Genomic DNA, 115,343 nt, shown 5'->3' with positions numbered 1-115,343 from the left:
ACACCTTGCCCTGTTTTTGATAAAAAAATTGTTTTATTGAAGCTTTCAATTTCTGCAAGGCTAATACCTGAGTCTAGCGCTTTAGCCAATAAGTAAGATTCAGGAATAACAACCCATGGCTGTGAGGATAAAATATCTAAAACGCTGGTTTTAAATACCCAAAAAGTAACACGATGACTTTGTTCATTGAGCCGTTCAATATGCTGTAATGTTATTCCTTGAAAAGGCGCTTTATTCTCTTCAAATTGTAACGCTTTTTTTAATTCTCTCTTATTGGAAATAGGGTATTCTTTTGAAGTTTCAAAGTAATGTTCTCTACCTAAAACCAACCAAGATATACGAGGAAGCTTTAAATTTTCAATAGGTTGAAGTATTACATTTAGTTTATCTGGACGTTGAAAAGAATATAGACGGTCAGCATAATAACCACCATTAGATGATAATACTGTTTCGATTAAATGAGTTAATCGCCATTTTGATTGTACCGTTTGTAGATTATTGACTGACTGCAATTCTTTGCTTCTTTTAATATAATACACCTAAACATGCGACGATGGATTATACACATACAGTTTAATTGTTGAAAGGGTATTTATTAGTTAAAAATAATTTAATTGTAACGTGATAATATCAACATAGGTCGTGATCTTTTCTGCTGAAGTTTAATTTCTAAAGTTTCTTGTAACTGAACTTCTTCAATAGCTACCTGAATTGTTATTCTTAAACTATTTCCACGATGCAATACCATAGTATCACTTTCAAAAAAGTCACCTAATAAAGTTGTCATAACTTCAGTGGTTAACTCATTTTTATCTCTTATCTTAATAATTTCATTTGCTATTTCCTGTTCTAAGATTAATACCAACAATGGTTCAGGGGCATTCATTGGGTTAAATCGGGTAACAGTATAATGCGAACTTATTGCTTTGATTAAATTTAATATGCTCTTTTCTTCTGAAAAAAACCATTCAATTTCTTGTATTAATTGTATAGGTTGATTTCGGTAAGGCTGACCATTTTCTAGAGACGTTAATTCTGTGCTTCCTATCATCCAAGAATCATCATCTTGATCTTGCCAATCGTTAATTTTTCCTTGCTTCTGTTTCGCTTCTTGTTCGGTTAAGCCCATTGCTACAAATGCTTTAGTCCATAATGGTAAATTCATATATTGTTGCGGTAACAATGCACTATTATCTTGTATGATTAACTTTACTTTAAATTTATCGGTTTGCTCAACAACAAACGGTTTCCCATAAAAGTTCCACGGTTCACTATTAGGAAACGCATTAATTTTTTGTGTAAAATCATTTTGAGTAAACAAAGTGTAAAACACCTTACTCTGTACTGACTTTATTATTTGGTTGGCTTTAACTCGCAACTCTAATGTTTCAGCCATTATAAGTTGTTCTCGTGCCGTATAACTAAATTGAATAGCTAGAATACTAATAATAGCACTAATTAATAATACCTGAATTAATGCTATTCCTTGCTGTGAACGCTTAAAACTTGACGATAATGGCATCATCATTTTATTCTTCAACGGCATAACGGTGTAGCATGTTTGGAATCGAATCCATTAATTGTGTATGAAGTAAAAAGTCGCCTTTATCCGAAGAAAACATGATTTTTATTTGTTCAGGTTGCAATTTAATTTCTAACGAATTGTATTCATCAAACCAGGCTTGAGGGCTAGGTTCCTCTAATGGGCTATCCGGTGTCCAATACTTACTTTCTGTTGATGGCCAGCCAAAGTATTGAAAGTTTACATCCTTTAATTTATCAAATAAAACAATTGGATCGCCAAAATTTATTGGTTGCTCTAAATTAATCAGTAATTGCTCTACCATTGTAGATTCTTGGTAAATTAATTGGTAAGAAAAATCTTCATTCTGTATAACTTGAAGTCTAATAACGGCTGCCGTTTCAGGATTAAATAACGAACGTAACGTTACTGCAACAAAACCATTTCTGTTACCTTCAAAGTATAAACTCGGTTCTTTGGTTTTGTTCGTAACAACATAAGATATAATGCTTTTTAACGATTCTTGAACAAGTATGAGCTGCTTTGCCGTTTTCATTGATTGATTAAAATGCCCTAACCTTCCATTCCAACGATCACTAAATAATGAATATGCTCCTGATGCAATTAGCAGTACCATGCTTAATAAGACCATTGAGACTAGCATCTCAACTAAGGTAAAGCCTTGATTACGTTTCACCAAGTAACCTCGCTAAACTGGTACTCTCTTACAGCTGTTTTTAACTTAAGCTCCATAGTAACAGCCCACAATTTGTATACTTTGTCACCTGATGACAACTCATCTAATGCTGCATCAAATATTAACGGAGCTTTGGCTTGTTGTATTGTAACGGCATTCCAGCTATAGGTTATTTCCCCCATAGTTCCTTTTCCAGATAATTGAGTTTGACTCAAAGAATCCTTAATTTCCAGACGAATATTTTCAGTAATTGGAGCTACTAATGCTACAAATTTCAAAGTTCGCTCAGCTTTAAAACTTGATAGCATTGCGCCTCGATAAACCATAGTCATGGTAGAAATAACTAAAAAAAGGATAAATGAAGCAACTAACACTTCAATAAGTGTGAAGCCCTTTTGATTATTGATTGCAGACAAAAATTTAGGAGCAGTCATATTAATTTTCTAGTAAGTTAATTAAATTTAACTCTCGATTTTTTTCTCGTTGTTTTAAGTTTATTGTCGAGATATTTGGCATACCATTCTTATTAAAAATAAACTCTAACTCATTAAAATTTAAATATTTATACTTTTTCTCAAAAGTCAATTGCTCTTCAGTGATATCATCTAAATTAGGGAAAGCTTTTACCGGTAATTTAAGCACGCGCAATGTGTCATTTTGTAATTCAATTAATATACCTGAGCCATTCACAAACGCTTTTGTGCTGGCTCTGCGTAATGTTGCACAAAATGATAAGTATTCACTTTGTGCTTCAGCTTTATTAATTGTATTAATAACTAAAGGCCCAACTAAAGTTATCATTGTCATCATAATCGTAATAACAACAAGTAACTCAATTAATGTAACACCTTTTACTTTTAACCTCGTAGCTCGCCTCGTTGTTGTGAACATAGATTAAAAGCCTAAATCATTTACCGATATAATACTTAACAGCATAGTAACAACAACACTTCCTACAATTCCACCCATTGTTAAAATTAACAATGGTTCAAGAATTGAAGTCATTTTATCAGCCCAACTCTCAAACTCACTACGAGATCGCGATGCTATTTCTTCAAAAACAGGAGAGAGTTTTCCACTTTCTTCACCAACTTCGAGCAAGGACAGAAAAAAATCTGGATAAATAGGGCTCCTACCTAAAGATTGAGTTAAACCTGCACCTTTTTTAATATGTTCTTTCGCTGCTATTAAGCCTTGACGAATATGCCGATTTCGAACACTGTCTGCTGATAATTCAAGTGCCTTATCTATCGAAATACCAGCTTCAAGCATCATAGTAAGTGCTGAATTAAAGCGAATTCTTTCAATAACTAATAATGCATTCTTAATAAATGGAATTTTTAGCATAAATTCATCTAATACTCTTTTAGTCACGGGGTTTTTAAGTGCCGCAACTAAACCAACAAAACCAATCACAACCCCGATAAAAAGAAACCACTGATAGTTTTGCATCCAACTACTTACATTAAGTAATATTTCTGTATAAATAGGTAACTCAGCTAAACCTTCAAATAATCCACTCATTTGAGGTACGATATAATTAAAGATAAACAAGATACAGAGAATACAAACAGAAAAAATAACCATTGGGTAAGTAAGAGACTGAATAATTTTCCGTTTTAATTCGCTACGAAATTTAAGATCTGCGGATAGTTTTCCAAAGACATAAGCAAGGTCTCCACTTGCCTCCCCTAACTTAACTAAATTCACATATAACAAATCAAACACTTCTGGATGTTCAGACATCGCATCTGATAAAACGCTACCACGTTTAACCGCAGTATATAACTCTCCCAGCAATCGTGACGATGGACCATTGGGCTTATTCTTTTGTAAAATGGATAAACTTTTGTCTATTTTCACGCCATTTTTTAACAATATAGCTAATTCTGAGGTAATAAACTCTAATTCATCTAAACTAACGGTTTTACGTTCAAATACACTATTTTGAATTCTATTGCTATTATGCTCTTTAAGCGATGTAATAATTAACTTTTGTTGTTTTAACTCCAGCTTCGCGCTTTCAAACGAACTAGCTTCAATTTCGCCCTCAATATGGCCACCATGGCTATCATAAGCTTGATATACAAAAATAGCCATTAACCGCAAACCCTGATGATTTCATCAATTGTTGTTAACCCATTCATCGCTTTAACTAAGCCATCTTCTAATAAATTTCTTCCACCGATAGTTGCATTATAACTCTTAGCTTTAGTGATAAATTGTTCATTTTTAGGCATTGCTCTAATATCTTGATCGGAACGTAAATACTCTATTACAGCCATTCTTCCCTTATAACCGGTATTCGCACACTCTTGACAACCATTGGCCGTCAACAATCTTATATTACTAATGTTACTCCGCTCAGCTAATTCAGATAATTGATATTTTTCAATTAACGCACTTGCGTTTGCATTCGGAGTAGCACAATGCTCACAAACTTTTCGAGCTAACCTCTGAGCTATAATAGAAACCAACGCAGCATTTAAAAGAAACTCTTCAACCCCTAGATCTAATAAACGTGTATATGCACTAGGGGCATCATTCGTGTGTACAGTGCTAAAAACCAAATGCCCTGTAAGGGCTGATTGCATAGCAATTCTAGCGGTTTCTTTATCTCTAATTTCACCAATCATGATAATGTCAGGATCTTGCCTAACGATACTTCGTAAACCTGAACTAAAATCAAAACCTAATTCAGGCTTAACTTGTACTTGATTAACACCTTCAAGTTGATATTCAACAGGATCTTCAAGTGTAATAATTTTTACATCGTCATTATTTAATTCATTTAAAAAAGTATAAAGAGTTGTAGTTTTGCCACTACCCGTAGGGCCGGTTAATAAAACAACACCTGCCGTATGTGTTAAATCTTCTTTTATTTTAGTTTCAATATCTGGAGATAGTCCTAAAACACTCATATCGTATTGTATAGCGTCTTTACGAAGAAAACGTAAAACCATACTTTCGCCATCATTTAATGGTAATGCTGAAACACGAATATCCAAACCAATATTAGATATTTTCATTTCTATTTTACCATCTTGCGGGCGACGCTTTTCAGCGATATCCATGTCAGCTAGTATTTTCAATCTAGATATAATCGGCAATTGTAAACGCACAGGTAAAGTTTCAACTTCATGTAATACACCATCAACCCTGAAGCGAACTCTATAACGCCCTTTATGAGGTTCAAGATGCATATCTGAAGCACCTTGTTTTAATGCTCGAGATATCAACGAATTTAACAAGTTTACCGTAGGTGCTTCACTAGCAAGCTCTCGAAGCTTATCTTCTTCTAAATCAGATAATAAATTAAAATCTTCGGATAGATTTTCTAATTTTTCGTTACCAGCAAGTAACAAACGTTCAAATTCAGCATCAGTGATAATTGAGCACACATAATCAATATGACAACTTTGTAAATATTGAATAACTTCCCAGTTCAATGGAGCTAAAGTAGCAAAGTTTAATTGATTATCTTTATTGCCATATACAACCCAACCTCTATCCTTTAAAAAATCTATATTTAAATCAATTTTAATAGTAGGTGGGTGCCAGTTTTCAACATCCTCAACTGTTAATATTGGAGCATTTAATAATTGGCTATATATATGTGGTAAGCTATCTTCCGATAGGCTCCCCATATTGATAAGTAAACGTTCCAATGCTCCACCAAATTTATTTTGATAGGCTCTAGCTTTATCTAAATCTTCATTTGAAACATCAAATTTTTGCAAGATTGATTCGAGTTGTAACATTATTCATGCACCAAATCTTCATTTTCGTCTGTTCCACCAACTTGACCATCTTTGCCATAACTAATCAGGATAAATTCCTCGCCATTAGGGCCAGGAGATTGATAAAAATAATCATTACCCCATGGATCTTCAGGAATTTTTTTAGGTATATATGGACCATCCCAATTTTTTTTAGTGGATTGTATCAACTCATTTAATGTAGACGGGTAATCACCTAAATCAAGTCGATAGGTATCCAAAGATGTTTGTAACATCTGCATCTGTGCTAAAGCTGTTTTTTGTTTTGACGAGCCTACTTTTGAAAACATTTTAGGGGCAACTAAAGACATTAATAACCCCAATATAACTATAACTATAAGTAACTCTATTAATGTAAAACCTTGATCTTTTTTTAGTAAACGCATATACCCTCGATGAATAACTTATCTTTCTAACGATATAAAAATGGGATCACTAATATTAGTAATCCCATCAATTTATGACTTTAATACTTAATAAACTAATCCTAAAATACATAAACAACGATGTTAAATAAAGTTTTGTTTATCTATTATTTTCACATAATGCTATTTTATAACTATTTTAATTAAAAAAGTTAGCATTCTTTGATACATACCTAATGAATTGAGTATAAAATACAAATAAAATAATAAAACTAATAAACATTAGCCACTCAGCAATCATATAAACCTCACCCAAAAGCCCAATTACCGAAAATATAACAGCGGTTACCGTTATAAACAATAAAGCCTGTCTATCAGACAAACCGGATTTCATTAATATATGATGAAGATGATCTCTGTCTGGTTTAAAGGGGCTAAGTCCCTTTTTTATTCTTCGAATAACGATTGCAAGCATATCCATTAACGGTATAGCGCATATCCATAAAGCAGTTACTGGACGAAAGGAAGCCCCATCACCTTGTGTTCCCATAGATAATAACCAAATTACGCTTAAACCTATAAACATACTCCCAGCATCACCCATAAATATTTTTTTAGTTTGTTTTCTAAAAACTCCTAAGTTATACATTAAATAAGGTAATGTTGCCGTTGCAATAATTAACGGATAACTGACATATTCAGTATTTCCACTCGCTAAAAATAAAATAGCGATTGAGCTAAAAGTATTTAAACTTAAACAGCCAATTAAACCATCCATCCCATCGATCATATTAAAAGCATTAATGACAACAACAATACCGAAATAAGTGAAAAATATACCCAAAACACCTAAATTTATTTGACCAAAGCCAAACAAGTCTCCAAGATTTGAAATATAGCCACCAACACCATAAATCATCAAACTCGCAATAATAATTTGGCCAACAATTCTTACTCGCACACTAATATCATATTTATCATCCAATGCTCCAATAAATACCATCATAGCTGATGCGATTAAAAACATTCGAAGCTCAATTGTATTCGGAAGCCATAATAAACTAGCAGCAAGTACAGCAATAAATATGGAAATACCGCCAACCAAAGGAATATGGCCTGCATGTAATTTTCTTTCGTTCGGTTTATCAACCAAACCTACTTCAACCGCAACAGGCTTTAAAAGCTTAATAGCAATAAAAGCAAAAAGAAAAGCGGATAGTGTCAAGATAATTAGTTCCACAATAATTCCCTAATTACATTTCTGTAACATTGATAAATTTTCATACATTAATCTTTTTTATGAATCTTTATTTAATAAATAGTAACCACAAAATCCCTTACTAATAGTATGTAATAAGGAATGTTACTCGCTACAAACCATTAATAGCAGACACGGCTACAGCAGTATTATATAGAATGGTTGTTGCTGTTGACCACATAGTAAGACTATCTGTGTAATCAGAATCCAGTGGTACGACCACCGTATCTCCAGGAGCAACGGTATAAGAATTAGAAAACCAACCACTATCATTAAGCACTTGGATAGACCCATTAGCGGATATTATATAGATCCTACTGGTATCAGCACGTTTTTTCATACCACCACTATTATTTATATAGTCTATAGCGGTTAAAGTCGGCTGATAAATATGCGAGGAGGTCACTTGTACCTGACCGATAACATTCACTGAATTCTTTTTAGAAGGAACATAGAGCACATCACCACTTTCAAGTAATACACTATAATTATTATCTTCCATCACTTTATCAAGCTCGATAACCAAACGGCCTACTGGATCTAACGTTGTTAAATCACTCAGGAGTTTCGTCGCTTCTACATAAGGTACGGAACCATCTTCTGTTAAAGATTTAGATGCGAATTCAATACGTAAATCTTCGGCCAATCTAACAATGTTTTCTTTTTCTAATTTTTTAAGTTTCTCGCGGGTAAATACTGAGCCTTTTATATCAGCAAAGTCAGTAAAACCACCTGCTCGTTTGATAATATCAGATAAACTGTCTCCACGTTGAATGGTATATTTTCCAGGAAAAACAAATTCCCCCTTTAACTCAATCACATGATTTTTTGACCATGAAGGTATTTGGTGAATATGTAATCGATCTTTACTTATTAATAATATGTTGTCTTCTTTACTTTTTGTTAACGCATTCGCTAAATTAAGTTGGATATTCTCTTTTTTTGCTTCTAAGTTACTAACACTATTTCGTGTCAAATCGACTCTTTCCAAATAAGCTGATTCAGTAACCCCTCCGGCTGCTATTATCAGATCTCTAACTTTAGTATTAACAGCTAAAGGATAAGTGCCAGGGAATTTAACTTGCCCATCAACTTCAACTAACTGTAGCGGTTTTCCTGAGGAACTTTGCCTAATCAATTGCTTAATAATAGGAGCTAACAACCGATGACGTGAAAAAAGCGATTGATGCTGGCTAGCAACTTCTGCTTCTTCCGAAGCAACAATATTCATAACTGAATGATCAAATGTATTGTCATTATCAATAATAGATTCATTTTTCAATCCTGCAGCTAAATTTGAGTTACCTCCATATTTATTCCAAAACTCTTCATCTTGAAATTTTTCTTTAGCTAATTGTTTTTCTTTAATAAATAAATCTTCTTGGGTAAAGGCTAATTTGTCTAATGTTGCTTCCTCTTCACTAAGCTTTTCTACCCGTGAAAAAATTAATAACTTATCTTTAGGTTTTAATATTAGGTTATTAGAGTTACTGTCAGACAAAGCCTCTGCCAATGAAAACTGATAAACTTCTATATTTCTTGCAAAATCAATTTCCCTTACTAACAAACTATAACTTAGATCTGCATGTTTCAAAATACTTGTATCTAAATCTTTTATCAACCCAGCAACTGTCATACCTTGCTGCCATTGATATTTTCCTGGCCGACTCACTGCACCAATTAAAGTAACTGATTTATGATACATTTGTGACTTTTCCATCACATTAATATAATCACCATCTTTAGCAATTTGATTAACTTGTTCTGCTTGGGTTAAGTCTATATTTATTATCGTTCTCAAACTATCGTCAAAACGCTCTACCATCACAGATTCTTTATAAGCATCTGGTAAAACTCCTCCTGCCATATTTAGAACATTGGCAATATTATCACTATCAGATAATTCATAAATGGCAGGCCTTCTAACTTTACCAGCTACCGAAACTGTTTTTCCTTTTGTTTCAACAAAAACCACATCGCCAGATTGCAGTAAAACATCTTTACTTGAATCACCTTTTATTAACAGATCATACATGTCAAAAGTTTGAATTAATTTACCCGAACGCTTTAATTGAATATTACGAAGAGACCCAACCTCACTTACCCCACCCGCACTAAAAAGTGCATGGGTTATACTTGATAATGAGCTAATGTTATAAGGGCCTGGTTTATATGCGTCTCCTAAAACGAACACTCGGATCGATTTTAATTGCGACAGGCTCAAAACAGCATCCACCCCAATAATACGTTCTTTAATTTGACTAACTAAATAACGTTTCATCTCATTGAATGACAAACCTGCCACTTGAAACGGCCCTAAATTAGGAATGATGACTTGGCCTTCTCTTGTAACATCGAGTATAAACTGATTATTTTCTTTACCAAAAATTTGTAACGTTACTTGATCCCCAACACCTATAATATAACCTTCAGGAATTGCAATATTACTTACCGGATTAAAAGTACTTGGTGCATTAGAAAATATATCATAACCAAATGCTTTTAGTTTTTTTTGCGATCCTGAATTTAAAAATTCATCTTCAGCTTCATCTACTTCTTCATCTTCTGGCTTAGAAGTAAAGTCCGTTACTTGTTCTGGTAGATCATTAACCGGTAACGTTTCATTTGAACTTGGTAAATTAATACCCATTTGCTGAGCTAATGACTTTTGTTGTGCTGGTGACAATTTTTTAAATTGCTCAATTTGAGCTTGAGTCACTTGAGCAGATAAGGCAGAAATTGAAAAAACAATAGTTAAAACTGTAATTATACTAAACAATGAATTACGAAGAATTTTAAAAAAAAGTTGTTTCATACGGCCTAACGAAATCCTATGTCATGCTAAATTATTAATTAGAGGTACAACGCTCGTTATTTAAAATAACATTAAAAACAACAAGGCTATATTTATAGTGCGCAGATTCTAGCAGTAATTGGTTATATAGCAAAGGGCTATTTGATGGTTATAGATATATAACTATGAATTAATTCGTAATTGTAATTTTATGTAATTTGATGTGTGATTATGTTATCAAAATAACGATATTTACATTATTAGTAATAAGAAAAACCTTTGATTACTTTTGTTTTTGTTACTTTAATAATTGCAACTTTTTCAACGATTACCTTGCCATTAAAAATTAGCAACGGTATAACTTTATAACTTATGGTTTATCTCATATTCCTCTAATCATTCATTGTGTATTTAAGCATTTAGGTAATTTATGAACTCTACTTCTACGAATTCAGGTTCTAACTCAATAGAGAGCAGCTCTTCTTACGATAAAAACTCTGCTAGCTTTTTCGGCCACCCGTTAGGTTTAAAAACATTATTTTTTACTGAAATGTGGGAGCGCATGAGTTATTACGGTATGCGAGCTTTGTTAGTGCTATTTATGACCGCAACTTTGCAAGAAGGAGGTTTAGAACTTACGGTTATTTCAGCTACAGCTATTTATGGCTTATATACAGGTACGGTTTATTTTATGGGTTTACCTGGCGGCTGGATAGCTGATCGCTTAATTGGTGGGCAAAAAGCGGTATGGTATGGCGGCATTATTATTATGTTAGGCCATATTATTTTAGCCATACCTAATGATAAAACCTTTTTTGTTGGTTTGATTTTTGTCACTTTAGGTACCGGTTTATTAAAGCCAAACATTAGTGCCTTGGTTGGTCAGTTATATGCTGATAACGACACCCGCCGCGACAGTGGTTATGTCCTTTATTATATGGGCATTAATATTGGTGCCATTATCGGTTACACCGTGACCGGTTGGTTAGCTCAAGACTATGGCTGGCATTATGGCTTTGGCGCCGCAGCTGTTGGTATGGCGGCAGGTCTTATCCAATATAAACTCAGTAGTTCAGCATTAAATGGGGTTGCCGCAACGGCTCCTTCTCCATTATCAGCAAAAGCCACGCAAACTAGCTGGGCAATAATTATTGCGTTTTTATTATTAGTGGTAGTGATCACAACCATGGTATTTAGCGGCTCACTTACGCTTGACCCACGTATTGTTGCTGAAAATGTCGCTTATATTTTTACGAGTATTTTTGTTATTTATTATGGCTTAATTTATTTTAAAGGGGCTTTAACACCTAATGAGAAAAAACGCTTATTAGCATTATTATTAGTGTGCATTGCTTCCGCGTGTTTTTGGTCTGGTTTTGAACAAGCAGGTTCGTCATTAAACTTATTTGCCCAAGATTACACCAACAGAATGATAGGTAGTTTTGAAATACCTGTGCCTTGGTTTCAAACCACTAACTCTTTATTTATTATTATTTTATCGCCATTTTTAGCCGCTTTTTGGATAAACCTTGCTAAGCGTATGGTGACACCAGCCTACGGCATAAAATGTGCTGCCGGTATTATTATTATGGCTTTAGGTTTTGTGGTGATGTTTTTTGCCGCGCAACATGCCGCCAGTGGTTTAAAAGTAGCGCCAATGTGGTTAGTTACTACTTACTTTTTACATACGGTTGGTGAATTATGTTTAAGCCCTATTGCTTTAAGTGCGGTTAGTAAGCTTTCACCAAAACGCTTTGCTGGTCAAATGATGGGGATTTTTGTATTAACCTATTCTATTGGTAATATTATTTCCGGTTTATTAGCAGGTAGTTATGATCCAAACAATGTTGAACAAATTCCGGCATTATATTTACAAATTTCATTATTCAGTATTGGTATTGCCATTGTTATTTTATTAGTGGCGTTGAAAACACGTTATTGGGAAGCGCTAACGGATAGCTCAACAAACGATACTTCAACAAATAGCGCTAAAGCGAATTAATGTTATTAAAGTAATGACCTAATGAGCTAATGAGTTAACAACCTAATGAACAGTGATTTAACGTTAACACGTAGTGATTGGCGAAAACGTATTCGGCAAAAACGCGCGGCTTTATCTTATGAGCAGCAATCAGTTTTTGCTAAAACATTAGCCCAGCGCTTACAGCAAAATATTTTACCATTAGCAGAACAAGCAACGGTACAAGCTCCACTTAAATTAGCGATTTATTTAGCTAATGATGGCGAGTTAAATCCACAGCCTTTTATTGATTGGTGCTGGCAGTATGGGCAACAACAAAAGCACAACAATCAACCGAGTATAGAGGTTTATTTACCCGTTATTCACCCGTTTAGTAAAGGGCATTTATTGTTTTTACGGTATTCGCCCACTACCACTACGGTAAACAACCAATATGGCATTGCTGAACCTAAGTTGAATATTTTAACCCTGTGCCCTGCTCATGACTTAGATATTATTTTCACGCCATTAGTCGCTTTTGATGATCAAGGTAACCGGTTAGGTATGGGAGGCGGTTTTTATGATCGCACGTTAGCAAAGTTAAACATTATCAGTTTAGCTAAGCTTGCTGAATACCGTTCTGCCCAACAAGCTAGTACCAATAGTACTAACCAGAAAATAGAAGCAGCATTAAACGCACCAACAGCGGTGGTTGGCTTAGCGCATCAGTGTCAACAAGTTGAGCAACTACCAACTGAGCTTTGGGACGTACCTTTGCCAACGATTATCACACCTGATAACCATTATACTTTTTAAATTTTATTTTTAGGGGATGTAGAATGTTCCCGCGATAATTTAAAAATATTGCTGCATATTGAATTAGTAATTAACAAAGTTATTGTCTGTATAAATTTCTTATAAAACATATCAAAAAATATGCATATTTTAGAAAAGATTAATCTACACAGACAAAGATCACTGTTATAATCGCGCTCCTTAATTTTGAACTATTATTACAATATTTTTTGTAACTATTTTTGCGATATCGAGCAGGTTATTTATGACTCAAGATGAAATGAAAAAAGCAGCCGCTATAAAAGCGTTAGAATTTGTGAAATCAGATACTATTATTGGTGTTGGCACAGGTTCAACGGTTAATCATTTTATTGAGGCATTAGCTACACGCAAAGATGATATTGTTGGCGCTGTTTCAAGCTCTGACGAATCAACAAAGCGCCTAAAAGCCTTAGGTATTGAAGTATTTGATTTAAACTCGGTTGACGACCTTGATATTTATATTGACGGTGCCGATGAAATTACTCCACACATGGCAATGATCAAAGGTGGTGGCGCAGCGCTTACTCGTGAGAAAATTGTTGCTGCCGTAGCTAAAAAATTCATCTGCATTGCTGACAGTTCAAAACAAGTAAACGTGTTAGGTAAATTTCCTTTACCAGTAGAAGTTATTCCAATGGCACGCAGTTATGTTGCCAGAGAATTAGTAAAATTAGGCGGTGATCCCGTCTATCGTCAAGGAGTAGTTACTGATAACGGTAATGTTATTCTTGATGTTCATAATTTAGCGATCCTTGATCCTATAAAATTAGAGTCGCAAATTAATGCCATTGCAGGTGTTGTTACCAATGGTTTATTTGCGGAACGAGGCGCCGATGTCTTAATTATAGGCAGTGAACAAGGCGCTCAAATTGTACTGAAATAAGCAAATAACACTTTAGAGTTTCGACTCTATATGTTATTTTAGCAATCTAGCCATCTAAAAGGGTAAAATTTGTTATGAGTAAGAAGTCATTAGCGAAAGATAAAATTAAAATCTTATTGCTAGAAGGTTTGCATCAAAGTTCGGTAGAAACTTTTAAATCAAAGGGTTATACCAATATTGAATATTTAAAAACATCATTATCTGATGATGAATTAAAAGAAAAAATTGCTGACGTGCATTTTATCGGTATTCGATCACGTACACAGTTAACTGACGATGTTCTTGCTCATGCGAAAAAACTGGTAGCAATTGGCTGTTTTTGTATTGGTACAAACCAAGTAAATATTGGTGCTGCGCAAATTCGTGGTATTCCAGTATTTAACGCACCGTTTTCAAATACTCGTTCAGTTGCTGAATTAGTGATTGGCGAATTATTATTATTACTTCGTGGTATTCCTGAAAAAAGTGCTAAAGCACATCGCGGCGAATGGCTTAAGTCTGCTGTGGGTTCAGTGGAAGCACGTGGTAAAACCTTAGGTATTATTGGTTACGGCCACATTGGTACGCAATTAGGTATTTTAGCTGAAACCATTGGTATGCAAGTTAAGTTTTACGATGTTGAAACTAAATTACCTTTAGGTAATGCTAGCCAATGCCAAACGTTAACTCAATTATTTAAAGAGTCTGACGTAATTAGCTTACACGTACCAGAAACAGCACAAACTCAAAACATGATTGGCGCAGCTGAATTTGACGCTATGAAAGATGGCGTGATATTTATCAACGCTTCTCGTGGTACAGTTGTTGATATTCCTGCCCTTGCTGAAGCTTTAGAAAGCAAAAAAGTTGCCGGTGCCGCCATTGACGTATTCCCAGTTGAGCCAAAAGGTAACGACGAAGAATTTGTGTCACCATTACGTGGTTTCGACAATGTTATTTTAACGCCTCACATTGGTGGTTCAACCAAAGAAGCACAAGAAAACATTGGTTTAGAAGTAGCAAGCAAGTTAGTGAAATACTCTGATAATGGTTCAACTTTATCAGCAGTTAACTTCCCTGAAGTTTCATTACCTGAGCACACCAACGCTAGCCGTTTATTACATATTCATAAAAACCAGCCTGGTATTTTAACTAAAATTAACCAAGCGTTTGCTGATAATGACGTCAACATTGCCGCTCAGTATTTACAAACAGATGCTGAAATTGGTTATGTAGTTATTGATATTGAAACTGAAAACAGCGCCCTTGCGTTGAAAAAGTTAAAAGCAATTGACGGCACAATTCGTGCGAGAATTTTGCATTAATTAAACGGCTAGAGGCTGGAGGCTTGAAGCGGGTTTAGCTTTCAAGTTTCTGACTCCAGTTCTGAACATTAAAAAACGTAGCTTAATTGCTACGTTTTTTGTTTTCGGCGGTGAATGTATTAGGCTGAAAAGCTAGAAGCTGGAGGCGGGTTTAGGTTTTAAGGATTGGCTAATTGGTGTTAAATTCAAAGCATTAAAAAACGCAGCTTAATCGCTGCGTTTTTGTATTTGGAAGATAAAATTTGAGTTAAAAATCCAAGTCTGAAAGTTAAAGCAGCCTCTAGCTTTAAGCTTCAAGCAAAACGCTAAGCTTATTTCTTATTTTCCGCAGGTTTAACTTGTTCGGCTGATTCTGGTTCAGCTTTAGCTTGTTTGTTGTCTGAGGTTGCTGTTTCATTAAAATCAGCGTCTTGATCGTCGCCTACTACATGTTCAAGTTTGAGCTTTTTAACACTGCGAATAGTGGTTACTGGGCCTGAACAAGCGTATAAAGTAAATATGGCTAACAAGACATTTTCCGGGCTTGAGGCAACAATTACAAACACTAGTACAATCAATAATACCACTAAGAAATTAACACGGCCTTTCCAGTTAACTTCTTTAAAGCTGTTGTATCGAAAATTACTTACCATTAATAAGCCTGAAACTATAGTAACAAGGCCGATAATAAAACCATAAGCTTGGCCATCTATTTTATAAGAAGCGCCAACCCAAACAATACTGGCAATAACACCGGCAGCGGCTGGGCTTGCTAAACCTTGGAAGTAACGTTTATCAGCAACACCTACTTGAGTATTAAAACGGGCTAAGCGTAATGCGGCGGCAGCAACAAAAACAAACGCGGCTAACCAACCAAATTTCCCCATACCTGATAACGCCCAGTTATACGCCACTAAACCTGGCGCAATACCAAATGAAACCATGTCAGCCATGCTGTCGTATTCTGCGCCAAAAGCACTTTGTGTATTGGTTATGCGAGCAACTCGGCCATCAAGACCATCAAAAATCATCGCAATAAAAATAGCAACGGCAGCACTTTCAAAGTGTCCATTCATTGATGAAACAACGGCGTAAAAACCGGAGAATAAACCCGCCGTTGTTAATAAGTTAGGAAGAAGGTAAATACCACGGTTAGGCGAATTTTCATTGTGTTGCTTATCTGTCATTAATCAAGCCACTGTCTATACTGTTAAAAATTAGCGTTAATTTAACATATTGCATGCAATTGGCATATGAATTTACTGTTAATATTTGTCAACTGACGCGGTTGTTGTTATAAAAGCTTAAGGACCATGCTTTTATGATCAAAAATCTTTCTTTTTTCTTGAAGAAAGTGTTTTGCTAAACCGTGTTCTCGATTATTTAAGCAATATTTACTTTAGGTGTACAAATGGAAAACTCATTATTTAAACGCATTATTCCTTTGGCTTTTATTTTGATGGCAAGCAATGTAATCGCCCAAAATAGCGTTATTTATCGCTGGGTAGACCAAAATAACGTGGTACATTTTAGCCAACATCAGCCACAACACGATAATTACACCACCATTCAAATGGCAAAAAATAATCAACAATCTAATTCTGCAGCCAAGAACGTACCTCAGCCCAATGAAAATGCAACCACAAAAGCCATTGAGTCAATCAATGAAGCTGATGAAAAAACAGCAATAGAAAATACCATGGAAAAACGCTGCCAAGAAGCCAGAGCGAATATTCGAACATTAATGGCATTCGACAACGTGCAATACATTGATGCCGAAGGCCAAGCTAAAGTATTAAGTGAAACCGAAAAAAATCAGCAGCTGGCATTAAGTGAAAAACAAGTAGAAGTTTATTGTAAAAAATAGGTATTTTTACGCACTTTTAGTGTACTACTTAAATTAAAATGCCCAGAACAATTATACTTGCTCAGGGCTTTTATGTTTAACAATTTAATCCTATTGAGATTAAATTAGCTTAATTCTGCTGAGATAAAATTAGCTTGAATGAAAGACTAAATTTCCGTCTTCAACATCAATCACCACGGTAGTTTTTTCGTTAAAGTTACCCGATAAAATTTGTTGTGCTAATGGGTTTTCAATACCCTGCTGAATCGCCCGTTTTAGTGGCCGTGCGCCAAATAAGGGATCAAAGCCAGCTTCTGAAATCAATGCTAAGGCGGCATCACTCACTTCAAGGGTAAGCTCTTTATCTGCTAAGCGTTTTGCTAACATTTGCAGTTGAATACCAGCAATGGCTTGAATTTGCTCAGCAACTAATGGATGGAATACTACCGACTCATCAATACGGTTAATAAATTCAGGTTTAAAATGGTTACCCACTTCCACCATAACACCTGCTTTCATAGCATCGTATTCTTTATCACCGGCAAATGTTTGAATAATGTCAGAGCCAATGTTTGAGGTCATGATAATAACGGTATTTTTAAAATCAACGGTACGCCCTTGGCCATCCGTTAAGCGGCCATCATCAAGTACTTGCAATAAAATATTAAACACATCAGGATGTGCCTTTTCCACTTCGTCTAATAGCACCACTGAATAAGGTTTTCTGCGTACCGCTTCAGTTAAATAACCGCCCTCTTCATAACCGACATAACCAGGAGGCGCACCAACTAAACGAGCAACCGAATGTTTTTCCATAAATTCAGACATATCGATGCGGATCAAGGCATCTTCGGTGTCAAATAAGAAGTTGGCCAGTGCTTTGGTTAATTCTGTTTTACCGACCCCTGTTGGCCCTAAAAATAAAAACGAGCCAATCGGTTGATTTGGATCAGAAAGGCCAGCACGTGAACGTCTGATCGCATGACATACCGCTGAAACCGCTTCTGTTTGTCCAATCACTCGGCTATGTAAAGCGTCTTCCATCGCTAATAATTTGTCACGCTCTTGCTCTAGCATTTTAGCCACCGGAATTCCGGTAGCACGGCTAAGTACTTCGGCAATTTCAGCTTCGGTAACTCTATTTTTTAATAACGTCATTTCTTGCATTTCAGCTTGGCTGGCAAGGTCGAGCTGTTTTTCTAATGACGGAATTCTGCTGTATTGTAATTCTGCCATGGCATTTAAATTACCGGCACGAGATTCCACTTCAAGCTGTTTACGCGCTTGATCTAGTTCTTCTTTAATGGTTTGAGAACCATGAATAGCCGCTTTTTCAGTTGTCCAAATTTCATCTAATTCATCATAGTGTTTTTGCTTTTCGGCAATTTCTTGCTCAATTAATGCTAAACGTGATTTTGATGAAGCGTCTTTTTGTAACTCTAACGACTTTTTCTCAAGCGTTAACTGAATAATACGGCGGTCAAGTTTGTCGAGTTCTTCCGGTTTAGAATCCATTTGTAAACGAATGCTTGACGCTGCTTCATCAATTAAATCAATCGCTTTATCGGGTAATTGACGATCACTGATATAACGATGTGACATAGTAGCCGCAGCAACAATCGCCGGATCGGTAATTTCAACATTATGATGAAGTTCATAACGTTCTTTTAAACCACGTAATATCGCAATGGTGTCTTCAACACTTGGTTCATCTATTAACACTTTTTGGAAACGGCGCTCTAATGCCGCATCTTTTTCAATGTACTGGCGATATTCATCTAACGTTGTTGCTCCAACACAATGTAAGTCACCACGCGCAAGTGCAGGTTTTAGCATATTCCCTGCATCCATGGCACCATCACTTTTACCAGCTCCAACCATGGTATGTAATTCATCAATAAATAAAATTACTTGTCCTTCTAACTGCGCAAGCTCACTCAGCACTGATTTTAATCTTTCTTCAAATTCACCGCGGTATTTTGCGCCTGCAACGAGCGAGCCCATATCAAGAGATAGTACTTTTTTGTTTTTTAATCCTTCAGGTACTTCGCCATTGATAATACGCTGTGCTAAACCTTCGGCAATTGCAGTTTTACCTACACCAGGCTGGCCAATTAATACGGGGTTATTTTTGGTTCTACGTTGTAATACTTGGATGGTACGGCGAATTTCATCATCACGACCAATTACAGGGTCAAGTTTGCCTTGCTCTGCACGCTCGGTTAAGTCAATAGTGAATTTTTCTAACGCTTGGCGTTTTTCTTCAGCATTTTGATCATCCACTTTTTTACCACCACGAATATGTTCAATCGCATCTTTAAGACGCTGCTCAGTGGCACCTAACGCTTTTAATGCCTGCCCTAAAGCGCCTTTATCTTGTATTGCTACTAATAAAAACAATTCCGAAGAAATAAAACTGTCACCCATTTTTTGCGCGTATTTATCACATAAATTGAGTAAGTTACCGGTAGCTGCTGACAATTGCACATCGCCACCAGCCCCTTCAACTTGGGCAAGTTCGTTAAGAATTTGTTCTACTTTTTGACGAAGTGAATATAAGTCGATACCCGCACTTTTTAATAGCGGAATAACCGAGCTTTGATTTTGATTAAGCAAAGCCAGCATAATATGGCTTGGCTCAATAAATTGATGATCTTTGCCTAATGCAATGGTTTGAGCATCTGCAATAGCAACTTGAAAAGCTTGAGTGAAACGATCTAAACGCATAATTTATCTCCTACGCCATCTTCTAAATTCTAATTAAGTTTCGACTCTCAGTTACCGTAGCGACAAGCTAAGTCATTTACTTAATGGTTATTTTTAAAATGGGGGGAGTTTATTGTTATTTCAAGCGTAAAATTTGATCTGGTACAAATTCAAACTTATTTACAACAAATAATCGATGCCATTCGACCAGTAATATTTTCTCGACGATAAGAGAAAAAATCAGCTGGATTACTATAGGTACAAACACTTTGATTAATAATGTTTTTAATGCCTAGCTGCTGTAATTGAATAGTTGCGAGTAATGCTAAGTTCGCTAGATATTTTGCTGTTGGTTTATTGATTGCCTGTGACGGTGAAACTAACTTAAAAGCTTGCTCAAAAATGGCATCACATTGAATAAATGCTTGATAAACATCAGCTCCAACTTCAAATACTTCGTCACCAATACAAGGGCCTAGCCAAGCAGTTATTTGCTCTGGCTGAGTAGAAAAACAACTTAGCGTTTTAGCAATAATATTTTGTGCTAAAGGTCGCCAGCCACCATGAATAGCGGCTATTTCTTTACCATTATGGCTAGCTAATAAAACAGGTAAACAGTCTGCGGTCATAATTGCCAAGGCTAAGTTTTTAGTTTGGCTATATTGAGCATCAGCAATAATCGGCGTTGGTGAATATGTTTTAGCTAGGTGTACGTGGTGACCATGTACTTGTTCAAGCCATTGAATTTTGGTATTGCTTGGCAGGTAATTTAATAGTTGTTGCCTATTTTTTTCAACCTGAGTGGCATCATCACCAACATGTAAACCTAAATTGAATTGGTTAAAAGGTGCTGCTGAACTAAAGTCAGGCGAAGCAGGTTCAGGCGAATGACGTGTGGTAGTAAAGGCCAAGACATTATGAATTGGCCAATCAATCGGGTGAATAGCGTTAGTATTCTTCAACGGCATTAAGCTGATTATCTTCTTGCAATAAGGCAACTAATTTTTTGAAATCATCAGGTAACTCTGCATGCCAAGTCATAAGTTCGCCCGTAATAGGATGATATAACGACAACATAGTTGCGTGCAGTGCTTGGCGTCTGAAATTACGTAGATAATCTAATAACTCAGGTGTCGCATTTTTTGGTGGTCTTGGGCGGCCACCATAAACTTGGTCACCCACTAGTGGATGAGTAATATGCGACATATGAACACGAATTTGATGGGTACGGCCAGTTTCAAGGCGTAAACGTAAACGGGTATGTAAACGGTATTTTTCCATTACCCTATAATGAGTGACTGACGGACGGCCAAATGGCGTTACTGCCATATGGGTACGTTTAGTACTGTGGCGGCCAATAGGTTCATCAACTAAACCACCAGCGGTCATTATGCCATTAGCAACCGCTTCATATTCACGGGTAATTTCACGTAACTGCAAGGCTTCTACTAAGTTAGTTTGTGCGGCAATCGTTTTTGCTACTACCATTAAACCGGTAGTGTCTTTATCCAAACGATGCACAATACCGGCTCTTGGTACTACATCTAATTGCGGACAATGATGTAATAGCGCATTAAGTACAGTACCGTCAGGATTACCGGCACCTGGATGGACCACTAAATCAGCGGGTTTGTTGATCACTAAAATATCATCATCTTCATAAACAATATTTAGTGGGATATTTTGCGCTTCAAAACGAATTTCAGCTTCTACTTCCGCATCAATGCAAATGGACTCGCCGCCATAAACTTTATCACGCGCTTTAGTGATAACCGTACCATCAACAGCAACTTTGCCCGCCAAGATCCAATCTTTTAAACGTGAACGTGAATAATCAGGAAACATTTCTGCCAGTGCTTGGTCTAAACGTTTGCCCATGCATGAATCGGGAACTAGATCAGTGTGTTGAATAATTTCAGCCATTAATTTCTCATTGATACCTTTTACAGAAATATCTCTGTGCAAGGCTGGTTTGCTAGGTTAGAATGCCGGAGTGCATTTTACCCTTTTATGCAAAGGGTTTCATATTTATTTTTAACAAAAACAAAGCAGTGATCCTGAAGTTTATGCAAAATTTGACCATTAAAGTATTATTAATCGCACTATCCATTGGCCTAGCCGGCTGCTCAGCAACCCAAGAAGATATTGATAAAGTACCCGACAGATCTGCGCAATCATTGTTTGTTGATGCCAGAGAGCAACTTGATAAAGGCATGTATCAAAAAGCCATTCAGATATTGTCAGCAATTGATTCTCGCTTTCCTTACGGGCCAATTTCACATCAAGTACAGCTTGATCTTATTTATGCTTATTATAAAAGTGGTGATGCTGATCAAGGTATTGCGTTAACCGATCGATTTTTAAAACTAAATCCGGATCATCCAAGTATTGATTATGTTTATTATATGCGTGCGTTGATCAACTTATCGCAAGAGAAAAATCTTTTCCAAGAATTTGCCGGTATTGATCGCAGCGACCGAGATCCGAAGCCGTCATTAGATGCTTTTAGCGATTTTAAAACCATTATTAATGATTACCCTGAAAGTAAATACGCCGCAGATGCTCGTCAACGTATGATCGGCATCAAATCTCGATTAGCGCAATATGAGTTAAAAGTAGCTGATTATTATTTAAAGCGTGAAGCTTGGGTTTCTGCAGCTAATAGAGGTCGTTACATAGTAGAGCATTTTTCACCAAGCCCTGAAATGGAAAGAGCGCTTGAAATTATGATTGAATGTTACAGCAAGTTAAAATTAACCGATTTATTAACAAATGCGAAACAAGTATTAGCGGCAAGTTATCCTGATAATCCGTTAATAAAATAAATCCATTAGTACCGTAAAACTAAAAAGCCAGCAATTACTGCTGGCTTTTTGCTTATCCGCTTCAATATATTTAAGCTAAACTCAGGTTAATTAAATAGCTGCGTCGTCTTCTTCGCCTGTTCTTATTCTGATCACGCGCTCAACATTGGTGACAAATATTTTGCCATCACCAATTTTTTTAGTATTGGCACTTTCAGCAATAGCATTTAAGCAACGCTCTACATCTTCATCGGCGACAACAATTTCTATTTTAATTTTAGGTAAAAAATCTACCTGATACTCAGCCCCACGATAAAGCTCTGTGTGACCTTTCTGTCGTCCAAAGCCTTTAACTTCAGACATTGTCATTCCCGTTATGCCAATCGCACTTAGTGCTTCCCTGACATCGTCCATTTTAAACGGCTTGATAATTGCGTCTATTTTTTTCATTTTCCACCACTTTATTAAATGACATTATGTATTTCGATACTACCCTAATTATTATTTATTGAGAATATCTATTTATCACAACAGCTTAGTTATTTATTTCAGATCATATTATCCTGATAAGAAAAATCACCAAGCTCTATCAAAGCAAAGCACATTTAAGTAAACTATTAGGGTCTATTGCTCTTTGTTTATATTTTCAGCAATAGGCTATTTTAAGTGATAGCAAAGCAGAATGAAGGTTGTTTGCTTATTTCAAATGAGTGAATTCCAAATGAGTGAAATTCTAATGCTGATATCGCACAAAATAGCCATTGCACTGAGGGCTGAGGCTAAAATCGCTTTACTGGGCGTTAAAAATTATTGGTTTAGATGACTAAACGACATAATTTCAGCCTTGATTAAAACGATTTTTTCTCTCAGCTGAATTATTAAACAAAGATAAACAGACCCTAATGCTAAATTACGTTATTGAAGGAATGAAAAATGGATCCGCGCACTATCATTGCAGAAATGAAAGTTTTACCTCAAATTGATGTTCAGTTAGAAATTCGCCAACGCGTTAACTTCATTAAAAAACAGCTGCAAGCTTCTGGTTTAAAAACGTTAGTGTTAGGGATCAGTGGTGGTGTTGACTCGTCAACCTGTGGAAAATTAGCTCAATTAGCCGTTGATGAATTAAATCAAGAACAAGCTGGTTATCAATTTATTGCCGTTCGTTTACCGTTTGATGTGCAAGCTGATGAAGATGATGCTCAACTCGCTTTATCCTTTATCCAACCTTCTCATTGTGTTACCACCAATATTAAAGCCGGTGCTGATGGCATTCATCACGAAACCCTCAATGCTTTATCTGAGCATAATTTATTAAACGCCAGTGATGCTCAAGTAGATTTTTCAAAAGGCAATGTAAAAGCACGCACCCGTATGGTAACTCAATACCATATTGCCGGTATTTTAGGCGGTTTAGTTTTAGGTACCGATCATTCGGCTGAAAACATTACCGGCTTTTTCACTAAATGGGGCGATGGTGCCTGCGATTTAGCACCTTTATTTGGTTTATCTAAACGTCAAGTACGCGCATTAGCACAAGCTTTAGGCGCACCTGAGTTATTAATCAATAAAGCACCGACAGCTGATTTAGAAGAATTAGATCCCGGTAAAAAAGATGAAGATGCCTTGGGTCTTTCTTACGATGAACTAGATGATTTTCTTGAAGGTAAAGCGGTTTCAAAAGAAGTAGAAGAAAACATTATTAATATCTATAAAAGAACGCAACACAAACGTGCGCCAATCCCTACTATTTATGACTAAAAAATAGCCACCGATTAGAAACAATGCTATAACGAATAAAGGGTTAATTAAGGAGACTGTTTTTATGAAAAAAACACAAGGATTTACCTTATTTGAGCTACTAATTTCAATTGCCATTATGGGAATTATCACTTCAATAGCATTACCTAATTTATCGGAATTTTTAGTTAAAATGCGGGTGGATAATCAAGTATCACAGGTTTATCGCATCCTGTTGTCGGCTCGTAACGCCGCTATAGCCTCTGAAGCACCGGTTACAGTTTGCCCGTTAAACAGCAGTAATGTTTGTAGTACCTCATGGGGCAACGAGTTATCTGCTTTTATTGATTTTGACGCTGACGGTAACTATGAACCGGGTAGTAATGAGCAATTGATTAAAATTAAAGAAGCGATTAATAGTGATGATAAGTTACAATTCCCTCGTAATAAAGTTACATACGAAGCAAATGGCCGTTTAACCGGCTTCGCTAACGGCACCTTTAGCTATTGCCCCAAAGATAATGCCGATTTAAGCCGTGGTGTGATTGTTTATCGTTCAGGCAGAGCTTATACCTCAAGTGATATTGATAACGATGGTAAAGAAGAAACACGTAGCGGTAGCGAAATAACGTGTAGTTAAACAATTAAGTTTATTGGCGACAGTAGTGTCGATAAATATGAAACTTAGCTAACTTTTATACCGAGTGCTTGAAGTTAATCAGTGCTCTTTCTCATCAAGAGCACTAAGTTATAATATTAACGAACTGTTTTTTCATCTAATTGTTTCGAGGTAACCCCTTTAAATGCAGAGTCTAATTTAACACACTCAATCACTTTATAGATTTTATCTTTATTCCCGTTATTCGCTGTTATAGTTCGGCCAATTAACTGTTTGGTTAGTTTATCCGCCTTGCTTAATGGCAATTTAGCAAAATACATGTGCTCAATACCGCCGAGTAATTGAACATGACATTTCATTTCCACCATGGAATTTTCGTCAGCGAAAACAGGCATGTTTATCAATAATGACAAACTCAGTACTAGCAATAATTTTACGCGTTTCATTCTAATTCTCCCAACAGGTTGATGTTGAAGGTGAAGGCGATTTTTTACCAAGCTCATTAATTTCAAGGAGCTTACAATTAGGATCATTCGTCGCTTGTGTGCCTAATGCTTTAGCTTGTAAGGTAAAGCTGTTAGTTACTGTCGACTCTTTGACATCGATGCTATAGTTTCCTGACTCGGTAATAAACGGATCGGCACTTTCACCTAATAAGGTCATATTATTAGTGTAAGTGCGATTATCGACATAATATTGTTCTTGCATATTTGCAATACGCATTAGTTCGCGCTGCGCCTCAGATCGATTTGAGCGCACAACAAAATCGGTATAAGACGGATATGCTATTGATGCTAAAATACCGATGATAGCAACTGTTATCATCAATTCAATCAAGGTCATACCATAGACACTTTTCTTATACATTTATTTTGCCTCTTCAACGTACAAATGGGTTCGCATTGTTTCTAATTTTATCCCTTCTACTAGATCACAGTTTTGAGCTTCACAAAGTGTGACTGTGCCCCCGCCTGTACCATCACCCACACCAACAAATAATAATTTACCAGGATTTGATTGATCATTTTCATCTATAATACCATCTTCATTGGTATCTTCTGTTGGTGGTTCTGGTGGAATGACTACCGTTGGTGTATCAGGCACTCTATCGCCAATATCTAAATATCTCCAATTATAAACATTAGAGCCTTGAGCTAAATCAACAGCATATAATCTACCTGCCCCCGCATTTAAAATACATTGATTATTGTTGATGCTAGCTGCAGGGGTAAAAGAATTAAAATAAGCAACACCAGCAATTGCGGTTGCTGCCGAGACACTTTTTTCGCCACTTCCGGTTAAATCGATAAACCAGCCTGACTTTTGACTAACAGCAAGATCAAGGGTTTCTTTAGCCTGAGTGGTTGTCGCTGTACCGTACGGATTATTAGTAAAATCATATAAATTAGTTTCTGTGATCACCGATGGAATATCATCACCAATAAAAGATTTAGTTATAATATTAGGGTCTTTTAACATATAAAACTTGTCTGTTGTATCGGTCGCTCCAGGAGTTGAGCGATCGCCACTGCCAATTAAAATAGCTTCATAAGGACGATCATATCGGCTAACCGTCGTTGTTGATGTACCGTCACCATTTTCAACTATTGTTGAAACAGTATCAGTAATAATTGCTCGAGCGATATTCGGCTCACTAAAAAAGCGTCGGTCAGTTGCGTTAGTATTACCACCAAGAGATGCTACCTTAAAGCTGGTCCAAGGAGTTGTTGTGCTTTGCGGATCACTTCCTGGCATATCAACACGCCAAACATTTGCCCCAGTATCCGAAACATATAAGCGATCAATAAGACCATCTGAGTCACTATCCATGATCGCAATATTCGCGGGTATACTGTCTTTTAAATTAGTATTTTGCGTATTAGTTGCTGAGTTGGCAGCAGGGGAAAGACTCCAAACTAAATTACCTGATTCAGCATCCACCATATATACGGCTCTGCCAACCGTATCATCCGCGCCAACACCGGCGGTATCTTTCGAGATATCATAACCACCGCCAAAAAATAACACCGGCTTAGCACCACTGTCACTTAAATTGAGCTTAGAATAGCCAATCTTAGGCTTAGACCATGATTGGCCAAGTTCAGAAAACCCTGTTGTATTAGAATTAATATGCCACAATAATTTAGGGTTATCAGGGTAGCTAATATCTAAACCATAATATGAACTGCCACCACGTCTTGAGCCAATAAATAACCAAGCTTTATCACCGTTAACAGCTTCAATACTACCATTACCATCAGTATCTAAAACATATACTGTTGCAGAGCCATCTATACCATAGACTTTATCTGAGCTCGCGTAATTTTTTCTTAAACTGTCGATATTAGGAAAAAATTCACGTGGCATAAATGCCCAAGATTCATCAACTGTCGCGCCTGAATCTTTAAACATATGTAACGCACCCGCATTTGTGCCAACAATAATACGGATATCTTGGTTATCAGCACTACCGCCATAATTAACAATCAAAGGTTTTGAGTGTAATGGATCACCAAAGATATCATAACGATTTTCCAGAATATTCAAGTCATTATCTGCATCATCAATATCAATTCCTTGTGCCCACTTGAAAGAGGTTTCAAGTTCCAGCTCACTGACTCCCATATAAGCGGCAAGCTCACTATCACCAGAGAAATAACTTGAGGCATTGGATTTATTAAATGTTGTTAGAGCACCATTGGTTCCGATATCACTGACCAGTTTACGGTTAGTTTTTTTACGTAGCATTGCCGCTACACCACCTTCACGGACATCATCACCATCAGGCGTCCCTGATGTTGACCAAAATGTTTTTGCCGATGCCGTAATATTACCCTTATTATCAATAGCTAAAACACCATTTCTATCAACCTGTTTACCATCAGATAAACGTAGTTTTTTCAAATTACCATGCCATCTTGGACCGCGGTCAGGTAAAAACATTGCGTAATAAACCGAATCTAAAGTTTCTGTTCTATCAAAGTTATTAGAAGCAATGGAAGGTGAAGTAAAGCTGGCATTTACCCGTAAAATTTCAACTAAGGCTGACTGTAATGCCGTTAAAAGTGATACCGAGTCTTTAGCAGGATAATATTTCCCGCCACCACCTTGGGCTGCTTTCGTTAATAACGGTGCAGCATCAGCAGCACCTTCACTAAAACCAATAGTAAAGAAAGTTGATGTTTGCACACCTTCCATCGAAGTATTTAAATCATTGTTATGCATCCATTCAGCTAACGCCGCTAAATAATTATTTGTGCCATTTACCTTCATAGGCGAGCCCATGCCTGATAATGCTTTTATTGAACTATCTGCATTTTTATCTAAAGTGGGCACACCATCGGTGATCAAAATAATGTAAACCTCGTTGCTACAACCTGAATAAGGTGAAATATAATTTCCCGAGCTTTCAATGGAAGTATCCCTAGGCGGGGTATTGCCTTTATAACCACCGCCATAGTTTGAGTCGTCATTACCATATAAAACACTTTTACCTCCAAGATATCGCATCGCTTCGTATAAGCTTTCACAAAGTGGGGTATTGGTTTCACCATCAATTTCTAAATCAATAATTTCGACTAACTCTGCTCTTGCCGTAGCCGTAGATTCTTGAATACCAAAAACAATCCTGCCACCATCTCGGTCTCCCTCATTGGGGTAATCGTAATTAAAAACTTGTAAACCAAAATCAACAGAAGGCGCTGATTCTATCAAATTAGTAACTGTATCTTTGGCAATATCCAGGCGAGTTCGGTTAACTGTCTCAATCGTTTCGCTCTTATACCAGCGTAAATAATTATCACTGTACAGAGTAACTACTTCACCTGTACCTAATGCAGTATTTGACTGAGACACATCCGAGGTATAATACACCGGATTTTTTTTAGTTCCCTCACCATCAATCGGATAGCCGTCAGGTAAATCTTGCAGTGTGCCATTTTTCTTTTGAATACCAGCATTATTTGGATTTTGTAATCTAACATCATCCCAACAATCAATTACTTCGATATTAGCGCCATTATTATCAGGTATTTCTTGCCAGCTGCCTGAGTTGCCTTGGAAAGCATATTCTCGGATATGACCGGTATAAAAACCTACAGTAGCTAAACGTTCACGCGCAATTTGACAACTATTGATTGAGTCAAGAAAACGGCGAGATTCACTTGGGCTATCAGGTGTGGGTGCACTGGTATTATCTACACCGGTGCCTTTAGTAAAATAGACAAACTTATCCGATAAAGAATTTAATGAGCCAATAGCTGGGTAGGTAATATTTGGATCATAAGGGGCTGTGACCTCTTCATAGGTATTCATACTGCCTGAATTATCAAAAATAATCAGAACTTGAGGTTTATTGCCAATTCTCTGAGCCGTATTGCCTACGTATAGCTCAATATCTTCTGCCCATAACTGTGCTTGAGTAAGCAACAGTATAACGCCTAGTAAGAACCTGTTCATTTTATCCTCCTACGTTAAGCAACTGCTGAGCTATCCCTGCATTAACAGAAATTTGGTTTTGCGTCTTGCGACCATATTTCCGGGTAACCTGAATGCTTAAAACGTTACATGTAAAAACCTGAATAGATGAAGCTGACTTAGTATGGGGACAACCAGTTTCAAGAGTATTAGGAGTCGCCACTGAAATAACTGCATCTGTATCTTTTGCACTTACCGATTTTGTCAACGGGAAGGCATTAATATGTTTAGCAAAAGCATTATCGCCGTCCGATTGATTGATTTGATCATATATCACTTCATCTGTAGAGCTGACCGCTTCTTGTATCGCTGTTACTTTTTCTTCGGTTGCACCAGACATTCTTATGTCAGTTGTACTATTTTGCATTAATGCAGCGGCAACAGCTGTTAACGCAATTAAAAAAACCAATGCTACAACAAGCACAACTCCTTGCTGAGATTTAACCTTTACCATGATTCAATCCTCGCATTATATAAAGAAATTGTAGACGTAAATAACAATCTCCGATAGTTATCACCAGAACCATCATCTGAGAGAAAATTGACACTGTGTTTTCCCATCTGATAAGTGTTTTTATTTTCGTAATCGTGATCAGGTAAAATAGATCTAACCAAGACATAAACTGTGACCGCTAAAATTTTAGCGTTATTTTCATTATCCCAATAAGTAGCAGGCATATCTTCAGCAGGAATAAAGGCATTAACAACACCATCTCCTGTGGTATCGACACCATAATCAAAATGTATTCTTTCTATACCATCAACAATAGGGTCAAAGAAAATAGGGGGAGATTTTTGATTTCTCAATCTGCCCAACATTAAGGCAGGAACGGTAATATTACCTTGCGTGTATTCTTTAATGTAATATATATGGTGCTGATATTCCCATATCGTACCGTAGTCCATTGTCGGTATAGCGGCATCACCAGCAAAAATTTCACCAGCATTCATATTAGTGAGCAAATAATAACGTTCGTCATCCACTTGCGCTGCTGTTGATTCACTGGAAATAACTCGTTTAATTTGTATGATATCACTATTAGTTTTAGCATCAGTAATGCATCCCAAAGCATTCGCTGAAGTTAATGTATCTCCCCATATTGCCCTAAAATGTCCTACTGGTTGAGGAAACGTATTATTATTTATACCTTCTCCGGCACAATCACTCGCTAATACTGCGGGCACATTCGTCAGCCCCGAAAAAGTTAAATTACCAGACAAGCCGCCCCAAAAATTTTGTCTTAATAGATCATCAGTGATAACACTAATAGCAAATCGACCATTTTCTTGTAATTCCCCGAAAGTAGTTGTTTCTGTAGTTGTTGTTCTCATAGACACAAACGTTGCCATCACGCCAGCTAATAAGAATAACCCAACAACCAAAGAAACAAATATCTCAATGATGCTAAAACCAGCTTGTTTAATTCTCATTTAACTACCTTAAAATACAAAAGCATTAACAATGATTTGTCGCCGCTTATCCCCACCAGTACCACAACTCTTACTAAGATTATTTTCAGAATCAGCCGAATCTTTGGTTGATACTCTGCCCTGCCAAGCTATAACAACAGTAATAGAATTGTCTTTATGTTCAATACAACCTTGAGCATCAATTAACCCTCCTTTTAAGTTGCTACCTTCAGTGACATCAGCTCCCATTAATCGGCGTTCCCATTCATATAAATCATTAGCTCGCATCTGTGCCGATGTACATAACGAACCAATAGAATTACAACGAGGAGCTGGTGCATCTAAACTATCGTTACCATAAGTGCCCTGATAGCTGTCAAGTGTAGCTTCATCAGACGCATTGCTTCTAATACGTTCAATGATATCCTGAGCATATGCCGAAGCAATGGAACGTTGCATAGCATCAAAACTGCCTTTTTTAGCACTAGCTTGCATAGCTACAGCGCCAAGAATGCCAGTGGCTAAGATGACCAATGACACTAAAACTTCGATAAAGGTTAAACCGGACTGTTTACGCATAAACGACCTCGTTAGGAAGATATAACGTGCTGGAAAGTTGATGAGAAGAAGTATAACTATTGTCTTTTAAATAAACACTCTCGCTGAAAAAAAGAAAGCGAAAATTAAACACAAAACTAGGAGAAGAGAATGTTCTTGAAAAACATTCTCTGAAAAAATCTTGGTAGGTACAAAATATCACATAAGTGAACAACATTTTCATAACCTTAATCCTTTGATACGCTAGTCAATATCCTTTTAAATTTAATGACTACATATAATAATTTAAATGACTGGATGTTACACTCGGTTAAAAATCCAGCAATTTAAGATTATCTTAATTCAATTGGTACTGCAAATACTATATTCTCTTCGCGACCCGGATGCTCAACAACTTCTTGACCACCTTGACTTTTTAATTGTTCAATAACCTGTTTTACTAATACTTCAGGGGCTGATGCACCGGCTGTAACACCAATACGTTCAACACCTTCAAGCCAAGATGGCTGAATATCTTCAGCGGTGTCAATTAAATATGAGGTAGTACCCATTTTATCAGCTAGTTCTCGTAAACGATTAGAGTTTGAACTATTTTTAGCTCCTACTACTAATAACAAATCAACCTGAGCTGCAATTGCACGAACAGCATCTTGGCGATTTTGTGTCGCATAACAAATATCATCTTTACGAGGGCCTTGAATCTTTGGGAACTTAACTTGTAGGGCATCAATAACATCACTGGTGTCATCAACTGATAAAGTGGTTTGACTACAAAAATATAGCTCATCAGGATTTTTAACAGTTAAAGAAGCAACATCGGCAGCAGACTCAACTAAATAAATACCACCTTCCGTACTTTCATATTGCCCCATGGTGCCTTCAACTTCAGGATGACCCGCATGGCCAATTAAAATACATTCAATATTTTTTCGGCTAGCGCGTGATACTTCCATATGAACTTTAGTTACTAATGGACAAGTGGCATCAAATACTTTTAAACCACGTTGTTTCGCTTGGTTTCGTACCGCTTTTGAGACACCATGCGCACTAAAAATAACGGTACAATCGTCTGGTACTTCGTGTAACTCATCAACAAATACTGCGCCGCGATCTTTTAAGCCATTAACTACAAACTTATTATGAACCACTTCATGACGAACATAAATTGGCGCGTCAAATAAATCAAGGGCGCGATCAACTATGCTGATTGCTCGGTCTACGCCAGCACAAAAACCTCTTGGATTCGCTAATATAATGTCCATGTTTGTTCTCTATTTTTACGTGTATTTACATGTGAATGATGCGTTACTTTATTACTACTAATAACCTTAATTATTCAATATCGACAATATCTATAACAAAAGTCACATCTTGCCCTGCAAGCGGGTGATTAAAATCAACGGTTACTGATGTGCCTGATACTTCTTTGATCATCCCAGGCAGTTCAATGCCGCCAGGTTGCGTAAAGGTAATAATGTTACCTACTTTTGCCGGCGCTTCTGATGAAAATTTATCAGCATCAACATAATGAATATTATCAGGATTCGTTTCACCAAAGGCATCTTTTGCCGCCAGTGTAAACTCTTTCGTTTGTCCCTGCTCTGCACCTAGTAGCGCCTGTTCAAAAGCAGGAGAAATGCTATTGTCGCCCATAATAATTTTAGCGGGTTTATTATTAACTTTGGTGCTATCAGCCGCTGAGCCATCAGCTAATTTCATCGTGATGTGCGCAATAATTGTTGAGTTGGCTGCAATAATTTTAGTCATGAGGTTCTCTTTAGGTAAACAATAGCAAAAGTTAGTTGATTAATTTTCGGCTTTTTTTAGTTTTTCAGCTTTGAATGAATCAATAATCATTAAAGCTGCGCCAACAAATATGGCACTATCGGCAACATTAAAGGCTGGCCAATGAGCATTGCCAACATAAAAATCTAAAAAATCGATCACATAGCCAAACAAGACACGGTCAATTAAATTGCCTAAGGCACCACTTAACATCAGAGCAAAACCAATCCCTAATATTTTATTTTGTTTTGGGGTTTTAGCCATCCACACAAAAAAGACAATGCTAGCAATACTGGCAATTGCAGTAAAAAACCAACGCTGCCAACCCGGTTGATCTGCTAAAAAGCTAAAGGCTGCTCCAGGATTATGGACATAGGTCAGGTTGAAAAAAGGCATTACCGCTAAACTTTCACGATAATCAAAGGTTTGTGCAACCCACTGTTTAGTAATCTGATCGAGGATCAAAAAAATAACCGTTATCCACAACCAAACTAAACCTGATTCTTTAAAGTTAATTTTCATTAATTTTTCATCTTTATTTAAACAACAAGTGCCAATAACATCACATTATTAGCACTGATTTGAGACTTATTTAATTAAGCAAATTGACGTGTTTCACCGTCACCATCAACATTGGTAATACAACGACCACACAATAATGGATGTGTTTCACTTGCGCCAACATCTTCGGTAACATGCCAACATCTATCACATTTAGTACCGTTTGCTGGTGCAACTTTAAGCCATAAGCCTTCAATTTCTGTCGCTTGGGCATCAGCTGGTGCACTGGTAACTACTTCAACCTTAGCCGCTGAGGTAATAAGCACAAAGCGTAATTCTTCACCTAAGGTCGTTAACGGTGCCGCAATTGACTCGGTGGCAAACAAGGTGACTTGCGCTTCAAGTGCTTTACCCACTTGTTTTTCTTTACGGGCTATTTCTAACGCTTTATTCACTTCGGTACGCACAGTTAATAATTGCGCCCAAAAATCATTATTTAAGTCGCTACCTTGCGTAATCTCATTTAAACCGTCAAACCACACATCAGTGAAGACAAACTCATCACGCTCACCTTGTGCTGGCACTGGCAATGCTTGCCAAATTTCTTGCGCAGTAAAAGATAAAATTGGCGCCATCCAACGAGTCATAGCTTCAGCAATAATGTACATTGCTGTTTGACATGAACGACGAGCAACGCTGTCATCTTTCGCTGTGTACTGGCGATCTTTAATAATATCTAAATAAAAGCCACCTAATTCGGTAGTACAAAAGTTCATTAACTTATGAACCACTAAGTGAAATTCATATTCATCGTAAGCGGCAATAATTTCTTGCTGTAATTGTGCCGCGCGGCCAACAATCCATTTATCTAACGCAATTAAATCATCAAAGGCAACTTGATGTTTTGCTGGTTCAAAACCATTAATGTTCGCTAATAAAAAGCGCGAAGTATTACGAATACGACGATAAGCATCAGCTTGGCGTTTGAAAATTTCATCGCCTGCGGTAATTTCTTGCGTGTAGTTTACTGACGCTGTCCATAAACGCAGAATATCAGCACCTAAGCTATTGGTGATTTCTTTTGGTGTGATGACATTGCCTAACGACTTAGACATTTTATGCCCTTTGGCATCAACCACAAAACCATGCGTTAACACTTGTTTGTAAGGTGCTTTACCATTCATCGCCACCGATGACATCATTGACGACATAAACCAACCTCGATGTTGATCTGAGCCTTCAAGATATAAGTCGGCAATACCATCAAATTCTTCACGCGCACCAACCACTGAATAATGGGTAGTACCTGAGTCAAACCAAACATCTAAGGTATCAGGTACCTTGATGTATTCTTTGGCATCATCACCAATAAGTTCTTGTGCTTCAAGATCAAACCAAGCTTGAATACCTGACTTTTCAACACGTTGGGCTACTTCTTCAATTAATTCAATACTACGTGGATGCAAAGCGCCGGTATCTTGATGAATAAATAACGCCATAGGTACACCCCATGTACGTTGGCGTGAAATACACCAATCAGGACGACCTTCAACCATAGACTCAATACGACGTTGACCCCAATCTGGTATCCACTGGGTTTTTTCGATTTCGCTCAATGAATCTTTACGTAAACCTTTATTGTCCATGCTGATAAACCACTGCGGTGTCGCACGGAAAATTAATGGCGTTTTATGACGCCAGCAATGTGGATAAGAATGCTCTAAGGCATGGTGATGAACTAACTTGCCTTGCTCTTTTAATATTTCAACAACATTCGCATTCGCTTTAAAAACATGTTGGCCAGCAAATAGTTCTGTACCTTCTAAGTAGACACCATTGGCACCAACGGGATTTGCTACTTCTAAATTATAAAGTTTACCAACAACAAAATCGTCAACACCATGACCTGGCGCGGTATGAACACAGCCAGTACCAGAGTCAGTTGTGACATGCTCACCTAAGATCATTGGTACGGTAAAATCATAAAATGGATGTTGTAATTGTACTAAGTCTAAATCAGCACCTTTACAAAAACCTAAGGCATGGTATTTAGTAATACCAAAACGATCCATACATGAGGTGACTAAATCAGACGCTAAAATAAGACGTTCTTTGCTTTGCTTACCATCAATTAAGGTTTCACATTGTACTAAGGTATATTCAACCTCAGCATGGACAGCAACACCACGGTTAGCAGGTAATGTCCAAGGTGTAGTTGTCCAGATAACGGCAGAAATCGCCCCTTCACCTTGGTGATTCTCTGGATGATCAAATTTATCAGCAATACTTTCATCAATAGCGGTAAATTTCACATCAATGGCCGGTGATTGTTTGTCTTTGTATTCAACTTCAGCTTCAGCTAACGATGAACCACAATCCGTACACCAATGCACAGGTTTAAAGCCTTGATGTAAATGGCCGTTTTCAGCAATTTTTCCTAATGAGCGGATGATATTAGCTTCAGTGTCAAAATCCATAGTACGATATGGTTTTTCCCAATCAGCAAAAACACCTAAACGCTTAAAATCTTCACGTTGACCATTGACTTGTTTAGCCGCATATTCACGACATTTTTCACGAAAAACACTAGCCGATACTTTATGACCAGGCTTGCCTACTTTTTTCTCGACCATTAATTCAATCGGTAAACCGTGGCAATCCCAACCAGGCACATAAGGGGCATTAAAGTCAGATAAGGTTTTTGACTTAACAATAATATCTTTAAGAATTTTATTAACGGCGTGACCAATATGAATATCACCATTTGCGTACGGAGGGCCGTCATGCAAAATGAACGATTTTTTACCTTTTTTAGCGGCTCTAATTTTGCCGTAAAGATCTTTTTCCGCCCACGTTTTTAACATTTGTGGTTCACGATTCGCCATATTGCCTTTCATCGCAAATGTCGTATCTGGCAAATTCAACGTATGTTTGTAATCACTCATTTCAATCATTGTCCGTTAAGGTTATTCATTGGTGGCTTAACTATTTATGGCAAACATCTAGCGTTTATTAATAAATAATCGAGCTTGCTCACTATCTTTTTGTATCTGGTTTATTAATGCATCAATTGATTCAAACTTCTTTTCAGCTCGGATCTTTTTCAACATAGTCACTTCAATCTGTTGACCATAGAGGTTTTGATTAAAGTCAAAAATATGTACTTCTAATTGCTGCCTAATACCATTTAAGGTCGGTCGACAGCCAATATTAGCAACACCATAATGCTGCTTTTGGTTAATCATAACACTAACCGCATATACACCGGCAACCGGTGACACCAAACGTTTTAATAAAACATTGGCGGTTGGAAAACCAAACTTACGACCATTTTTTTCACCGTGGATGACCCGACCGGTTATTGCATAGGGTCGACCTAACATAGCTTCGGCGGTGGTTAAGTCATCTTCTTCTAAAGCTTTTCTGATTTCAGTGCTACTGATGCGGCATTCCGCCATTTTATAGCTTTGGGTGTCGGTAACCGCAAAGTTAAAGCGCTGACCATAATCATTTAACATGGAAAAATCACCGGTGCGATATTGTCCAAAACGAAAATCATCACCAATGATCAAATGTTTAATGCCCAGCTTTTTCACTAACAGCTGCTCAATAAAGGTTTCCGCCGATAAACTGGCAAATTCTTCATTAAAATTAACGCAAATTAACCGCTGTACACCCAGCTTTTTTAATAAATTATATTTGTCACGTAAACGCGTTAAACGTGCTGGCGAATTTTCTTTTGCGAACATTTCTTGCGGCTGCGGTTCAAACACCATCACGGCAGCAACTGTATCCAACTGTTTAGCTTGTTCAACTAGCGCTTCTAACACGCGTTTATGGCCTAAATGCACGCCATCGAAGTTACCAATTGTTAATACACAACCGTGATCGGCTGGTTGTATATTTTGGATACCTCTAATAAGCTGCATGAACTAACTAACCCTGCATTATAAAAACGATAAAAATTAACATATTCGTCACCGAAGTAATGAATAATGTCGGATAAAAAACCGACGGATTATATATTACTCACAAAGAAGAATCAGCAACGATAAACAATTTAGCGAAAATTTCTAGCTAATTGCTGATAAATTGAACTTTAACGGTAAAATAAGCAATAAAATGAACCTGATTGAGTTACTAAATTTATGGCTTAATCACCGTTTTAACTTTTAAGTCATTTGGCCGTATACCACTTAAAAATGCAAAAGCAAAAAATGAAATCACACCCGCACAAATATACCAAGTTAATCGCCAAACACTTTCAAAAAAACTAAAACTTAACCATTGTTCAAAACTTGGTGACATGGTCCAAACAACGCCAGCCATTACCATTGCCGAAATAACCAATTTAACAATCGCCGCTTTAGCTTCAGGTGACATGGTGTAAACCCCTAATTGCTTTAAGCCTCGATATAACATAAAGGCATTTAAGGTCGCCGACATTGTTGTTGCGATAGCTAAACCAACATAGCCAAAAAATGGCGCTAACATTAAATTAAATGCCATATTTGAAACCATCGCAATAATCCCGATTTTTACCGGTGTTTTGGTGTCTTGACGAGAATAATAGCCCGGTGCCAACACCTTAATAAACATAAAGCTCATTAAACCCGACAAATAAGCAAACAGTGCATAAGACACTTGGGTAACTTCACTAGCATCAAATTCACCGCGCATAAACAACACCATGATAATCGGTTGTGCTAACACCATTAAGCCAGCTAAAGCTGGTAAACCAAAAAAGCAGACAATTTTAATCGCCCAATCTAAGGTATTATCAAATGCTTGACTACTTTTTTGACTATGCAGTTTTGATAAGCTCGGTAAAATAACCGTGGCAATGCCAATCCCAAAAATACCAAGGGGAAATTCCAACAAACGATCAGCGTAATACAACCAACTGATCGACCCTGTCACTAAAAAGCTGGCAATTAAGGTATCAAGTAACAAATTAATTTGTGTAACCGATACCCCAAATAAAGCAGGCACAATCAGGGTGCGAATTTTGGTCACTCCCGGCGCATGCCATGCCCATTTAGGTTTAACTAAAACATTGGCTTTAATTAAAAAAGGTATTTGAAAAAGAAACTGCGCTAAACCACCTAAAAACACGCCCCAAGCTAAAGCATAGGCGGGGTTTTCAAAACTATCCGCGCCATAAATAGCCATTAAAATAATACAAACATTAAGTAATACTGGTGTAAATGACGAAGCGCCAAATTTACCTAAGGTATTTAAGGCCGCGCCAGCAAGTGCCGTTAATGAAACAAACCATAAATAAGGAAAGGTAATTTTTAATAGGCTCGCTGCCAAATCAAATTTTTCAGCCGCAGGGCCATCATTTAACCAATCGACAAACCAACCAAAACCAAAAAGCATGACAAATATAGGCGAAGCAATCATGCCAATTAAGGTCATTAAAGTAACTAATACTCCCAAAGTGCCAGCAACTTGCGCAATCAACAAACGGGTTTGATCTAACCCCGTACCATCAATTTCATCTTGATGTTTATATTCACTTAATACTGGGACAAACGCTTGGGCAAACGCCCCTTCAGCAAATAAACGTCGTAAAAAATTAGGGATTTTATTCGCAAAGAAAAAAACATCTGAAGCTGCCCCTGCTCCCATAATATTAGCAATAACCACATCTCGTACTAAACCAAGCACACGAGAAATAAATGTCATAAGGGTAACAATTAAACCTGATTTAATTAATTTTTTACTCAAGAGAGGTCCAGTTATTGATTAGATAGAATAATAGAGTGGAATATCATGTTATTATGCCGCGAAAGGTAATACGTGCTCAACCTTTATGTCGGCAGACAATCGATTAATTCATCAATTTATCTCAATAAATTCATTTTTATTAGAAAATAATAGGTAAATGATTTGACAAACCGTCGTAAAACAGGCATATTTCGTCGCCTTAAATTTAAGCTTATTTTTACCACTTTTAGGAGTTAACCTTGGCTAATTCAAAGCAAGCTAAGAAACGCGCAGTTCAATCAGAAAAGCGTCGTCAACACAATGCAAGCCGTCGTTCAATGATGCGTACTTTAGTTAAAAAAGTTATCGCTGCAATCGAAGCCGGTGATAAAGCGACAGCTACTACTGAATTAGCTGCGGCAACACCAATTTTAGATCGTTACGCAGCTAAAGGCATTATTCACAAGAATAAAGCTGCTCGTAGCAAAAGTCGTTTAAACGCTGCGATCAAAGCGCTTTAATCTTTAAAAGATTTTATATCTAATTAAAAAACCGGCTTTTGCCGGTTTTTTTATAACTACCGAATTCCCATCAAATACAAGAGATAATACCAATTCCATTAAGTTTGTGATCTTGTTGTGCGTAGGAGAATAAGTCATGGCAAGGCGCTTAATTGAGCAATAGCTATCTATTGGGATTGAAAGCAACGCAGCCATGGAATATTTTAACCCGCATAAGTGGGCAAAAATTTAATTAAATTGGTATAACCATTGCCTTTAGTGACAATTTTCCCTAAGCTTTTCTGCATCAACATTTAGGGGATAATATGAATATTAAATGCTTTACTATTACAGCACTCATTTCACTATTAACATTAACAGCATGTAATAAACAGTTAACCACACAAAGCCCCTCTCCAGAGTTGATCCCAACAGCAGAGCATCGTTTAGATATTTATCAAGAAGTCATCCTGACGGCAGATTTAAGCCAGTTATCTAACAATCAAAAAAAGTTAATTGCCCGCTTAATTGAAGCCGCTAAAATTATGGATGATCTTTTTTGGCAACAAGCATTTCATCAAGACAAAAAAACTTTCCTCGATAGTATTAAATCACCACAAGCTAAAGCCTTTGCACAAATTAATTATGGTCCTTGGGATCGCTTAAATGGTAATAAGCCCTTTTTAACTAATTTTGATGAAAAACCTTTAGGCGCTCAATTTTATCCAGCTGATCTTAATAAACAAGCATTTGAACAAGCTGAATTAACCGACAAACAAGGCTTATATTCACTGATCAAGCGCGATGATAACGGCCAACTCTACAGTATTGATTATTCAGAAATATATAGCGATGAATTACAGCGAGCTGCGGCAATATTAGAAGAAGCTTCCCTACTCGCCGATGATAGCGAATTTGCTGATTATTTATCATTACGGGCAAAAGCCTTAACCAGCGATGATTATTTTGCCTCAGATATGGCCTGGATGAGCATGAAAAACAATCTAATTGATGTCGTGATTGGCCCAATAGAAACCTACGAAGACCAGTTATTTGGCTATCGCGCTGGCTTTGAAGCTTACGTATTACTCAAAGATAAAAGCTGGAGTGAAAAATTAGCTAAATACGTACAGTATTTACCTAGCCTACAAAAGTCATTACCTGTAAGTAAAAAATACAAACAAGAAGTGCCTGGATTGAATGCCGATTTAAACGCCTACGATGCACTTTATTACGCAGGCCATGCTAATGCAGGCAGTAAAACCATTGCGATAAATTTACCCAATGATGAAGAAGTACAATTAGCCAAAGGTACCCGCCGCTTACAATTAAAAAATGCCATGCAAGCAAAATTTGACCATATATTAATGCCAATCACAGAGCAATTAATTGTGCCAGAGCAACGAAAGTTTATTAACTTTAACGCCTTTTTTGCTAATACCATGTTTCATGAAATTGCTCATGGCTTAGGTATCAAACATACGATCAACAACAAGGGTACGGTTAGAGAAGCATTAAAAGAGCAAGCATCCGCCTTAGAAGAAGGTAAAGCTGATGTTTTAGGGCTTTATATGATCTCACAACTTATCAAGCAAGGTGTGCTAACTGAAGGCAGTATTGAAGAATATTACACCACCTTCCTCGCGGGTATTTTTCGCTCGGTAAGGTTTGGCGCAAGTTCGGCACATGGTCAAGCTAATATGGTGCGATTTAATTATTTTCAAGAACAAGGCGCTTTTACTCGCAATGAACAAGGTTTATACCAAGTTAATATAACCAAAATGCAATCAGCTATAGAGTCATTGTCAAAACTCATTTTAACCCTACAAGGTGATGGTGATTACGAACAAGTGACAAAGTTAGTTAAAGATAAAGGTAAAATTGATGAGATATTAACGGCTGATCTTGAACGTTTAACAGTGGCAAAAATCCCTGTTGACATCACCTTTAAGCAGGGTAAAAACTATTTAAATTTATAAGGTTAACCAGTGTCTAATATTTTTACACTTTGATAATCAATAATTAATATAAATCATTATAAAATCGCTAAGCTACTATTTTTAAATGTTTTTTAAAATAAAGTTTTTACATGGCATAATTAGTGCTTTATTATGCACAATATAATAGAAATGCTGAAATAAGCTGTAGCAGGGGTTTAATGTGAAATTAACTATTAAAAAATTATTCGTTGTAGGTATAACACTACTAAGTGTTAGTAATATCTCATACGCTGGTACTGTAAAAAGTTGTAATACCGGCGGAAGTTACGATTATGGCGACGCTACTGGCTATGGCGAAGCTTGTCATGACACTAATGCTTGGCAACAATTAGGTAGAGCAACTACCAAAGATGACAATAAAGTTGTAAATCGTATTGATTTACAAGGCGACTCTGGTACGACTAATGATACGATTAGTGAAAACAGGGGTTGGAATGCAGAAACAAGCCAAAAAGCAAAAGACCAAGGAGATAATGGTGTACGCTGGCGTGTAAAGAACACTGACGGTACTTGGTCAAGTTGGGGTAGAGATGAATTAGCTCAAGGTCAAACTGTAGAATTTAAATTTGTTGTCCAGCGTTCAGTTGAAGGTAACCATCAATTTGATCAATTAAAAGCTTGGGTTGATTGGAACGGTAATGGTATTTTCGAAAATGATGGTTCTGAAACCTTAATTGATGAAAAATGGTACAAAGTTGCTGATAGCTTCGCTGCTGGTAATACATCAGGTAATCAAGGTGGTGGTTACAACAACGATTCATTAGTCAATGGTGGTGTTCACAACAGCATTAGAAATAGTGATGTAACTATCACTAATGTTAGAGTAATTAAACAAATCCCATATGATGCGGCAATCGAAGATGTATGGTTACGTGCTCGTATCATTTGTGAAAACTCTCTGACTCACTCTGATCGAAACAACAATATCTTTTTACCTACTGGTTATTACCATCAAGGCGAAGTAGAAGATTACAAATTAGCGATTAATCACGTTCCAGAACCAACCACTTTATTAGTGTTTGCTTCTGCTCTATTTGGTTTAATGTTAAATCGAAAAAAATCAGTTTAAACACTTAACTTAGTTAATATTTAACTAGGTAAAAAACCGCTTAATTGCGGTTTTTTTATGCTTAAAATTTAGCGCATGCTGAGGGTTACAAGTTACAAGTTACAAGTTACAAGTTACAAGTTACAAGAATAGTTTAAAGCACTGTGCTTGCTGGTCTGCAAGCATTTGACGTTAATCTTTACTTTTATTTGTATACTTAGCCATGTAGCCATGGCTAAGTAATCGGCTAGCGAATTCACCTTATTTTCTATTTAACCTGAACTAGGGATAAGAAATTAGCTAACTATATGAAATACATATATTTTGATGTTTTTTCTTAGTACAAGGCAAATTTAAGCGCCAATAGCGAGCCTCGGCTTTGGTTCAAACGTCGCTCTACCTTCCCCATCCATGGGGGCGTATTGCAATTAAATTTAACGCAGTAATAAGGAAAAACAGCTGCTAGAAAGCAAGTTGTTATCCCGAGTTCAGGTTATTTGGGCTTCTTAGGATTATTAACATAAATTTTAGGGTAAATAGCCCAGCTAAAAACTTTGATACTGCTACTGAGCATTGCTTTACGCTAGAAAGAGAAAGAAACAAAAAAGGTGTTTACCGCCCTTTTGGGAAATAAACACCTTTCATTTATTTGTAGAAATAACGCGTTAGTTAACTTAGTGATTTTATATCGGTTAACGATGTACGTTTATGCTTAATTGGTTAATTCTGCTAACAACTGTTTAGCGAGTTCAACTTCAACAATTTTCGCAGGTGAAATCACAATAAATTCCAAATATTCAACTGCTTCTTCGGTACGACCTAATTTCGCTAAAGCGTAAGCTAAGTGATATTGTACTTCAATACTTGATGAAGCCATGGTGTACGCTTGTCGTAAATAAGATAAACCTTCATTAAGCTCGCCAGAGAGGGTTAATGCCCAACCTAGCGTATCAATCAAGCCAGGAATAGTATTAGTCACTGAAACCGCTTGTTTGGCAAACGATACCGCCAACGAATATTCTTGTTGCTCAATATAAATTACCGCCACATTATTGAGTGCTATCGCTCGTTGATCCGTCGGTAAAGGCTTAGTTAATAACACCTGATATTGAAATAACGCTTGTTCCCAATGTTTATGAGTTAATAAATGCTCTGCTAATGTTTTACGTATTAACCCTGCATCAGGGTTGTTATTAACAACAGAAGTTAGAAATGGAATAAATTGTTGTGATAATTGCTTCGTATGACTAATCTGCGCTAGTTTAAATAAAGCGATAACATTGTTTTCATCTTGTTTCAGCGCTTTAGCATAAAGACTATAAGCAGAGCCTAGGTTATTCTTGGCTCGTGCAACATCGCCTTTTAAAATGTTGATGTAAATATCATTTTTAAAACCAGATCGTTCAGCGTCACGGATTAAACTTTCCGCTTCAACTAGTTTTTCCTGCCTTAATTTCAATTTGATAGTATCAATAAAAATAGGCAACGTATTCGGTTTTAATTTAAGTGCTAATGCCAGTGACTTTTCAGCGCCTTCATAATCTTTTACTTGTATTTGTAAACGACTTAAGTTTAAAAGCTTATCGGCATCTTCAAGCCAAAACCCAAATAGCTGTGATAATTGTAATTTGGCCGCTTCATTACGTTCTAAAGCAATCAAGTTTTTCGCTTTAATTTCACCAGCATAGGTATCTAAACGATTGCTCAATAAATAACTACTGATCAACGAAAGGCTTTTATCAAACTCCCTTTCTCGATAATACAGTTCGGCCAACTGGTATGTCGCTAAGGTTTTAGTTTTACTATTTTTTTTCTGTTGATCTAAAATATGAATAGCAGCGGCAGTATCACCTAATTGGTATTCTAATCCAGCTAATTTTAACCATGCTTCACTGTGCTCTGGGTGATCGGTAACAAGCGCTCGAAATACCTTTCTGGCTTCATTATTTTTCCCTAATATTTGCTGTAATAAACCATAGTTAAATTGAACGTCAGCATTATCAAGTTGCGAATTATAGAGCTTGGTAATAAGTTCATTCGCTTTAGTTACATTGCCTTGTTGTAGTAACGTCTGAGCATGTAATAATTGATAACTGACATTTTCAGGCGCCATTTCAATAATTTTAGAAACATAGGTTTGGCTTTCCTCAAGCTTGCCTAGTTTTAAAGTGACTGCGGCAAGCGTTTCAAGAAACAGTGCGTTATGCTCAACTTGAGCATTTTTTAATAATTGATAGGCTTGCTCGGTTTGTTCTCTTTCAGAGAGAACCTGCGCCATTAAAATAAGAATACTGGTGTCATTCGGATATTGTTGATTAAGTGACGTTAAATAAGGTTCCGCTTTAAAACTTTTATTAAACTGAATATACAAACCTGCAAGAATAATAGCGTATTCTTTATTAAACATCAGTTGTGCTTCATATTCACTTAATAACTTTAACGCATCTCGACCTTGCTCTTGACGCATATAAACATCTGCTAATAAAACCGCGGCACTAACATCATCCGGCTCATTATCAAGGTAGCTTTTTAATTTATTTCTTGCTTGTTCCCAATTACCTTGAGCGTAACTGGTCATAGCATCAAGTAACTGCAACTGTGGTTGGCTAACCATAAACTGACTATCAATCGCCGCTAATTGTGTACTTAGCTGCATTAGCACTTGCTCAGATAACACCACTTTATCGAGATCACGTAAAATTGAACTTTTCAAAAATTGTGCATGTGGGTCTTTGGGCGCTAAGGTTAAAATGGTATCAATTAATTTTTCAGCTTTGTTAAATTTTTTTAACGCAATATGCGTATTAACAATATATTTTAATGTTTTAATATTGTTCGGTTCAGCTAAATTCGCTTGTTCAAATAAAACTAATGCGGGCTTTAATTCCCCTAACATTAACAATAAACGGCCTTTAACTTGCAAAAATTCAATATTCTTTTGAGCAACCGCTTCAATGTTATTAATAATAGCTTCGGCTTTACTATAAGCGTTATCATCCAAGTATAAATTTGCCAGTCCAATATTTGCCTTAATATTATTAGGCATTAACCCAATAATTGATTGGTAAATCTCTTGTGCTTTTCCAATATCATCCGTTGCAAGGTAAGCCTTTGCTTTCACTAAATCAAAGTTAAGCTGACTACGCTGGTTAAGCGTTTGATCAGCATCTAACATAATGATCTGCTCATATTTCCCTTGAAATAATAAACTACGCGCTAATGGCTCAACCACTAAGTTAAAATCAGCGCCTTGCAATAACGCATTGTTTAACTCTTGCTCCGCTAAATGAGGTGAACTTTTATCAATGTACACTTCAGCAAGTAATAACTTGGCAGGTAAGTTTTTAGTATTTTCTTTTAAAGCATTTTTTAAATGAATTTCAGCGGTGTTAACATCTTTTTGCTGATAGGCTTTTAACGCTAATTCATAATGGTTTTCATCAGCATAACTCTGTACGGTTATTAAACCGGAAAACAACAACGTAATCAGTGATTTTTTATTTAAACCTGAAAGCACAATAATAACCTTTTTAATAACTTACAACTCAAAAACGAACCTTAACATAGATAGTCAAAATAACTCGAATATTTTATTAACACTTACTTTGTCGCTATTTCAATGGCATATCTAGATAAGTAACCAGCACCACTTCAAGCGGCACTTATTAGAAGCGATCTAAGCAGATAATGTTAAACTAACGTATTATTCAGAATACGGGCTTGCTTTTTCTGAGTCATCTGACGATTTAAAGCGCTGCCCTTCAAAATAAGCAAAAGCTGTACTAAAAGCAGTTTCTTGAAAGTTTTTCAAGCCAGTATCACGAAAATCAATATTAACTAAGCTTTTTGCTAATGCTGATTTAATAAAACTTGCCGAGAGTATTTCCACCTCTAAATCGCTAATTAACTGAATCGCCGCTTCTAATTTGAAACCGACCGGTCCACCAGCAAACTTACCTTTTAATGCGCGGCCTTTAATAACCACTTTTTCGATTTTGTAATCAGACATTAATTTAGCAAAATCAAACTGAAACTTACGTATCTCTTCAGCGTTACTGGCATTTACTAAGGTTAATTTAGGTACCCTAATTTTAGGTAAGTCATACAAACCATTTTCTAATGACATGACACAAACAATAGCATCATTACCTTTTAATTCAATCCCACAAATTCTCATAGTAATACCTCAAAAACAAATTGTGCTAATTATAAAAAACTTTTCAACTAATTGCTTGTTATCTCTTAATTAAAATCAATAAAGTTATTTAATGAAACCATCTACATATCTCGGTATGATTAAAACACTTCGTGCCTAGTTCTCTTAATTTGAAATCTTATGAAAAAAACATGTATTGTCACCGGCGGTAGCTCAGGTATTGGTTTAAGTATTGTTAAAACGTTTATAGCTGACGGTTATCATGTGTTTAATTTAGATATACAGCCAAGTGATATTGGTGAATTTATTTTTTGTGATGTCAGCAAAGTACAAGAAGTAACCAAAGTAATTACTCAACTCTGTCAAAATACGGCTATTGATGTGTTAATTTCAAACGCAGGTATGCATTTTTCAGCAACCATTGAAAACACCTCTGAAGCTGAATTTGATAAGGTCTTTGATCTCAATGTTAAAGGCGCTTATGCTGCAATTAAAGCGGTATTACCTTCAATGAAAGCCAATAACCAAGGGGTTATTTTACTAATTTCATCAGAGCAGGCACTGGTCGCGAAACAAAACTCTTTTGCTTATAACTTAAGTAAAGCTGCATTAGCTTCTATGGCTAAAACGACAGCCCTTGATTACGCTAAATGTAATATTCGTGCAAATGCTATTTGCCCTGGTACGATAGAAACACCGTTATATCACAAAGCAATTGATAACTACTGTGAAAAATCAGGAGCTGATAAACAAACAGTACATCAAGAAGAAGCTCAACTACAACCGTTAGGCCGTTTAGGGCAACCTCAAGAAGTGGCTGATTTTGCACTATTTTTAGCAAGCGACAAAGCGTCGTTTATTACTGGTAGTTTACAAGTAATGGACGGCGGCTACACTGCACAGTAGCGGAAACCAGGATAAAATCAAACATGGCGGCAGATATTCAATCAACAAAACTAAACATTATCGACCCGCATATCCATTTGTTTGATTTAAACCAAGGCGATTATCATTGGTTAAAATCAGCTAATCCCCCTTTTTGGCCCGATAAACACCTTATTCAGCAGAATTTTTCAGAAGCAGATTTATCACTTTCCAACAACTTACAATTAGCGGGTTTTGTTCATATTGAAGCGGGTTTTGATAACAAACAACCTTGGCGAGAGTTACACTGGTTAGAGCAAACCTGCAAATTACCTTTTCGAAGTATTGCTTTTATTGATATCAACCAAAGCCCAATTAACTTTACACTTGAGTTAACAAAACTAAGCCAGTTTTCATCTTTTGTCGGTGTTCGTTATATTTTTGAAGATGACAACACCTTAACTACCCTAAGCAAGGAGCAAGTACTAACTAACTTAAAACTACTTGCTGAACGCGCGCTTATTTTTGAATTACAAATGCCATTCGATAACATTGATGCGATAAAACTTATAAGCCAGTTATTAACTCAACTACCAAAGCTCAAGGTAATTATTAATCATGGCGGTTTTCCAGAGCCTGATTCTGAAAGCCAATTTAAACAATGGCAAACGGTTATTCAGCAATTCAGTCAGTTTAGTTGCTGCGCCATTAAATGTTCTGGCTGGGAAATGCAAAATCGTCATTACACGGTAAACTGGCAAGAAAAGGTGATTAATCATTGCTTAGCTTGTTTTGGTGAAGACAGAGTCATGTTAGCCAGTAATTTCCCGTTAACCTTGTTTAGCCAACCTTATCCCGCGTATTGGCAAGCTTATGCGGAACAACTAACGTTAGCCCCTAAATTATTGGAAAAACTCTGCTTTACGAATAGTTATCACTGGTATAATTTTGACAACTTATTTTAAAACCCAACTAAACGTAAATAAAAAGGCTGATTTATGACTTACGATAAATACGTATAATAAATCAGCCTTATTCTTTAACCGTTACTGTTTCTGCTCGATGCTGCCCTAACTGGTTATATAACCAAATTGAAGCAACTTACTTGATTATTTCACGGTAATATGTGGTGAACGTTTAACAACATCATCATTCAACTCAATGCCAATACCTGGAGTTTCTGATACTTTAAAAATACCATTTTTAGGTTGTGGATCTTGAATACATAACTCGCGGTTCCATGATTTAATCGCATAAGTATGGTGTTCATGTATTAAAAAGTTTGGAATGGCGGTTTCTAAATGTAATGAGGCTGCTGTTGCCACTGGCCCACCACACACATGCGCTTGCACACGAATATCGTAAACATCAGCATAATCACAAACTTTTTTCGCTTCTGTAAAGCCGCCACATAGCCCAACATCCGGTTGTAATACATCAATACTTTGATCTTCAAAATACTGGCGCACATCCCAGCGATGATATAAACGTTCACCGCCAGCAATCGGTACATTCACGTTATCAGCCACTTTTTTATGAACTTTCGAGTTTAAATAATTGACTGGCTCTTCGTACATCATACAGCCAACTTCTTCAATTATAGCTCCCATTTGAATAGCAGAAGCTGCGCCCATTAATGAATGCGACTCAAAAATAATATCAACATCTTCACCAACAGCATCACGAATAGCGCGTAGTCTATCACCAAATAAACGCATTTGCGGTTTAGTAAATAATTTAGTGCGATCAAACGATGAATCACCGTTAGCATCATAAACAATCGGGTCAACTTTTACCGCGTCATAGCCTTCAGCCACCGCTTTTAATGCCGCTTCCGCATATTCTTCTGGTAATAGTAATTTTTTACATTCTTTATCCCAGTCAAACTGTAATTGGCTAGCATAAGTACGTAGTTCGTCATTTACTTTACCACCTAATAATTGATAAACCGGTACGCCTAACGCTTTACCTTTAATATCCCAAAGAGCGGTATCAATAGCACTCATCGCGGCATATAACACAGGTCCACCACCTAAGCCCCAAAAACTTTCGCGCAACATACGTGACCATAACTTTTCTGTTTGAAATGGGTCGTAACCAATAAGTACCGCTTCAACAATCTCTTTGATCATCGCCGCAGCAGCACTGTGCCCCCAATCGTAAGCAAGGCCTGCTTCACCAACACCGGTGATCCCTTCATCAGTATGAACACGAATAAAGACCGGATTCCATGGTGGGCGCTCCGGACAATGAATATCAAAAATTTCTACATGGGTAATTTTCATTTTATTCTCTTAATGTGGTTTTCTCCCATTTGGGAGAATGAATGTCTATATTTGTTTGAATTATCTGTTTGTTATTCGGCAAATGATGGATCGGCGTTATACACTTTACGTAACATGGCGGGCCACGATTTTTGTCCACCGGTTAAGCCCGTATGAACAACCGCAGCTTGCGCTTTAATACCATCAACAATACTTTGATCAACCATGACAGGTTTCATACCGGTTGCCATAATTTGCAATTGCACTTGGCAAGCGCGTGTTAAATCGTACATGTGCATAAAGGCATCACCAACGGTTTTCCCTACGGTTAAACCACCATGATTTCGTAACAACATAAAGTTTTTATCGCCTAAGTCTTTTTGTAGCCGTAAGCGTTCACTATGATCAACCGCTAAACCTTCGTAATCATGATAACTCATCGACGCTAAGGCAAACATGGCGTATTGGCTTAAGGGCAACAAACCTTCTTCTAAACTGGCAACTGCTATCGTTTCGTTGGTATGCAAGTGTAAAACACACATAGCATCATGGCGTACTTGATGGACAGCACTATGAATAGTGAAGCCTGCGGGATTAATTTCAAACGGGCTGTTTTTATCTAAAACATTACCATCAATATCAATCTTCACTAAATTTGAAGCGGTTATTTCATCAAAGGTTAAACCAAATGCGTTAATTAAATACTCGTCGGTGTCAGGAATACGTACTGAGATATGGGTATAAATCATATCGTCCCAGCCATACATAGCCACTAAACGATAACAAGCGGCTAAATCAACTCTTGCTTGCCATTCAACTTCGGAGACTGTTGATTTAACCTCGTATTTAGGTAATTTTAATTGTGCTTCTAACCTTGATGACATGCTGTATCAATTCCAAAATATAAGTTTTGTTGAATAAATTTATTCGCTAATTATAAATGATTTAAGCTGATGACTAAACTGATAGCTTGCTTTATACCATTCCGTATAAAGAAGTGCTCACTTTCTTATACGGATTGGTATTACATTAATTCTCTAATGATCGCGATAATGATCAAAGCAAAAACAGCATAACGAGCAATTTTGCTCAGTTTAGCTTGTTGTTCTGGCTCCATAGGTTTGGCATGCTTTTCACCAAAAAACACCATCAAAGCAACACCTAATAATACCATGGCTAATATCGTTAGTAGTACCAATGCTCATACTCCGACTTAACAAAAATCTCATCCTACCATCAACCCAACTAAAAAAGCAGTGATTGACTCAAGATTCTTATGATATAACATGATGTTATCTAGGGTCTGTTGATCTTTGTTTATATTTTCAGCAATAGGCTATTTTAAGTGATAGCAAAGCAGAATGAACGTTGTTTGGTTATTCCAAATAAGTGAAATTCTAATGCAGCTAGCGCAAAAAATAGCCATTGCCCTGTGGGCTGAGGCTAAAATCGCTTTACTCGGCGTTAAAAATTATTGGTTTAGATGACTAAACGACATAATTTCAGCCTTGATTAAAACGATTTTATCTCTCAGCTGAATTATTAAACAAAGATAAACAGACCCTAACTACCCCTTAATTTAAAGGGTTTAGCTTCATTTATTTTCTATCACAACGGAACGGAACCCATGCTCAAATCCATATTAACCACAGCTATTTGTTCTTCTTTTTTATTACTTGCTGGCTGTCAAAATAGCCAAACCAATCAAGCTACGGTAGCAGCAACACAAACAGACTTAGTCTCTGGTATTAATTTATCCTATATCGACAAAACGGTACGCCCACAAGATAACTTTTATCTTTATGTTAATGGCGGCTGGCTAAAAGATGCCCAAATTCCCGCTGATAAAACCGCCATTGGCGCTTTTTATGATTTACGTGATAACGCTGATGATGATGTAAAAGCCATAATTGAAGAGCTTGCTAGCAGACAGCACTTAGTGCCTGGCTCTGACGAACAAAAAGTAGGCGATTTATTCCGCTCTTACATGGACCAAGAAACACGTGAGCAGCTTGGTTTAAGTCCAATTCAACCACTATTAGATGAAGTAAATCAGTTAACCAACAAAACCCAGTTAATTGAATTTTTTGGTAAAAACCAAGCCAAAGGCATCACTAGCCCCATGTATGTTTATATTAGTGTTGATGCTAAAGATTCTAGCAATTATGCCACTCATATTTGGCAAGGTGGCTTAGCGTTGCCAGATAGGGACTATTATTTTAACCAAGGAGAGCGCTTTAAAGCTTTACGTGCTGGCTATTTAAAACATATTGAAAATGTCTATCAATTAGTTGGTTTAAATAACGGCGCACAAGCCGCCCAAACCATTTTAGATCTTGAAACCAAGCTCGCGAGTTACCACTGGACCAAAGTTCAATCTCGCGATAGTGTCAAACGTTATAATAAATTTGCCACCGACAAACTAAACCAGGTTGCTGCTGAAATAGATTGGCCTGCTTACTTAACAGCACAAGGTGCGGCTTCACAAGCAAACATTATTATTAACCAACCTGATTTTATTCAAGGATTTGGCAAAGTATTAACTGAAACACCATTAGCCGATTGGCAAACGTACCTAACCTTCCATACCATTAGCTCTTACGCGAGTTATTTAACCCAAGCTTTAGATGATGAAAACTTTGACTTTTTCTCAAAACAATTAGGCGGTTTAGAACAACAAAAACCACAATGGAAACGTGGCGTGAAACTGGTTAACAGTACGCTCGGTGAAGTGATCGGTAAAGTTTATGTTAGCCGACATTTTAAACCTGAAGCTAAAACTCGCATGATCGAATTAGTAGAAAATTTAAGAACCGCTTATGGTAAAAGTATTGATACCTTAGATTGGATGTCTGAAGACACCAAAAAACAAGCGCATATCAAGCTTGCTGCTTTTACACCCAAAATTGGCTACCCTGATCGCTGGGAAGATTATTCAGCGTTAACCATAAAAGCTGACCGTTTAGTTGACAATATTATTCACGCCTCTGAAATCGCGCATCAAAAAGAAGTCGCTAAACTTGGTGGACCAATTCATACATGGGAATGGGGCATGACACCACAAACCGTCAATGCTTATTACAACCCAACGGTTAATGAAATTGTTTTCCCTGCTGCTATTCTACAACCACCTTTCTTTAATATTGCTGCCGATGATGCGGTAAATTATGGCGGCATTGGCGCTGTTATTGGCCACGAAATGGGGCATGGTTTTGACGACCAAGGCAGCCGCTATGATGATAAAGGCAACTTACGAGATTGGTGGACCGAGCAAGATTTAGCTGAATTTACCCGCCGTGGTAAAAATTTAATTGAGCAATACAATAACTACCAAGTACTCGATGATTTACACATTAATGGTAATTTAACCTTAGGTGAAAACATTGGCGACTTATCTGGTTTAACCATTGCTTATAAGGCTTATAAAGCGTCTTTAAATGGTAAAGAAGCACCGATTATTGATGGTTTAACCGGTGACCAGCGTTTCTTTTTAGGTTTTACCCAAATTTGGCGCTCGAAAAAAGTTGAAAAATCTATTCGAAATGCCATTGCTACCGATCCTCATTCACCAGGCGAGTTCCGCGCTATTGGCTCATTATCTAACATGGATGAATTTTATCAGGCTTACGATGTTAAACCCGGTGATGCTATGTATATCGCCCCTGAAAAACGGGTGAAAATTTGGTAACATAAACGCGTATTAACAATAAAAGCGGCTGGATTAAAGTCGCTTTCATTGTTCACTTCGTTACGTTATAACAACTCCTTATCCGCTTACCAAGTTAACTTAAGCACCGCAAACAACAACTCACCATCGGTTTTTAAATCGTGATAAATAAGATTAACGCTTAATTGCTCCGAAATAAGCCAGCTGGCTCGATAATCCACTTCATTAGTGCTTTGGCTAAAATTAACCGCTCTAATAGCTAACACTAGGTCAGTTATACCTAAATAGTTGACCCTTACAGCTAATGCCCTTTGATTGGCTACTCCATCAATCGTATAAAATTCTGCTGAAGTAAAATATGGTCCGCCACCAAAGCCATCATTAACGGTACCGAAAACATGGTTATAAGCGCTTTCAAAAATAAAATCGGCCACTTGATAACTCGCCATTATGCCGTAAAAACGGCCACTTTCCCCCGAATGAGTTTCGCTTCTATCACGCTGTTTTCCCAGCTGTAACCCTAACGATAAATGATTTTTTTCATAGCTCGCATCAAGATAAAATAAATCGACAAAGTCACCCGCGTGATAATACCAAGACTGAATAGCAATACTTTCTAGCCCTTGATAGATAGCACCAACAGCCGTGATGCCATATTCACCATTGATGTCAGTAAAAGACTCTGGCTGCGCACTATCAACACCTGCCCATTGTTTAAAGTGTAAGAGAAACAAAGAAGTATCTTGTATATCGTGATTATTTACCATAATTCCGGAGAACGTATTTGGCACCATACGGTAATCATCGGTATCAGCAAAAGGAGAATCAAACTGAAATCGGCCGGTTTTAATCAAAGTATTATTAATACTCGCTTGAATAAAAACCTCGCCTAACAGAGTGTAGTCCTGATGATCAGAAGCGAAAAAATCAACATGTTGATTATCAAACAATTTATGGGTAGTAAAAATAGTTGCGCCGGCATGAATACCATGCCAATCTGCAGTTTCACCTCCAATCTTACCGCCTAACGCATTACTTGTTGTTTGCTCATTTTCGTTATCTTTCCCACTAAGGTAGGCAGCACGAAACTCACCAAAAACAATCGCTTGGTGATCAGTAGCTTGCGCATAATTAAATAACAATACGAGAAAAATAAAAGCGATTATTAATTTCACCGCCATCTTCCTTACTAAATTTAAAGATTTTTCAAAAGGCTTATAGTTGAATATAGCTTTACAATACTAATTAGGGCTAGATATTTTTGTATGATGTTAAGCAAGCCACACTTTTATTAAAGCCTTGCTCGTTGCTATACAACCAATAACTGGCTAGAGGGAGAAAAATTCGATTGATTATTCCTGATAAAAACAAGTAGCTGCCGCCAGGTAAATAAAGAAGATAACCGCTCAAGATAGCGATTGTTCTTACTTCACATTAGCGCTGATTTACATATCCAATAAACGAATAGAAATGGCAGCGGCAGAGGTACGATTATCAACTCCTAGCTTTTTATAAATCTGCTCTAAGTGTTTATTTACCGTGCGTGGGCTCATAGTTAATATTTGAGATATTTCCCAACTGGTTTTACCGTATGAAAGCCAGTATAAAACCTCAGACTCTCGTTTAGTTATAGGTAAATTTTCTTGTAAATGTTGCGCTGTTTTTTCTTCTTTAGCTTCAACAATACTTAATAAATGCGTTTGGTCTTGTTGGCGCTCATAAAATACTTTTAAGGGTTGAGCAAAACAAGTTACCGTTAATTCTGTTTTATCACCAGTAACCGCTAAAGGCAGCCATGGTTGTATAACCAAAGCTAATGATGCCCAAGGGCTTTTATCTTCAGCTGATATTTGTTCTATTAATTCATGAACATGAGGGGTTGCCCACGATAATCGCCCTTCACCGCTAACACTAAAAACATTATTACCGGCATGATCTAAAGCATCTTGCGCACTAAGGGCTAATTTAGCGGTTTGCACATGGGTTTTTATCCGAGCAATCACCTCATCCGGTGAAATCGGCTTGGTAACATAATCGACCCCACCCGCCTCAAAGCCTTTCACAACATCTTCAACATCGGTTAAACCTGTCATAAAAATAATGGGCGTATTAGGCAGTACTTGTTTTAGTTTTCGACAAGTTTCAAAACCGTCCATCTCAGGCATTACCGCATCTAGCAGCACCACATCAGGCTGTACTTTTTCAACAATAGCTAAAGCTTGCAGGCCATTAAGTGCTACTAACGCCGTATAACCTTGGGTATTTAATGCAACATTTAACATGCCTAATGATTCAGGTGAGTCATCAACCACTAATACCACGTCACTCATCTTATTTGTCATTATTTAGCTCTCGTAAATATTGAATAATTTGTGGAAAATTACACTGTTCAATATATTCTTTAATTTGTGATTGTACATCTGGTGGAAAATAAGCCTGCTCAGCAATTTCAGCAAATTTATCATTAAACCCTGATAAATAGCCAATTTCAGCTAAAGCCATTAGCTCTTGATATTGTTCTATATTTACTGGCGATTTGGCAACCACATCAGCTTCAGTACTTTCTTTTAAATTGTTTGAAAGTTTTTTGTACTGCCATTGTAAATTTAATAATTGCCCTATTTTACCCAATAAAGCATCTAAATTAACCGGCTTAGCAATATAACCATCATGATAGCCTTTTGCTGCCAAATTAAACTCAGTATCACGAGCATTCGCCGAAACCATTAGCACTGGCATAAAATGTTTTTTCTCGCGCAATAATTTCACCATTTGCCAACCATCCATATTTGGCATTCGCACATCAAGTATAATTAGATCAATCGCTTGCTGATTAATTTTAACAAAGCCTTGCTCGGCATCGGCGGCTAATTCAACTTTAAAGCCAAGAGGTACTAATAAATCACTCATTAATCGATGTTGATTAATGTCGTCATCAACCACCAAAATAGTTTTGCGATCACCGAGATAAGCAATGGCTTGCTGATTTTTTTGCTCTGGTGTTTTATGGCTATGATGAACTTTAGGTAACATTAAGCGTAAATTAAACGTTGAACCTTGCCCTAAGGCACTGGTTAAAGTGATCTCACCACCCATCAACTCAGTTAACGAGCGTGAAATAGTTAACCCTAAGCCAGTACCACCAAGTGCTTGTGTATGTGAGTTACGAATTTGTTCAAACGGTTGAAAAATTAATTCTTGATTACTTTCTGAAATACCAACACCAGTATCTTTAACACTAAAATTTGCGACTTCACTGCGATAGCCAACTGCAAAAGTTACGGAACCTTTTTCAGTATATTTTATAGCATTCGAAATAAGGTTAATGAGAATTTGTCGAAAACGCTGTTTATCGGTAACAACAAAATCAGGTAAATTATCATCAAAATGATGATAAAACTTTATGCCTTTTTGGCTTGCTTGCATTTGGAACATATCCACCAATTGCTGCAAAATCGCTTTTAAATTAAATTCATCACGATGCAAGGTTAAACGGCCTGCTTCAATTTTTGAAATTTCTAACAAGCCTTCAATTAAATCCGCTAAATGCTCACCATTACGCCTAACAATTCCTAAGGTTTCTCGTTGTCGAACCGGTAAAGACTCATCTTGGCTAAGTAATTGCGCATAACCTAATAAGACATTAAGCGGCGTTCTTAATTCATGGCTCAAACCAGCTAAATATCGGCTTTTAGCTTGGTTCGCTGATTCCGCTATTTCTTTTGCGTATTGTAATGCTTGCGAGGTTTTTTCATGAGCATTAATTTCTTTTGCCAAAGCATTGGTTTGCGAGCGAAGCTCTTTTAGCGCTAATCGGTTGCCACTGCGCGCTAAAATAAATAACCAGCTGACAACACCAATAATAATCAATAATAAGAAAAATATTTTGACCAAGGTGCTGGCAAATACTTGTTTTACCGCCCCTTCAACAGGTACTTGTAAATAAATTAAAAATAGAATGCCCGCACCAATAAAGCTTAAACCTAAAGTTATAGCGACAAATTGCGCCATAGGTGTGGTCATAATGCGTAATAATTCAGTGGTTAAAAAGCGGTTAAAAAAGTGATGTGATTGCTTAGATAAAGTCGCTTCTGGACGACATTTGTCGCCACAGCGAACATCTAAAGAACAGCACAAAGAACAAATTGGATTTTTATAAGCCGGACAAAATGTCATGTCTTCATGTTCAAATTCATTTTCACAGATATGGCATTTAACAATTGCCGGTAATATGACATGCGTTTTTGGTACTAAATAGAATTTTCCTTTGGTTAATACACCAATTAACGGCACCGTAAGAAAAGGTAAAAAGCAGGCGACAAACGACGCTAATGCTTCTACAGTTTCGCCATACCAGCCAAAATGAGCAGTAAACCCCGCAAATGAGGCAATAAACATTGAGCCAACCCCAACCGGATTGATGTCGTATAAATGTGAACGCTTAAATTCAATATGTTTTGGACTGATCCCTAAAGGTTTATTGATGATCAAATCGGCGACTACCGAGCTTAACCAAGCTAACACTAAGACCGAATATACCGACAACATGTTTTCTATTGTTTGGTAAATACCTAATTCCATTAACAATAAAGCAATAGCCACATTAAACACCATCCACACCACTCGTCCAGGGTGACTATGTGTGACACGGGAGAAAAAATTTGACCACGCTAACGAGCCCGCATAAGCATTGGCCACATTAATTTTTAATTGGGAGATCACCACAAAAGAACAAGCAACAATCACACTTATCGCAGGGTTATCAAAAACATAACTAAAGGCTAAGTTATACATATGAGCAGGATCATCAGCTAACTCAATACTCACCCCTTGCTGCAAGGCAAAATACGCAAGAAAAGAACCTAAAAATAGTTTTAACGCACCAAAAATAATCCAGCCAGGGCCTGCAGAAACTAAAGCAACCCACCAGCGCCATTGCCCTGTTTTCGGTTTTTCAGGTAAAAAACGTAAAAAATCAACTTGCTCACCAATTTGTGCCACTAACGATAATAAAACCGCAGACGCCCCACCAAATAACAGAATATTAAAAGACGAACCACTTTCACCCGCCATGCCGGTAAAACTTAACCATTCTTGAACGTTGCTATCAGGATGGCTAAAAACATAAAACAAAGGCAGCAGCTGTAGTGCAATCCACAATGGCTGAGTCCACACTTGAAAACGACTGATATAAGAAATACCGTGAGTAACTAGGGGTAGCACCACCAAGGCACTAACAACATAAGCAATAGATAACGGTAAACCAAACAGGATTTTCAAAGCCATCGACATGATCGCAGCTTCTAAAGCAAAAAAGATAAAAGTAAATGAAGCGTAAATTAAAGAGGCAATTGTGGAGCCAATATAACCAAAACCGGCACCACGGCTTAATAAGTCGATATCAACACCATATTTAGCCGCGTAATAACTGATCGGCAAGCCGGTTAAAAACACCACAAATACAATCGCTAAAATTGCCCATGCCGAATTTTCAAAACCAAAATTAAGGGTAATGGCACCACCAATCGCTTCTAATACTAAAAAAGAGACAATACCTAAAGCGGTACCGGCAATACGGTTCAGTGACCACTGCCGAGAGCGTTTTGCGGTAAAACGCAAAGCAAAATCTTCCATCATTTCATTGGCGACAAGTTTGTTATAGGTTCTTCGTCTTGGCAGTATTTTTTGATTTGATTGCATGGATGACTTTTACAACAGTTGAGATGTTTAGAGGCTACAAGCTACCTAGAAGCTAGAAGCTAGAAGCTAGAAGCTAGAAGCTAGAAGCTAGAAGCTAGAAGCTAGAAGCTAGAAGCTAGAAGCTAGAAGCTAGAAGCTAGAAGCAGCTTAATGGTTATTATGATTCAATGGCAAGTCATTTATAAAATAATTAATGAACAGTTATATCAATCACTAAAGCCAACACTAAAAACCACAATAACCTATAGATTAAACTAATAAAAGCTCGCCCTTAGTTAAGTTTACACAGCTAATCATTTTATTGATATGCGTAGTTTTGCGTAGTCACTTGCGCACTTTGACGAATACTTTTCCTTGTCAAAAAAACACATACTAAACCCAGTTCTAAATAGCCTTGCGTTTATGAGTTATCACCTAAAAAGATAACCAAAGCATTCTTTAAATTACTAATGGGAAATTCAACATGAAATTACTGACTAAATTAACTCCGGTTGCAGCTACATTACTACTGTCTTTAGGTGCCGCTTCTGCTGTTCAAGCTGAAGAAAAAAGTGCATTAACTGTAGGTGGCTTTATCGATATGTCTTACGTATATCAAGATTCAGATGCTGAAGCGAGTAGTACTTCTTCATCTGGTGTTGACCAAGTAGAAGTTAACCTAGGTTACGACTTTGGTAACAAGCTAACTGCTGCGGTAGATGTTGAATATAAAAATGCTGCCGATGGTGCCAATGTTGAGCAAGCCTATATTTCTTACGCTGTTTCAGATGACTTCAGTGTTAAAGCCGGTCGTTTTTTAAGTTACTCAGGTTGGGAAACAGAAGAGCCAACCGGTTTATTTCAATATTCAGGCACTGGTTATGCTAAATATTTCTACGGATATTACCAACAAGGTGTTTCAGGTATTTATTCTGGTGACGGCTACGCATTAGCTGTATCTGTTGTTAACGATTTAGCTGGTCCTCAAGCAACTGATTCTGAACAGCCAGGTGTTGAAACCATGCTTGCGCTTATGCCAACCGACGAAATAACCGTAAAAGCTTTTTATTCTGTAGAAGGTGATACTAAGCTTTTCAACACATGGGCAAGCTATTCAAAAGATGCGTTAACCTTAGCGGCTGAATACAACTCAGCTGAAGACAGTGCTTATGCAGGTAGTGATGCTAGTGGTTATTTATTAATGGCTAACTACGCCTTTGAAGATTTTGCGTTAACGCTTCGTTACCACGATTATGAAGTTGAGGATGCCGCAGGTACTACCACTGAAGAAGCCAATGCGTTCACTATTTCACCAAGCTTTGCGATCAACGACAATTTATTAATTGTTACTGAGTACCGCATGGAAGAAATGAACGGTGTTGATATTGATACCTTAGCCATTGAAGCTTTAGTTACTTTCTAACTGATTAACCTGTCACACGTTCTAGCTAATTAATTTAGCTAGAACACCATATTAACAATATTAAAGGATACAAAAATGAAATTGAAAAAACTCATTTTAGCTAGCTCAATTATCGCGAGTAGCTTAGTAACACAAATGGCGATGGCAGCAGATACCATTAAAGTTGGTGTTTTACATTCACTATCAGGCACCATGGCAATTTCTGAAACCACATTAAAAGATACAGTTTTAATGATGATTGAAGAGCAAAATAAAGCCGGTGGTTTATTAGGTAAAAAATTAGAACCAGTTGTTGTTGACCCAGCTTCTAACTGGCCATTATTTGCGGAAAAAACCCGTGAGCTGTTAGCCAAAGAAAAAGTAGATGTTATTTTTGGTTGTTGGACATCAGTTTCGCGTAAATCAGCATTACCGGTACTTGAAGAATTAAACGGTTTATTATTTTACCCGGTTCAGTACGAAGGTGAAGAATCATCTAAAAACGTATTCTACACAGGTGCTGCGCCAAACCAACAAGCGATCCCTGCCGTTGATTATTTAATGGACGATATTGGCGCTACTCGTTGGGTTTTAGCTGGTACAGATTATGTTTACCCACGTACTACCAACAAAATCTTAAAAGCCTACTTAAACTCTAAAGGTGTTAAAGATTCAGATATCATGATCAACTACACACCGTTTGGTCATTCAGATTGGCAAGGTATTGTTTCAGACATTAAAAAGTTTGGTTCAGCTGGCAAAAAAACAGCCGTTGTTTCAACTATTAATGGTGATGCCAACATTCCTTTCTACAAAGAATTAGGTAACCAAGGTATTTCTGCAGAAGACATTCCAGTAGTGGCATTCTCAGTAGGTGAAGAAGAGCTTTCTGGTTTTGATACTAAGCCATTAGTTGGTCACTTAGCCGCTTGGAACTACTTCCAAAGTGTTGAAACAGAAGAAAACGAAGCTTTCATTTCAGCTTGGAAAAAATACATTGGTGATGAAAAACGTGTAACCAACGATCCGATGGAAGCGACTTACATTGGTTTTAAAATGTGGGCAAAAGCAGTTGAGAAAGTGGGTACTACTGACGTAGATGCTGTTGAACAAGCACTTATTGGTATAGCTGTGCCTAACTTAACCGGTGGTATTGCGGTAATGAACGCTAACCATCACTTATCTAAGCCAGTACTTATTGGTGAAATCCAAGAAGATGGTCAATTTGAAGTGGTATCAGAAACACCTGATACGGTAATTGGTGATGCTTGGTCAGACTACTTACCTAGCTCTAAAAACCTAATTTCAGATTGGACTGCGCCAGTAAAATGCGGCAACTTCGATGTGAAAACAGCTAAGTGTTCAGGTCAAAACTTCTAAGTTTTACCTAACGACCTGCTCAGTTATCTTCCCATGGGTAACTGAGCATTTTTTTGGTAGGTCAATTAATGTATTACCTACCATATACTCAAAGCAGTTTTGCCGTTGGTACAAATTAGAAGCTATCTAAGAATGTTTTGAGTATATGTTTAACAATACCTTATTTATCACCAAGTTTATTATTTTCAAATGCGACGCTTGCGATTAATTCAATAAGCTGTCAACGCATTTTTATTAAAAAGGAATACGCAATGAAGCGAATATTCTCTGTGTTACTCAGTTGCTTGTTACTCTGTTCTATAACAACTTGGCAAGCTCATGCTGAAACGGTAAGTGATGCTAAAAGTAGTATTAACACAGAAGCAGCGCTGCCTCTGTTAGTTAAACAGTTACCCAAAACTAAGCTTAATAAAATGCCGGTTTTAGTTGATAAAATTGCCGCTACTCAGCATACTAAAACTCGGGATATTTTACAATTTATGCTTGATGGTGATTTATATTACCTTAAAGCTAATAAAATTATTGTTCAGGCATTAAAAACCGAAGACGGCTCATATGCCTTAACCGAAGTTTTAACCGGAGCAGAACTTGCCCCGGTAAAAAAATCAAAAATTTCAAAAGTTAAAACTAATAACCGTTTACGTGGCACCATTCGTAGTGCCATTGCTAAGTTAGATTTAACAAACCCAATCAAGTCTATTCGCCTTGCCGCGGTAAAACAATTACTTGATAACCCTTCTGATAGTGGTTTATTAGCTGTGAAGGAACTGATCAGCCAAGAGCAAGATGATGACGTTCGCACCAAAATGAATGTCACCTTATTACTCGATCAATTAAAAGTGGGTAATCACGGCGAAAAAATTGCCGCGATCAAACAATTAGAAGACACTTTAGAGCCCGCAGTTAAAAATACCATGGTTAACATGTTAGCGGCCTTGCCTGAAAAAGGTAAAACCGAAGAACAAAAAGTGTTAGCAAAAAGCTTACAAAAAGTGATCAGTAATATTGAAGATAAACGCAGCTTTTTTGAAGTTGTTGAAAACATCTTCTTCGGCTTGAGTTTAGGCTCAGTATTGTTATTAGCGGCTATTGGTCTTGCGATTACCTTTGGTGTTATGGGCGTAATTAATATGGCCCACGGCGAAATGATGATGTTGGGTGCGTATACTACCTATGTTATTCAATTAGCCTTTCCAAACTTAATTGAATATTCATTATTAATGGCAATTCCAGCAGCATTTTTAGTATCAGGCATTGTCGGTATTATTATTGAGCGAGGCGTTATTCGTTACCTTAAAGGTCGTCCACTTGAAACCTTATTAGCCACCTTTGGTATTTCTTTAATTTTACAGCAATTAGTTAGAACCATTTTCTCGCCGTTAAACCGTCAAGTACAAGCACCTGAATGGATGACGGGTTCGTGGGAAATCAATCCTGTATTTTCATTAACCTTTAACCGCTTATATATCATTATTTTTTCATTGATGGTGTTTGTCAGTTTATTACTGATTTTGAAAAAATCGTCTTTAGGTTTACATGTGCGCGCAGTTTCACAAAACCGTGACATGGCGCGAGCATTAAGTATTAAAAGTGATTGGGTTGATGCCATTACTTTTGGTTTAGGCTCAGGTATTGCGGGTATTGCCGGTGTAGTATTAAGCCAATTAACCAATGTTGGCCCTAACTTAGGACAAGCCTATATCATCGACTCATTCTTAGTAGTGGTATTTGGTGGTGTTGGTAACTTATGGGGAACCTTAGTTGCTGCAATGTCGCTTGGTTCAATCAATAAATTCCTTGAACCATTAACGGGGTCAGTATTAGCCAATATTATCGTGCTAGTCGGTTTAGTGTTATTTATTCAAAAACGCCCGAAAGGCTTATTCCCACAAAAAGGACGAGCGGCAGACTAATGACTAATTCAACTTTTATGCAAAATCTTTTTACTAAATTAAGCCATTTACATGTTGTGGTTGGCACCTTATTTGTTGCTACCTTGTATGTAACTGTTTGTAATTTATTTTTTAGCGAAGGCTCACTACTTCATGTCAGTGACTATACGGTAAGTTTATTCGGCAAATATTTATGTTATGCCTTACTTGCCTTAGCCGTTGATCTTGTTTGGGGTTATTGTGGCATTTTAAGCTTAGGCCATGGTGCGTTTTTCACTTTAGGTGGTTATGCCATGGGCATGTACTTAATGCGTCAAATTGGCGACCGTGGTGTTTACGGCAACCCTGATTTACCTGACTTTATGGTGTTTTTAAACTGGACAGAACTGCCTTGGTTTTGGGCAGGTTCAAGTAGCGTTTGGTGGATGATTGCTATGGTCTTTATTGGCCCAGGTTTATTAGCTTATGTGTTTGGTTCAATGGCGTTTCGTTCACGTGTTAGCGGTGTTTATTTATCCATCATGACACAAGCGATGACTTACGCATTAATGCTGGCATTTTTCCGAAATGAAATGGGCTTTGGTGGCAATAATGGCTTAACCGACTTTAAAGAAATTGTTGGTTTTTCATTACAAGATCCACACACCAAATTAGCTTTATTTATTATTACAGCTATTGCCTTAGCCATTGCTTATTGGATCAGCAATTACATTGTTAATTCAAAAATGGGCCGAGTGGTCACCGCCACACGTGATGCGGAAAGCCGTGTCCGTTTTGTTGGCTATAAACCTGAGCATTACAAAGTATGGATATTTGTTGTATCAGCTATGTTAGCTGGTGTTGCGGGTGCTTTATACGTGCCACAAGTAGGCATTATTAATCCAGGCGAATTTTCACCGTTAAATTCAATTGAAATGGTAATTTGGGTAGCTATTGGTGGCCGCTGTACTTTATATGGTGCAATTATCGGTGCGATTGTCGTGAGTTACGCAAAAACTCGTTTCACCGCGATAATGCCAGAGGCATGGTTATTTGCTTTAGGTGGCTTATTTGTATTAGTTACCTTACTACTACCGAAAGGCATCGCCGGTTTATTACCAAACTTATTTGATAAATTACCTCTGTTCAAAGGTAAAACATCAACCAATTCAGAAGCGCCAGCAGCGGAGGCAAAATCATGATCGTCGATAAATCAGGTAGCCCACTAACGGCGACAGAAAATATTAAACCCGATACTCGTCACGGCGTTATTTTATATGTTGAAGATGTTAGTGTTAGTTTTGATGGTTTTAAAGCATTAAACGACTTAAACCTTTACATTAATGACGGTGAATTACGCTGTTTAATTGGTGCTAACGGTGCCGGTAAAACTACCTTAATGGATGTAATTACCGGTAAAATTCGCCCTGATACTGGTAAGGTTAACTTTGGCCAACAAGTCGATTTATTAAAATTAGACGAATCTGAAATTGCTAAAGCCGGTATTGGTCGTAAATTTCAAAAACCAACCGTGTTTGAAGCCTTATCAGTATTTGAAAATATAGAACTAAGCTTGGCTGGTGATAAAGGTATTTGGACTTCACTTTTTCACAAGTTAACCGGTGAGCAAAAAGATCGCATTGGCGAAATTTTATATACCATAGGCTTAGTTAAAGAAGCCCACTACCCTGCTGGCCGTTTGTCACATGGTCAAAAGCAATGGTTAGAAATTGGCATGTTGTTAGCGGCAGAGCCGAGAGTGTTATTAGTTGATGAACCTGTCGCTGGCATGACCGGCCAAGAAACCGAACGAACAGCGGAATTATTAACCTCATTAGCCGGTAAACATTCGGTTGTAGTGGTTGAACATGATATGGCATTTGTTCGTTCTATTGCCCGAAAAGTTACGGTGTTACATCAAGGTTCGGTCTTAGCCGAAGGTTCAATGTCAGAAGTTCAATCCAACCCTGAAGTAATCAAAGTTTATCTCGGTGAAGATGACGGTGCAGCCAATAAAGCGGGAGAAGTGGCATAATGATCGAGTTAAAAAACGTTAACCAAAAATACGGTGGCACTCAAATTTTATGGGATTTAGATCTCACCATCAAAAAAGGCTCTCGTACCTGTATTATGGGTCGTAATGGGGTAGGTAAAACCACCCTGTTACAAGTTATTATGGGCATGTTACCAATAAGCTCAGGAAGCTTAGTGATCAATGACACTGACATGGCAAAAAGTTCAGTAGAATCAAGACCCGAGTTAGGTGTTGGCTATGTACCACAAGGCCGTCATATTTTTCCGCAGTTAACGGTTGAAGAAAACTTAAAAATCAGCCTAAACTGTAAACGACAAAAAAGTAAAACCATACCTGAGCATATCTATACCTTGTTTCCGGTATTAAAAGAAATGTTACATCGCCGCGGTGGTGATTTATCTGGTGGTCAGCAACAACAATTGGCAATTGCCCGGGCGTTAGTGCTAAACCCTGATATTTTAATACTTGATGAGCCCAATGAAGGTATTCAACCGAATATCGTACAATTAATTCGTGATGTATTATTAAAGTTAAATAAAGAGCACGGCATTACTATTGTTTTAGTTGAACAAAAGCTGCCTTTTGCACGCGCCGTTGGTGAAGAGTTTGTCTTGATGGAAAAAGGCCAAGTGATCGCAACCGGTGAAATGCCAGAGCTAACTGACGAATTAGTCAGCAAGTATTTAGCGGTTTAACGGTTTAAATTCAGCTTTGATAAGCTCTTTTACAATTTCAGGTTTATTTTACTCTCTTAATTAACGTTAACTCGGTAGAATAAACCTAAATTTAAATCGCGCTATACACTTACCTAACAACAAATAAAAAATGACCGCCAACTTAGCCTTAACGGAAAATCACAATAACAGCGATGCTCTACATGCAGCCGATTCTTCTGCAGCAGTTAAGCTTGCACCTAAGAATGCTTGGCTAGCCAGTTTAGCCTTAGAATTTAGCTTCACAGCCAATGGCAGCCAATTAACCCGCACTAAACGCAATGGCCCATTAAGTGTGCAAAAAGCGTTTTACCCTGAAGGACGCGATTGCGCTCATATTTATTTATTGCACCCACCAGCAGGTATTGTCTCGGGCGATGAATTACGGGTGAATATTCAGGTTAATACCAATGCACATTGTTTAGTGACAACGCCTGGTGCTAACCGGTTTTATCGTGCCCGAGAAGATTTAACCATTGGTGAACCCAAGCAATATCAACATTTTGAAATTGTGCTTAACGAACAGGCAAAATGTGAGAACTTCCCACTTGAAACCATTGTTTATGAAGGGGCTGATGGCGTTAATACCGTTGATATTAAATTAACTAGCTCAAGCGCTTATATTGGCTGGGATATTACTTGTTTAGGCTTGCCGCGTTCAGGGCAACTATTTAAACAAGGTAGCTATACGCAACTGAATCGAGTGTATTGTGATAACACCTTAATTTATCATGATCGCATTGCCATTAAACCTGACAATGATATTCATCAACATATAGCTGGGCTTAATAACAAAGGGGTTTTTGCCACTATGCTCGCCTATGCACCCAAAGATCAATTAAGCTTGAGTGAACAAAAAGCGCTGGTCGCTGAATTACGCGAACACATGGTTCACCTAAATGCCGAGCATAAAATAAGTATTAGCCAAATACGTTCGCTATTAGTCATACGTTATTTAGGCCAACATGCAGAAGAGTGTAAGGCGTTATTTATCGAACTATGGCAAATTATAAGGCCAATTTATTTAGCAAAAGCTGCCAATATTCCACGTATTTGGCATACTTAGCTTCCTATTTTAAGACATAACAGTAGAGACCATTATGGATTTATTACCAAGAGAAAAAGACAAACTACTGATATTTACTGCTGCCCTGCTAGCCGAACGACGTTTAGCGCGTGGCGTTAAATTGAATTACCCCGAAGCCATGGCCTACATTTCAATGGAGATCATGGAAGGCGCACGTGATGGTAAAACCGTTGCTGAGATGATGGATTATGGCCGTACGCTATTAACCCGTGAGCAGGTGATGGATGGCGTTGCTGAATTAATTACCGATGTACAAGTTGAAGCAACGTTCCCTGATGGTACTAAGTTAGTTACGGTTCATAATCCAATTATTTAACCTGCACTACCGATTTAAAAATATTAAAACACAAGGAAGCTATTATGATCCCTGGTGAAATAAAAACAGACAATGGTGATCGCGAACTTAACGTCGGTCGTGAACAACTAAAAATAACCGTTGCAAATTCAGGTGACCGCCCAATTCAAGTAGGCTCTCATTACCACTTTTACGAAGTAAACAGTGCCTTACTTTTTGATCGCGAAATCACTAAAGGTTATCGCTTAGATATTACCTCAAGTACTGCCGTTCGCTTTGAACCGGGGCAAGAACGAGAAGTTACCCTTATCCCTTATCGTGGTAACCGTCGTGTTTTTGGTTTTCGTGCTGATATTCAAGGAGATTTATAATGGCCAGTATTGATAAACATGCTTACGCGCATATGTTTGGTCCAACGGTTGGCGACCGTGTCCGTTTAGCTGACACCGACCTTTGGATAGAAGTAGAAAAAGATTTCACTGAATATGGCGAAGAAGTCACCTTTGGTGGTGGTAAAGTTATTCGTGATGGCATGGGACAAAGCCAAGCATCATGTGCTGACACTGTCGACCTTGTGATCACCAATGCCTTAATTTTAGATCATTGGGGTATTATTAAAGCCGATATTGGGATAAAAGATGGCCGTATTGCCATTATTGGTAAAGCGGGTAACCCTGACATACAAGACAATATTGATATTGAAATTGGTGCCGGTACTGAAGTGATAGCTGGTGAAGGACAAATACTCACTGCCGGTGGCATAGATGCTCATATTCACTTTATTTGCCCACAACAAATTGAAGAAGCCTTAATGTCAGGAATAACCACCATGATCGGTGGAGGCACGGGCCCAGCTACAGGCACAAAAGCAACAACATGCACCCCAGGTCCTTGGAATATTTATAAAATGTTGCAAGCCACTAATGACTTCCCTATGAATTTTGGCTTTTTAGGTAAAGGTAATGTCAGTTTACCAAAGGCGATTGAAGAACAAATTGAAGCCGGCGTTTGTGGCTTAAAATTACATGAAGATTGGGGCACAACTCCTGCTGCTATCGACAATTGTTTATCGGTTGCTGAGCGCTATGATGTACAAGTGGCAATTCATACCGATACGTTAAATGAATCAGGCTTTTTAGAAGATACCCTAGGAGCATTTAAAGGTCGCACCATTCACACGTATCATACCGAAGGTGCTGGTGGTGGACATTCACCGGATATTATTCGCGCTTGTGGTGAAGCCAATGTATTGCCGTCATCAACAAATCCAACCCGCCCGTATACGGTAAATACCATTGATGAACATTTAGACATGTTGATGGTTTGTCATCATCTAAACCCATCGATACCAGAAGATATTGCCTTTGCCGATTCTCGTATTCGTAAAGAAAGTATTGCCGCCGAAGATATTATGCAAGACTTAGGTGCTATCAGTATGATTTCATCTGACTCGCAAGCTATGGGACGTATTGGCGAAGTCATCACCCGTACTTGGCAAACAGCCCATAAAATGAAGCAACAACGTGGCCCTCTTGCCCCTGATACCGAGCGTAATGATAACTTTCGCGCCAAACGATATATTGCCAAATACACAATAAACCCAGCAATTAGCCACGGTGTTAGCCATGAAGTTGGCTCAATTGAAATCGGCAAGCTAGCTGATCTGGTATTATGGAAACCGGCATTCTTTGGTATTAAACCGTCAATGATCCTTAAAGGCGGATTTATTGCTGGGGCACCTATGGGTGATGCAAACGCTTCTATCCCAACACCACAGCCAGTGTATTATCGCCCTATGTTTGGTAGTTATGGCCAAGCCCCTGCTAAAACTTGTATGACCTTTATGTCGCAAGCGTCAATTGATTTAGGGGTACCCGAAAAAATTGGTATGACCCGCATGGTCGGGGTTTGTAAAAATACCCGTAATGTCAGTAAAGACGATATGATCCATAACAACTGGCAACCCAAAATAGAGGTTGATGCCCAAACTTATGAAGTAAGAGCTGATGGTGAGTTATTAACTTGTGAACCAGCGGAGTCGCTGCCGTTATCACAACTTTACTGCTTATTTTAGTTACCATTAAATGGTGGTATTAAAGTAAAAATTTTAATTTTAGGAAAATAGATGTTACAAGCATATGAGCGATTAAGTCATAGCCATGATCCAATTGCTGACACAATAACCTTAGATCAAGACACACGTAAAAAAGCACGTATTAAAGCAAAAACTGATGGCGGCTTAGACATTGGTATTTTTATGGAGCGTGGTCATCCGTTATTAGTGGGTGAAGTACTGAAAACAGAATGTGGTTTATTAGTAGAAGTTAAAGGTGAAGCAGAGCCTGTTGCTACCGCTATGGCAACTGATTGGTTAACCTTTTGTAAGGTTTGTTATCACTTAGGTAATCGTCATACATCATTGCAAATTGGCGACTTATGGGTGCGTTTTAAACCCGATCATGTTTTAGAAGAGTTAGCTGAAAAATATGGCTTAACTATCGATCACACACCGGCAGTTTTTGAGCCAGAAAATGGTGCTTATGGTGGTCACTCGCATGGACACGGTCATTCACATGCCCACTAGTTCGCTAAATGCTGAGCCGATGAATGCTAAGCACAGCACACCAATGCAATTAAATCGTTTATTGCAGCTGTGCAGTGCTAACTTACCCGTTGGCGGTTTTTCTTTTTCGCAAGGATTAGAATACGCCGTTGAAATGGGTTGGTTAACTTGCTCTAAAACCACAGCTAGCTGGATCACCATTAATTTAGAAGAGTCCATCGCTCAAACAGATTTAGCCATACTCCAACGGTTATTCCAAGCATTAACTAACAATGACTTTAACGCCTTTAGGCACTGGAACGAGCATTTGATCGCCTGTCGTGAAAGCCATGAATTATTACTGGCTGATCTCGCCATGGGTAAAGCGTTAGTGCGTTTGTTAAAGCAACTCGACAATATTAACAGCGAGCCTTACCAAACGATTTTAAATATCACTGATATCAGTTTTGTTAGTGCCTTCGCCCTGAGTGCATACTTATTTCAACTTGATGTCATTACCACACAAAGTGGTTACTGCTGGACTTACATTGATAACCAAGTCGCGGCAGCAACCAAGTTAGTGCCATTAGGGCAAACTCAAGCACAAAACTTATTATTTGAATTAACGGAAAACACCTCAAAAATAATTGAGAAAGCAAATCAACTTAATGATGACGAAATTGGTACCAGCTTACCGCACTTAGCGATGGCAAGTGCTTGGCATGAAACACAATATTCACGACTATTCCGATCATAAGATAATTAAGAAATAACTTATTAAAGCAATTAAATAACAGAGACAAAAAAATGAAAAAACAAGTATTACGTATTGGTGTTGGTGGCCCTGTCGGCTCAGGAAAAACTGCCTTATTGCGCCAATTGTGTCTAGCCTTACGTGACAAATACAACATGGCTGTCGTAACAAACGACATTTATACCCGTGAAGACGCTGAGTTTTTAACTAAAAATGATGCCCTAGCTGCAGATCGTATTATGGGGGTTGAAACTGGTGGTTGTCCGCATACTGCTATTCGTGAAGACGCTTCCATGAATCTTGCCGCCATTGATGAATTACAAGCACTACACCCTAATTTGGATTTTGTTTTAGTCGAAAGTGGAGGTGATAATTTAAGTGCGACTTTTAGCCCTGAGCTTTCTGATCTCACCATATATGTGATTGATGTTTCTGCCGGTGATAAAATTCCACGTAAAGGTGGCCCTGGTATTACTAAATCTGACTTATTAATTATCAATAAAATTGATGTTGCAGAGCTCGTTGGCGCTTCACTTGACGTGATGGACAGAGACACTAAAAAAATGCGTGGTGACAAGCCGTTTATTTTCAGTAATATGAAAACTCAACAAGGCTTAGCTGAAATTATTGCGTTTATTGAAAAAGAAGGCATGTTAACCGTTTAATAGTTAACACCAATTCACTTACAGAAAATAAAGGATATCACATGAAAAATTTTACTTTGTTCGTTAGCTTTTTAAGCTTATTCACTAGCCAAGCTTTTGCTCATACTGATCACGCTTTAGGTGAAGGCGCTTTTCACGGTTTGTATCATGCCGTATTTTGGCTAATTTTTGCTGCGGTAGTAGTGAAAGGTTTTATCTATTTTCAAAAGAAAAAACATGAAAATAAAAGTTCGTCGAAACAATCGATGGATAATAAATAAGCGCAATTGAGTTATCTAAAAAACATCAAACAAGCGCTTACGTTAAGCAAACCTTATTTAGTTAAGGTAAATTGGCTTAACTAAGCGCTTTTTTCATATCAAAAATTCGGCGTTCTTTAGGTTTTCTTGCCGCTACCAAAATAACAAATAGTGCTGGTATCGCCGCACTCATCATGGTCATAACCAAAACATTGGCAACAATCGCTGTCATGATCAAAAAGCTTAATATTGGTAAAACTAGCCAAAAAGTTTGTTCACTACTATGCACTTTTAAACCTTTATGCATAAAAGCAATTAAACAGGCGGTAAATAATGCGGCGCTAAAAAACATCACTACAGAAGTATATAAACTAATACTTATCATGCTGTTAGATAATACAAAATGAGGAACAGGAAGCTCTTTACTTAATTCAGCCAACCAAATAAATGAACCCGATGCAAAACAGCCAACATTAAATGACCATAATTTTTTATTCAGCCTAGGCACAACTTTGCCCCTTTTATTATTGATATTATTATAAATTTTATACTACATGGTTGTTTTTTATACAAGCGATATTTTTTTAATTGTTTGACAGCTAAAAAATTTATGCTAGCGGAAATTTAAAATAACAATGCTGTTTCAACGTTATGCTAGGGTACCGTGAACTTTAAGCTACCGTAAAAATTAGTTTTTTATTCACTAAACATTTCCCGCATAGCAGTATAAAATGTTGATAATTTAAAAACTTAGGACGAATTTAGCGTGAATAAATTATCAGCATTGGTGATCAGTGTTTTTTTACTCTTAGCAGTAGCTATGTGGTATTTAGCAAATGCGTCATTTGAGCAATACCTCACCCATGAGATTTCAGTTACCGGCAAAGCGGCAACAGGCTTTGAAGTAACCAGTGAAAACATTGCTCATAGTGGCGATGACTTAATTATTGCTAGCGTTACCCTCTCAGACAAACAAAAGCGCATCATCAAATTAACTGACCTGCACTTTAAGGTAGATAAAAAAAGTTATAAAGAAGATGTACTGGTAATTGAAGAACTCACCATAGCTAAACTAGATATGGTTAATGTCGATAAACACACTAAAGCAACCTTATTAGCCAATTTATTAACTTACCTAACCGAGCTGCAAAATAACGCGACAGAAAAAAATGCTCAAGCATCGACGCATAAACTACCCGTTATGGCTATAAAGCAGGTTTATGTTGGTAACCCACAACAAAAACAAGCTATCGTACTAAACTCAGCTATAATGGAAAAAGGAATTGAAGCAAGAGCTTTATTTGTTGAAATTGTTAAGTTATTAATTTCACAAGCACAATAGTTTACTAAAAACCAAGATGTAAAATAGTTAGCGAACAATATCAAAAAACAAAAACAGCAGGAAGAAAAAATGCCTTATATACAACACACTAAACAGCTGTTATTAGCCTCACTGATCTCTTTGTGTTCTTTTTCAAGTTTGGCACTGGAGGTTACTCCTTATTTGGGCTATGTATTTGCCAGTGACATTATTGATGCTAACGGCGAAGAATTAACGGTAGAAAAAGGAAATAGTTTTGGTTTAGGAATAGCATGGAAAGACGGCCCGAACGGACTTGGCCAAGTGTTAGTTACCTCAACTTCCCATGAATTTGATACCAATATTGGGACTACTGGCAACATGGATGTCATCTATGCCCACTTTAATGGTGTTGCTCAATTTAAACAGCATAACTATATTACCACGGTTTCCATTGGTTTAGGTGGAGCTTACTATGATGTAGAAGATGGCAGCGACGATATTTTCCCTTCGTTTACCGCCGCCTTAGGCACTAAATACCAAATTAATCAGCAGTTTGCTTTTGTTACCGAATTAAGAAGTTATGTTACTTTGACCGACGAAGATAATGAGCTATTTTGCCAAGCTGGCAACTGCTTAGCTGAGTTTGAAGATAGTTTATGGATAGAAACCGCAATATCGGTGGGTATCACCTACAGTTTTTAATTATTCATTCATAACCGTTTAAAATTAAAAAAGGAGCGCTTGTATAACAAGCGCTCCTTTTTGTTTAAGTACATTATTTGTTTAAGTTCACTTTTGCTTAAGTACAAGAGTCCCTAACACTTTTTCAATTCATTCGCTTTCAATAACATACCTTTGCTTTCCGCTAAAAAGGTTTGTGCATAATCACCAAACCAATCTGACACTTGCTTAAACATAGTAACAAAAGCGTCTTTATCGCCATTTTCAACATCTTCCAATAACTCTAAGAAGCGATAAGCAAAACGTTTCATCATGCCAATATTTTCTGGGTTATTAAAAATAATATCTGAGTATAAAATTGGGTCTTGCGCAAATAAACGGCCAACCATAATAAGCTCTAAACGATAAATAGGTGAGCTCATTTCAACCAACTGTGAAATATCAGCACCTTCGGTCATTAAATGATAGCCATAAGCTATGGTTGAAAAATGGCGCATCACCTGCACCATCGCCATCGCTTTATCATGAGATTGTGCATCAACTGAGTAGATGGTTGCTCCCCAGACTTTAAACTGTTGTAGGAGCCAATCACATTGCTCAGGCATGCGCCCTTCACAAGCAATAATCGTTTGTTTGATCAAACCACTTACATCAGGGCCAAACATGGGATGTAAACCAATAACAGGGCCTTGATGCGCTTTTAACATCTCATAAAGTGGAGACTCTTTAACACTGGTAACATCAGCCAAAATACAGTGTTCATTTAGTCTGTTCAGTTGACGAATAATTAGTGGTGTTAAACGAATTGGCACCGCAACGATCACAACTCCGGCATCAGCCAGAATTTCATCACTATTTGGCCAGTCTTCTTTTTCTAAGGTTAGTACCTGATAATTAGAGCGATTAAATAAATCGACAAATACTTTACCTAGTTGGCCTTTACCGCCAATCACAACCACTTTTTTACAATCAGGGTTAACACAAATATAGCCACTCGCTTCTTGGCTTTTGTAAGAGTCCTGCATAATACGGCGCAAAATATCTTCAACTAGATCCGCCGGCACACCTTTTTCTTCGGCTTCAAAACGCCGCGCTTGAAATAAAGCCGCCTCACGCTCAGGCGCAAAAATAGGCATACCAACTTCACTTTTTATTTCACCAACACGTTTTGTAATAGCCCGACGTTTAGCTAATAAATCGATAAGCTGACGATCAACGGCATCAATTTCATTACGACACACATTTAAACGTTCTTGAGTATTAGACATCCGTATTCCCTATCTTTTCGCTTAGTTTATTCTACTTTTTAACACGTTTGCTAACATTTGCTCGGCTTGTTCAATTAATGTAATCGTGTTATCAAAATCAATACAAGCATCGGTGACTGACACGCCATAAGCAAGCTCTGTTTTAGGTAAATCTGCACTTTGTTTGCCGGCATTTAAGTGACTTTCTAACATCAAACCGATAATTGATTTATTACCGTCGACGATTTGCTGAAAAATATTTTCAGCCACAATTGGTTGGCGACGATAATCTTTACTTGAATTGCTATGGCTACAATCAACGACCAAACTTGGCTCTAAACCTTGTTTTATCAATTCTTGCTCACAAAGATTAATGCTGTCAGCGTCGTAATTTGGTTTTTTACCACCACGCAAAATTACATGACCATCAGGATTACCAGAGGTTTTAATTAATGCCACTTGCCCGTGCTTGTTAATGCCCATAAAACGATGGGGTGATGAAGCTGATTGCATAGCATTAATGGCAACCCCTAAACTACCGTTCGTACCATTTTTAAAGCCAATTGGCATAGATAAACCACTCGCCATTTCACGATGAGTTTGTGATTCTGTTGTACGGGCACCAATCGCTGACCAGCTAAACAGCTCAGATAAGTATTGTGGACTGATCGGATCTAATGCTTCAGTCGCTAATGGTAAACCAAGATCGGTTAAATAAATTAATAATTCACGTGCTTTACGTAAACCAGCTTCAACATCAAATGAACCATCCATATGCGGATCATTAATTAAACCTTTCCAACCAACTGTTGTTCGTGGCTTTTCAAAATAAACACGCATCACTATGTAAAGTGAGTCTTTATATTGCTCGTGCAAGTCTTTTAACTTGCGGGCATATTCTTTGGCCGCTTCAGTATCATGAATAGAGCAAGGACCTGTGATAAATAATAAGCGGTGATCTTTTTTATGAATGATATCTGAAATAATTTCACGTGATTCTTTAACAAATAAACGTGCCGTTTCCGACATAGGTAATTCTTGTCGAAGTGCTTCAGGAGTTATTAATACATCTTCTGCATTAACATGAACATCGTTTAAACGGCTTTTAGCGGGAGTTGTGGCCATAAGTTTTCCGGTAAATAAATAAAAAGAGAAGTCGAAACAGTGTGTTATTTAAGCTTAGGCTTAAAAACTAAAAGATGTAAATCGATAATATCGAAATATGACTGTTGAAGTGGTTTGCAAAATAAAAAACACAGTAAAATTACTATCTAGAAAAGAGTTTCATTATTAATGTCTTTTTACCAGTAAATACTTATTATGTCCAAGATTTTATCGGGAAAGTAACGGTTTTAACTAACTTGATTAAACTTGCTTAAATAAACAAGCCATCTTGCGATGGCTTGTTTATTGGTAACTAAGCAAAAAACGTTTATTCGTGAATAATACGATTAGCCGTTAAATGCTCAACCACACTCGGATCGGCTAATGTTGAGGTATCACCTAAAGAGTCAATGTCGTTTTCAGCAATTTTACGTAAAATTCTTCGCATAATTTTACCAGAACGGGTTTTAGGTAAACCTGGTGCATATTGAATATAATCTGGTTTAGCAAAACGCCCTAACTCGCCAGCAACAAACTCAATAAGTTCTTTAATTAAAGCATCTGATTCTTCTACCCCTTTCATCAGGGTGATATAACAATAGACACCTTGGCCTTTAATTTCATGTGGATAACCAACTACCGCCGCTTCAGCAACCGCAGGATGTAACACTAAGGCCGATTCAATTTCAGCAGTGCCAAGTCGATGACCTGAAACATTTAAAACATCATCAACCCGTCCCGTGATCCAATAATAACCATCTTCATCACGCTTAGCGCCGTCGCCAGTAAAATAATTGCCCGGATACTGACTAAAGTAAGTATCATAAAAACGTTGTTGATCGCCATAAACCGTGCGCATTTGCCCTGGCCAACTACCAGTCATCACTAATAAACCAGAATCAGCACCGGTTAGTGTATTGCCGTCTTTATCAAGGATCGCAGGTTTTACACCAAAGAAAGGTTTGCCAGCAGCACCCGGTTTCATATCGGTAGAGCCAGGTAATGAAGTAATTAAAATACCACCGGTTTCCGTTTGCCACCAAGTATCTGCAATCGGACATCGGCTTTCACCGACTATTTCATAATACCAATGCCATGCTTCTGGGTTGATCGGTTCCCCCACGGTACCTAACATACGTAAGCTTGATTTATCGTATTGTTTTACTAAATCATCACCTAAGCTCATTAATGCACGAATCGCCGTCGGTGCGGTATAAAAAATATTTACCTTGTGTTTTTCACAAACTTGCCAAAACCGCCCAGCATCAGGGTAAGTTGGCACACCTTCAAATACTAACGTAGTCGCGCCATTGGCGAGTGGGCCATAAAAGATATAAGAATGACCAGTGATCCAGCCAGCATCCGCGGTGCACCAATATATTTCACCATCTTGATAATCAAAAACGTATTTGTGAGTCATGGCGGCATAAAGTAAATAGCCACCACAAGTATGTAAAACACCTTTAGGTGTGCCGGTTGAGCCTGATGTATATAAAATAAATAAAGGATCTTCCGCGTCCATCACCTCTGGCTGACAAACGGCAGGCAAAGTTTTTATAGCTTCATAGTAATTAACATCAATCTTATCGTTCCAATTAACATCAGCACCAGTACGGTTTACCACAATCACAGAGTGAACTTGTTCACAATCAGCAATTGCCGCATCAACATTGGCTTTTAACGGTACTTTTTTACCACCACGAATACCTTCATCAGCGGTAATAATAACCTGACAGTCAGCATCAATAACTCGTGACTTAATTGCTTCAATTGAAAAACCACCAAAAACTACAGAATGCACAGCACCAATTCGCGCACACGCTAACATGGCATAACCAACTTCAACGATCATTGGCATATAAATACAAACACGATCACCTTTTTTAACACCACGGGCTTTCAATAAATTTGCAAATCGGCAGACATTATCATGGAGCTCTTGGTAACTCACTTTAGCATCATCACCTGGCTCATCACCTTCAAAAATAATAGCCGTTTGATCCGCTTTGGTTGCTAGATGGCGATCTATACAATTGTAACTAACGTTGAGTTTACCGCCAGCAAACCATTGAATATCAGCTTTGTGATAGTCAACCGAAGTGACACTGTCCCACGGTTGATACCAATCAATAAACTTTTCAGCTTGCTCGGCCCAAAAAGTTTCCGGCGCTTCAATTGACTGACGATACATAGCCTCATATTGCTCAGAGGTGGCATGGGTGTTTTGTTTAGCTGTTGCTAAAACTGGGTAGCGGGGTAACAATTCCTTCATCAACAAGTCTCTATTATTTTAATTATAAGTTTATATGGTGCTGATATTTAAGGCATCAGCACTCTTTTATCTATCACTCGATTATATGATAAATAAAAAGTCACTTCTTTATTATTTAAATACCATAGCACTAAAAAAACAATATGACAACGCTGTCATATTGTTTTTTTAGTTCGAAATTCACACAAATAACTGAATTTATCAAACGTAGAACTTGCTCATAATATGATTAACCGACTATTAAACCTTAAATTATGCACAAAAAAATGGCCCTAATGGGCCATTACATATGGTCTTTTGAAAACGTCATTAAAGTTCCAAATAAACACCTTTAACATTCTGATTACGATATTCAATCACCGTTGGTTTTGCACCTGGTATAAATTCAATTGCCGCATAACCACTTGCCATTTCAATAATACTACTACCTGTTGGTGTGCCTTGATGTTCAATTAATTGGCCATGGCTAGTCATATTAAAAAAGTAACTACGCTGATCATAATCTAAAACACGGTTGCCATTCTTATCAATCGCTTCGGCTTCAATTAATTTATTTCCATTAGCAAGTGTTTTAGCGGTTAATTTAATTTTATCTAACTTGCCGTGTTTGCCGATTAAATAGTTAACCATTAATGTATCTTCAACTAGTATATTATTGCTACTTGAACCTTTAACCACTAATTGATTGTCACCATTATTAAACGGCACTAACCAAACTAAGCCACCAGCAGGAAACTTTTTAGCATCTCGTGTTTTTTCACCTAAGCTTTGTCCATTTAAAAACAACTCGGCTTTTTCTGTATTACAAAACACATTAACATCACGCCCTTCTTTTGGCCCATTACGATGTGTCCAAGTTTTAGACTCAATATAACAAAATGGCTTTTTCGACCAATGGCTAGCAAACACATAATAGGCATCTTTAGGCTTACCATTACGATCTACTAACCCTTTTTGATTCATATAAGGTAATGGGTTTTCAGGACGCAACGGGGTACCAAAATCTTTGAAAGCCCACTGAGCATTACCGGCAAAGTTTTCGGTATTTTCAGCAACAATAGTGTGCCAGTCAAATAAGTCTACAGCGTAGTTTTCATTCCAATCACTATCTTTAGCAACACTTGAAACCACCGCTTGATTCATTGCTTCTTCTACGGAAACTTGAATGCCTTGCATACCCTCTTTGGTTATCGGTGTTTCTGTATGGCGGCCAATATGACTTGATGCACCGTATTCCATGTGTAAGAAAGTAGGATATTTTTTCATTGAGTCAGCAATCGCGTCGCCATATTGACCATAAGCGCCGCCATACCAGCCAGCCCAAATTGATGGTGAAAAAGCATCAACCACTTCAGCACCTGGGTAATATTTACGAATAGTGGTAATACGGCTTGGATCAAGCTGTTTGGTTAAAGCATTTAATTTTTCTAAATAAGGTGTAATTTTTTCGGCATCACCACCACCTGGAAAATCTTCTTCCCAGTACATTTCATTACCTAATGACCAAAAGGCAATACTTGGGTGATTACGGTTTTGTTTAATCTGGCTTTTTAATAAAGCTTCCGTATTTGCTTGCCATTCAGCACCGCCCATACCACCACGACACCAAGGTAATTCATCCCAAATCACTAACCCTAATTCATTCGCTGCTTGATAAACAGCCGGATCTTGAGGGTAATGACCTAAACGAACAAAGTTTGCCCCCATGTCTTTAATTTGTTGCATATCTTGACGATGAATGGCATTTGGCAATGCTGCACCTAAGCCTGCATGTTCTTCATGGCGATGGGTACCACGAATAAGCATTTTTTTACCGTTAACAAAAAAACCTTTATTCGCTCGCATTTCAAACCAACGATAACCTATAGCATTCGTTACCGTTTGAGCAACATCATGTTGTTTGGTTTTAATAGCAACTTTTATTTGGTATAAATTTGGTGCGTCTGGTGACCATAATTGTGGTGACTTAAGATCAGCAAAGTCATAACTCACGGTTTGCATACCTGGCGATAATTCAACCACTTTTGAATCTTTAAATACTTGTTTTTGCTGCGGATCAATCAAGGTATAAATCAATTCAACCTTGTCTTTTTTTAAGACATTTAATTCAGTAGTAACCTTAGTTTTAGCCACTTGTGCCGAAACTTCCGGCATATCAACTTGTACATGACTAATAAAGTTTTGGGGTAAGGTTTGTAACCAAACGTCACGGGTTATACCACCATGAATGAAAAAGTCCGCTTTTTGTGACGGAATTAAATTACGGTTATATTCATTACTTGCCCGTACTAAAATGTCATTAACACCGGACTGGTTTAAATAAGGGGTAATTTCAACAGCAAAACCAATATAACCACCAATGTGCGTTTTAGCCAGCTGCCCATTAACATATACCTGCGCTTGCATGTTTACGCCTTCAAAGTACAACTGATACCGATGCTTATTTGCTTTTATCGTACTGACCGAAGGCAAAGTTAAAGTTTTACGATACCAACTCGCATCACGACGATAGCCAGGGTTTGCATCAACAGTATCAGTACTATTCCACGTATGCGGTAAAGTAATTACTTGCCATTGTGTATTGGCAATAGCCTCTTGCGGCTGCTGGTAATTACTTTCTAAGTATTGCCAATCAGTATTGATTAGCTCAGCGCTATTATTACTTTCATTATTGGCCAACGCATGCTGAGACATAAATAGTGTCGTAATAGAAAGTATTATTATCTTAAACCAGTTGTTAGCAATATTCTTTGCTAACTTGGTATTAATAAATCGAGATAAAGGCATCTTAATATCCTTAAAATTAGGGTAGTTATATTAACGAGTTTATTCAATATAAGCCTATCTCACGGGCAATGGAGGCTAAATAAAATTAACAGAACAACCGCTTATGTTGGCAGTTCATCATTAATAAATAGCAGCCATTAAATATAGAATTAAACTTTTTATTGTTATAAATAAACTCGTTAATCGTTACGTTTTAAACAATACCAAGTGAATTTAGTTATCAAAGCCACATTGGTCATGCCACCTTACCATATTAACAACTATACTAATTACTGCGCAACTATAAATTCAGGGTGCTTGCAATTTAATCTGCCCAACAAGCTATTTTTTTGATAAAATCATTTGTCTTCTCGCTAAAGAGAAACAAATAAGCATAACGATAATATGCCCGTTCGAGTTAAGGAATATCATGGAATTACAAGCAATTAAAACTGACAGGCTCTACGTAAAAGTTGCCGCCCAATTATCAAAGCTGATCAATGATGGGGTGATTTTGCCTGGTAATCGATTACCTTCAGAACGCGAACTCGCTGAAAAATTAAAAGTGAGCCGCCCAACGATCCGTGAATCAATGATCGCATTAGAATTATCAGGTATTGTCGAAATTCGTACCGGCTCTGGTATTTATGTGACCCAGAAAAAACCCTTTCTGGTTGTTCAAGACCAAGGTATTGGCCCTTTTGAAATTTTAGAAGTTAGATCTATTTTAGAAGCTGAAGCTTGTGCTTTAGCTGCTGAACATATTACCGACGAACAAATTGCTGAATTAAAAGCAACAATTGAAGAAATGCAAGAAGAAGAAAAGTCCATCAATAATTCAGAAAAAGCCGATTGGAAATTTCACAGTATCATTGCCGAAGCAAGCCAAAACAGTGCAATTTTATCGGTTGTAAATTGGTTATGGGAATTAAGAAGTAAATCAGATATCAGCTCCGCTTTTGCCATGCGTTTACGTGAAGAAGGTGTTCATCCTTCCATTCAAGATCACAAAGACATTGTCACTGCGCTAGAAAATCGTAACCCTAAACAAGCAAAAGCAGCGATGACTCATCATATTGAAAATGCCACAGCAGCGGCAGCCACTTATTTTGATAACGACCCTTTTAGTAAAATAAAGTTATAAAAAATCGGCTAATGGCTAGTTAAAATTAGCGCAATAAAAAAGCCTAAATGATTTATTTCATTTAGGCTTTTATTTTATCAGTTAACTATCGAGTTATATCAAGTTATAGTAAATTATTAATTTCAACTAACGGGCTAACGTCAGCATCATAATCTACGCCATCAACATCAAAGCCAAATAACTTCAAAAACTCACGATGATAAGCAACATAATCAGTTAATTCATCAATGGTTTCCGTTGATACTTTATTCCAAATCTCGGTTACTCGATCTTGCACGCTATCTTCAAGCTCTTTGTAGTTTTGACTTAAACGCCCTGCTTCGTCAAAACGTGGATTTTCACCGTATAAGTTTTCTTTAAATAAGCCCTGAATTTGCTCAATAACACCTTCGTATGTACCGTCAGCTTTCATAACTTTGAACATAGCTGAAATGTATAAAGGCATAATTGGAATAGCAGAACTAGCTTGTGTCACCACTGCATTTAAAGAAGTCACATACGCTTCACCTTGTAAAGCGGCAGTTGATGCTTTGATTGCGCCAGCTGCACGATCTAAATCTTCTTTAGCTTTACCTATAGTGGCATGACCATAAATTGGCCAAGTTAATTTTTTACCAATATAGGTATAAGCGGTAGTTTTAAACCCTTCAGCCAATACATCCGCTTCTTGCAATGCTTTGATCCATAATTCCCAATCAGCGCCGCCCATAACGTCAATAGTGCCTTGAATTTCAGCTTCGTTTGCTGCTTCAACAGACACTTCATCAATAATACGTTTTGAGGTGTTTAAGTTTTTCGTGGTAACACTTTGCCCAATAGGCTTTAACGTTGACGAATAAACTTCACCAGTATCAGGATCAGTACGACGTGGTGATGCTAAGCTGTAAATCACTAAATCAATTTTACCTAAATCAGCTTTAATTGTTTCAATCGCTTTTGCTTTGATCTCATGAGAGAAAGCGTCGCCATTAATGCTTTTTGAATAAAGACCCGCTTCATCAGCCGCTTTTTGAAATGCCGCTGTGTTGTACCAACCCGCGCTAGCACATTTTTTTTCTGTTGGTGGTTTTTCAAAGAAAATCCCCAAAGTGCTGGCACCGTTACCAAAAGCAGCAGTGATACGAGAAGCTAAACCATAACCAGTAGAAGCACCAATCACTAAAACATTTTTAGGCTTATTATCAGCTTGTGTTTGACTTTTAACGTAAGCTATTTGCTCGTTAACATGCGCTTCACAGCCAACAGGATGTGCATTAGTACAGATAAAACCACGAATTTTTGGCTTAATAACCATAAGAGAAACCTTTTCTAACATGTGATAAATGGTATTTTTGCCGCCTAGTTTACTCTGCTTTTAGCAATAAGAGGTACGAGCAGCAAAAATGATAAATAATTATTTTCTATTTTGATAATACGCTTGCATTGTCATTTGATTGTATTCACGCATCGAGCCTAAAAATTCACTGTATGACGACCATACTTTAGCAAAACTTTCATCTGCTTCAACTTGTTCGGTGATCACTTCATCAGTTAATGTTCTTAGCTGAGCGATAACATCATCAGGAAACGTACGTAATTTAACTTGATGTTCATTCACTAAAGTCTTTAAGGCCGCATTATTACGGGCATTATATTCATCAAAAGTTGATTGATTAGCAGCTTGTGCTGCAATTGTAACAATGTGCTGTAGATCGGCAGGTAATTCATTAAACGCTTTTTCGTTAATTAAAAACTCTAATGCCGTACCTGGCTCATGCCAAATTGTTGAATAATAATATTCTGCTGCTTGATGAAAACCAAAAGCTAAATCATTGTAAGGACCAACCCATTCAGAGGCGTCTAAGGCACCACTTTGTAGTGCTGAAAATATTTCACCACCAGTAATGGTTACTGGCACACCACCGGCACGTTTTAATACTTCACCACCTAAGCCCGGTAAACGCATTTTTAAACCTTGAAGATCATCTATGCTGTTAATTTCTTTTTTAAACCAACCCGCAAATTGCCCGCCTGAGTTACCACCTAACATTGGGATAATACCAAACGGTTTGTATAATTCTTGCCATAATTCTTGGCCGCCACCGTAGCTCATCCAAGCATTAAATTCTGATGAGGTCATGCCAAACGGAATAGCACTAAAAATAGGGGCTGCTGGTATTTTACCTTTCCAATAATAGGCACCACTGTGCCCCATTTGAACGGTGCCTTGTGATACCGCATCAAATACTTGTAAGCCCGGCACAATTTCACCCGCACCATAAACTTTCACCGTTAAACGGCCATTACTCATATCATTAACATATTGCGCAAACTTTTCCGGCGTTAACCCTAAGCCAGGAAAGTTTTTTGGCCAAGAGGTAACCATTTTCCATTGATAAGTTTTTGCATCTGCCGCTGCCACTGAATCATCAGAGCACGTTGTTTCCCCACAACTGGTTAACAAAATAGCACTAACAAGCACTAAACCTGCTTTTATTCGATTTTTAACTGTATTTAATAAAACAAAAGTGTTCATGAATAATTGATCCTAATTATTATTTTTAACCTAGGGTCTGTTGATCTTTGTTTAATAATTCAGCTGAGAGATAAAATCGTTTTAATCAAAGCTGAAAATATAAACAAAGCTCAACAGCCCCTAATTTAAGTTATTTATTTCCGTAAATTTGTTCCGGTAACCAAGTTGTTAGCTCTGGCCATAAAGCTAACGCACCTAATAAAATAATTTGAATACCAATAAAAGGCACAACCCCTTTATAGATATCACTGGTTTTCACTGACTTAGGCGCAACACCTCGCAAATAAAATAACGCAAAACCAAACGGCGGCGTTAAAAACGAGGTTTGTAAATTGACCGCTATCATAATACCTAACCAAATAGGATCAAGCCCCATGGCTAATAAAATCGGGGCAACAATTGGCACAACCACAAAGGTAATTTCAATAAAATCGAGAATAAAACCTAATAAAAAGATCACCAACATAACAATTAACGTGGCGCCAACAACCCCGCCTGGCATACCTTCAAATAATTGCTGAACTAACTCTTCACCGCCATAACCACGAAAAACTAAAGAAAATAAACTCGCACCAATTAAAATCATAAAGACCATAGAGGTGATTTTTACCGTGGTTTGCGTTACCGCTTTAATATTGTCGATAGAAAGCTGCTTTTGGGCTGCCGCTAAGATTAATGCGCCCATAGCACCAACACCTGCCGCCTCAGTTGGCGTAGCGAAACCTAATAAAATAGATCCTAATACAGCCACCATTAATAAAATAGGCGGTAACAAAGCACCTAATAACATTAACCATACGGGTTGTTGATTTTGTTTTTCTGACAACATTTCACTGCGTGGGACACTAGGTACTGACGACGGCTTAACAATAGCTACACCAATACAGTACAAAATATACATCATCACTAAAATCAAACCTGGTATAACAGCGCCAGCAAATAAGTCCCCGACAGAAATGGTTTTAGGACTAAAAATTCCCATTGATAACTGTGCTTTTTGATACGCACTCGATAACACATCCCCCAATAAAACTAAGGCGATAGAGGGCGGAATAATTTGCCCTAAGGTACCGGTTGCACAAATAATGCCTGAGGCAAACTTAGCATCGTAACCTCGCTTGATCATGGTTGGCAAAGACAACAACCCCATAGTCACGACAGTAGCACCAACAATGCCGGTACTTGCAGCTAATAACATACCAACAAGCGTTACTGAGATACCTAAACCACCATTAAAGCGGCCAAATAGTATTGCCATCGCATTCAATAAGTTTTCCGCAATTTTTGAGCGCTCTAACATCGCCCCCATAAAAACAAACAGCGGCACGGCTAACAAAGTTTGATTATTCATCACGCCATATAAACGGCTTGGTAAAGCACTTAAAAAAGCCGCTTCAAAAATATCAAAATAACTACCAATACCAGCAAAAATTAACGCTGTACCCGCCAGCGAAAACGCCACCGGATAACCAAATAATAAAACGATACAAACAACAGCAAACATTAATAACGGGATAAATTCCATTATATTTGCCCTCCGTTTGGCAGCGTTTGATTTGGCTGATAACCTTTAAGAATAAACACTTGCTGAATCATTTCAGCCAGTGCTTGTAAAATCAGTAAAATAGGTAACATCAGTAATAAACTTTTATTAAGATAAACAAAAGCTAAGCCACCGGCTTCTGAAGATTGTTCGCTAATAGCCCAAGACTGACTGACGTAGTCAAAACAAATACAAAAAATAAAAACACTAACCGGTAATAACAAAATTAAGCTGCCAAAAAAATCAACTTTTGCTTTGTTTTTTAACGACATTTTTTGATAAAAAATATCTACTCGAACGTGACCATCCGCTTTTAAGGTATAAGCAGCACCCAACATAAAAACGGTAGCATGTAAGTACAATATACTTTCTTGTAAAGCAATGGAGCCGATATTAAAGCCATACCGCAATAGTACAATCAAAAAACTAAGCAGCACCATAATTAAGGTTAACCAAGCAATGAGCTTACCGGTTTTTTCGGTGAAGTTTTCTAGCCAAACATGCAGCTTAAAAAGGGGAGAATTTTCTATCATAAAGATTTAACAAACCTATTAATTTTATTATTATTTTTTTAAAAGGATAACGACACCGTAATATTAACGCTTTGAACCACCCATACATTTTGGCGATTGCGGTACATTATCAGCGTATTTTTCTTGCCACTCCGTTTCGGTATAAGTATGTAAAGCTAACGCATGAATGTGCTCTGCTATCTCAACAGATAAAATACCATTAACAGCCCGATGACGTTGCAATAATCGCTTACCATCAAACGCTTTACTTGCCATGATCACTTTAAAATGTGATTCACTACCACTAGGCACATTATGGTTGTGACTCTCATTGATCACTTCTAAATGTAATGGTGAAAACGCTTGTTGTAGTTTTTCTTCAATAATTGCTTGAATTGTCATAATACTGGCCATGGATAAAAATATTTACTAATCGGAAAAATTTACCTTACGAACGAGTTTTAGCCCATTAACGTAAAATATCACGCTATTATCGCATCATTAGCTAAGGTATAAAAAGTGTTAACGTTATTTTAACGAAAAGAATTGCCGAAAAGTTAAATTAATTCTCGGCGCACTCCCTTTTTTAGAGCGTAAAATAGCGTGTTGCCAATAACGCTGAGTTTCACCGGCCATCAACAGCAAGCTTCCAGACGTTAATGGAATGGTAAGTTTTTCACCGCTAACCTTATGTTTCATATTGAATTCACGACTTGCACCTAAAGACACTGAAGCGATAACTGGGTTAGCCCCTAACTCAGGTTCATCATCACTATGCCAAGCCACGCCATCTTGGTTATCACGATATAAATTAGCTAAGGCCGAATTAAAATTAAGCTGGCTAGCATGGCCACTTTCAGCTAACACCGCTTGGCATTGCTCTGACAAAGTCGTTTTCAACTTTGCTAATGCCGGTAACCAAGGTTGTGGCTTTAAGGTTAAGCCCGAATAACTATAACTAGCCTCAGCATCACCAAACCATGCTTGTAACCGGGGAATATCAATAAGTTTGCCATACATTGTTAACTGATCTTGCCGCCAAGCAACGGTTGACTGCAAATAGTGAAACAACGCCTGACTTTGTCCTAATTTAATAAAATTAGGAAATAACCAAAGTTCAGCATTGTTAGCGGCTATTTTCATGTTTTTCTCTTACTTTATCCGATTAAATCAACCGCCAAGTAAAATAAAGCAATATTTTACCTAGCCGTTACCAGCCAAGTTTGACAAAATAGCGGCGTTTAACCCAATTATCGCTTCATTCTATCGTTGCACGGTAGCTTGGCGCTATTTTAAAAAATCATTTGAGACATTATTTTACCTTATGTTAAGTCCATTTTTTGCGAACGATAAAAATTTACATTTAGAGCGTTTTCCTCACGCCCAAGTTACCCGCAGTTTGCAAGCTTGGGACGCTACTGATGAATACTTTTTTAATTATCTTGAACAAGAAGCCCTTATTAACTCTAGCACTAAGATTCTGATTTTTAACGATACCTTTGGCGCTATTGCGATTAATTATTTAGCTAACCCTATTGCAACCGTAAGTGATTCTTACCTTAGCCATCAAGGTTTAAAGCACAATATTGAAATAAATAACCTTGACGCCGAACACGTAGCTTATTTAACTAGCCTTGATGACTTGCCAGATGATGTTGATTTAATCATTTATAAGATCCCGAAAAGCAAAGCGTTATTAACGGAACAATTATTAAAAATTGGCCAAAAATATTGTTCAACTGTCAATTTTGTTGCCGGCGCAAAAGCGAAAGATATTCACAGTTCAACGTTAAAAGTATTTGAAAAATACCTAGGCACAACAAAAACGTCATTAGCGGTGAAAAAATCACGTTTGGTTTTTTGCCAGCTTGAGCAGCCATTAAAAGATAAAATTAGTTACTCTGATCTTTTTCCAAACAGTTGGCCATTGGAAAATACCAACTTTATCATCACCAATCATGCCAATGTTTTTGCCCGAGAGAAATTAGATTTAGGCGCCCGTTTTTTTCTCGAGCACTTACCTGATTTACAGCCAAACCAAGAGGTAATTGATTTAGGCTGTGGTAATGGCGTAGTTGGCTTAACCGCATTAACCCAAGAGCCTCAAATAAGCCTACGCTTTATTGATGAATCATATATGGCGGTGGCTTCAGCACAACAAAACATTGAAAGTAATTTGCCGTATGCTAAGCAATGCCAGTACATGGTTGACGATTGTTTAACTAAAATCGACAACAACAGCATCGATGTTATTTTATGTAACCCGCCCTTTCATCAATTACAAGCCACCACCGATCATATCGCTTGGCAAATGTTTAATGATGCTTATCGCGTATTAAAAAAAGGCGGTGAATTACGTATTATTGGGAATCGAAATTTAGCTTACCATGTTAAATTACAACGTATTTTTGGCAACGCACAAACCATTAGCAGTAATAAAAAGTTTGTTGTGTTATCCGCAATTAAAAATAACTAAATGAGTTTACCCATGAAGATAAAACAAGTATTAACCTTTTGCTTAACATTGGCTTTATTCGCCTGTACCACAACACCTAGCCATATTATTGTCGCCCCCGATATGATGGGCTTTGTCAATCAGACCAAATATAACAATAAAACGATCAACTTAGCGGTACAAGACTTACGCACAAGTGCACACATAGTGCAAATTATGCAAAAAGATAAAGCGGCGGTTTTAGTTAACAGCCAGACAGATTTAGCAAAAGTGATGAAAACAAGTTTAGTTGAACAATATGCTAAACAAGGCTTAACGTTTAATTCACAATCGAGTAATCAATTAGAAATCAAGCTCGTTTCTGCGATCATTAATGTCGATCAAACCGTGTTAAAATACAGTACTAAAACTCAAATTGAATTTGCCGTGACTATGCGCAATGGTGAGCAAATTTTAACGAAGAACTTCCGACAATCGGGCAGTAGTAATGGCCCTTTATCACCAGATTTAGCCGTGTTAGGTCGTGATTTTAATCAACAACTCACCAAAGCATTAAGTAAATTGGTGAATGACGTAGAAATTCAAAACTTGGTGAAATAACAATGAACAAAATAAAACAGTTAACTTCTCTATTCATTACATTACTTTTTGTGAGCGCCGCTTTTTTCAGTAGCGCAAAAAATATCGCAATTGACCCAAACAACCTATTTCCTAAAGTAAAATTTGAAACAACCATGGGAGATATTATTGTTGAATTAGACCGTATTAAAGCGCCGATCACCGTTGATAACTTTTTAACTTATGTCGTCAGTGGCGAATACAACAATACAATTTTTCACCGTGTTTTATCTGATTTTATTGTGCAAGGCGGTGGTTATGATGAAAACTACAGTGTAAAAAAAATTAATGGTGACATTATTAACGAGTCAGGCAATGGTCTTAAAAATGACAAAGGTACTATAGCCATGGCCAAAGAAAGCAGACCACATACGGCTAACCGTCAGTTTTTCTTTAATGTTGCAGACAACGACAGCCTTAATCCTGGCCGTCAGTGGGGCTACGCGGTATTTGGCGCTATTGTTGAAGGAGAAGACGTGATTGCTAAAATGGCCGAGGTAAAAACCGACTATAACAGTGAATTAGGCTGGGAAGATGTCCCCGTTGAAAAAATTATTTTAAAAAAAGTAACTCTTTTACCTGCTGAGTAAGCTAATAAAAAATAAATAATTATTTTCAGGGATTAATTAAACAGGCTGGTTTATTTACATTTTGTTAACTATTAATCCCTATCTTACTTTGACATTTATCCGCTTATCGTCAATAACTAAAGGTGAGTAGGCAGTTACTCATGCATCATTACAATTAACTTACATTTTCCATTAACTGCCCTTTTATTTGAGAACCCTTATGGTAGTAGATCAGTTCATTAATGAAAAAATCATTCAGATCACGGCTTATATTAATGCCGTTTTCAATGAACGATTGCATTACATTGAACTGGATAAATTTATTATCGATACAATGGAAGAATGGACCACCTATAATATTACCGATGAAACCCCCGGTAGCGCTAAAGAACGTGTCTTTTGGCATATTATTCATGAAATTCAATTACACGGTTCACAAGCCTTGCATACGGATCTATTTTTTAAATCTGAAATTAATACCTGCTTAGATTTTTTTAACGGTATTGGTAGTTACCCAATTGACTGTATCGGCTGGCGACCTATTCCGTAATCTATCATTTAATTTAATAAACTTCTGTTTTGATTCTATTTTTGTTAGCCTAATAGCTGTATACACTTTCCGTTATAGGCATAATGTCATCCATGCACTCTCCTAGTTTTAAAGAAGCCATTTTCAACAAGCGTATGTTGATTTGCATTTTTACCGGTTTTAGCTCCGGCTTACCGTTATTTGTGCTTTATCAATTAGTTCCTGGTTGGTTACGCGATGAAGGTGTCAGCTTAACCGAAATCGGCTTGTTTTCATTAATTGGTATTCCCTATGTATGGAAGTTTATCTGGTCACCCTTATTAGATAGATATTCATTGCCTGTATTTGGTCGGCGCAGAAGTTGGATGTTACTCACCCAAGTCCTGCTTTTACTTTCAATCGCCGCGTTTGGTTTTATTAATCCGGTTATGGATATTTGGTCGGTTGCTTATTTAGCCGCCGCAGTTGCCTTTTTTAGCGCCAGCCAAGACATAGTGCTGGATGCTTATCGCCGAGAATTATTAGCCGAGCATGAATTAGGTTTAGGTAATTCTATTCATGTGCAAGCTTATCGTTTATCTGGGCTTGTACCTGGTTCATTAGCCTTTATTTTAGCGGACCATATGGCATGGCAAAGCGTTTTCATTATTGTCGCTGTGTTTATGTTAGTTGGGGTTGGCTTAACCTTATTTATTAAAGAAATTAATAACGAACATATCACACCAAAAACTTTACAAGATGCGGTTGTTTTGCCTTTCAAAGATTTTATTTCACGCAAAGGAGTAAAATCCGCGTTACAAATATTAGCCTTTTTATTCCTGTATAAATTAGGCGATAGTATGGCAACAGCCTTACAAACGCCGTTTTTTATTGATTTAGGCTTTAGTAAAACTGAAATAGGGGTAGTTGCTAAAACCGCTTCACTCATCGCGATGACCATAGGTTTAATTGTTGGTGGTTTAGTGATGATAAAGCTAAGTATTAATCGCGCATTATGGTTATTTGGCGTTGTGCAAATTGTTAGTATATTAGGCTTTGCCGCACTCGCAGAAATCGGCCATAACACCTATGCTTTAGCTATAACCATGGGATTTGAATATTTGGGAGTTGGTTTAGGTACCGCAGCATTTACCGCTTTTATTGCTCGAGCAACCAACCCTGCTTTTGCAGCAACACAATTTGCCTTATTTACGGCATTAACGGCGTTACCAAGAACCTTTGCTAATGCTACAACCGGCGTAATTGTTGAGCAAATTGGCTGGACATCATTTTATTTTGTTTGTACCGCCTTAGCGATCCCTGGCATGGTGATGTTATTAAAAGTTGCACCATGGTCAGATAATATAAAAGTAAACGAAAATTCCGATAACAATATAATGGAAAAACAATGATCAGATTATTTTTTTTACTGCCCCTGTTAATGTGCGCCATTTGGTGGCTTTATCTTTATAGCAAAGGCTATAGCTTAAAAGATGGCATGAAAGGCTTTATCCATATTTTAATTTTTAATGCCGTGATCATCGCCTTCTTTATTGTGATGATCTTAGTGACAGATTATCCATAATTTAAGCTGGAAGCAATAAGCTTGAAGCCTCAAGAGTATATAAGGGCTAAAGCGGTAGTCTCCGCTTAATTAACCTGAGTCATAATCAAGCCGAGTGCAATAAAACACGCCACAATAGCTAAAATGGGTAATCGATAAACCTTTAATAAAACAAAACCTATCGTTACCCAAACAATATCTAATACACTATAAATCGCGTTCACTGCTATCGGCTGGTAAAACGCTGCCGCTAATAAGCCCACCACCGCCGCATTCACACCCATGACAAAACCCGCGACCTTTGGCTGATAAACCCATTTTTGCCAAACACCCTGCAAGGCTAAAATTAATAAAAAGCCTGGTAAAAAAATTGCACTTGTTGCAATCAATGCCCCTAATAAAGGCGCTTCTATTAATATATTCGCCCCTAAAAAGGTTGCTAAGGTAAACATAGGCCCAGGTACCGCTTGTGCAGAAGCATAACCTAAAATAAAAGTATCAGCGCTAACTGGCTCAGTTAAGGTTTGTTGTAACATGGGCAGTACCACGTGACCACCGCCAAACACCAAGCTACCCGCTTGATAAAAACTATTAAATAAACTCAACACCTGCCCTTGTATTGGCAACAAAGGCAAGGCAACAAACAAAGCTAAAAATAACATTAATGCGATTTTATTTAACCCTTGAGTATTTGAATGTGCTACTGAATTTACCGAAGATACTTTGGCATTATCAGACGCTTCAAAAGTCAAAATACCGATAATACCGGCAGCAATTAACAGTAATAGTTGTGCCGTTAAAGTAGCCAATAACAGCGTAACAATTAACGTTGCTAAGGCAATTAATTTGGTTGTTTTATTTTGGCAAAAAACTTTTGCCATCGAAATCACCGCATCACCAACAATAACCACCGCTAATAACTTTAAGCCATAAACAGCGCCAATAAAGCTAGTAGAGTCAGCAAAATGCACCCCAGCGACCGCTAATAAAAATAACAACACAAATGAGGGTAAGGTAAAACCAATAAAAGCGGCGATAGCACCGAATAAGCCTGCTCTATGATAACCAATTGAAAATCCTACCTGACTAGATGCTGGCCCGGGTAAAAACTGGCTTAATGCTACCATACGACTATAACTTGGGAGATCAAGCCATTGATGTTTTTCAATAAAATAACGCTGAAAATAACCTAAATGAGCCGCTGGACCACCAAAACTGATACAGCCTAAGTATAAAAAATGGCTAAAGATCGAAAAAATATTTTTAAGCATAATAAAGGTCAGTGGTTATTAGGTTGAAGTTAATGTTTGATTTAAGCGCCAAAGGTATTGTTCTACTTAGCAAGTTATTTATTTGCTGCCTGATACTTTTGCAAAATTGTATCAAGATGATTAGCAAACTGTTGGCGGTCATGTTGGCTGATTTTAGCAGGTCCGCCGGTATCAACACCGCTAGCCCGCATAGTATCCATAAAGTCACGAATGTTTAAGCGTGCTTTAATATTATTTGCCGTCATTAACTCACCACGAGGGCTTAACGCTATCGCTTGCTTATCAATAACTTCTGACGCTAAGGGAATATCTGAGGTGATCACCAAATCACCTTGCTGTACCTGTTTAACAATTTCATCATCAGCAATATCAAAGCCAGACGCTACTTGCATAAAACGGATATAAGCCGATTTAGGAATACGCATACTATGGTTAGCCACCAACACAGTAGCCACTTTAGTTCGCTCAGCAGCGCGAAAGATCACTTCTTTAATAACTACTGGACAAGCGTCAGCATCAACCCAAATTTTCATTTACTTATTCACCTATTAAAAAAGACAATGAATTCTATCAGGTTAATTGGCCGTGATAAATTCAAACACGATTTCATATTCAGTATTATTTTCTTTTGCTTTAACAAGGTGTTCAGCTGTGGCCTTGTCTTTATTGCTAGCTTCTTTAGCGGTATAACGCCACTGCGCTAAAGCATTTATCGCTGATTGTTGAAAAACACGATAATGACTACCATCAAGCAGCTTAATATTTTCAACCGTACCTTGCTCTGTCACTTGGTAAGATAACTTCACAAAACCTGAACGCTGGTTTTCCAGTGCTGAATTTGGGAATTCCGGCAGTACTTTATAATTTAACGTTAGGTTAATCGCCGGTTGCTTGATGGTTAAAATTAAATGCTCATTTAAGATCTCAGTTGAAATCGTTGGGAAGTCGGTGATCGCCAAATCTAACGTATTAGCAGTACGCTCAGGGGTTTTAGGTACTTCCGGCAAGCTCTTAGTTATTTTTTCAAGTGCTTGTTCCACCGCTTGTGCTTGTAATTCATTTAAGTCATCAGGCTGATATTCCACAGGGTTATTACGCGTTATTGGCGGCTGTGGAGAGTGTTCAGGTACTGGTGATTTTGCTAACTGGCTGATCACTGCCAAAATACCAAACGAAGCCAAACCACCGCCCAATAAAGCCACGGTTAATCTAGCCCAAGTGCCTTTTGCTTTTCTGTCACTATTTCGTACCGGTAAATGAATATCCGGTGCCACAACCGTACTTTTTCGTTGTTGATAAAGTTTATTAAGTACTTCATCCGATTTATCGGCATTCATTTGTTAACTCCAATTGACTTTTAAGACGTTGTTTAGCATAACGAATTCTACTTTTTACGGTTTCAAAGCTTGCATCGGTCAGCTGACAAATTTCAGCTAATGAAAAACCTTCTTGTTGAAAAATAAAGGCTTCTCGTTGATAAAAAGGCAACGCATCAACTAATTGGTTAAAAGCCGATAAACGACTTTGTTCGGCATATATTTTGTCAGGTGTCGCATTACTTGCCACTAGCGGCTCAGGCAGATCATCCGATAACTCTTGCCATTGCCAACGATTACATCGCCTTAATTCATCAATTAAGGTATTACGGGCAATACTAAACAACCAGTTTTTAACACTGGTTTTAGCCTGATAACTAGCCGCAGACTTCATCACTTTTAACCAAGTGGTTTGAATAACATCTTCCGCCAACTGACGATCCGATTGGCTTAAAACATAGTGATATAAGGCTTGATTAAACTGGGCAACTAACAAATTTAAATAATGTGCATCATTAGTTGCCCGATAATTAATCAATAAACGCTCGGGCTGGTTATCATCAATATGGCGAGGGTTTAACCAGCCTTTGATCATTGACGGTAATTTCAAATAAAGCTCCTAGCTTTGTTGACTGATATTAAAATCTAACTGCACGGTTAAATTCTCTTGCGCAACCGGTTTACCATCAATTACTTTAGCGCGATATTTCCATTTTTTTAACGCACGCTTAGCTTCTTTATCAAACACACGTTGCGGCTCAGCATCAATAATTTCAACATTGGTTACCTGCCCTATTTCATTAATATTAAAAGATAGCTTCACCCAACCTTCAATGCCTTGTTGTGCCGCCGTAATTGGATATTTGGGATTCACTCTAACTATTGGTCTAGCATCCGTGTCAGCAGGTCCATTAATGGTACCTAAGCCCGTGGAGGTTGCAATATTTAATATTGGTGGTTGATATTCAAAAGCCACTTTTGCCACAGTAGCTGTAGGACTAATGTCCATTTTAGGCGCAGGCATCGGTGGTGGTGGCGGCGTAAGTTTAACCGGTGGTCTTTCGATCACTTTGCAATCATCTGGGGTTTGGTAAACCTCAACGATGGGCACATCTTCGATATCAACAGGAGCGGCTTCGTCACTACTAATTAAATAAGCCATAAAAGCGAACAGCGAAAAAGTAGTTATGCTTGCTAAGAAAGTAATAGGGATCAATCTTTTCATTGTGTTTTCCTCTAAAGTTTATGGAGGTGTGTGCACACACTGTAAATAAGTTGATTAACTTACTTAGTAATAAAACGATTGGAGAAAACAAATAGGGTTAAAAAAATTAAAATTAGTGACTGTTAAATTATTCCATTACAAAAATTCATCTTCATTAGCATGAATTAAATTTACAAACTTATATTTGTAAATAAGCGACAATGAAAATAAAACGATTAGTAATAAAGATAAAATCAGGAGATAACTAGCTAAAGAATGGTGCCTCGACCCGGAATCGAACCAGGGACACGGGGATTTTCAATCCCCTGCTCTACCGACTGAGCTATCGAGGCATTTAGCTTACAAGATAAGTTAAAGCGGGCGCTATAGTATAGTTTATCTCTGTTATCCGCAACTGTTATTTCCAATTAAAACAACGTAATTACAAAATAAGCTGCTGTATTGTTCAAATTTTTTGATTAAACCAATCAATTTTTAATAGTTCAACTTTTTCAATAACCTTGTAAGATAATGCCATCAAGTAAAAATGGTTCTGACTATGTTAAAAAACACCGCTGAAAAATATGGTTTAGTAAGTAAACTGATACATTGGCTATCTGCTTTCGCAATTATTGGCTTATATATTTTAGGCAAATGGATGGAAGATTTAGACTACTATAGTGAATGGTATCGGATTGCACCTGATTGGCACAAAAGCATTGGTATTATATTAATTGCCGTTACACTTTTTAGAATTATCTGGAAATTAAGCATGGGTAGCCCAGCTCCCATAGCAAGCCATAGTAATACTATTAAGCGCCTGACTAAAATTGGCCATAATCTAATTTATCTGTGTTTAATCATTGCAATGTGCAGCGGTTATTTAATATCTACTGCTGATGGCAGAGCTATTGAGGTTTTTTCTTGGTTTAGTATCCCTTCCATGGGAGAACTATTTAATAATCAAGAAGACATTGCCGGTGACATTCATGAACAAGCTACCAATGCTGTAATTTTATTAGCCATATTTCATGTCCTTGCAGCCCTTAAGCATCACTTTATTGATAAAGACAACACACTGATCAGAATGATTAAATAATCACATTAACACAAACTAAAAAGGAACAAAGAATGAAAAAATTAATGCTCGCAACATTATTAACGGCAACGGTTGCTATGTTACCGGCAAAAGCTGCTGATTATATTATTGATTACAAAGGAGCACATGCTTCTATCAACTTTAAAGTTAAACATCTGGGTTATAGTTGGTTAACGGGACGTTTTAATGTTTTTGATGGTAAGTTTAGCTACGATAGCAACAATGTTAATGCGTCAAAAATAAATATAACCATAGACACAGCAAGTGTTGATTCAAACCATGCTGAGCGTGACAAGCATTTACGCGGTGATAAGTTTTTAGAAGTAAAAGACTTTGCCAGTGCTAGCTTTGTCAGTTCAAAAGTAGAAGACTTAGGTAATGATAAATTAAAAATTACCGGTACTTTAACTTTACACGGTGTTAAAAAAGAAATTGTTATTGATGCCTACAAAGTAGGTGAAGGTAAAGATCCTTGGGGTGGTTACCGTGCCGGCTTTGCAGGAACTACTAGTATTCAAATGAAAGACTTTGGTTTTGGCCGAGATTTTGGTCAAATAGACTTCGATTTACATATTGAGGGCATTAAACAATAAGGACAAATTGTTTAACCAACTAACTAGAAACTAAAAAGGCGCTACTTTGCAGTAGCGCCTTTTTTATAATTGCATATTTTACAGCAATAATAGTTAACCTGAACTTATACCTATCCGTATTAGGATAGTTATTCCCATTCGATAGTCGCAGGCGGCTTACCTGAGATATCGTAAACCACACGAGAAATACCATCAATTTCATTGATAATACGATTAGAGACATGCCCTAAAAACTCGTACGGTAATGGTGCCCAAATCGCCGTCATAAAGTCGATAGTTTCAACTGCACGTAAGCTTACAACCCAGTCATATTTACGTCCATCGCCCATAACGCCTACTGAACGTACTGGTAAAAATACGGTGAAAGCTTGGCTTACTTTGTGGTAAAGCTCATGCTTGTGTAACTCTTCAATGAAGATAGCGTCAGCACGGCGTAATAAGTCACAATATTCTTTTTTCACTTCACCTAAAACACGTACCCCTAAACCAGGGCCAGGGAAAGGATGGCGATATAACATGTCGTAAGGTAAACCTAGCTCTAAACCTATTTTACGTACTTCATCTTTAAATAATTCACGTAACGGCTCAACTAAGCCTAATTGCATGTAATCAGGTAAACCGCCAACATTATGATGCGATTTAATTACATGAGCTTTACCAGTTTTTGATGCCGCTGACTCAATTACGTCAGGATAAATAGTACCTTGTGCTAACCACTTGGCATTCGCTAATTTTTTCGATTCTTCCTCAAAAACGTCAACAAATACGTTACCAATGATTTTACGTTTTTTCTCAGGATCATTTTCACCGGCAAGGCGATCTAAAAAGCGATCTTCTGCGTCAATTTTAATAATGTTTAAGCCGAAGTGATCACCAAACATATCCATCACTTGTTGGCCTTCGTTTAAACGTAACAAGCCGTTATCAACAAAAACACAAGTTAATTTATCACCAATCGCGCGATGTAACAGCATGGCAACAACAGATGAATCAACGCCACCTGATAAACCTAAAATCACTTCATCATCACCTACTTGCGCTTTCATTTTTTCGATAGCATCTTCAATGATAGACGATGGTGTCCATAGTTTTTCACATTGACAAATATCAACAACAAAGTGCTCTAAAATACGTAAACCTTGCTTGGTATGGGTAACTTCTGGGTGAAATTGCACACCATAGAATTTTTTCTCTTCATTTGCCATTGCCGCATAAGCACAACTTGGTGTTTGTGCAACAGTAGCAAAACCTTCAGGAATACTAGCCACTTTATCGCCATGACTCATCCATACATCTAACAAAGCATTACCTTGGGCATTAACACTGTCTTCAATGTTTTTAAATAGTGCTGTTTGTGTTAATACTTCAACAGAGGCATAACCAAATTCTTTGTGTTCAGAACTTTCAACACTGCCACCAAGTTGCTCGGCCATTGTTTGCATACCGTAACAAATACCTAATACTGGCACGCCAGCATTAAAAACATATTCAGGTGCACGTGGCGAATCAAGTTCAGTAACACTTTCAGGGCCACCCGCTAAAATAATACCGGTTGGCTTAAATTCTTTAATTTGCTCTGCTGTTACATCCCAAGCCCAAAGCTCACAATAAACACCAATTTCACGAACACGACGTGCGATTAATTGTGTGTACTGCGAACCAAAATCTAAAATAAGAATTCGTGAGTCATGAATATCTTTTGTCATTATCAATTCCAATAAGTTACTTTGCTAATAAAATCAGTACTTAACAGTAGTGAATAGATTAACCTTTCTAAAATACAAAAGGCTGATGGTAAAAATCAGCCTAATAAAATTCTTTATCTACTTGACTAAGAATGGCTAAATCAAAAATTTAACATTTCTTAGTCTGAGAATAATCTTAGTTCATAACGATAAGTCTTTTAGCAAAGCGGAAGCGCGGAGCCTAGTTTACTAGGTGAGCACTTCCAATGATGATAAAAGGCTTATTCGTGAAGAACTAATTTATTCGACTAACCCATTCTGTAATTAGGCGCTTCTTTCGTGATAGTAACATCATGTACATGTGACTCACCCATACCAGCAGAAGTGATCTTCATAAACTGTGGTTTAGTACGCATTTCATCAATTGTTGCTGAACCTGTTAAGCCCATCGATGAACGTAAACCGCCCATTTGTTGATGAATAATTGCTGCCACAGGGCCTTTATAAGCAACACGGCCTTCAATACCTTCTGGTACTAATTTATCTGCTTCGCCGTCCGATTTTTGGAAATAACGGTCACTTGAACCTTCTTTTTGTGCCATAGCACCTAAAGAGCCCATACCACGGTATGATTTATAATAACGACCTTGATAAAGTTCTACTTCACCAGGAGACTCTTCAGTACCTGCTAACATAGAGCCAACCATAACACAGTGAGCACCAGCAACTAAGGCTTTAGCAATATCGCCAGAAAAACGAATACCGCCATCAGCGATAACCGGAATATCAGTACCTTTAAGGGCATCAACTGCATTTGAAATGGCGGTTAATTGTGGAACACCAACACCGGTCACAATACGAGTAGTACAAATAGAACCTGGGCCGATACCAACTTTAACGGCATCAACACCAACATCAGCAAGCGCTTTAGCGCCTTCACCAGTTGCAACGTTACCAGCAATAATTTGCAAATCAGGGTACTTAGCGCGCGTTTCGGCAACACGGTCAAGAACACCTTGAGAGTGACCATGTGAAGTATCAATTAATAAAACATCAACACCGGCAGCAACTAAAGCATCAATACGTTCATCAGTGCCCGCACCAACACCTACCGCAGCACCAACACGTAAACGACCTAACTCGTCTTTACAGGCATTCGGTTTGCTTTCGGCTTTTTGATAATCTTTAACGGTAATTAAGCCCATTAATTTAAAGGCGTCGTTAACCATTAAGATTTTTTCAATACGGTGTTCGTGCATTAATTCAAGAATTTCTTCACGCTTAGCGCCCGCTTTCACGGTTACAAGCTTTTCTTTCACTGTCATTAACTCTGACACTTTCAAAGATAAGTCAGTTTCAAAACGTAAATCACGGCCAGTGATAATACCAACTAAGTTATTGTCAGCATCAACCACAGGAAAACCAGAAAAACCGAGTTTATCGGCACGCTTTATCACTTCTTCAATTGTCGCATCAGGCGAAACAGTTACCGGATCAGAAACAATACCACTTTCGTATTTTTTAACTTTAGATACGTTTTTGGCTTGTTCTTTGATGGTCATGTTTTTATGAATAAAACCAATACCACCTTCTTGAGCAAGGGTGATAGCTAAACGCGCTTCAGTTACTGTGTCCATAGACGCAGAAACCATAGGCACATTTAAAGAAATTTTTCGTGTTAATTTAGTTCTTAAATCAGCAGTATGGGGTAGTACCGTAGAATGGGCAGGTACAAGTAGAACATCGTCAAAAGTTAACGCTTCTTGGGCAATTCTTAGCATCGCAACATCTCACTAAACAAGGGTAGATCAGGAGTAAATATTGCGGCAGAATTTTAACCGCTTTGCCCAGTCAGGTAAACTTTTATTTCACTAAAAATGAAATAAATATGCATTGCTGGCCCGAAGCTGGATATAATCCAGATAAATAATGAAATAAAAAGCGATTTTCAACAAAACATGGCTATCAATTCTCATATTCTGCAAGTGAGTGAACTCACCAAAAAAGTGCGTTTTATTTTAGAAAGCGAATTAAATAGTGTTTGGTTATGCGGTGAAATTTCTAATTTTATTGCCGCCAGTTCAGGCCACTGGTATTTATCGTTAAAAGATGCAAAATCGCAAGTACGTTGTGCCATGTTTAAAGGAAGTAATCGTAAAGTTCGATTATCTCCCAGTAATGGTCAACAAGTATTAGTGCGCGCAAAAGTTTCTTTATATGAACCTAGAGGCGACTTTCAATTAATTATTGAACAAATGGAACCTGCTGGTGAAGGCTTATTACGCCAGCAATACGAACAACTGAAAAACCGTTTAAATGCTGCTGGTTACTTTTCACTTGCGCACAAAAAAGAGTTACCTGAAAAAATCAGTAAAGTAGGCATTGTCACCTCCCCAACCGGTGCTGCCGTTAAAGATATTATTTCAGTGTTACAACGCCGTAATCCATTAATTGAGTTATTTATCTACCCTGCTTTAGTACAAGGTCAGCAAGCCGCGGATGATATTTGTCGCGCTATTGAAATTGCCAACCAGCGGGCTGAATGTGATGTCTTGCTTGTCGGTCGCGGTGGTGGCTCACTAGAAGATTTATGGCCATTTAATGAAGAAGTGGTTGTACAGGCTATATTTAACAGTAAACTGCCTGTGGTAAGCGCTGTTGGTCATGAAATTGATACAACCTTAGCAGATTATGTTGCTGATGTTCGTGCCGCCACTCCCTCAGCCGCGGCAGAATTAGTGTCGGAAGATCAATTAGAAGTACGCTATAAAATAACCCAATTACAACAAAAAATGATCAAGCTTAGTGACTTTCACTTACAACGTTATCAGGAAAAGCTCAAAGCCATACAACACCGCTTAACTTTATTGCATCCAGCGCAAAAGTTACAAGTTCAGCAACAAAAAGTTGATGAGCTGCACCAGCGTTTACAGCAATGTATGCGACAGTACCTAATTGCTAAAGCGAATAAACCACAATTATTAACGCAAAAGTTACAAGCTTTATCGCCTAGCTATAAACTTGAAAAGTATCAAGTAACCTTAACCAATTTAAACAAACGGTTAACTAATGAAATTGCCAGTTCATTACATGAAAAACAACAAAAATTTGCTCATTTAATTGAACAACTTTCAATTGTTAGCCCATTAGCCACCATTGCAAGAGGTTATAGTATTACCCGTGATAAAAATAAAAATATTATTAAAAATGTCGAGCAGGTTGCAGTAGGTGATGAATTAATTGTGCAGCTAAGTAAAGGCACCATTAATGCGAAAGTAACGGCTAAAAATTAAGCTTGATGCTCAGTTTCGCCAGTTAAAATATGCTCAATAACTTGTAATAATGGCTCTTTAATATCTTCAGAAAAAAGCACGCCTAATGAAACATCATTGGCTTGCTTTTTAACATTGCGGATAACACCGTTAAGTTTCAGGTTACCACCGCCTTTAAAGTCTTCAATAATAACTTCAATATCTTTATCGTTTGCCATCATTAATGACAATGCGTTATGCACTAAAATTTGGCTACCCGAAACCGAAATATCGCTAATATTGGCAGAAAAATATTCTTTACCAATACCTACTTTTACTGCCAGTTTGGTTTCTATGCGGATATTACTACGTAATTTTTGTAAGCTGACTTTATAAGGAAACTCTAACACAATCAGCCGTGAGGGGGTTTGTAGTGTTTGGCGAACATTCGTGACAAATGCAACTACAGCTCCTTCATGCGCTTCAATTAACCCGCGCACAGTAACAGTTAAACCCGGCTTAATATATTGGCTAAAAGAGCCGAGTTTGCCTGCTTCAGGATATTGAATAAGGATATAGTTTTTAGGTAAAAAGCCAACAAAACAAGTACGGAATTTACCTTTTTTACCGGCTGGAGTATTAATATCAATGGTGACATTTGCCCCCACTTGTAACAAGCTTAAATTGCGATTTAAATGTTCAGTCGTTGCAACCTGCACAGGTGATGATGACATATGATCAAAGATCTAAATTAAAAGATAAATTTACATTAGCCAAAACTTTCAATAAAAGCAATGTATTAGGGGCTGTTTATCTTTATTTAATAATTCAGCTGAGAAATAAAATCGTTTTAATCAAGGCTGAAATTATCTCGTTTAGTCATCTAAACCAATAATTTTTAACGCCCAGTAAAGCGATTTTAGCCTCAACCAACAGTGCAAAGGGCAATGGCTATTTTTGCGCTAGCTTCATTAGAATTTCACTCATTTGGAATTCACGTATTTGGAATAAGCAAACAACCTTCATTCTGCTTTGCTATCACTTAAAATAGCCTATTGCTGAAAGTATAAACAAAGAGCAACAGACCTTAGCATTACTTCTCTTGAAAGTTTTAACTATGTCATATGAAATGACGCCCAATTATTCTTCTTTTTTATAGCCTTTAGTAGCGCGCGCTATTTTTTTCTGCTCGGTATAAGTTAGCTTCTTTTTACCAGCAAATGGATTTGACGTTTCTCTAAACTCAATACGTATTGGCGTGCCCATAATTTTTAACGACTTACGATAGTAATTCATTAAAAAGCGTTTGTAAGACGGTGGTAAATGTTTTGATTGATTACCATGAATAACAATTAATGGCGGATTATAACCACCAGCATGAGCATATTTTAGCTTAATACGACGACCATTATGCATTGGTGGTTGATGGTCAAATATCGCCATATCCAAAATCTTAGTCACCATCGAAGTAGAAATACGCTTAGTAGCTGAATCAAACGCTTCTTCTACCGATTCATACAAATGCCCAACACCAGTGCCATGTAAAGCTGAAATAAAGTGAATACGGGCAAAGTCGATAAAGCCTAAGCGGCGATCCAATTCAGACTTGATCCTGTCTTTAACATCATCATCAAGACCATCCCATTTATTCACCGCAACAACAAGTGAACGACCCGCTTCTAAAATAAAGCCTAATAAACTTAAATCTTGATCGGTTATCCCTTCACGTGCATCAATAATCAATAAACAAACATTAGCGTCTTCAATAGCGCGTAAAGTTTTTATTACTGAATATTTTTCAACAATATCACTGACATTTTTACGACGACGAATACCCGCGGTATCAATTAAAGTATATTCACGGCCATTACGTTCCATTGGTATATAAACACTATCGCGGGTTGTTCCAGGCATATCATAAACAACCACTCGCTCTTCACCTAAAATACGGTTAGTAAGTGTTGACTTACCTACATTAGGTTTACCGATAATGGCCAACTTAATTTTATCATCAAATGGTGCTTCTTCCGGTGTAGCATCAGGATCATATTCTTCACCTAACGCTAGTGCAGCTTCTTCAGCAAGACGATCACGCTCGGCCTGCTCTTCGGCTAACAGCGCAATATGAGGCTCTAACGCTAAAGTTAATAATTGTGTCACACCACGGCCATGAGCAGCAGCAATTTGATGAACCGTATCACCTAACGATAATTGATAAAACTCGGCAACCGCTGAATCAGCATCAATACCATCAACTTTGTTCGCCACTAAAAATATCCGCTTATTTTGTTTACGCAAGTATTCCGCAATTGCTTGATCAGCAGATGTTAAACCCGCTCGCGCATCCACCAAAAATAATACCGCATCCGCTTCTGCTACCGCCATTAACGACTGCTCAGCCATTAAAGCATCAATCCCTTCTTCATCACCATGAATACCACCAGTATCAATGACAATAAAAGGATGATCTTCAACTTGTGCCTGCCCGTATTGGCGATCGCGTGTTAGCCCTGGATAATCGGCAACTAACGCATCTCGTGTACGAGTAAGACGATTAAATAAGGTTGATTTTCCAACGTTTGGACGACCAACAAGTGCTACTACAGGAAGCATGATAACCTCATTACTTTTAAAAATTCTAAAATGAATAACGGCTCCAATGCCTATGACATGGAGCCGTTTAAACTATTGTTAGCTATAAATCTAACTAATAAGCTTTTACTTTTTTGGTGTTTTCAGGGCTTCTAAATCACCGTCACGACTTTGTACATACAGAATGCCATCGGCAACCGTTGGCGTTGCGTAAACACCACTACCATCAAGCAGGTATTGGCTAACAAATTGCCCCGTGCTTTTATCTAACCAATGCAAATAACCTTCAAAGTCGCCAACAACAACATAGTCATCAATAACCGCCGGCCCGGTAACACTTCGGTTTGTTAAACCAACTTGGCTCCATTGCTCTGTACCATTTAAGCGTTCTACCGCATAAACATGTCCTTTAACATCCGTTAAATAAATCATGTTACCTTCAACAGAAATTTGACGATATGATGAATATTGACGTTGCCATAATACTCGCCCAGAACGTAACTCTATTGCCGCTAAATTACCACGCGCTGATATTGAATAAACTTTATCAAGTACTACAATCGGCTTACTGTCTACGTCAATAACTCGTTCTAACTCAGTTGACCCTGTTGGTTCGCCAATTTCTGCGGTCCAACCTGGCTGTCCTTTATCAATTAAATAAACTGACAACATACCGCTAGAAGTACCTAATAAAACACCACCGGCAGCAATGGTTGGAGCACTAGTACCACGTAACGTTAATGCAGGCACTTCTTGGTCCACTTCCCATAATGCTTCACCTGAGTTAGCGTCAAACGCTTTTAAAATACCTGATGCGGTATTAACAACTACAACATTATTTTCATAAGCTGGCGCAGCAATTATTTCGCCCTTCACTGTTGATTTCCATAAGAAGTCACCAGTTTCAGCATCTAACGCGAATAGAATACCATTCTCACTGCCATAAAATACTTTTTTACCACCAGCAATAGGGCCGCCATTTAATAAAGCTGATTGGCGGCTATCCCAAAAACCTCGTTCGTTATTAAGATCACTTAAATCAACCGACCAAACTTCTTTCCCGGTAACTTGGTCAAAAGCTGCAGCTTCACCAATTCGGCTAGCGGTATACACTTTGTTATAAGCGATAAAAGGTTTAATTCGTGAAAAATAATGATCGCTGCCATCTAATGATTGATGCCATAAAACTTCCGGTTGAAAGGCTGACTTTATTTCAGGTAAATCAGCTACTCGTAAGCTTTCATCTTCTTCCGTTGATGAACAAGCCGACAAACCAGTGACAAGACATAAAACAGCAATAATCTTTTTATTAATTAAACCCACAGGGAACTCCAAAAATTACTTAAGTACAGTACTTGCTTCAGCTAGGTCATCTAATTTCATTTGTAAATTAGGGTGAGTTTCTAAACCTTTATTGTCGATGGCTGTTTGATAAGCAACTCGTGCTAATTCATTTTTACCTTGTAATAAATAAGCATCACCTTTAGTCACTTCAATGCTCGCTAAAAATGAACTTGGTAATGGCTGGCTAAGTGTCGCTAAAGCGGCATCTAATTGCTCTGTTTGCATTTGAATACGTGCTAAACGTAATGCTGCAATCGCTTTAACGCCCTCGTCAGGTGCTTTCTCGATAGCTACTTTTAATTGCGCTTCTGCTTTTGCCCAATCTTGCTGAATAACAGCATCTTTAGCTAATGATAAAGCAGTAAATGATGCAAAACTTGATTGACCATGCGCTTTTATAAATTCTTCAGCTTCCGCGGTATAAGCTGCCGGATCGGCTTCAGATTTTTCTTGTAAGTTCATGTAGCTTTCAGAAACAGCAACTTCTGATGCTAACTTATTATCTTGATAATAATTAAACCCGATAAAACCAGAAAAACCAATAATTAACCCAGCAATAACTGAATTGCCGTTTTTGCTCCAAAAGCTTTTAATTGCTTCAACTTGTTGTTCTTCTGTTTGAAAATTTTCCACAATAACCCCTTAAATTAATTTTTCTAATAAGCTTGCTACTTGATCAAAAGCAAGGCTTTCTTGTTCTTGTTGTGCGCGAAGATATTTGATAGTTGCTGTTTTAGCTGCAATTTCATCTTCGCCTAAAATAATGGCAATACTTGCGCCTGACTTATCAGCACGCTTCATTTGTTTTTTAAAATTACCACCGCCACAATGACATTGAATTCTGATATAAGGTACTTGATCACGCCATTGTTCAGCCAATAAGTTACCTTGAATATCAACACCCTCACCTAACATGGCAATATAAACATCAACGGGTGGTCTAACATTTTCGGCTTTCTCTAAACTGGTGAGCAATAACACTAAGCGCTCAATACCTAAAGCAAAACCAAACGCAGGTGTACTTTTACCACCTAATTGCTCAACCAAACCGTCATAACGACCACCGGCACAAACTGTACCTTGAGCGCCTAAACTTGTTGTTACCCATTCAAAAACCGTACGATTGTAATAATCTAAACCACGTACTAATTTTTCATTGATAACATATTGAATACCGGCCGCATCTAAACGTGCTTTTAACGATTCAAAATGTGCACTTGATTCTTCACCTAAATAATCGGAAAGTTTCGGTGCATCAATTAATGCCGCTTGCACATCAGGGTTTTTACTATCTAAGACACGTAATGGATTAGTATGCATACGACGCTTACTGTCGTCATCTAACTTATCTTCATGTAAGGTTAAAAATTCAACTAATGCATCGCGATAAGTCGCCCGTTCTTCGTTCGACCCTAAAGTATTTAACTCTAGTGTGACCACATCCGTGATGCCAAGTTCCTTCCAAAGTCTTGCAGAAAGCATAATAACTTCGGCATCAATATCGGCAGAAGCAATACCAAAGGCTTCAACACCAAATTGATGAAACTGACGATAACGCCCTTTTTGCGGACGTTCATGACGGAACATCGGCCCCATATACCATAAACGCTGTTCTTGGTTATATAACAAACCATGTTGATTACCTGCCCGCACACAGCTTGCTGTGCCTTCTGGACGCAAGGTTAAGCTGTCGCCATTACGGTCATCAAAGGTATACATTTCTTTTTCAACAATATCGGTTACTTCACCGATAGAGCGTTTAAATAATGCGGTTGATTCAACAATAGGCATACGAATTTCAGAAAAACCATAATTGCCGACAACACGACGAAGAACACTCTCAACCATTTGCCAAACATTGGTTTCCGACGGAAGGCAATCATTCATACCACGGATTGCTTGAATTGCTTTACTCACCTATTACCTACTTTCTAAACTGGATAAATTAAAATGCAGCGCGCATTATATGCAGATTAAACCTAAACAACAATTATTCTACTTCTTTAATCGCTATTTTACTGGCTTGATCCATTAACTTGGCTTTTGCACGAATACGTTCTTCGAGCTGGTCGACTAAGTGATTATTATCAAAACGTTCTTTTTGGCGAACACCATCAAGATAAAAACCACTTTTTTTACTGCTACCGGTAAGGCCTAAATCTGACACGGTTGCTTCACCTGGACCATTAACAATACAACCAATAATTGATACATCCATTGGCGTTACTAGATCTTCTAAACGCTCTTCTAATGCATTAACGGTTGAAATAACATCAAATTCCTGGCGAGAGCAGCTTGGACAAGCAATAAAGTTAATGCCGCGGCTGCGCAGTTTTAATGATTTTAAAATATCAAAACCCACTTTAATTTCTTCAACCGGATCTGCAGCTAACGAAACTCGTAAGGTATCACCAATACCTTCGTTTAATAACATGCCTAAACCAATGGCTGATTTCACTGAACCTGAGCGGAAACCGCCCGCTTCCGTGATCCCTAAATGGAGTGGGTTATCAATTTGTGCAGCTAATAAGCGATAAGCGCCAACCGCTAAAAAAACATCAGAAGCTTTAACGCTAACTTTAAAGTTATGGAAGTTTAAGCGATCTAAAATCTCAACATGACGAAGCGCTGATTCCAATAACGCTTCAGGCGTTGGCTCACCGTATTTTTCTTGTAAATCTTTTTCTAATGAACCACCGTTGACGCCAATTCTGATCGGAATGTTTTTATCGCGAGCTGACTCAACTACCGCTTTAATACGGTCTTCATTACCAATATTGCCCGGATTAATTCGTAAACAATCAGCGCCATATTCAGCTACTTTTAGTGCGATGCGATAATCAAAATGGATATCGGTAACTAACGGTACTTTTACCTGTTTTTTAATTTCTTTAAATGCTTCAGCAGCGTCCATAGTCGGCACACTCACACGAACGATATCAGCACCAACCGCTTCTAATGACTTAATTTGCGCAACCGTTGCCGCAACATCAGTAGTTAAGGTATTAGTCATTGATTGCACCGTAATAGGGGCATCACCACCAACAGGAACATTACCCACCATAATTTGGCGGGATTTACGACGGATAATAGGAGATTCTTTAAACATGGTTGTTAATTATTTCGATTAGTTAGCAGTAATAGGTAAGGTAAATTTAGCAATGTTACCGCGGTTAAATTGAGACATATCAATGTCATCGCCATCATAAGTTATGGTTACAAGTTCAGGTTTACCTAAGGTAACGGTAAAGGGTGCAACACCTTCAATATTCATAACATAATCAGCTTTTTTTACGCCCCAAGCTATATGCTCGCCGGTAGCGTCGTATATATTTACCCAGCAGTCACCGTTAAAATAAAAGGTGACTGGAGTTTTATTAACCACGGCAGTTAATGATTGTTCAATACTTTCATTATCTATAGCCTCAATATCGGTTGTTGCCGCTAAAGCCACTTGCTCATCAGCGACGATATTGTCGCTGATATTGTCACCTAAGCTATCTTGCGAGATATCTGGGTTAATTGTATTCGTTGTATCAGTTGTATCGGTTGTATTAACGCTATTAACAGCTGCTGATTCTGACGCTGTAACTTCATTAGTCAATTCACTAGCAACAGGCTCTAACGTGGCATTTTCATCTGTATCAGCAAGCTCTGCCGCTACTTCGGGTGAGGTTTTAACAGCTGCGGTTGGTGCGTCCTGAAAAAACCAAAACAAAGAGGAACCAATAATTACCGCAATAATTAAATAACTGACCCACATTAACCGGTTATTTTCAGCTTGCTTTTTTGTGCTCTGAGAAAAGCTTTGCATTTCTGCACCTTGTTTTTCAGCAACACCTAACATTTCATAACTCGCTAAAACATCATCAACCGAAACGTGTACTAATTTAGCAAAATTGCGTAAATAACCACGATTAAACGTATCAGGCAAACTTTTATCAAACCTTTCGTTTTCAATGTCTTTCACTAGCGATAAACGAAAATTTAAGTTTTTAGCAACATCTTCTTGTGATAAACCTAACGCGATTCGCCCTTCCAGTAAAATTTGGCCAGGACCTACAATTTCAATATCATCACTAAGCTCTTGCGGTGCTAATTTTTTATCTATTGCTTTACTCATTGAGCAGCTGCCTTAACTGGATCGGCTAAATAAATGACATCACCAATTTTAAGCACTGACGATGTTTTTAATTTGTTCCATTTGATCAGCGCTTTCATCTGGATATTGTGCTTTTTTGAAATACTGAACAAACTGTCGCCTTTTGTAACCACATGAATCGGTATATTTAACAATTGTTGCAAACCATTGTTAGATATGACCTTCGCTTTGTTATTTAGTTCTGGTTTTTTACTCGCAAGCACTTTACTAGCATTAGCCGTGCTTTTAGCTAAAAATTTATCAACACTTGATAATATTTCCTCTTCGCTACTAGCCTCAATTTGAGTTGTTTGTTGCGCTTGTGTTACTTCTTGCTTATCAACAACCCTAGACGCATCATCAGTAACTGACGTTACTATTGCAGTGGTATCATCCGTTAGCTTGTTTGCTGAGGTAGAAATAGTTTCTGCTGTCTTATCGGGTTTTACCGGCGTAGAAATTTTCGAGTGTTGCGGCGTAAGTTTCAGTACCCGCTTTTTCTTTTTTGCTAAGTGTTTCATGCGATAAACATTCGCCTGTTTATCTGCTTCGATTTCCACTAAGCCATTTAATAAATATTGTTTTGCTTCATAGGAATTTGGAAACATTTTTAATAACATCGCGGCATAATTTTTAGCAGTGTTAATATCACGTAATTTTTCATAGACTTTAAAGGATAAAGCTAATGCTTCAGCACTAAAGCGACGAGTTGCTTTTTCATAACGTTTAATAAAGGTTTGGGCTTTAATATAGTCGCCTTTAATGTATTGCAAGCTAGCCATTTGGTATAAAGATGAAGCGCGGCTTGGACTATGTTCAATCGCTTTATTAAAATACTCTTCCGCTTTAGTAAAATACTCAGCTTTTAAATGACAAATAGCTAAGTTTTCATAGCTTTCTGACACTAAAATATAACTCGGAACTGCAATTGCTTTTAAAAATTGTTGTTCTGCTTTTTCTAAATGGCCTTTTCTACACAAAAAGACACCATAATTATTTAACGTATCAGGATCGTCGCCTTTAATAGATAACGCTTTTTCGTAGGCCTTTATCGCTAAATCAGCCTCTCCAACGGTATCGTAATAATGAGCAAAAGCAGTATGCACTTGCACTAAATTAGGTGCAAAGCGTTTGGCTTTTTCAAGGTTTAATTTAGCTTGTTTGGTATTGCCCATGTTTAAATAGCCAATACCCAAAGAAATGCGTGTCATCGCAATTTCATTATTGGTAGCATCATTCTGAACAATAGGGTTGTCACTAGCATCACTGTATTGCTGAGTAACACACCCAGATAATGTTCCTAGTGCAACACATAATACGAGTGATTTAACTGTGATTACCATATTCACTGACGCCATTTTTATTATTCTTATGTTAAAGAAGATCAGACCATTTTTACTGAAATATCATCAACTTTCACCTGTTTTTTTTCTGCGATGATAGCTGTTCGTTTGGTTCTGTCTAAAACATCACCGGCTAACTGTCCACAAGCCGCGTCGATATCATCGCCACGAGTACGTCTAGTTATAACAGTTAAACCATAGCTTTGCAGTACTTTATCAAAGCGATCAATACGAGAATTGCTTGATCGTTTATAAGGTGAGCCAGGGTAAGGGTTAAATGGTATTAAATTTATCTTGCTCGGGGTATCTTTTAACGCGCGAGCTAATTCATGTGCTTGATCTGTGCTGTCATTTACATGATCCAACATCACATATTCAACCGTGACTTGTTTATTTGCTTTTGAACCTTCGATATAACGACGAGAAGCGGCTAAAAACTCCTCTAACGGATACTTTTTATTAATAGGAACAAGCACATCACGTAATTCATTGTTTGGCGCATGAACAGAAATTGCTAAAGCACAATCAATTTTTTCTTTTAACATGTCTAAAGCAGGGACAACACCGGAAGTACTTACAGTGACTCGACGTTTTGATAAACCATAGCCCAAATCATTTAACATAGTATCTAAAGCCGGAATTAAATTTTTCATGTTAAGTAACGGCTCACCCATGCCCATCATTACAATATTGGTGATTGGGCGTGTGCCCGCAATACGAGTAGCACCAATGTCATTAGCAACTCGCCAAACTTGGCCAATAATTTCACCAACCGATAAATTACGGTTAAAGCCTTGTTGCGCTGTTGAGCAAAACGTACACTCTAAGGCACAGCCTACTTGTGATGAAACACATAACGTTGCACGACCATTTTCAGGGATCCAAACAGTTTCAACTTCTTGACCACCTTCTAAACGTAAAGCATATTTAATGGTGCCATCATTCGATACCTGTTTTTGAGATATTTCAGGTGCTTTAATTTCACAATTACGTTGAAGTTTTTCACGTAATTTTTTATTGATGTTGGTCATTTTTTCAAAATCATCATAACCAAAGTGATAAATCCACTTCATAATTTGATCGGCTCTAAACGGTTTTTCACCAATAGAATCAAAATAATCACGCATCATTTGATGATCAAAATTTAATAGATTAACTTTAGCTGCAACATCATTCATGCAAACGAATCTCAATAGAAAAATTTAAGGGCGCGAATTGTACACTTTTTACTCATTTTAAACAAATAACAATAAGTAAAAATAGCGTTACAAATCGACAAATTATTAGCCAGTAATTCTAACAAAAATCAGGCTAGAACTAAACTGAATTTATTTTAGCTGAACATTAGAAACAAAAATGCCGCAAGCAAAGCCTGCGGCATTTTAATATCTGTAAAATTAGTACGCTTATTTAGTACGAGGACAAATTTCATCGTCAGCAAAAAAATAGGCAATTTCACGTGCTGCTGATTCTAACGAATCTGAACCATGAGTAGCATTTTCACGTAATGAATCACCAAAATCAGCACGAATAGTGCCGGCAAGAGCATCTTCTGGATTTGTCGCACCTAATATTTCACGATGGCGAGCAATCGCATTTTCACCTTCTAATACTTGCACGATAACTGGGCCTGAAGTCATAAAGTCAACTAATGGCTCATAAAAAGGACGACCTTGATGCTCAGCATAAAAACCTTCGGCTTGTGCTTTTGATAAATGTACCATTTTGGCAGCAACAATTGTTAATCCTGCCGTTTCAAAACGGTTTAAAATTTGACCAATAATATTTTTTGCGATGGCATTCGGTTTAATAATAGAAAAAGTACGTTCTATCGCCATGATCTGTCCCTTAATTGAAGTATTTTAAATAATAAATTTAACCAGAAATTATCTGTCAGATTATAAAGTAATTACGAAGAAAGATATAGCGCTGCTTACTGATCAGAAAATGGTTTTAGCCCCATTAGCAATGCTTTTTGGCGAAGCTTTGTCTTTAAGCTACAGTTTT

Annotated in this window: 104 protein-coding genes and 1 tRNA gene (1 of these 105 only partly in view); 41 read left to right on the top strand and 64 right to left on the bottom strand. The window is 37.6% G+C overall.

Going from position 1 to position 115,343, the window contains the following annotated elements; all coding sequences use genetic code 11:
* The 10 genes from ACSLUO_RS03020 to ACSLUO_RS02975 form a co-directional block, all read right to left on the bottom strand.
* Positions 1 to 539 carry the 5' end (the start) of a hypothetical protein gene (locus ACSLUO_RS03020; RefSeq protein WP_448246064.1) on the bottom strand. 742 nt of this gene lie to the left of the window's left edge, so only the first 539 of its 1,281 coding nucleotides appear in the window; it begins with the start codon at positions 537 to 539; its stop codon lies off the left edge, out of view.
* A gap of 71 nt (positions 540 to 610) precedes the next feature.
* Positions 611 to 1,528 (bottom strand): hypothetical protein, encoded by a 918-nt coding sequence (locus ACSLUO_RS03015; protein ID WP_448246063.1) that lies wholly within the window; start codon positions 1,526 to 1,528, stop codon positions 611 to 613.
* Position 1,529: 1 nt separating this feature from the next.
* Positions 1,530 to 2,219 (bottom strand): PilW family protein, encoded by a 690-nt coding sequence (locus tag ACSLUO_RS03010; protein ID WP_448246061.1) that lies wholly within the window; start codon positions 2,217 to 2,219, stop codon positions 1,530 to 1,532.
* Positions 2,216 to 2,653: a PilW family protein gene (locus tag ACSLUO_RS03005; RefSeq protein WP_448246059.1), complete on the bottom strand. Its 438-nt coding sequence runs from the start codon at positions 2,651 to 2,653 to the stop codon at positions 2,216 to 2,218. The genes ACSLUO_RS03010 and ACSLUO_RS03005 overlap by 4 nt, the downstream gene beginning before the upstream one ends.
* A gap of 1 nt (position 2,654) precedes the next feature.
* The gene (locus ACSLUO_RS03000; RefSeq protein WP_448246057.1) at positions 2,655 to 3,110 is read right to left on the bottom strand and encodes a prepilin-type N-terminal cleavage/methylation domain-containing protein; all 456 of its coding nucleotides are present in this window, start codon (positions 3,108 to 3,110) and stop codon (positions 2,655 to 2,657) included.
* Between the two features lie 3 nt (positions 3,111 to 3,113).
* A complete protein-coding gene (locus ACSLUO_RS02995) occupies positions 3,114 to 4,319 on the bottom strand; it encodes a type II secretion system F family protein (protein ID WP_448246055.1) in 1,206 nt (401 codons plus the stop codon).
* Positions 4,319 to 5,980 (bottom strand): GspE/PulE family protein, encoded by a 1,662-nt coding sequence (locus tag ACSLUO_RS02990; RefSeq protein WP_448246054.1) that lies wholly within the window; start codon positions 5,978 to 5,980, stop codon positions 4,319 to 4,321. Before ACSLUO_RS02990 ends, ACSLUO_RS02995 begins: the two co-directional genes overlap by 1 nt.
* Positions 5,980 to 6,384, bottom strand: coding sequence for a type II secretion system major pseudopilin GspG (gspG, locus tag ACSLUO_RS02985; protein ID WP_448246052.1), 405 nt, complete (start codon positions 6,382 to 6,384; stop codon positions 5,980 to 5,982). The genes ACSLUO_RS02990 and gspG overlap by 1 nt, the downstream gene beginning before the upstream one ends.
* A 178-nt stretch (positions 6,385 to 6,562) precedes the next feature.
* Positions 6,563 to 7,603 (bottom strand): UDP-N-acetylglucosamine--undecaprenyl-phosphate N-acetylglucosaminephosphotransferase, encoded by a 1,041-nt coding sequence (gene wecA / locus ACSLUO_RS02980; RefSeq protein ID WP_448246051.1) that lies wholly within the window; start codon positions 7,601 to 7,603, stop codon positions 6,563 to 6,565.
* Between the two features lie 130 nt (positions 7,604 to 7,733).
* Positions 7,734 to 10,436 (bottom strand): SLBB domain-containing protein, encoded by a 2,703-nt coding sequence (locus ACSLUO_RS02975; RefSeq protein ID WP_448246049.1) that lies wholly within the window; start codon positions 10,434 to 10,436, stop codon positions 7,734 to 7,736.
* Between the two features lie 409 nt (positions 10,437 to 10,845).
* On the opposite strand from ACSLUO_RS02975, the gene ACSLUO_RS02970 reads away from it, so the two are divergent.
* From ACSLUO_RS02970 to serA, 4 genes are all read left to right on the top strand, one after another.
* Positions 10,846 to 12,417, top strand: a complete 1,572-nt coding sequence (locus ACSLUO_RS02970; RefSeq protein ID WP_448246047.1) for a peptide MFS transporter — start codon at positions 10,846 to 10,848, stop codon at positions 12,415 to 12,417.
* 45 nt (positions 12,418 to 12,462) lie between these two features.
* Entirely contained in the window at positions 12,463 to 13,191 is a 729-nt protein-coding gene (locus ACSLUO_RS02965) for a 5-formyltetrahydrofolate cyclo-ligase (RefSeq protein WP_448246045.1), read from the top strand.
* 244 nt (positions 13,192 to 13,435) lie between these two features.
* Positions 13,436 to 14,095 carry a ribose-5-phosphate isomerase RpiA gene (gene rpiA / locus ACSLUO_RS02960; RefSeq protein WP_448246043.1) on the top strand — a complete coding sequence of 220 codons (660 nt, stop codon included), beginning with the start codon at positions 13,436 to 13,438 and terminating at the stop codon, positions 14,093 to 14,095.
* 74 nt (positions 14,096 to 14,169) lie between these two features.
* The gene (serA, locus tag ACSLUO_RS02955; RefSeq protein ID WP_448246041.1) at positions 14,170 to 15,399 is read left to right on the top strand and encodes a phosphoglycerate dehydrogenase; all 1,230 of its coding nucleotides are present in this window, start codon (positions 14,170 to 14,172) and stop codon (positions 15,397 to 15,399) included.
* Between the two features lie 311 nt (positions 15,400 to 15,710).
* Here the strand turns inward: serA and pssA are convergent, their stop codons facing one another.
* Complete coding sequence (gene pssA, locus ACSLUO_RS02950; protein WP_448246039.1) at positions 15,711 to 16,565, bottom strand: CDP-diacylglycerol--serine O-phosphatidyltransferase; 855 nt, start codon at positions 16,563 to 16,565, stop codon at positions 15,711 to 15,713.
* Positions 16,566 to 16,789: 224 nt separating this feature from the next.
* Here pssA and ACSLUO_RS02945 point away from each other — a divergent pair, with 224 nt between their 5' ends.
* The gene (locus ACSLUO_RS02945) at positions 16,790 to 17,245 is read left to right on the top strand and encodes a DUF4124 domain-containing protein (protein WP_448246038.1); all 456 of its coding nucleotides are present in this window, start codon (positions 16,790 to 16,792) and stop codon (positions 17,243 to 17,245) included.
* 129 nt (positions 17,246 to 17,374) lie between these two features.
* Here ACSLUO_RS02945 and clpB read toward each other — a convergent pair whose 3' ends face one another.
* The 3 genes from clpB to rluD form a co-directional block, all read right to left on the bottom strand.
* Positions 17,375 to 19,951, bottom strand: coding sequence for an ATP-dependent chaperone ClpB (clpB, locus tag ACSLUO_RS02940; RefSeq protein ID WP_448246036.1), 2,577 nt, complete (start codon positions 19,949 to 19,951; stop codon positions 17,375 to 17,377).
* A 155-nt stretch (positions 19,952 to 20,106) separates the two neighbouring features.
* Complete coding sequence (pgeF, locus tag ACSLUO_RS02935) at positions 20,107 to 20,898, bottom strand: peptidoglycan editing factor PgeF (RefSeq protein ID WP_448246034.1); 792 nt, start codon at positions 20,896 to 20,898, stop codon at positions 20,107 to 20,109.
* Complete coding sequence (gene rluD / locus ACSLUO_RS02930; RefSeq protein WP_448246032.1) at positions 20,879 to 21,853, bottom strand: 23S rRNA pseudouridine(1911/1915/1917) synthase RluD; 975 nt, start codon at positions 21,851 to 21,853, stop codon at positions 20,879 to 20,881. Before rluD ends, pgeF begins: the two co-directional genes overlap by 20 nt.
* Positions 21,854 to 21,996: 143 nt before the next feature.
* Between rluD and bamD the strand changes: the two genes are divergently transcribed.
* Entirely contained in the window at positions 21,997 to 22,755 is a 759-nt protein-coding gene (gene bamD, locus ACSLUO_RS02925) for an outer membrane protein assembly factor BamD (protein ID WP_448246030.1), read from the top strand.
* Positions 22,756 to 22,845: 90 nt separating this feature from the next.
* On the opposite strand, the gene ACSLUO_RS02920 is transcribed toward bamD, so the two are convergent.
* Positions 22,846 to 23,184: a P-II family nitrogen regulator gene (locus ACSLUO_RS02920; protein ID WP_448246029.1), complete on the bottom strand. Its 339-nt coding sequence runs from the start codon at positions 23,182 to 23,184 to the stop codon at positions 22,846 to 22,848.
* Positions 23,185 to 23,667: 483 nt separating this feature from the next.
* Between ACSLUO_RS02920 and nadE the strand changes: the two genes are divergently transcribed.
* A complete protein-coding gene (gene nadE / locus ACSLUO_RS02915; protein WP_448246028.1) occupies positions 23,668 to 24,495 on the top strand; it encodes an NAD(+) synthase in 828 nt (275 codons plus the stop codon).
* A 64-nt stretch (positions 24,496 to 24,559) separates the two neighbouring features.
* Positions 24,560 to 25,114 (top strand): GspH/FimT family pseudopilin, encoded by a 555-nt coding sequence (locus ACSLUO_RS02910; protein WP_448246026.1) that lies wholly within the window; start codon positions 24,560 to 24,562, stop codon positions 25,112 to 25,114.
* A gap of 116 nt (positions 25,115 to 25,230) precedes the next feature.
* Here the strand turns inward: ACSLUO_RS02910 and ACSLUO_RS02905 are convergent, their stop codons facing one another.
* The 12 genes from ACSLUO_RS02905 to murJ all read right to left on the bottom strand — a co-directional run bounded on the left by ACSLUO_RS02905 (position 25,231) and on the right by murJ (position 39,556).
* Positions 25,231 to 25,539: a TapY2 family type IVa secretion system protein gene (locus tag ACSLUO_RS02905; RefSeq protein ID WP_448246025.1), complete on the bottom strand. Its 309-nt coding sequence runs from the start codon at positions 25,537 to 25,539 to the stop codon at positions 25,231 to 25,233.
* A 1-nt stretch (position 25,540) separates the two neighbouring features.
* Complete coding sequence (locus ACSLUO_RS02900; protein WP_448246023.1) at positions 25,541 to 25,960, bottom strand: type IV pilin protein; 420 nt, start codon at positions 25,958 to 25,960, stop codon at positions 25,541 to 25,543.
* A complete protein-coding gene (locus tag ACSLUO_RS02895; protein WP_448246021.1) occupies positions 25,961 to 29,551 on the bottom strand; it encodes a pilus assembly protein in 3,591 nt (1,196 codons plus the stop codon).
* Position 29,552: 1 nt separating this feature from the next.
* Positions 29,553 to 30,023: a PilX N-terminal domain-containing pilus assembly protein gene (locus ACSLUO_RS02890; protein ID WP_448246019.1), complete on the bottom strand. Its 471-nt coding sequence runs from the start codon at positions 30,021 to 30,023 to the stop codon at positions 29,553 to 29,555.
* Positions 30,017 to 30,901 carry a PilW family protein gene (locus ACSLUO_RS02885; protein ID WP_448246018.1) on the bottom strand — a complete coding sequence of 295 codons (885 nt, stop codon included), beginning with the start codon at positions 30,899 to 30,901 and terminating at the stop codon, positions 30,017 to 30,019. Before ACSLUO_RS02885 ends, ACSLUO_RS02890 begins: the two co-directional genes overlap by 7 nt.
* 108 nt (positions 30,902 to 31,009) lie before the next feature.
* On the bottom strand, positions 31,010 to 31,558 hold the full coding sequence (pilV, locus tag ACSLUO_RS02880) for a type IV pilus modification protein PilV (RefSeq protein ID WP_448246016.1): 549 nt from the start codon (positions 31,556 to 31,558) through the stop codon (positions 31,010 to 31,012).
* Positions 31,559 to 31,869: 311 nt separating this feature from the next.
* Positions 31,870 to 32,799: a 4-hydroxy-3-methylbut-2-enyl diphosphate reductase gene (gene ispH / locus ACSLUO_RS02875; protein ID WP_448246015.1), complete on the bottom strand. Its 930-nt coding sequence runs from the start codon at positions 32,797 to 32,799 to the stop codon at positions 31,870 to 31,872.
* A gap of 70 nt (positions 32,800 to 32,869) precedes the next feature.
* Complete coding sequence (gene fkpB, locus ACSLUO_RS02870) at positions 32,870 to 33,304, bottom strand: FKBP-type peptidyl-prolyl cis-trans isomerase (RefSeq protein WP_448246013.1); 435 nt, start codon at positions 33,302 to 33,304, stop codon at positions 32,870 to 32,872.
* Between the two features lie 39 nt (positions 33,305 to 33,343).
* Positions 33,344 to 33,844 (bottom strand): signal peptidase II, encoded by a 501-nt coding sequence (gene lspA / locus ACSLUO_RS02865; RefSeq protein ID WP_448246011.1) that lies wholly within the window; start codon positions 33,842 to 33,844, stop codon positions 33,344 to 33,346.
* Positions 33,845 to 33,918: 74 nt separating this feature from the next.
* Positions 33,919 to 36,768, bottom strand: a complete 2,850-nt coding sequence (gene ileS, locus ACSLUO_RS02860) for an isoleucine--tRNA ligase (protein WP_448246010.1) — start codon at positions 36,766 to 36,768, stop codon at positions 33,919 to 33,921.
* A 57-nt stretch (positions 36,769 to 36,825) separates the two neighbouring features.
* Positions 36,826 to 37,752, bottom strand: a complete 927-nt coding sequence (gene ribF, locus ACSLUO_RS02855) for a bifunctional riboflavin kinase/FAD synthetase (protein ID WP_448246008.1) — start codon at positions 37,750 to 37,752, stop codon at positions 36,826 to 36,828.
* Positions 37,753 to 37,969: 217 nt separating this feature from the next.
* Positions 37,970 to 39,556, bottom strand: coding sequence for a murein biosynthesis integral membrane protein MurJ (gene murJ / locus ACSLUO_RS02850; RefSeq protein ID WP_448246006.1), 1,587 nt, complete (start codon positions 39,554 to 39,556; stop codon positions 37,970 to 37,972).
* 239 nt (positions 39,557 to 39,795) lie between these two features.
* On the opposite strand from murJ, the gene rpsT reads away from it, so the two are divergent.
* The 3 genes from rpsT to ACSLUO_RS02835 all read left to right on the top strand — a co-directional run bounded on the left by rpsT (position 39,796) and on the right by ACSLUO_RS02835 (position 43,104).
* Positions 39,796 to 40,056 (top strand): 30S ribosomal protein S20, encoded by a 261-nt coding sequence (rpsT, locus tag ACSLUO_RS02845; protein WP_448246004.1) that lies wholly within the window; start codon positions 39,796 to 39,798, stop codon positions 40,054 to 40,056.
* A gap of 305 nt (positions 40,057 to 40,361) precedes the next feature.
* The gene (locus ACSLUO_RS02840) at positions 40,362 to 42,014 is read left to right on the top strand and encodes a dipeptidyl-peptidase 3 family protein (RefSeq protein ID WP_448246003.1); all 1,653 of its coding nucleotides are present in this window, start codon (positions 40,362 to 40,364) and stop codon (positions 42,012 to 42,014) included.
* Positions 42,015 to 42,195: 181 nt separating this feature from the next.
* Entirely contained in the window at positions 42,196 to 43,104 is a 909-nt protein-coding gene (locus ACSLUO_RS02835; protein WP_448246001.1) for a PEP-CTERM sorting domain-containing protein, read from the top strand.
* A gap of 691 nt (positions 43,105 to 43,795) precedes the next feature.
* On the opposite strand, the gene prsT is transcribed toward ACSLUO_RS02835, so the two are convergent.
* Together prsT and ACSLUO_RS02825 are read right to left on the bottom strand one after the other, a co-directional pair.
* Positions 43,796 to 46,600, bottom strand: a complete 2,805-nt coding sequence (gene prsT / locus ACSLUO_RS02830; protein ID WP_448245999.1) for an XrtA/PEP-CTERM system TPR-repeat protein PrsT — start codon at positions 46,598 to 46,600, stop codon at positions 43,796 to 43,798.
* Between the two features lie 186 nt (positions 46,601 to 46,786).
* Positions 46,787 to 47,260 (bottom strand): DUF3010 family protein, encoded by a 474-nt coding sequence (locus ACSLUO_RS02825; protein WP_448245997.1) that lies wholly within the window; start codon positions 47,258 to 47,260, stop codon positions 46,787 to 46,789.
* A gap of 159 nt (positions 47,261 to 47,419) precedes the next feature.
* On the opposite strand from ACSLUO_RS02825, the gene ACSLUO_RS02820 reads away from it, so the two are divergent.
* The gene (locus ACSLUO_RS02820; protein WP_448245995.1) at positions 47,420 to 48,145 is read left to right on the top strand and encodes an SDR family NAD(P)-dependent oxidoreductase; all 726 of its coding nucleotides are present in this window, start codon (positions 47,420 to 47,422) and stop codon (positions 48,143 to 48,145) included.
* Positions 48,146 to 48,168: 23 nt separating this feature from the next.
* Positions 48,169 to 49,068 (top strand): amidohydrolase family protein, encoded by a 900-nt coding sequence (locus tag ACSLUO_RS02815; protein WP_448245994.1) that lies wholly within the window; start codon positions 48,169 to 48,171, stop codon positions 49,066 to 49,068.
* Positions 49,069 to 49,212: 144 nt separating this feature from the next.
* On the opposite strand, the gene ACSLUO_RS02810 is transcribed toward ACSLUO_RS02815, so the two are convergent.
* The 3 genes from ACSLUO_RS02810 to ACSLUO_RS02800 all read right to left on the bottom strand — a co-directional run bounded on the left by ACSLUO_RS02810 (position 49,213) and on the right by ACSLUO_RS02800 (position 51,565).
* Positions 49,213 to 50,388 carry a mandelate racemase/muconate lactonizing enzyme family protein gene (locus ACSLUO_RS02810; RefSeq protein WP_448245992.1) on the bottom strand — a complete coding sequence of 392 codons (1,176 nt, stop codon included), beginning with the start codon at positions 50,386 to 50,388 and terminating at the stop codon, positions 49,213 to 49,215.
* A 71-nt stretch (positions 50,389 to 50,459) separates the two neighbouring features.
* On the bottom strand, positions 50,460 to 51,251 hold the full coding sequence (locus tag ACSLUO_RS02805; RefSeq protein WP_448245991.1) for a class II aldolase/adducin family protein: 792 nt from the start codon (positions 51,249 to 51,251) through the stop codon (positions 50,460 to 50,462).
* A gap of 140 nt (positions 51,252 to 51,391) precedes the next feature.
* Positions 51,392 to 51,565, bottom strand: a complete 174-nt coding sequence (locus tag ACSLUO_RS02800; RefSeq protein ID WP_448245989.1) for a hypothetical protein — start codon at positions 51,563 to 51,565, stop codon at positions 51,392 to 51,394.
* 163 nt (positions 51,566 to 51,728) lie between these two features.
* Here ACSLUO_RS02800 and ACSLUO_RS02795 point away from each other — a divergent pair, with 163 nt between their 5' ends.
* Both ACSLUO_RS02795 and ACSLUO_RS02790 read left to right on the top strand, forming a co-directional pair.
* The gene (locus tag ACSLUO_RS02795; protein ID WP_448245987.1) at positions 51,729 to 51,854 is read left to right on the top strand and encodes a hypothetical protein; all 126 of its coding nucleotides are present in this window, start codon (positions 51,729 to 51,731) and stop codon (positions 51,852 to 51,854) included.
* A 140-nt stretch (positions 51,855 to 51,994) separates the two neighbouring features.
* Positions 51,995 to 54,055 (top strand): M13 family metallopeptidase, encoded by a 2,061-nt coding sequence (locus tag ACSLUO_RS02790; protein WP_448245985.1) that lies wholly within the window; start codon positions 51,995 to 51,997, stop codon positions 54,053 to 54,055.
* Positions 54,056 to 54,141: 86 nt separating this feature from the next.
* Here the strand turns inward: ACSLUO_RS02790 and ACSLUO_RS02785 are convergent, their stop codons facing one another.
* From ACSLUO_RS02785 to ACSLUO_RS02775, 3 genes are all read right to left on the bottom strand, one after another.
* Positions 54,142 to 55,209 (bottom strand): OprD family outer membrane porin, encoded by a 1,068-nt coding sequence (locus ACSLUO_RS02785; protein ID WP_448245984.1) that lies wholly within the window; start codon positions 55,207 to 55,209, stop codon positions 54,142 to 54,144.
* A 270-nt stretch (positions 55,210 to 55,479) separates the two neighbouring features.
* The gene (locus tag ACSLUO_RS02780; RefSeq protein WP_448245982.1) at positions 55,480 to 56,376 is read right to left on the bottom strand and encodes a response regulator; all 897 of its coding nucleotides are present in this window, start codon (positions 56,374 to 56,376) and stop codon (positions 55,480 to 55,482) included.
* Positions 56,366 to 59,734 carry an ATP-binding protein gene (locus ACSLUO_RS02775; RefSeq protein WP_448245980.1) on the bottom strand — a complete coding sequence of 1,123 codons (3,369 nt, stop codon included), beginning with the start codon at positions 59,732 to 59,734 and terminating at the stop codon, positions 56,366 to 56,368. Before ACSLUO_RS02775 ends, ACSLUO_RS02780 begins: the two co-directional genes overlap by 11 nt.
* A gap of 463 nt (positions 59,735 to 60,197) precedes the next feature.
* On the opposite strand from ACSLUO_RS02775, the gene ACSLUO_RS02770 reads away from it, so the two are divergent.
* The 14 genes from ACSLUO_RS02770 to ACSLUO_RS02705 all read left to right on the top strand — a co-directional run bounded on the left by ACSLUO_RS02770 (position 60,198) and on the right by ACSLUO_RS02705 (position 72,717).
* On the top strand, positions 60,198 to 61,136 hold the full coding sequence (locus tag ACSLUO_RS02770) for an outer membrane beta-barrel protein (protein ID WP_448245978.1): 939 nt from the start codon (positions 60,198 to 60,200) through the stop codon (positions 61,134 to 61,136).
* Between the two features lie 75 nt (positions 61,137 to 61,211).
* Positions 61,212 to 62,495: an urea ABC transporter substrate-binding protein gene (urtA, locus tag ACSLUO_RS02765; RefSeq protein ID WP_448245977.1), complete on the top strand. Its 1,284-nt coding sequence runs from the start codon at positions 61,212 to 61,214 to the stop codon at positions 62,493 to 62,495.
* A 251-nt stretch (positions 62,496 to 62,746) separates the two neighbouring features.
* Positions 62,747 to 64,408 carry an urea ABC transporter permease subunit UrtB gene (urtB, locus tag ACSLUO_RS02760; protein WP_448245976.1) on the top strand — a complete coding sequence of 554 codons (1,662 nt, stop codon included), beginning with the start codon at positions 62,747 to 62,749 and terminating at the stop codon, positions 64,406 to 64,408.
* Positions 64,409 to 64,425: 17 nt separating this feature from the next.
* A complete protein-coding gene (gene urtC / locus ACSLUO_RS02755) occupies positions 64,426 to 65,568 on the top strand; it encodes an urea ABC transporter permease subunit UrtC (protein WP_448246161.1) in 1,143 nt (380 codons plus the stop codon).
* Positions 65,565 to 66,401, top strand: coding sequence for an urea ABC transporter ATP-binding protein UrtD (gene urtD / locus ACSLUO_RS02750; protein ID WP_448245975.1), 837 nt, complete (start codon positions 65,565 to 65,567; stop codon positions 66,399 to 66,401). Before urtC ends, urtD begins: the two co-directional genes overlap by 4 nt.
* Positions 66,401 to 67,096: an urea ABC transporter ATP-binding subunit UrtE gene (gene urtE / locus ACSLUO_RS02745; protein WP_448245974.1), complete on the top strand. Its 696-nt coding sequence runs from the start codon at positions 66,401 to 66,403 to the stop codon at positions 67,094 to 67,096. Before urtD ends, urtE begins: the two co-directional genes overlap by 1 nt.
* Positions 67,097 to 67,226: 130 nt before the next feature.
* Complete coding sequence (locus tag ACSLUO_RS02740) at positions 67,227 to 68,180, top strand: urease accessory protein UreD (RefSeq protein ID WP_448245973.1); 954 nt, start codon at positions 67,227 to 67,229, stop codon at positions 68,178 to 68,180.
* A gap of 34 nt (positions 68,181 to 68,214) precedes the next feature.
* Positions 68,215 to 68,517, top strand: a complete 303-nt coding sequence (locus tag ACSLUO_RS02735; RefSeq protein ID WP_448245971.1) for an urease subunit gamma — start codon at positions 68,215 to 68,217, stop codon at positions 68,515 to 68,517.
* 44 nt (positions 68,518 to 68,561) lie between these two features.
* On the top strand, positions 68,562 to 68,867 hold the full coding sequence (locus ACSLUO_RS02730; RefSeq protein WP_448245969.1) for an urease subunit beta: 306 nt from the start codon (positions 68,562 to 68,564) through the stop codon (positions 68,865 to 68,867).
* Positions 68,867 to 70,570 (top strand): urease subunit alpha, encoded by a 1,704-nt coding sequence (gene ureC / locus ACSLUO_RS02725; RefSeq protein WP_448245967.1) that lies wholly within the window; start codon positions 68,867 to 68,869, stop codon positions 70,568 to 70,570. Before ACSLUO_RS02730 ends, ureC begins: the two co-directional genes overlap by 1 nt.
* A gap of 51 nt (positions 70,571 to 70,621) precedes the next feature.
* Positions 70,622 to 71,080, top strand: a complete 459-nt coding sequence (gene ureE / locus ACSLUO_RS02720; RefSeq protein ID WP_448245965.1) for an urease accessory protein UreE — start codon at positions 70,622 to 70,624, stop codon at positions 71,078 to 71,080.
* Positions 71,070 to 71,795, top strand: coding sequence for an urease accessory protein UreF (locus tag ACSLUO_RS02715; RefSeq protein WP_448245963.1), 726 nt, complete (start codon positions 71,070 to 71,072; stop codon positions 71,793 to 71,795). The genes ureE and ACSLUO_RS02715 overlap by 11 nt, the downstream gene beginning before the upstream one ends.
* Positions 71,796 to 71,845: 50 nt before the next feature.
* A complete protein-coding gene (gene ureG, locus ACSLUO_RS02710; protein ID WP_448245961.1) occupies positions 71,846 to 72,457 on the top strand; it encodes an urease accessory protein UreG in 612 nt (203 codons plus the stop codon).
* 41 nt (positions 72,458 to 72,498) lie between these two features.
* The gene (locus ACSLUO_RS02705) at positions 72,499 to 72,717 is read left to right on the top strand and encodes a hypothetical protein (protein ID WP_448245960.1); all 219 of its coding nucleotides are present in this window, start codon (positions 72,499 to 72,501) and stop codon (positions 72,715 to 72,717) included.
* Positions 72,718 to 72,793: 76 nt separating this feature from the next.
* Here the strand turns inward: ACSLUO_RS02705 and ACSLUO_RS02700 are convergent, their stop codons facing one another.
* A complete protein-coding gene (locus ACSLUO_RS02700) occupies positions 72,794 to 73,204 on the bottom strand; it encodes a hypothetical protein (protein ID WP_448245958.1) in 411 nt (136 codons plus the stop codon).
* A gap of 258 nt (positions 73,205 to 73,462) precedes the next feature.
* Here ACSLUO_RS02700 and ACSLUO_RS02695 point away from each other — a divergent pair, with 258 nt between their 5' ends.
* Both ACSLUO_RS02695 and ACSLUO_RS02690 read left to right on the top strand, forming a co-directional pair.
* On the top strand, positions 73,463 to 74,038 hold the full coding sequence (locus ACSLUO_RS02695) for a hypothetical protein (RefSeq protein WP_448245956.1): 576 nt from the start codon (positions 73,463 to 73,465) through the stop codon (positions 74,036 to 74,038).
* A 69-nt stretch (positions 74,039 to 74,107) separates the two neighbouring features.
* On the top strand, positions 74,108 to 74,701 hold the full coding sequence (locus tag ACSLUO_RS02690; protein WP_448245954.1) for a hypothetical protein: 594 nt from the start codon (positions 74,108 to 74,110) through the stop codon (positions 74,699 to 74,701).
* A 113-nt stretch (positions 74,702 to 74,814) separates the two neighbouring features.
* Here the strand turns inward: ACSLUO_RS02690 and tyrA are convergent, their stop codons facing one another.
* The 4 genes from tyrA to ACSLUO_RS02670 all read right to left on the bottom strand — a co-directional run bounded on the left by tyrA (position 74,815) and on the right by ACSLUO_RS02670 (position 82,090).
* Positions 74,815 to 75,948 (bottom strand): bifunctional chorismate mutase/prephenate dehydrogenase, encoded by a 1,134-nt coding sequence (gene tyrA / locus ACSLUO_RS02685; protein WP_448245952.1) that lies wholly within the window; start codon positions 75,946 to 75,948, stop codon positions 74,815 to 74,817.
* 21 nt (positions 75,949 to 75,969) lie between these two features.
* Entirely contained in the window at positions 75,970 to 77,052 is a 1,083-nt protein-coding gene (locus ACSLUO_RS02680; RefSeq protein WP_448245950.1) for a 3-deoxy-7-phosphoheptulonate synthase, read from the bottom strand.
* A gap of 307 nt (positions 77,053 to 77,359) precedes the next feature.
* Positions 77,360 to 79,303 (bottom strand): acetate--CoA ligase, encoded by a 1,944-nt coding sequence (acs, locus tag ACSLUO_RS02675; protein ID WP_448245948.1) that lies wholly within the window; start codon positions 79,301 to 79,303, stop codon positions 77,360 to 77,362.
* Positions 79,304 to 79,612: 309 nt separating this feature from the next.
* Positions 79,613 to 82,090 carry a glycoside hydrolase family 2 protein gene (locus ACSLUO_RS02670; protein WP_448245946.1) on the bottom strand — a complete coding sequence of 826 codons (2,478 nt, stop codon included), beginning with the start codon at positions 82,088 to 82,090 and terminating at the stop codon, positions 79,613 to 79,615.
* A gap of 409 nt (positions 82,091 to 82,499) precedes the next feature.
* Between ACSLUO_RS02670 and ACSLUO_RS02665 the strand changes: the two genes are divergently transcribed.
* Positions 82,500 to 83,213 carry a FadR/GntR family transcriptional regulator gene (locus ACSLUO_RS02665; RefSeq protein ID WP_448245944.1) on the top strand — a complete coding sequence of 238 codons (714 nt, stop codon included), beginning with the start codon at positions 82,500 to 82,502 and terminating at the stop codon, positions 83,211 to 83,213.
* A 103-nt stretch (positions 83,214 to 83,316) separates the two neighbouring features.
* Here the strand turns inward: ACSLUO_RS02665 and fabV are convergent, their stop codons facing one another.
* The 6 genes from fabV to ACSLUO_RS02635 all read right to left on the bottom strand — a co-directional run bounded on the left by fabV (position 83,317) and on the right by ACSLUO_RS02635 (position 88,926).
* Positions 83,317 to 84,507: an enoyl-ACP reductase FabV gene (fabV, locus tag ACSLUO_RS02660; RefSeq protein ID WP_448245942.1), complete on the bottom strand. Its 1,191-nt coding sequence runs from the start codon at positions 84,505 to 84,507 to the stop codon at positions 83,317 to 83,319.
* A 99-nt stretch (positions 84,508 to 84,606) separates the two neighbouring features.
* Positions 84,607 to 85,728: a TRAP transporter substrate-binding protein gene (locus ACSLUO_RS02655; RefSeq protein WP_448245940.1), complete on the bottom strand. Its 1,122-nt coding sequence runs from the start codon at positions 85,726 to 85,728 to the stop codon at positions 84,607 to 84,609.
* A gap of 130 nt (positions 85,729 to 85,858) precedes the next feature.
* Positions 85,859 to 87,253, bottom strand: coding sequence for a TRAP transporter large permease (locus tag ACSLUO_RS02650; RefSeq protein WP_448245938.1), 1,395 nt, complete (start codon positions 87,251 to 87,253; stop codon positions 85,859 to 85,861).
* The gene (locus ACSLUO_RS02645; RefSeq protein WP_448245937.1) at positions 87,253 to 87,804 is read right to left on the bottom strand and encodes a TRAP transporter small permease subunit; all 552 of its coding nucleotides are present in this window, start codon (positions 87,802 to 87,804) and stop codon (positions 87,253 to 87,255) included. The genes ACSLUO_RS02650 and ACSLUO_RS02645 overlap by 1 nt, the downstream gene beginning before the upstream one ends.
* A gap of 63 nt (positions 87,805 to 87,867) precedes the next feature.
* Positions 87,868 to 88,185, bottom strand: a complete 318-nt coding sequence (locus ACSLUO_RS02640; protein WP_448245935.1) for a BolA/IbaG family iron-sulfur metabolism protein — start codon at positions 88,183 to 88,185, stop codon at positions 87,868 to 87,870.
* A gap of 126 nt (positions 88,186 to 88,311) precedes the next feature.
* Entirely contained in the window at positions 88,312 to 88,926 is a 615-nt protein-coding gene (locus tag ACSLUO_RS02635) for an alpha-ketoglutarate-dependent dioxygenase AlkB family protein (protein WP_448245933.1), read from the bottom strand.
* A gap of 181 nt (positions 88,927 to 89,107) precedes the next feature.
* On the opposite strand from ACSLUO_RS02635, the gene ACSLUO_RS02630 reads away from it, so the two are divergent.
* The 6 genes from ACSLUO_RS02630 (at position 89,108) to ACSLUO_RS02605 (ending at position 93,518) form a co-directional block, all read left to right on the top strand.
* Positions 89,108 to 90,259, top strand: coding sequence for a methyltransferase (locus ACSLUO_RS02630; protein WP_448245932.1), 1,152 nt, complete (start codon positions 89,108 to 89,110; stop codon positions 90,257 to 90,259).
* Positions 90,260 to 90,271: 12 nt separating this feature from the next.
* Positions 90,272 to 90,838 carry a YajG family lipoprotein gene (locus ACSLUO_RS02625; RefSeq protein ID WP_448245930.1) on the top strand — a complete coding sequence of 189 codons (567 nt, stop codon included), beginning with the start codon at positions 90,272 to 90,274 and terminating at the stop codon, positions 90,836 to 90,838.
* Positions 90,839 to 90,840: 2 nt separating this feature from the next.
* Positions 90,841 to 91,446: a peptidylprolyl isomerase gene (locus ACSLUO_RS02620; protein ID WP_448245928.1), complete on the top strand. Its 606-nt coding sequence runs from the start codon at positions 90,841 to 90,843 to the stop codon at positions 91,444 to 91,446.
* A 199-nt stretch (positions 91,447 to 91,645) separates the two neighbouring features.
* The gene (locus tag ACSLUO_RS02615) at positions 91,646 to 91,975 is read left to right on the top strand and encodes a hypothetical protein (RefSeq protein ID WP_448245926.1); all 330 of its coding nucleotides are present in this window, start codon (positions 91,646 to 91,648) and stop codon (positions 91,973 to 91,975) included.
* Positions 91,976 to 92,067: 92 nt separating this feature from the next.
* A complete protein-coding gene (locus ACSLUO_RS02610) occupies positions 92,068 to 93,345 on the top strand; it encodes an AmpG family muropeptide MFS transporter (protein WP_448245925.1) in 1,278 nt (425 codons plus the stop codon).
* The gene (locus ACSLUO_RS02605) at positions 93,342 to 93,518 is read left to right on the top strand and encodes a hypothetical protein (protein WP_448245923.1); all 177 of its coding nucleotides are present in this window, start codon (positions 93,342 to 93,344) and stop codon (positions 93,516 to 93,518) included. The genes ACSLUO_RS02610 and ACSLUO_RS02605 overlap by 4 nt, the downstream gene beginning before the upstream one ends.
* A gap of 65 nt (positions 93,519 to 93,583) precedes the next feature.
* Here the strand turns inward: ACSLUO_RS02605 and chrA are convergent, their stop codons facing one another.
* The 6 genes from chrA to ACSLUO_RS02575 form a co-directional block, all read right to left on the bottom strand.
* Positions 93,584 to 94,768, bottom strand: coding sequence for a chromate efflux transporter (gene chrA / locus ACSLUO_RS02600; RefSeq protein ID WP_448245922.1), 1,185 nt, complete (start codon positions 94,766 to 94,768; stop codon positions 93,584 to 93,586).
* A gap of 74 nt (positions 94,769 to 94,842) precedes the next feature.
* Positions 94,843 to 95,301: a YaiI/YqxD family protein gene (locus ACSLUO_RS02595; RefSeq protein WP_448245921.1), complete on the bottom strand. Its 459-nt coding sequence runs from the start codon at positions 95,299 to 95,301 to the stop codon at positions 94,843 to 94,845.
* A gap of 42 nt (positions 95,302 to 95,343) precedes the next feature.
* A complete protein-coding gene (locus ACSLUO_RS02590; protein ID WP_448245920.1) occupies positions 95,344 to 96,105 on the bottom strand; it encodes an energy transducer TonB in 762 nt (253 codons plus the stop codon).
* A complete protein-coding gene (locus tag ACSLUO_RS02585; RefSeq protein WP_448245919.1) occupies positions 96,092 to 96,694 on the bottom strand; it encodes an RNA polymerase sigma factor in 603 nt (200 codons plus the stop codon). Before ACSLUO_RS02585 ends, ACSLUO_RS02590 begins: the two co-directional genes overlap by 14 nt.
* 9 nt (positions 96,695 to 96,703) lie before the next feature.
* Complete coding sequence (locus ACSLUO_RS02580; protein ID WP_448245917.1) at positions 96,704 to 97,309, bottom strand: energy transducer TonB; 606 nt, start codon at positions 97,307 to 97,309, stop codon at positions 96,704 to 96,706.
* A gap of 256 nt (positions 97,310 to 97,565) precedes the next feature.
* Positions 97,566 to 97,641, bottom strand: a tRNA-Phe gene (locus tag ACSLUO_RS02575).
* Positions 97,642 to 97,847: 206 nt separating this feature from the next.
* Here ACSLUO_RS02575 and ACSLUO_RS02570 point away from each other — a divergent pair.
* Both ACSLUO_RS02570 and ACSLUO_RS02565 read left to right on the top strand, forming a co-directional pair.
* The gene (locus ACSLUO_RS02570; RefSeq protein ID WP_448245915.1) at positions 97,848 to 98,387 is read left to right on the top strand and encodes a cytochrome b; all 540 of its coding nucleotides are present in this window, start codon (positions 97,848 to 97,850) and stop codon (positions 98,385 to 98,387) included.
* A 32-nt stretch (positions 98,388 to 98,419) separates the two neighbouring features.
* Positions 98,420 to 98,980: a YceI family protein gene (locus ACSLUO_RS02565; RefSeq protein ID WP_448245913.1), complete on the top strand. Its 561-nt coding sequence runs from the start codon at positions 98,420 to 98,422 to the stop codon at positions 98,978 to 98,980.
* A 128-nt stretch (positions 98,981 to 99,108) separates the two neighbouring features.
* On the opposite strand, the gene guaA is transcribed toward ACSLUO_RS02565, so the two are convergent.
* Both guaA and guaB read right to left on the bottom strand, forming a co-directional pair.
* Positions 99,109 to 100,686, bottom strand: coding sequence for a glutamine-hydrolyzing GMP synthase (gene guaA, locus ACSLUO_RS02560; RefSeq protein WP_448245912.1), 1,578 nt, complete (start codon positions 100,684 to 100,686; stop codon positions 99,109 to 99,111).
* A gap of 287 nt (positions 100,687 to 100,973) precedes the next feature.
* Positions 100,974 to 102,446, bottom strand: a complete 1,473-nt coding sequence (guaB, locus tag ACSLUO_RS02555; RefSeq protein WP_448245910.1) for an IMP dehydrogenase — start codon at positions 102,444 to 102,446, stop codon at positions 100,974 to 100,976.
* Positions 102,447 to 102,623: 177 nt separating this feature from the next.
* Here guaB and xseA point away from each other — a divergent pair, with 177 nt between their 5' ends.
* On the top strand, positions 102,624 to 103,958 hold the full coding sequence (gene xseA / locus ACSLUO_RS02550) for an exodeoxyribonuclease VII large subunit (RefSeq protein ID WP_448245909.1): 1,335 nt from the start codon (positions 102,624 to 102,626) through the stop codon (positions 103,956 to 103,958).
* On the opposite strand, the gene ACSLUO_RS02545 is transcribed toward xseA, so the two are convergent.
* From ACSLUO_RS02545 to ndk, 10 genes are all read right to left on the bottom strand, one after another.
* Entirely contained in the window at positions 103,955 to 104,650 is a 696-nt protein-coding gene (locus tag ACSLUO_RS02545; protein WP_448245907.1) for a PilZ domain-containing protein, read from the bottom strand. The genes xseA and ACSLUO_RS02545 overlap by 4 nt on opposite strands.
* Positions 104,651 to 105,056: 406 nt before the next feature.
* Positions 105,057 to 106,529: a ribosome biogenesis GTPase Der gene (der, locus tag ACSLUO_RS02540; RefSeq protein WP_448245905.1), complete on the bottom strand. Its 1,473-nt coding sequence runs from the start codon at positions 106,527 to 106,529 to the stop codon at positions 105,057 to 105,059.
* A 105-nt stretch (positions 106,530 to 106,634) separates the two neighbouring features.
* Complete coding sequence (gene bamB / locus ACSLUO_RS02535; RefSeq protein ID WP_448245903.1) at positions 106,635 to 107,831, bottom strand: outer membrane protein assembly factor BamB; 1,197 nt, start codon at positions 107,829 to 107,831, stop codon at positions 106,635 to 106,637.
* 15 nt (positions 107,832 to 107,846) lie between these two features.
* Entirely contained in the window at positions 107,847 to 108,485 is a 639-nt protein-coding gene (locus ACSLUO_RS02530) for a YfgM family protein (protein WP_448245901.1), read from the bottom strand.
* A gap of 9 nt (positions 108,486 to 108,494) precedes the next feature.
* On the bottom strand, positions 108,495 to 109,769 hold the full coding sequence (hisS, locus tag ACSLUO_RS02525) for a histidine--tRNA ligase (protein WP_448245899.1): 1,275 nt from the start codon (positions 109,767 to 109,769) through the stop codon (positions 108,495 to 108,497).
* Between the two features lie 73 nt (positions 109,770 to 109,842).
* On the bottom strand, positions 109,843 to 110,961 hold the full coding sequence (ispG, locus tag ACSLUO_RS02520; RefSeq protein ID WP_448245898.1) for a flavodoxin-dependent (E)-4-hydroxy-3-methylbut-2-enyl-diphosphate synthase: 1,119 nt from the start codon (positions 110,959 to 110,961) through the stop codon (positions 109,843 to 109,845).
* An 18-nt stretch (positions 110,962 to 110,979) separates the two neighbouring features.
* On the bottom strand, positions 110,980 to 111,975 hold the full coding sequence (locus ACSLUO_RS02515) for a RodZ domain-containing protein (RefSeq protein ID WP_448245896.1): 996 nt from the start codon (positions 111,973 to 111,975) through the stop codon (positions 110,980 to 110,982).
* Positions 111,972 to 113,351: a type IV pilus biogenesis/stability protein PilW gene (gene pilW / locus ACSLUO_RS02510; RefSeq protein WP_448245894.1), complete on the bottom strand. Its 1,380-nt coding sequence runs from the start codon at positions 113,349 to 113,351 to the stop codon at positions 111,972 to 111,974. The genes ACSLUO_RS02515 and pilW overlap by 4 nt, the downstream gene beginning before the upstream one ends.
* 26 nt (positions 113,352 to 113,377) lie before the next feature.
* Positions 113,378 to 114,514, bottom strand: a complete 1,137-nt coding sequence (gene rlmN, locus ACSLUO_RS02505; protein WP_448245893.1) for a dual-specificity RNA methyltransferase RlmN — start codon at positions 114,512 to 114,514, stop codon at positions 113,378 to 113,380.
* 228 nt (positions 114,515 to 114,742) lie between these two features.
* Entirely contained in the window at positions 114,743 to 115,174 is a 432-nt protein-coding gene (gene ndk / locus ACSLUO_RS02500; protein WP_448245891.1) for a nucleoside-diphosphate kinase, read from the bottom strand.
* Positions 115,175 to 115,343 lie beyond the last annotated feature (169 nt).

This window comes from Thalassotalea agariperforans (assembly GCF_053470345.1).
Note: the sequence above shows the minus strand (reverse complement) of the source record. Positions and strands in the feature narration are given on the sequence as shown.

Excerpts from the sequence above, each read along its gene's own strand:
- ACSLUO_RS02825 (WP_448245997.1), bottom strand. The coding sequence starts at position 47,260 with ATGAGAATTTGTGGGATTGAATTAAAAGGTAATGATGCTATTGTTTGT.
- ACSLUO_RS02815 (WP_448245994.1), top strand. The coding sequence starts at position 48,169 with ATGGCGGCAGATATTCAATCAACAAAACTAAACATTATCGACCCGCAT.
- fabV (WP_448245942.1), bottom strand. The coding sequence starts at position 84,507 with ATGGTTATTAAGCCAAAAATTCGTGGTTTTATCTGTACTAATGCACAT.
- ACSLUO_RS02665 (WP_448245944.1), top strand. The coding sequence starts at position 82,500 with ATGGAATTACAAGCAATTAAAACTGACAGGCTCTACGTAAAAGTTGCC.
- ACSLUO_RS02625 (WP_448245930.1), top strand. The coding sequence starts at position 90,272 with ATGAAGATAAAACAAGTATTAACCTTTTGCTTAACATTGGCTTTATTC.
- pgeF (WP_448246034.1), bottom strand. The coding sequence starts at position 20,898 with ATGCCGTTGAAGAATACTAACGCTATTCACCCGATTGATTGGCCAATT.
- nadE (WP_448246028.1), top strand. The coding sequence starts at position 23,668 with ATGGATCCGCGCACTATCATTGCAGAAATGAAAGTTTTACCTCAAATT.
- der (WP_448245905.1), bottom strand. The coding sequence starts at position 106,529 with ATGCTTCCTGTAGTAGCACTTGTTGGTCGTCCAAACGTTGGAAAATCA.
- pssA (WP_448246039.1), bottom strand. The coding sequence starts at position 16,565 with ATGACAGATAAGCAACACAATGAAAATTCGCCTAACCGTGGTATTTAC.
- xseA (WP_448245909.1), top strand. The coding sequence starts at position 102,624 with ATGGCTATCAATTCTCATATTCTGCAAGTGAGTGAACTCACCAAAAAA.
- ureC (WP_448245967.1), top strand. The coding sequence starts at position 68,867 with ATGGCCAGTATTGATAAACATGCTTACGCGCATATGTTTGGTCCAACG.
- ACSLUO_RS02900 (WP_448246023.1), bottom strand. The coding sequence starts at position 25,960 with ATGTATAAGAAAAGTGTCTATGGTATGACCTTGATTGAATTGATGATA.
- ACSLUO_RS02905 (WP_448246025.1), bottom strand. The coding sequence starts at position 25,539 with ATGAAACGCGTAAAATTATTGCTAGTACTGAGTTTGTCATTATTGATA.
- ACSLUO_RS02945 (WP_448246038.1), top strand. The coding sequence starts at position 16,790 with ATGGAAAACTCATTATTTAAACGCATTATTCCTTTGGCTTTTATTTTG.
- ACSLUO_RS02890 (WP_448246019.1), bottom strand. The coding sequence starts at position 30,023 with ATGGTAAAGGTTAAATCTCAGCAAGGAGTTGTGCTTGTTGTAGCATTG.
- ACSLUO_RS02620 (WP_448245928.1), top strand. The coding sequence starts at position 90,841 with ATGAACAAAATAAAACAGTTAACTTCTCTATTCATTACATTACTTTTT.
- ACSLUO_RS02690 (WP_448245954.1), top strand. The coding sequence starts at position 74,108 with ATGCCTTATATACAACACACTAAACAGCTGTTATTAGCCTCACTGATC.
- ACSLUO_RS02920 (WP_448246029.1), bottom strand. The coding sequence starts at position 23,184 with ATGAAAAAAATAGACGCAATTATCAAGCCGTTTAAAATGGACGATGTC.
- lspA (WP_448246011.1), bottom strand. The coding sequence starts at position 33,844 with ATGAAAATTAACTTTAAAGAATCAGGTTTAGTTTGGTTGTGGATAACG.
- ACSLUO_RS02635 (WP_448245933.1), bottom strand. The coding sequence starts at position 88,926 with ATGAAAATAGCCGCTAACAATGCTGAACTTTGGTTATTTCCTAATTTT.
- ACSLUO_RS02995 (WP_448246055.1), bottom strand. The coding sequence starts at position 4,319 with ATGGCTATTTTTGTATATCAAGCTTATGATAGCCATGGTGGCCATATT.
- ACSLUO_RS02790 (WP_448245985.1), top strand. The coding sequence starts at position 51,995 with ATGCTCAAATCCATATTAACCACAGCTATTTGTTCTTCTTTTTTATTA.
- guaB (WP_448245910.1), bottom strand. The coding sequence starts at position 102,446 with ATGCTAAGAATTGCCCAAGAAGCGTTAACTTTTGACGATGTTCTACTT.
- chrA (WP_448245922.1), bottom strand. The coding sequence starts at position 94,768 with ATGCTTAAAAATATTTTTTCGATCTTTAGCCATTTTTTATACTTAGGC.
- ispH (WP_448246015.1), bottom strand. The coding sequence starts at position 32,799 with ATGGACATTATATTAGCGAATCCAAGAGGTTTTTGTGCTGGCGTAGAC.
- ACSLUO_RS02970 (WP_448246047.1), top strand. The coding sequence starts at position 10,846 with ATGAACTCTACTTCTACGAATTCAGGTTCTAACTCAATAGAGAGCAGC.
- ribF (WP_448246008.1), bottom strand. The coding sequence starts at position 37,752 with ATGCAGCTTATTAGAGGTATCCAAAATATACAACCAGCCGATCACGGT.
- urtB (WP_448245976.1), top strand. The coding sequence starts at position 62,747 with ATGAAGCGAATATTCTCTGTGTTACTCAGTTGCTTGTTACTCTGTTCT.
- fkpB (WP_448246013.1), bottom strand. The coding sequence starts at position 33,304 with ATGACTAAAATTATTGCAGCCAACTCAACAATTATTGCGCACATCACG.
- ACSLUO_RS02730 (WP_448245969.1), top strand. The coding sequence starts at position 68,562 with ATGATCCCTGGTGAAATAAAAACAGACAATGGTGATCGCGAACTTAAC.
- ACSLUO_RS02975 (WP_448246049.1), bottom strand. The coding sequence starts at position 10,436 with ATGAAACAACTTTTTTTTAAAATTCTTCGTAATTCATTGTTTAGTATA.
- ACSLUO_RS02810 (WP_448245992.1), bottom strand. The coding sequence starts at position 50,388 with ATGAAAATTACCCATGTAGAAATTTTTGATATTCATTGTCCGGAGCGC.
- ACSLUO_RS02610 (WP_448245925.1), top strand. The coding sequence starts at position 92,068 with ATGCACTCTCCTAGTTTTAAAGAAGCCATTTTCAACAAGCGTATGTTG.
- urtA (WP_448245977.1), top strand. The coding sequence starts at position 61,212 with ATGAAATTGAAAAAACTCATTTTAGCTAGCTCAATTATCGCGAGTAGC.
- acs (WP_448245948.1), bottom strand. The coding sequence starts at position 79,303 with ATGAAGGAATTGTTACCCCGCTACCCAGTTTTAGCAACAGCTAAACAA.
- pilW (WP_448245894.1), bottom strand. The coding sequence starts at position 113,351 with ATGGCGTCAGTGAATATGGTAATCACAGTTAAATCACTCGTATTATGT.
- ACSLUO_RS02780 (WP_448245982.1), bottom strand. The coding sequence starts at position 56,376 with ATGACAAATAAGATGAGTGACGTGGTATTAGTGGTTGATGACTCACCT.
- ACSLUO_RS02570 (WP_448245915.1), top strand. The coding sequence starts at position 97,848 with ATGTTAAAAAACACCGCTGAAAAATATGGTTTAGTAAGTAAACTGATA.
- urtD (WP_448245975.1), top strand. The coding sequence starts at position 65,565 with ATGATCGTCGATAAATCAGGTAGCCCACTAACGGCGACAGAAAATATT.
- ACSLUO_RS02650 (WP_448245938.1), bottom strand. The coding sequence starts at position 87,253 with ATGGAATTTATCCCGTTATTAATGTTTGCTGTTGTTTGTATCGTTTTA.
- ACSLUO_RS02630 (WP_448245932.1), top strand. The coding sequence starts at position 89,108 with ATGTTAAGTCCATTTTTTGCGAACGATAAAAATTTACATTTAGAGCGT.
- ACSLUO_RS02910 (WP_448246026.1), top strand. The coding sequence starts at position 24,560 with ATGAAAAAAACACAAGGATTTACCTTATTTGAGCTACTAATTTCAATT.
- ACSLUO_RS02590 (WP_448245920.1), bottom strand. The coding sequence starts at position 96,105 with ATGAATGCCGATAAATCGGATGAAGTACTTAATAAACTTTATCAACAA.
- rlmN (WP_448245893.1), bottom strand. The coding sequence starts at position 114,514 with ATGAATGATGTTGCAGCTAAAGTTAATCTATTAAATTTTGATCATCAA.
- ACSLUO_RS02965 (WP_448246045.1), top strand. The coding sequence starts at position 12,463 with ATGAACAGTGATTTAACGTTAACACGTAGTGATTGGCGAAAACGTATT.
- ACSLUO_RS02605 (WP_448245923.1), top strand. The coding sequence starts at position 93,342 with ATGATCAGATTATTTTTTTTACTGCCCCTGTTAATGTGCGCCATTTGG.
- ACSLUO_RS02795 (WP_448245987.1), top strand. The coding sequence starts at position 51,729 with ATGAACGTTGTTTGGTTATTCCAAATAAGTGAAATTCTAATGCAGCTA.
- ACSLUO_RS02770 (WP_448245978.1), top strand. The coding sequence starts at position 60,198 with ATGAAATTACTGACTAAATTAACTCCGGTTGCAGCTACATTACTACTG.
- ACSLUO_RS02705 (WP_448245960.1), top strand. The coding sequence starts at position 72,499 with ATGAAAAATTTTACTTTGTTCGTTAGCTTTTTAAGCTTATTCACTAGC.
- guaA (WP_448245912.1), bottom strand. The coding sequence starts at position 100,686 with ATGACAAAAGATATTCATGACTCACGAATTCTTATTTTAGATTTTGGT.
- ACSLUO_RS02655 (WP_448245940.1), bottom strand. The coding sequence starts at position 85,728 with ATGAACACTTTTGTTTTATTAAATACAGTTAAAAATCGAATAAAAGCA.
- ACSLUO_RS02640 (WP_448245935.1), bottom strand. The coding sequence starts at position 88,185 with ATGACAATTCAAGCAATTATTGAAGAAAAACTACAACAAGCGTTTTCA.
- ACSLUO_RS02820 (WP_448245995.1), top strand. The coding sequence starts at position 47,420 with ATGAAAAAAACATGTATTGTCACCGGCGGTAGCTCAGGTATTGGTTTA.
- ACSLUO_RS02680 (WP_448245950.1), bottom strand. The coding sequence starts at position 77,052 with ATGGCCACAACTCCCGCTAAAAGCCGTTTAAACGATGTTCATGTTAAT.
- ACSLUO_RS02735 (WP_448245971.1), top strand. The coding sequence starts at position 68,215 with ATGGATTTATTACCAAGAGAAAAAGACAAACTACTGATATTTACTGCT.
- ACSLUO_RS03005 (WP_448246059.1), bottom strand. The coding sequence starts at position 2,653 with ATGACTGCTCCTAAATTTTTGTCTGCAATCAATAATCAAAAGGGCTTC.
- ispG (WP_448245898.1), bottom strand. The coding sequence starts at position 110,961 with ATGTTTAAAGAATCTCCTATTATCCGTCGTAAATCCCGCCAAATTATG.
- ACSLUO_RS02595 (WP_448245921.1), bottom strand. The coding sequence starts at position 95,301 with ATGAAAATTTGGGTTGATGCTGACGCTTGTCCAGTAGTTATTAAAGAA.
- ACSLUO_RS02990 (WP_448246054.1), bottom strand. The coding sequence starts at position 5,980 with ATGTTACAACTCGAATCAATCTTGCAAAAATTTGATGTTTCAAATGAA.
- ACSLUO_RS02715 (WP_448245963.1), top strand. The coding sequence starts at position 71,070 with ATGCCCACTAGTTCGCTAAATGCTGAGCCGATGAATGCTAAGCACAGC.
- ureE (WP_448245965.1), top strand. The coding sequence starts at position 70,622 with ATGTTACAAGCATATGAGCGATTAAGTCATAGCCATGATCCAATTGCT.
- rpiA (WP_448246043.1), top strand. The coding sequence starts at position 13,436 with ATGACTCAAGATGAAATGAAAAAAGCAGCCGCTATAAAAGCGTTAGAA.
- ACSLUO_RS03000 (WP_448246057.1), bottom strand. The coding sequence starts at position 3,110 with ATGTTCACAACAACGAGGCGAGCTACGAGGTTAAAAGTAAAAGGTGTT.
- pilV (WP_448246016.1), bottom strand. The coding sequence starts at position 31,558 with ATGCGTAAACAGTCCGGTTTAACCTTTATCGAAGTTTTAGTGTCATTG.
- ACSLUO_RS02515 (WP_448245896.1), bottom strand. The coding sequence starts at position 111,975 with ATGAGTAAAGCAATAGATAAAAAATTAGCACCGCAAGAGCTTAGTGAT.
- ACSLUO_RS02805 (WP_448245991.1), bottom strand. The coding sequence starts at position 51,251 with ATGTCATCAAGGTTAGAAGCACAATTAAAATTACCTAAATACGAGGTT.
- gspG (WP_448246052.1), bottom strand. The coding sequence starts at position 6,384 with ATGCGTTTACTAAAAAAAGATCAAGGTTTTACATTAATAGAGTTACTT.
- tyrA (WP_448245952.1), bottom strand. The coding sequence starts at position 75,948 with ATGTCTAATACTCAAGAACGTTTAAATGTGTGTCGTAATGAAATTGAT.
- clpB (WP_448246036.1), bottom strand. The coding sequence starts at position 19,951 with ATGCGTTTAGATCGTTTCACTCAAGCTTTTCAAGTTGCTATTGCAGAT.
- ACSLUO_RS02565 (WP_448245913.1), top strand. The coding sequence starts at position 98,420 with ATGAAAAAATTAATGCTCGCAACATTATTAACGGCAACGGTTGCTATG.
- ACSLUO_RS02895 (WP_448246021.1), bottom strand. The coding sequence starts at position 29,551 with ATGAACAGGTTCTTACTAGGCGTTATACTGTTGCTTACTCAAGCACAG.
- ACSLUO_RS02885 (WP_448246018.1), bottom strand. The coding sequence starts at position 30,901 with ATGAGAACAACAACTACAGAAACAACTACTTTCGGGGAATTACAAGAA.
- ileS (WP_448246010.1), bottom strand. The coding sequence starts at position 36,768 with ATGAGTGATTACAAACATACGTTGAATTTGCCAGATACGACATTTGCG.
- urtE (WP_448245974.1), top strand. The coding sequence starts at position 66,401 with ATGATCGAGTTAAAAAACGTTAACCAAAAATACGGTGGCACTCAAATT.
- ACSLUO_RS02545 (WP_448245907.1), bottom strand. The coding sequence starts at position 104,650 with ATGTCATCATCACCTGTGCAGGTTGCAACGACTGAACATTTAAATCGC.
- ndk (WP_448245891.1), bottom strand. The coding sequence starts at position 115,174 with ATGGCGATAGAACGTACTTTTTCTATTATTAAACCGAATGCCATCGCA.
- ACSLUO_RS02615 (WP_448245926.1), top strand. The coding sequence starts at position 91,646 with ATGGTAGTAGATCAGTTCATTAATGAAAAAATCATTCAGATCACGGCT.
- ACSLUO_RS02670 (WP_448245946.1), bottom strand. The coding sequence starts at position 82,090 with ATGCCTTTATCTCGATTTATTAATACCAAGTTAGCAAAGAATATTGCT.
- bamD (WP_448246030.1), top strand. The coding sequence starts at position 21,997 with ATGCAAAATTTGACCATTAAAGTATTATTAATCGCACTATCCATTGGC.
- urtC (WP_448246161.1), top strand. The coding sequence starts at position 64,426 with ATGCAAAATCTTTTTACTAAATTAAGCCATTTACATGTTGTGGTTGGC.
- ACSLUO_RS02645 (WP_448245937.1), bottom strand. The coding sequence starts at position 87,804 with ATGATAGAAAATTCTCCCCTTTTTAAGCTGCATGTTTGGCTAGAAAAC.
- ACSLUO_RS02740 (WP_448245973.1), top strand. The coding sequence starts at position 67,227 with ATGACCGCCAACTTAGCCTTAACGGAAAATCACAATAACAGCGATGCT.
- ACSLUO_RS03015 (WP_448246063.1), bottom strand. The coding sequence starts at position 1,528 with ATGATGATGCCATTATCGTCAAGTTTTAAGCGTTCACAGCAAGGAATA.
- ACSLUO_RS02840 (WP_448246003.1), top strand. The coding sequence starts at position 40,362 with ATGAATATTAAATGCTTTACTATTACAGCACTCATTTCACTATTAACA.
- ureG (WP_448245961.1), top strand. The coding sequence starts at position 71,846 with ATGAAAAAACAAGTATTACGTATTGGTGTTGGTGGCCCTGTCGGCTCA.
- ACSLUO_RS02775 (WP_448245980.1), bottom strand. The coding sequence starts at position 59,734 with ATGCAATCAAATCAAAAAATACTGCCAAGACGAAGAACCTATAACAAA.
- ACSLUO_RS02580 (WP_448245917.1), bottom strand. The coding sequence starts at position 97,309 with ATGAAAAGATTGATCCCTATTACTTTCTTAGCAAGCATAACTACTTTT.
- rluD (WP_448246032.1), bottom strand. The coding sequence starts at position 21,853 with ATGGCTGAAATTATTCAACACACTGATCTAGTTCCCGATTCATGCATG.
- serA (WP_448246041.1), top strand. The coding sequence starts at position 14,170 with ATGAGTAAGAAGTCATTAGCGAAAGATAAAATTAAAATCTTATTGCTA.